Origin of the sequence: Vibrio sp. Y29_XK_CS5 (assembly GCF_024181835.1) — a bacterium.
Taxonomy (GTDB): Bacteria; Pseudomonadota; Gammaproteobacteria; order Enterobacterales; family Vibrionaceae; genus Vibrio; species Vibrio harveyi.
In genome coordinates this window covers 32369-147711 of sequence record NZ_JAMZAM010000003.1, presented here as the reverse complement: position 1 = coordinate 147711, position 115343 = coordinate 32369, and the positions used below count along the sequence as shown (strand labels likewise).

The 115343-nt window shown below is 46.1% G+C and carries 94 protein-coding genes and 1 pseudogene (1 of these 95 cut by a window edge); 36 read left to right on the top strand and 59 right to left on the bottom strand.

From position 1 onward, the window contains the following. The 5 genes from spoT to NL647_RS14550 all read left to right on the top strand — a co-directional run. Positions 1-1664, top strand: the 3' portion of a protein-coding gene (spoT, locus tag NL647_RS14570; protein ID WP_005434453.1) for a bifunctional GTP diphosphokinase/guanosine-3',5'-bis pyrophosphate 3'-pyrophosphohydrolase. It extends 457 nt beyond the left edge of the window; 1664 of the gene's 2121 nt are visible here — the last part of the coding sequence; its start codon lies beyond the left edge, outside the window; the stop codon is at positions 1662-1664. A gap of 53 nt (positions 1665-1717) precedes the next feature. Further along, entirely contained in the window at positions 1718-2401 is a 684-nt protein-coding gene (gene trmH, locus NL647_RS14565) for a tRNA (guanosine(18)-2'-O)-methyltransferase TrmH (RefSeq protein WP_101904319.1), read from the top strand. Between the two features lie 131 nt (positions 2402-2532). Continuing rightward, on the top strand, positions 2533-4614 hold the full coding sequence (gene recG, locus NL647_RS14560; protein WP_050939261.1) for an ATP-dependent DNA helicase RecG: 2082 nt from the start codon (positions 2533-2535) through the stop codon (positions 4612-4614). 205 nt (positions 4615-4819) lie between these two features. Continuing rightward, positions 4820-6781 (top strand): S9 family peptidase, encoded by a 1962-nt coding sequence (locus NL647_RS14555; RefSeq protein WP_017189968.1) that lies wholly within the window; start codon positions 4820-4822, stop codon positions 6779-6781. 252 nt (positions 6782-7033) lie between these two features. Continuing rightward, the gene (locus tag NL647_RS14550) at positions 7034-8425 is read left to right on the top strand and encodes a uracil-xanthine permease family protein (RefSeq protein WP_050922472.1); all 1392 of its coding nucleotides are present in this window, start codon (positions 7034-7036) and stop codon (positions 8423-8425) included. A 77-nt stretch (positions 8426-8502) separates the two neighbouring features. Here the strand turns inward: NL647_RS14550 and envZ are convergent, their stop codons facing one another. Both envZ and ompR read right to left on the bottom strand, forming a co-directional pair. After that, positions 8503-9795, bottom strand: a complete 1293-nt coding sequence (envZ, locus tag NL647_RS14545) for a two-component system sensor histidine kinase EnvZ (protein ID WP_005448471.1) — start codon at positions 9793-9795, stop codon at positions 8503-8505. Between the two features lie 125 nt (positions 9796-9920). After that, the gene (gene ompR, locus NL647_RS14540) at positions 9921-10640 is read right to left on the bottom strand and encodes a two-component system response regulator OmpR (RefSeq protein WP_005430151.1); all 720 of its coding nucleotides are present in this window, start codon (positions 10638-10640) and stop codon (positions 9921-9923) included. A 214-nt stretch (positions 10641-10854) separates the two neighbouring features. Between ompR and greB the strand changes: the two genes are divergently transcribed. Further along, on the top strand, positions 10855-11340 hold the full coding sequence (gene greB, locus NL647_RS14535) for a transcription elongation factor GreB (protein ID WP_005448472.1): 486 nt from the start codon (positions 10855-10857) through the stop codon (positions 11338-11340). A 72-nt stretch (positions 11341-11412) separates the two neighbouring features. Here greB and NL647_RS14530 read toward each other — a convergent pair whose 3' ends face one another. Beyond that, a complete protein-coding gene (locus tag NL647_RS14530; RefSeq protein ID WP_154203273.1) occupies positions 11413-13296 on the bottom strand; it encodes a RimK/LysX family protein in 1884 nt (627 codons plus the stop codon). Positions 13297-13505: 209 nt separating this feature from the next. Between NL647_RS14530 and NL647_RS14525 the strand changes: the two genes are divergently transcribed. Next, complete coding sequence (locus NL647_RS14525; RefSeq protein WP_017189965.1) at positions 13506-15827, top strand: Tex family protein; 2322 nt, start codon at positions 13506-13508, stop codon at positions 15825-15827. Positions 15828-15931: 104 nt separating this feature from the next. On the opposite strand, the gene NL647_RS14520 is transcribed toward NL647_RS14525, so the two are convergent. Both NL647_RS14520 and bioH read right to left on the bottom strand, forming a co-directional pair. Continuing rightward, a complete protein-coding gene (locus NL647_RS14520; RefSeq protein ID WP_009698973.1) occupies positions 15932-16396 on the bottom strand; it encodes a hypothetical protein in 465 nt (154 codons plus the stop codon). A 136-nt stretch (positions 16397-16532) separates the two neighbouring features. Next, the gene (gene bioH, locus NL647_RS14515) at positions 16533-17297 is read right to left on the bottom strand and encodes a pimeloyl-ACP methyl ester esterase BioH (protein ID WP_005448476.1); all 765 of its coding nucleotides are present in this window, start codon (positions 17295-17297) and stop codon (positions 16533-16535) included. An 84-nt stretch (positions 17298-17381) separates the two neighbouring features. Between bioH and NL647_RS14510 the strand changes: the two genes are divergently transcribed. The 4 genes from NL647_RS14510 to cysQ all read left to right on the top strand — a co-directional run bounded on the left by NL647_RS14510 (position 17382) and on the right by cysQ (position 20406). Next, on the top strand, positions 17382-18107 hold the full coding sequence (locus NL647_RS14510) for a ComF family protein (RefSeq protein ID WP_253650342.1): 726 nt from the start codon (positions 17382-17384) through the stop codon (positions 18105-18107). 97 nt (positions 18108-18204) lie between these two features. Beyond that, positions 18205-18789 carry a Fe-S biogenesis protein NfuA gene (gene nfuA / locus NL647_RS14505; protein WP_005448480.1) on the top strand — a complete coding sequence of 195 codons (585 nt, stop codon included), beginning with the start codon at positions 18205-18207 and terminating at the stop codon, positions 18787-18789. A gap of 175 nt (positions 18790-18964) precedes the next feature. Further along, on the top strand, positions 18965-19531 hold the full coding sequence (gene nudE, locus NL647_RS14500) for an ADP compounds hydrolase NudE (RefSeq protein ID WP_009698975.1): 567 nt from the start codon (positions 18965-18967) through the stop codon (positions 19529-19531). Between the two features lie 47 nt (positions 19532-19578). Next, positions 19579-20406, top strand: coding sequence for a 3'(2'),5'-bisphosphate nucleotidase CysQ (gene cysQ / locus NL647_RS14495; RefSeq protein ID WP_005448488.1), 828 nt, complete (start codon positions 19579-19581; stop codon positions 20404-20406). 289 nt (positions 20407-20695) lie between these two features. Here cysQ and NL647_RS14490 read toward each other — a convergent pair whose 3' ends face one another. The 12 genes from NL647_RS14490 to gspC are packed head-to-tail and all read right to left on the bottom strand — an operon-like array spanning position 20696 to position 32066. After that, positions 20696-21457: a type II secretion system protein N gene (locus NL647_RS14490; RefSeq protein WP_005448490.1), complete on the bottom strand. Its 762-nt coding sequence runs from the start codon at positions 21455-21457 to the stop codon at positions 20696-20698. Position 21458: 1 nt separating this feature from the next. Next, positions 21459-21950 (bottom strand): type II secretion system protein M, encoded by a 492-nt coding sequence (locus NL647_RS14485; RefSeq protein ID WP_005448492.1) that lies wholly within the window; start codon positions 21948-21950, stop codon positions 21459-21461. Positions 21951-21957: 7 nt separating this feature from the next. Further along, a complete protein-coding gene (gspL, locus tag NL647_RS14480; protein ID WP_253650341.1) occupies positions 21958-23160 on the bottom strand; it encodes a type II secretion system protein GspL in 1203 nt (400 codons plus the stop codon). After that, entirely contained in the window at positions 23129-24139 is a 1011-nt protein-coding gene (gspK, locus tag NL647_RS14475) for a type II secretion system minor pseudopilin GspK (protein ID WP_009702503.1), read from the bottom strand. The genes gspL and gspK overlap by 32 nt, the downstream gene beginning before the upstream one ends. Beyond that, entirely contained in the window at positions 24132-24851 is a 720-nt protein-coding gene (gene gspJ, locus NL647_RS14470; RefSeq protein WP_050933789.1) for a type II secretion system minor pseudopilin GspJ, read from the bottom strand. Before gspJ ends, gspK begins: the two co-directional genes overlap by 8 nt. Continuing rightward, positions 24838-25233, bottom strand: coding sequence for a type II secretion system minor pseudopilin GspI (gene gspI / locus NL647_RS14465; protein ID WP_020480854.1), 396 nt, complete (start codon positions 25231-25233; stop codon positions 24838-24840). Before gspI ends, gspJ begins: the two co-directional genes overlap by 14 nt. Next, positions 25214-25819: a prepilin-type N-terminal cleavage/methylation domain-containing protein gene (locus NL647_RS14460; protein WP_033001300.1), complete on the bottom strand. Its 606-nt coding sequence runs from the start codon at positions 25817-25819 to the stop codon at positions 25214-25216. The genes gspI and NL647_RS14460 overlap by 20 nt, the downstream gene beginning before the upstream one ends. Before the next feature lie 31 nt (positions 25820-25850). Next, entirely contained in the window at positions 25851-26294 is a 444-nt protein-coding gene (gene gspG, locus NL647_RS14455) for a type II secretion system major pseudopilin GspG (protein WP_005434493.1), read from the bottom strand. 60 nt (positions 26295-26354) lie between these two features. Then, positions 26355-27575 carry a type II secretion system inner membrane protein GspF gene (gspF, locus tag NL647_RS14450; protein ID WP_009698980.1) on the bottom strand — a complete coding sequence of 407 codons (1221 nt, stop codon included), beginning with the start codon at positions 27573-27575 and terminating at the stop codon, positions 26355-26357. Continuing rightward, on the bottom strand, positions 27575-29077 hold the full coding sequence (gspE, locus tag NL647_RS14445) for a type II secretion system ATPase GspE (RefSeq protein ID WP_005448500.1): 1503 nt from the start codon (positions 29075-29077) through the stop codon (positions 27575-27577). The genes gspF and gspE overlap by 1 nt, the downstream gene beginning before the upstream one ends. Then, entirely contained in the window at positions 29070-31106 is a 2037-nt protein-coding gene (gene gspD / locus NL647_RS14440; RefSeq protein ID WP_009698982.1) for a type II secretion system secretin GspD, read from the bottom strand. The genes gspE and gspD overlap by 8 nt, the downstream gene beginning before the upstream one ends. Positions 31107-31142: 36 nt before the next feature. Beyond that, positions 31143-32066, bottom strand: a complete 924-nt coding sequence (gene gspC, locus NL647_RS14435; protein ID WP_009701537.1) for a type II secretion system protein GspC — start codon at positions 32064-32066, stop codon at positions 31143-31145. Positions 32067-32322: 256 nt separating this feature from the next. Here gspC and hslR point away from each other — a divergent pair, with 256 nt between their 5' ends. From hslR to NL647_RS14415, 4 genes are all read left to right on the top strand, one after another. Continuing rightward, positions 32323-32709: a ribosome-associated heat shock protein Hsp15 gene (gene hslR / locus NL647_RS14430; RefSeq protein WP_005448506.1), complete on the top strand. Its 387-nt coding sequence runs from the start codon at positions 32323-32325 to the stop codon at positions 32707-32709. 31 nt (positions 32710-32740) lie between these two features. Continuing rightward, on the top strand, positions 32741-33616 hold the full coding sequence (hslO, locus tag NL647_RS14425; RefSeq protein WP_253650340.1) for an Hsp33 family molecular chaperone HslO: 876 nt from the start codon (positions 32741-32743) through the stop codon (positions 33614-33616). Positions 33617-33953: 337 nt separating this feature from the next. Beyond that, positions 33954-35582, top strand: coding sequence for a phosphoenolpyruvate carboxykinase (ATP) (gene pckA / locus NL647_RS14420; protein WP_005448514.1), 1629 nt, complete (start codon positions 33954-33956; stop codon positions 35580-35582). 164 nt (positions 35583-35746) lie between these two features. Next, complete coding sequence (locus NL647_RS14415; protein WP_253650339.1) at positions 35747-37966, top strand: AsmA family protein; 2220 nt, start codon at positions 35747-35749, stop codon at positions 37964-37966. Here NL647_RS14415 and NL647_RS14410 read toward each other — a convergent pair. From NL647_RS14410 to NL647_RS14400, 3 genes are all read right to left on the bottom strand, one after another. Then, the gene (locus NL647_RS14410) at positions 37952-38869 is read right to left on the bottom strand and encodes a bifunctional GNAT family N-acetyltransferase/hotdog fold thioesterase (protein ID WP_005448516.1); all 918 of its coding nucleotides are present in this window, start codon (positions 38867-38869) and stop codon (positions 37952-37954) included. The two genes, NL647_RS14415 and NL647_RS14410, sit on opposite strands and share 15 nt — an antisense overlap. Positions 38870-38977: 108 nt before the next feature. Then, complete coding sequence (gene dtd, locus NL647_RS14405; RefSeq protein WP_005434513.1) at positions 38978-39412, bottom strand: D-aminoacyl-tRNA deacylase; 435 nt, start codon at positions 39410-39412, stop codon at positions 38978-38980. After that, on the bottom strand, positions 39384-40328 hold the full coding sequence (locus NL647_RS14400; RefSeq protein ID WP_253650338.1) for a virulence factor BrkB family protein: 945 nt from the start codon (positions 40326-40328) through the stop codon (positions 39384-39386). The genes dtd and NL647_RS14400 overlap by 29 nt, the downstream gene beginning before the upstream one ends. A 35-nt stretch (positions 40329-40363) precedes the next feature. Here NL647_RS14400 and NL647_RS14395 point away from each other — a divergent pair, with 35 nt between their 5' ends. Then, complete coding sequence (locus NL647_RS14395; RefSeq protein ID WP_005448522.1) at positions 40364-41005, top strand: DUF2959 domain-containing protein; 642 nt, start codon at positions 40364-40366, stop codon at positions 41003-41005. Between the two features lie 97 nt (positions 41006-41102). Here the strand turns inward: NL647_RS14395 and NL647_RS14390 are convergent. Then, positions 41103-41649 (bottom strand): annotated as a pseudogene (locus NL647_RS14390) (AAA family ATPase). A gap of 75 nt (positions 41650-41724) precedes the next feature. Beyond that, a complete protein-coding gene (gene typA / locus NL647_RS14385) occupies positions 41725-43554 on the bottom strand; it encodes a translational GTPase TypA (protein ID WP_005448526.1) in 1830 nt (609 codons plus the stop codon). A 530-nt stretch (positions 43555-44084) separates the two neighbouring features. Between typA and glnA the strand changes: the two genes are divergently transcribed. The 6 genes from glnA to add all read left to right on the top strand — a co-directional run bounded on the left by glnA (position 44085) and on the right by add (position 52725). Continuing rightward, positions 44085-45494, top strand: a complete 1410-nt coding sequence (gene glnA, locus NL647_RS14380; protein ID WP_005448527.1) for a glutamate--ammonia ligase — start codon at positions 44085-44087, stop codon at positions 45492-45494. Between the two features lie 196 nt (positions 45495-45690). Further along, a complete protein-coding gene (locus NL647_RS14375) occupies positions 45691-46272 on the top strand; it encodes a DUF4124 domain-containing protein (RefSeq protein ID WP_009698989.1) in 582 nt (193 codons plus the stop codon). Between the two features lie 166 nt (positions 46273-46438). Then, a complete protein-coding gene (glnL, locus tag NL647_RS14370; RefSeq protein WP_253650398.1) occupies positions 46439-47449 on the top strand; it encodes a nitrogen regulation protein NR(II) in 1011 nt (336 codons plus the stop codon). 60 nt (positions 47450-47509) lie between these two features. After that, positions 47510-48913, top strand: a complete 1404-nt coding sequence (gene glnG / locus NL647_RS14365) for a nitrogen regulation protein NR(I) (RefSeq protein WP_005448532.1) — start codon at positions 47510-47512, stop codon at positions 48911-48913. 112 nt (positions 48914-49025) lie between these two features. Next, positions 49026-51572, top strand: a complete 2547-nt coding sequence (locus NL647_RS14360) for an EAL domain-containing protein (RefSeq protein ID WP_009698990.1) — start codon at positions 49026-49028, stop codon at positions 51570-51572. Positions 51573-51720: 148 nt separating this feature from the next. After that, positions 51721-52725: an adenosine deaminase gene (add, locus tag NL647_RS14355; protein ID WP_005448535.1), complete on the top strand. Its 1005-nt coding sequence runs from the start codon at positions 51721-51723 to the stop codon at positions 52723-52725. Between the two features lie 67 nt (positions 52726-52792). Here add and hemN read toward each other — a convergent pair whose 3' ends face one another. From hemN to NL647_RS14330, 5 genes are all read right to left on the bottom strand, one after another. Further along, positions 52793-54184, bottom strand: coding sequence for an oxygen-independent coproporphyrinogen III oxidase (gene hemN, locus NL647_RS14350; protein ID WP_005448537.1), 1392 nt, complete (start codon positions 54182-54184; stop codon positions 52793-52795). 185 nt (positions 54185-54369) lie between these two features. Then, positions 54370-54858 carry a DUF2489 domain-containing protein gene (locus NL647_RS14345; protein WP_005448538.1) on the bottom strand — a complete coding sequence of 163 codons (489 nt, stop codon included), beginning with the start codon at positions 54856-54858 and terminating at the stop codon, positions 54370-54372. Positions 54859-54865: 7 nt separating this feature from the next. Then, the gene (gene yihI / locus NL647_RS14340) at positions 54866-55411 is read right to left on the bottom strand and encodes a Der GTPase-activating protein YihI (RefSeq protein ID WP_005448540.1); all 546 of its coding nucleotides are present in this window, start codon (positions 55409-55411) and stop codon (positions 54866-54868) included. Next, positions 55411-56049 (bottom strand): class I SAM-dependent methyltransferase, encoded by a 639-nt coding sequence (locus NL647_RS14335; protein ID WP_005448542.1) that lies wholly within the window; start codon positions 56047-56049, stop codon positions 55411-55413. The genes yihI and NL647_RS14335 overlap by 1 nt, the downstream gene beginning before the upstream one ends. A 743-nt stretch (positions 56050-56792) precedes the next feature. Beyond that, on the bottom strand, positions 56793-57410 hold the full coding sequence (locus NL647_RS14330) for a cytochrome c (protein WP_005448544.1): 618 nt from the start codon (positions 57408-57410) through the stop codon (positions 56793-56795). A gap of 159 nt (positions 57411-57569) precedes the next feature. Here NL647_RS14330 and yihA point away from each other — a divergent pair, with 159 nt between their 5' ends. Next, positions 57570-58229, top strand: coding sequence for a ribosome biogenesis GTP-binding protein YihA/YsxC (yihA, locus tag NL647_RS14325; protein ID WP_005448545.1), 660 nt, complete (start codon positions 57570-57572; stop codon positions 58227-58229). Positions 58230-58986: 757 nt separating this feature from the next. On the opposite strand, the gene polA is transcribed toward yihA, so the two are convergent. From polA to hemB, 3 genes are all read right to left on the bottom strand, one after another. Then, complete coding sequence (gene polA, locus NL647_RS14320; protein WP_253650337.1) at positions 58987-61779, bottom strand: DNA polymerase I; 2793 nt, start codon at positions 61777-61779, stop codon at positions 58987-58989. Positions 61780-62385: 606 nt separating this feature from the next. Continuing rightward, positions 62386-62820 (bottom strand): GNAT family N-acetyltransferase, encoded by a 435-nt coding sequence (locus tag NL647_RS14315; RefSeq protein WP_009701602.1) that lies wholly within the window; start codon positions 62818-62820, stop codon positions 62386-62388. Positions 62821-62945: 125 nt separating this feature from the next. Beyond that, complete coding sequence (gene hemB, locus NL647_RS14310) at positions 62946-64007, bottom strand: porphobilinogen synthase (RefSeq protein ID WP_253650336.1); 1062 nt, start codon at positions 64005-64007, stop codon at positions 62946-62948. A 186-nt stretch (positions 64008-64193) separates the two neighbouring features. Between hemB and NL647_RS14305 the strand changes: the two genes are divergently transcribed. Further along, positions 64194-64958: a TatD family hydrolase gene (locus NL647_RS14305; protein WP_017817165.1), complete on the top strand. Its 765-nt coding sequence runs from the start codon at positions 64194-64196 to the stop codon at positions 64956-64958. Positions 64959-65822: 864 nt separating this feature from the next. Here NL647_RS14305 and tatC read toward each other — a convergent pair. The 7 genes from tatC to rmuC form a co-directional block, all read right to left on the bottom strand. Then, positions 65823-66569 carry a twin-arginine translocase subunit TatC gene (tatC, locus tag NL647_RS14300; protein ID WP_005448551.1) on the bottom strand — a complete coding sequence of 249 codons (747 nt, stop codon included), beginning with the start codon at positions 66567-66569 and terminating at the stop codon, positions 65823-65825. A 68-nt stretch (positions 66570-66637) separates the two neighbouring features. Then, entirely contained in the window at positions 66638-67036 is a 399-nt protein-coding gene (tatB, locus tag NL647_RS14295) for a Sec-independent protein translocase protein TatB (protein ID WP_005430029.1), read from the bottom strand. Between the two features lie 3 nt (positions 67037-67039). After that, positions 67040-67288: a Sec-independent protein translocase subunit TatA gene (gene tatA / locus NL647_RS14290; RefSeq protein WP_005429959.1), complete on the bottom strand. Its 249-nt coding sequence runs from the start codon at positions 67286-67288 to the stop codon at positions 67040-67042. 48 nt (positions 67289-67336) lie between these two features. Next, positions 67337-68971 (bottom strand): ubiquinone biosynthesis regulatory protein kinase UbiB, encoded by a 1635-nt coding sequence (ubiB, locus tag NL647_RS14285; RefSeq protein WP_005434553.1) that lies wholly within the window; start codon positions 68969-68971, stop codon positions 67337-67339. Beyond that, positions 68968-69603 carry an SCP2 domain-containing protein gene (locus NL647_RS14280; protein ID WP_005448553.1) on the bottom strand — a complete coding sequence of 212 codons (636 nt, stop codon included), beginning with the start codon at positions 69601-69603 and terminating at the stop codon, positions 68968-68970. The genes ubiB and NL647_RS14280 overlap by 4 nt, the downstream gene beginning before the upstream one ends. Before the next feature lie 11 nt (positions 69604-69614). Next, positions 69615-70394 (bottom strand): bifunctional demethylmenaquinone methyltransferase/2-methoxy-6-polyprenyl-1,4-benzoquinol methylase UbiE, encoded by a 780-nt coding sequence (gene ubiE / locus NL647_RS14275; protein WP_005434558.1) that lies wholly within the window; start codon positions 70392-70394, stop codon positions 69615-69617. Positions 70395-70472: 78 nt separating this feature from the next. Continuing rightward, entirely contained in the window at positions 70473-72005 is a 1533-nt protein-coding gene (rmuC, locus tag NL647_RS14270) for a DNA recombination protein RmuC (RefSeq protein ID WP_005434560.1), read from the bottom strand. A 169-nt stretch (positions 72006-72174) separates the two neighbouring features. Here rmuC and NL647_RS14265 point away from each other — a divergent pair, with 169 nt between their 5' ends. Then, positions 72175-73083 (top strand): DMT family transporter, encoded by a 909-nt coding sequence (locus NL647_RS14265; RefSeq protein ID WP_017189944.1) that lies wholly within the window; start codon positions 72175-72177, stop codon positions 73081-73083. A 195-nt stretch (positions 73084-73278) separates the two neighbouring features. Then, positions 73279-75726 carry a GGDEF and EAL domain-containing protein gene (locus tag NL647_RS14260; protein WP_253650335.1) on the top strand — a complete coding sequence of 816 codons (2448 nt, stop codon included), beginning with the start codon at positions 73279-73281 and terminating at the stop codon, positions 75724-75726. A 130-nt stretch (positions 75727-75856) separates the two neighbouring features. Here the strand turns inward: NL647_RS14260 and NL647_RS14255 are convergent, their stop codons facing one another. Genes NL647_RS14255 through NL647_RS14215 form a run of 9 tightly spaced genes read right to left on the bottom strand, consistent with a single transcriptional unit; the run spans position 75857 to position 86638 of the window. After that, positions 75857-76264, bottom strand: coding sequence for an antitoxin Xre/MbcA/ParS toxin-binding domain-containing protein (locus NL647_RS14255; protein WP_253650334.1), 408 nt, complete (start codon positions 76262-76264; stop codon positions 75857-75859). A gap of 34 nt (positions 76265-76298) precedes the next feature. Further along, a complete protein-coding gene (locus tag NL647_RS14250; RefSeq protein WP_253650333.1) occupies positions 76299-77441 on the bottom strand; it encodes a TniQ family protein in 1143 nt (380 codons plus the stop codon). Beyond that, positions 77434-78210, bottom strand: coding sequence for a M48 family metallopeptidase (locus tag NL647_RS14245; protein ID WP_253650332.1), 777 nt, complete (start codon positions 78208-78210; stop codon positions 77434-77436). Before NL647_RS14245 ends, NL647_RS14250 begins: the two co-directional genes overlap by 8 nt. A 2-nt stretch (positions 78211-78212) precedes the next feature. Continuing rightward, positions 78213-81503, bottom strand: a complete 3291-nt coding sequence (locus tag NL647_RS14240; protein WP_253650331.1) for a type I restriction endonuclease subunit R — start codon at positions 81501-81503, stop codon at positions 78213-78215. Next, positions 81500-81985 carry a hypothetical protein gene (locus NL647_RS14235; RefSeq protein ID WP_253650330.1) on the bottom strand — a complete coding sequence of 162 codons (486 nt, stop codon included), beginning with the start codon at positions 81983-81985 and terminating at the stop codon, positions 81500-81502. Before NL647_RS14235 ends, NL647_RS14240 begins: the two co-directional genes overlap by 4 nt. After that, complete coding sequence (locus tag NL647_RS14230; protein ID WP_253650329.1) at positions 81982-83277, bottom strand: AAA family ATPase; 1296 nt, start codon at positions 83275-83277, stop codon at positions 81982-81984. Before NL647_RS14230 ends, NL647_RS14235 begins: the two co-directional genes overlap by 4 nt. Then, positions 83271-84518, bottom strand: a complete 1248-nt coding sequence (locus tag NL647_RS14225) for a restriction endonuclease subunit S (RefSeq protein ID WP_253650328.1) — start codon at positions 84516-84518, stop codon at positions 83271-83273. Before NL647_RS14225 ends, NL647_RS14230 begins: the two co-directional genes overlap by 7 nt. Continuing rightward, complete coding sequence (locus tag NL647_RS14220) at positions 84508-86025, bottom strand: type I restriction-modification system subunit M (RefSeq protein WP_253650327.1); 1518 nt, start codon at positions 86023-86025, stop codon at positions 84508-84510. The genes NL647_RS14225 and NL647_RS14220 overlap by 11 nt, the downstream gene beginning before the upstream one ends. Positions 86026-86035: 10 nt before the next feature. Continuing rightward, a complete protein-coding gene (locus tag NL647_RS14215) occupies positions 86036-86638 on the bottom strand; it encodes a restriction endonuclease subunit S (protein ID WP_253650326.1) in 603 nt (200 codons plus the stop codon). 122 nt (positions 86639-86760) lie between these two features. On the opposite strand from NL647_RS14215, the gene NL647_RS14210 reads away from it, so the two are divergent. Both NL647_RS14210 and NL647_RS14205 read left to right on the top strand, forming a co-directional pair. Further along, entirely contained in the window at positions 86761-87750 is a 990-nt protein-coding gene (locus NL647_RS14210; protein ID WP_253650325.1) for a nucleotidyltransferase, read from the top strand. Positions 87751-87753: 3 nt separating this feature from the next. Then, the gene (locus NL647_RS14205) at positions 87754-88674 is read left to right on the top strand and encodes an S-4TM family putative pore-forming effector (RefSeq protein WP_253650324.1); all 921 of its coding nucleotides are present in this window, start codon (positions 87754-87756) and stop codon (positions 88672-88674) included. 11 nt (positions 88675-88685) lie between these two features. Here the strand turns inward: NL647_RS14205 and NL647_RS14200 are convergent, their stop codons facing one another. The 7 genes from NL647_RS14200 to ftnA form a co-directional block, all read right to left on the bottom strand. Next, positions 88686-90098, bottom strand: a complete 1413-nt coding sequence (locus NL647_RS14200; RefSeq protein WP_253650323.1) for a TnsD family transposase — start codon at positions 90096-90098, stop codon at positions 88686-88688. Between the two features lie 6 nt (positions 90099-90104). Further along, positions 90105-91556 carry an ATP-binding protein gene (locus tag NL647_RS14195; protein WP_253650322.1) on the bottom strand — a complete coding sequence of 484 codons (1452 nt, stop codon included), beginning with the start codon at positions 91554-91556 and terminating at the stop codon, positions 90105-90107. Beyond that, entirely contained in the window at positions 91546-93726 is a 2181-nt protein-coding gene (locus tag NL647_RS14190) for a transposase (protein ID WP_253650321.1), read from the bottom strand. Before NL647_RS14190 ends, NL647_RS14195 begins: the two co-directional genes overlap by 11 nt. Then, positions 93695-94522 (bottom strand): TnsA endonuclease N-terminal domain-containing protein, encoded by an 828-nt coding sequence (locus NL647_RS14185; protein ID WP_253650320.1) that lies wholly within the window; start codon positions 94520-94522, stop codon positions 93695-93697. Before NL647_RS14185 ends, NL647_RS14190 begins: the two co-directional genes overlap by 32 nt. Positions 94523-94644: 122 nt before the next feature. Beyond that, positions 94645-95838: an NAD(P)/FAD-dependent oxidoreductase gene (locus NL647_RS14180; protein ID WP_253650319.1), complete on the bottom strand. Its 1194-nt coding sequence runs from the start codon at positions 95836-95838 to the stop codon at positions 94645-94647. A gap of 154 nt (positions 95839-95992) precedes the next feature. After that, on the bottom strand, positions 95993-96316 hold the full coding sequence (gene uspB / locus NL647_RS14175) for a universal stress protein UspB (protein WP_005448571.1): 324 nt from the start codon (positions 96314-96316) through the stop codon (positions 95993-95995). A gap of 90 nt (positions 96317-96406) precedes the next feature. After that, positions 96407-96934: a non-heme ferritin gene (gene ftnA, locus NL647_RS14170; protein ID WP_005434576.1), complete on the bottom strand. Its 528-nt coding sequence runs from the start codon at positions 96932-96934 to the stop codon at positions 96407-96409. 421 nt (positions 96935-97355) lie between these two features. Between ftnA and uspA the strand changes: the two genes are divergently transcribed. Both uspA and NL647_RS14160 read left to right on the top strand, forming a co-directional pair. Further along, positions 97356-97781, top strand: a complete 426-nt coding sequence (gene uspA / locus NL647_RS14165; protein ID WP_005434578.1) for a universal stress protein UspA — start codon at positions 97356-97358, stop codon at positions 97779-97781. A 70-nt stretch (positions 97782-97851) separates the two neighbouring features. After that, positions 97852-98730 carry a carboxylate/amino acid/amine transporter gene (locus NL647_RS14160; protein WP_005434580.1) on the top strand — a complete coding sequence of 293 codons (879 nt, stop codon included), beginning with the start codon at positions 97852-97854 and terminating at the stop codon, positions 98728-98730. 70 nt (positions 98731-98800) lie between these two features. Here NL647_RS14160 and NL647_RS14155 read toward each other — a convergent pair whose 3' ends face one another. From NL647_RS14155 to NL647_RS14145, 3 genes are all read right to left on the bottom strand, one after another. Next, complete coding sequence (locus tag NL647_RS14155) at positions 98801-99400, bottom strand: hypothetical protein (protein WP_253650318.1); 600 nt, start codon at positions 99398-99400, stop codon at positions 98801-98803. Positions 99401-99873: 473 nt separating this feature from the next. Then, positions 99874-100653 carry a class I SAM-dependent methyltransferase gene (locus NL647_RS14150; protein ID WP_009705451.1) on the bottom strand — a complete coding sequence of 260 codons (780 nt, stop codon included), beginning with the start codon at positions 100651-100653 and terminating at the stop codon, positions 99874-99876. Positions 100654-100756: 103 nt separating this feature from the next. Continuing rightward, positions 100757-103882 (bottom strand): EAL domain-containing protein, encoded by a 3126-nt coding sequence (locus NL647_RS14145; RefSeq protein ID WP_253650317.1) that lies wholly within the window; start codon positions 103880-103882, stop codon positions 100757-100759. Positions 103883-103997: 115 nt separating this feature from the next. On the opposite strand from NL647_RS14145, the gene asnC reads away from it, so the two are divergent. Continuing rightward, positions 103998-104462, top strand: coding sequence for a transcriptional regulator AsnC (gene asnC, locus NL647_RS14140; protein WP_005430014.1), 465 nt, complete (start codon positions 103998-104000; stop codon positions 104460-104462). Between the two features lie 85 nt (positions 104463-104547). Here asnC and prlC read toward each other — a convergent pair whose 3' ends face one another. Continuing rightward, positions 104548-106590, bottom strand: a complete 2043-nt coding sequence (prlC, locus tag NL647_RS14135) for an oligopeptidase A (protein WP_253650316.1) — start codon at positions 106588-106590, stop codon at positions 104548-104550. 424 nt (positions 106591-107014) lie between these two features. Here prlC and NL647_RS14130 point away from each other — a divergent pair, with 424 nt between their 5' ends. The 3 genes from NL647_RS14130 to gorA all read left to right on the top strand — a co-directional run bounded on the left by NL647_RS14130 (position 107015) and on the right by gorA (position 110301). Beyond that, entirely contained in the window at positions 107015-107854 is an 840-nt protein-coding gene (locus NL647_RS14130) for a 23S rRNA (adenine(2030)-N(6))-methyltransferase RlmJ (protein WP_053050458.1), read from the top strand. Positions 107855-107999: 145 nt separating this feature from the next. After that, entirely contained in the window at positions 108000-108704 is a 705-nt protein-coding gene (locus NL647_RS14125) for a glutathione S-transferase family protein (RefSeq protein ID WP_253650315.1), read from the top strand. A 241-nt stretch (positions 108705-108945) separates the two neighbouring features. Beyond that, positions 108946-110301: a glutathione-disulfide reductase gene (gene gorA / locus NL647_RS14120; protein WP_253650314.1), complete on the top strand. Its 1356-nt coding sequence runs from the start codon at positions 108946-108948 to the stop codon at positions 110299-110301. 121 nt (positions 110302-110422) lie between these two features. On the opposite strand, the gene NL647_RS14115 is transcribed toward gorA, so the two are convergent. Together NL647_RS14115 and NL647_RS14110 are read right to left on the bottom strand one after the other, a co-directional pair. Next, positions 110423-111034, bottom strand: coding sequence for a bifunctional 4-hydroxy-2-oxoglutarate aldolase/2-dehydro-3-deoxy-phosphogluconate aldolase (locus NL647_RS14115; RefSeq protein ID WP_005430025.1), 612 nt, complete (start codon positions 111032-111034; stop codon positions 110423-110425). 9 nt (positions 111035-111043) lie between these two features. Continuing rightward, positions 111044-112420, bottom strand: a complete 1377-nt coding sequence (locus tag NL647_RS14110; RefSeq protein WP_005434597.1) for a GntP family permease — start codon at positions 112418-112420, stop codon at positions 111044-111046. A gap of 152 nt (positions 112421-112572) precedes the next feature. Between NL647_RS14110 and NL647_RS14105 the strand changes: the two genes are divergently transcribed. Beyond that, positions 112573-113094 (top strand): gluconokinase, encoded by a 522-nt coding sequence (locus tag NL647_RS14105; RefSeq protein ID WP_253650313.1) that lies wholly within the window; start codon positions 112573-112575, stop codon positions 113092-113094. Next, a complete protein-coding gene (gene edd, locus NL647_RS14100; RefSeq protein WP_253650312.1) occupies positions 113091-114887 on the top strand; it encodes a phosphogluconate dehydratase in 1797 nt (598 codons plus the stop codon). The genes NL647_RS14105 and edd overlap by 4 nt, the downstream gene beginning before the upstream one ends. Positions 114888-115343 lie beyond the last annotated feature (456 nt).

Below are 115343 nucleotides of genomic sequence, written 5' to 3'. Positions count from 1 at the left end.
ACAAAAAACGCCGTATTGCTCGCGAAACACTGGAAATCTACGCGCCGCTGGCTCACCGTCTTGGTATTCACAATATCAAAACGGAACTTGAGGAGCTTGGCTTCGAAGCGCTTTACCCGAACCGCTACCGCGTTCTAAAAGAAGTGGTAAGAGCGGCACGTGGTAATCGTAAAGAGATGATCCAACGTATTCACAGCGAAATTGAAGGTCGACTCGAAGATGTTGGCTTGAATGCGCGCGTGTTAGGTCGTGAAAAGAACCTGTTCTCCATCTATAACAAGATGAAAACCAAAGAACAGCGTTTCCACACCATCATGGATATCTACGCTTTCCGAGTGGTTGTTGATACTGCCGATACTTGTTATCGCGTTCTAGGCCAAGTACACAGCTTGTATAAGCCACGTCCTGGTCGTATGAAAGATTACATTGCGGTACCAAAAGCGAACGGCTACCAATCGCTACATACTTCTATGGTTGGTCCACATGGCGTGCCAGTTGAAGTTCAGATCCGTACCGAAGATATGGATCAAATGGCGGACAAAGGTGTCGCTGCGCACTGGTCATACAAAGACAAGGGCGACAAGTCTGGCACAACAGCGCAAGTGAAAGCTCAGCGTTGGATGCAAAGCCTGCTTGAGCTACAACAAAGCGCTGGTAACTCATTCGAATTCATTGAAAACGTAAAATCGGATCTTTTCCCAGATGAGATTTACGTCTTCACACCAAAAGGTCGTATCGTTGAATTGCCATTAGGCGCAACGGCTGTCGACTTTGCCTATGCCGTACATACTGATGTCGGTAACTCTTGTGTTGGTGCTCGTGTTGACCGTAACCCTTACCCACTAAGTAAGGCACTGAAGAACGGTCAGACAGTAGAAATCATCAGTGCACCAGGTGCGCGTCCAAACGCGGCTTGGTTAAACTATGTCGTGACTTCTCGCGCTCGCACTAAGATTCGTCAAGTATTGAAGACCATGCGTCGTGAAGAATCGATTACCTTAGGTCGTCGTCTACTGAATCACGCTTTAGGTCGTCATTCGATTGATTCAATCTACCCAGAAAACATCCAAGAAGTGCTGACTGATCTGCGCCTAGAAAGCGTCGATGATCTGCTAGCAGCAATTGGTTTGGGTGAGTTGATGAGTATCGTCATCGCACGTCGCTTATTGGGTGACACTGATGAATTGACCACCACAAGCTCGATTCCAAACGAATCTAACAAGAAACTGCCAATCCGTGGTGCAGAAGGTCTGCTACTGACTTTCGCAAATTGTTGTCACCCTATCCCGGATGACCACATTATCGCTCACGTATCGCCAGGTCGTGGTCTTGTGGTTCACCGTGAAACGTGTCCAAACGTTCGCGGATACCAGAAAGAGCCGGACAAATACATGGCAGTCGCTTGGTCTGAAGAGTACGACAAAGAGTTCATCGCGGAACTGAAAGTCGATATGCTCAATAACCAAGGTGCGTTAGCGGAATTGACCAATGTGATTTCGAAAACCGGTTCGAACATTCACGGTCTTTCAACCGAAGAACGCGACGGTCGCTTGTACACCGTTACCGTTCTGCTAACCACCAAAGATCGTGTTCACCTTGCTGGCATCATGCGTAAGATTAAGACCATGCCACAGGCGACTCGAGTCAGACGAAGAAAGAACTAAACTCTATCGCCACCCACACTCTGGGTGGCGATTTTTTTATATCCCTATTTATTATGAATTTAGAACGTTACAACCGCATCCATCAGGTGTTAAAAGCACGCCAAACCGACCTCACCCTGTGCCTTGAAGAAGTTCATAAGCCGAACAACGTTTCTGCAGTGATCCGTACCGCTGACGCAACAGGCTTACACAAAGTTCATGCGATTTGGCCCGACAAAATGCGCACACTGACCCACACCTCAGCAGGGGCACGCAACTGGGTTGAAGTGGATACTCACAATTCGATTGAAACTGCGATTACCGAGCTCAAAGCACAAGGCATGCAAGTTCTGGTCACCAACCTTTCGGACACCGCGGTCGATTTTCGTGAGATCGACTACACCAAGCCAACGGCAATCATTCTGGGTAGCGAAAAAATTGGCGCTTCAGAGCAAGCGAAGAAACTCGCAGACCAAGACATCATTATTCCAATGATCGGTATGGTGCAGTCTTTAAATGTCTCAGTCGCCAGTGCTGTGATTCTTTATGAAGCGCAGCGTCAGCGTGAAGCCGCTGGTATGTACGAACGTGATGAAAGCGCACTGCCAAAAGAGACCATCAACCGCATTCTGTTTGAGCGAGGACATCCGGTCTTAGCAAAAGTAGCAAAACGCAAAGGGCTAGAATATCCACAACTTGATGACGAAGGCCAAATTGTGGCTGACGACTCGTGGTGGAAAGAGATGCAAAGTAAATAATCAACTTTTGTTATCCTGAATAGCGGCGAAGGAGCGAAATTCGACTCCTCACGAAGCTGTATTTTTCCCTGTACAAAAACACAGCTTCGTGGTTAACATACTGCTATGTTAACTATTTTCTTGAGCCCGCTATGTCTGCCCAAATGTTATCTGCTATTCCTTTAACCTCTCTGTCTGGAGTTGGCGCCAAAGTCGCAGAAAAACTCGCCAAAGTTGGCTTGCATAGCGTTCAAGATCTACTGTTCCACCTTCCTCTTCGTTACGAAGATCGCACTCGCATTTACCCAATAGCCAAGCTGCATGCTGGGCTCTGGGCAGCGGTACAGGGCAAAGTCATGGCTGTCGATACTACTTTCGGCAAACGCAAAATGCTGACAGTAAAAATCAGCGACGGCAATGGCACCATTACTCTACGCTTTTTTAACTTTACTGCCGCGATGAAGAACAATTTCTCGAATGGTAAGTTAGTACACGCTTACGGTGAAATAAAGCGTGGTGGTATGGGCTTAGAGATTGTTCACCCTGACTACAAGTTTTATGTAAGTGAACAAAAGCCGGATGTGGAACAAAGCTTAACCCCCGTTTATCCAACCACCGATGGGTTACGTCAAATCACTTTGCGTAACCTGACGGAACAAGCCTTATCACTCCTCGATAAAGCCGCAGTGCAAGAGTTGCTGCCTTCCGGTTTGTACAATCACCAGATCACCATGTCGCAAGCATTGCATACGATTCATCGACCGCCTCCAACCATTAATTTGGATGAGTTTGATGAAGGTAAACACCCAGCTCAAATTCGTTTGATCATGGAAGAATTACTGGCGCAGAACCTCTCTATGTTGGCAGTGCGCAGCAAAGGACAACAGGACGTTGCATTGCCTTTGGCGTTGTGTAACTCGCTGAAAAAGCAACTACTGGCTCAATTGCCCTTCTCGCCGACGAATGCTCAAGCACGAGTCGTTAAAGAAATTGAAGCCGATTTGGAAAAAACGCACCCAATGATGCGCCTTGTTCAAGGTGACGTAGGCTCGGGGAAAACTTTAGTTGCCGCACTCGCAGCAGTCAGAGCAATTGAACACGGCTATCAAGTCGCTTTAATGGCACCGACCGAGCTACTCGCCGAACAGCACGCGATTAACTTCGCTAATTGGTTCGAGAAAATGGGCATTCAGGTCGGTTGGCTGGCGGGCAAATTGAAAGGTAAAGCCAAAGAAGCCGAACTAGCCCGAATTGCCAGTGGTGAAGCACAAATGGTAGTGGGCACTCACGCCCTTTTCCAAGAGCATGTTGAGTTTCATCATCTTGCTTTGGTCATTATTGATGAACAGCACCGCTTTGGTGTCCACCAGCGCTTAGAGCTACGCGAGAAAGGCGCAAAACAAGGCGCTTATCCACATCAGCTCATCATGACAGCAACGCCAATTCCGCGAACATTAGCCATGACTGCTTATGCCGACTTAGAAACGTCGGTGATTGATGAGTTACCACCGGGTCGAACACCAATCCAGACGGTCGCAATTCCAGACACCAAACGCGATGATATCGTCGAACGAGTGCGCAATGCCTGCTTAAACGAAGGCAAACAAGCGTATTGGGTATGTACCTTGATTGATGAGTCCGAAGTCTTGGAGGCTCAAGCTGCTGCCGACACTGCAGAAGAGCTGCAACGTAAACTGCCTGACGTAAAAATTGGTCTAGTGCACGGACGAATGAAGCCCGCTGAGAAGCAAGCGGTGATGCAGGATTTCAAAGACAACAAGCTGCATTTGCTGGTCGCAACGACAGTGATTGAAGTAGGTGTAGACGTACCCAATTCCAGCCTGATGATCATCGAGAACCCAGAGCGTTTAGGTTTAGCTCAGTTGCACCAGCTTAGAGGTCGTGTTGGTCGAGGCTCAGTGGCGAGCCATTGTGTGTTGCTGTATCACTCGCCACTATCAAAAACCGCCCAAAAACGTTTAGGCGTATTACGAGAAAGCAACGACGGCTTCGTGATTGCACAGAAAGACTTAGAGATTCGTGGACCGGGTGAGCTTCTTGGTACCAAGCAAACTGGCTTGGCAGATTTTAAAATCGCCGACTTAGTGCGAGATCAGCGCTTAATTCCGGAAGTTCAACGCATTGCACGTTACATTCATGACAACTACCCGACGAATGCGACCGCAATTATTGACCGTTGGTTAGGCGAGCGTGACATTTATTCTAAGGCGTAAACGGGCTGCGCCTTAGAAGTAAGACGTTTCTTTCATCAATTCGATAACTAAATCACATCTAAATTTCTATTCTATTGATTTTAAATATGTAAAATCAATAACGTTTTATTAACACAACACACAGATGCGTTGTGCTATCGGCTAGGTTAGTTAAGCACTACTGCTAACCTCCACTCTGATAATAAATACGTTTCAAGGAGTAGAAATGAAGAGTACCTGCCTTAGGCTGTTGGCTTCAGCCTGTATTCTAAGTAGTGGTTCAGCATTTGCTGACACCTCAGATATGGCGAAATTGTTCGCTAAAGGATCGAGCTTTTTTAACCCAAAACTCTCCCCTGATGGTAAATACCTTGGGGTCGAATCCAAAGTGGATGGTAAAGATGCGCTGGTCATTCTCGACGCACAAACAATGAAGCCAACCAACATGCTTCGATTCCCAGACAACGAGCAAGTAGCCGATTATTACTGGGTCAACAATGAGCGCGTTGTCGCTTCAAAAGAAACCTTCACGGGCTGGTTTACTCAACCCTCACCCACAGGTGAATTTGTTGCCGCGAATGTCGACGGTTCTAAAACCGCCTACCTGTTCGGTCCTCAACCACCACAAAGCGGCAGCAGCGTTTCTAAACGAGGCAAAGCCACTCGCGCCTTCGGCATCATGTTAGACCCAATGCCAAATGACGAAAAGCACATGCTGATTGCTGCGATTCCATACAACCGCTCATTTGACATGGAAGAGGAAAAAGACGTCTACAAAGTCAATGTCTACAATGGTCGTGCGACCAAGCAGATGTCAGCCCCTATCAGAAACAGCTATTTCCTAGTTAACCATGATAACCAAGTCGGCTTTGTAACGGGCTCTGGTGATGATCTCAAACTCAAGTCTTTCTATCGCAATGGCAACAAGTGGCAATCCATCGCGACATTAGACAAACTCAATTTAGAAGAACTAACCCCCATTTCCTTCGCCGAAAACAACCATTCGATTTATGCCGCAGCAAGTAAAGACGGCTCACCCCAAGCGATTTACCATGTTGATTTAAAAACAGGAAAATACAAAGAAGTGGTTGCTGGCGAAAAGGTTTCACCACATAACTTTTGGCTTGATCAGCAATCCAAGCAACTGTACGCCATTGAATATGAAAAAGACTATCCAACCTATGCCTTCGTGGACGACAAGCACCCGCTGAGCAAGCAGTTGAAGCAACTACTGGCGACATTTGAAGGTCATCAAGTCCGTATTCTTAGCCAAACAGAAAATGGCGATAAATTCATTGCTCTGGCATTTAATGACCGTAATCCCGGCGATTATTACCTATTCAACACAGATCCTGTCGAAGGTCGATACCTCTTCTCTGCACAGAAATGGCACGACCCGAAAAAAATGGCAGAAGTTCGTCCATTTGCTTTCACGGCAAGAGACGGGCAGGAAATCAATGCCTTGCTAACACTTCCACCGGGTAAAGCGGAAAAGGACCTACCTTTGATTGTGAACCCGCACGGTGGACCTCACGGACCGCGTGACTGGTGGGAATTCAATCCAGAGAACCAGTTCTTAGCTCAAAAGGGCTATGCTGTTCTGCAAATCAACTTCCGTGGTAGTGGTGGCTTTGGAGATAATTTTGAAGAACTTGGATACCGTAAATGGGGTACCAATATTCAATACGACATCATTGATGCCACTCGCCATATCATCAAGCAAGGTATTGCCGATGCCGATCGTATCTGTATTTCTGGCGGTAGCTTTGGTGGCTACAGTGCGCTTCAAAGTGCTATCGTCGAACCGGAACTATTCCAGTGTGCAGTAGGTAGCTTTGGCGTCTATGACCTTGAAATGCTTTACACTGAAGGCGACGTAAAAGACCGCAAGTCAGGCGTTAACTATCTAGAAGAAGTGATCGGTCGTGATAAGAAAGAGCTTCAATCCATGTCACCCGTTCATCATGTCGACAAGCTAAAAGCAGACATTATGTTGGTCCACGGAGCCAAAGATGAGCGAGCACCAATTGAACAATTTGACGCCTTAGTGGAAGCGCTCAAAGCGATCAATTATCCGCACAAAACAATGGTGATCGGCGATGAAGGGCACGGATTTTATAATGATGAGCACCAAGCCAAGTACCTTACTCAAATTGGTGAGTTCTTCGATAAACACTTAAAAAACTAAACTCCCAATGTAAAACCTTAAAGGCGATAACCATTCCGTTATCGCCTTTTCTTTTCAGCCCAAAGCAAACGTTTGCTTTTTGAATAAATCCCTCTATAATCGCGCTCAAAATTTATGGTGTGCACCTTGTCACATCAAACCAACCTGAGTTGACACTGATTAACAGCAATCACAGGTCATAACGTCAACTCCACCCAGCACTCCCATTCAGCGAGCTCTGGGGCAAGAATTATTGCGACTAGCGAGACAAACATGACAACTTCAAACCGAACTTCGGAACTGGTCTATCAGTTAAACGATCGCCCACCATTACCTCAGACCATTTTTGCTGCACTTCAGCACTTATTGGCGATGTTCGTAGCCGTTATCACCCCTTCTCTGATCATTTGTCAGTCTTTGGGTGTGCCTGCTGACCAAACCAACACCATCATCAGCATGTCGCTGTTTGCATCTGGCGTGTCTTCCTTTATTCAAATTCGTACCTTTGGTCCTATCGGCTCTGGCTTACTTTCAGTGCAAGGCACCAGCTTCAACTTCCTTGGTCCAATCATTGGTGCGGGTCTTTCTCTTAAAGCCGGCGGCGCGGACATTAGCACCATGATGGCAGCGATTTTCGGTACTATCTTGGTAGCGTCTTTTGCAGAAATCCTGCTATCTCGCGTTTTAGAACACGCACGCCGCATCATCACGCCATTGGTATCTGGCATCGTCGTGACGCTTATCGGTCTGACGCTTATCCAAGTGGGTTTGGTATCAATGGGCGGAGGCTATGCTGCAATGGGCGATGGCTCTTTCGGTAGCCTAGACAAGTTAGCTCTCGCTGGCACAGTACTTGGCTTGATCGTAATCCTTAACCGCTCAAAGAACCCATACCTACGTGTTGCATCAATTGTAATTGCAATGCTGGTTGGCTACGTCATGGCGTACTTCATGGGCATGGTCGACACGTCAACACTGGGCGAAACTGACCTCATCGCACTGCCGATCCCAATGCAATACGGCTTAAGCTTCGACTGGTCGTTGTTTATTCCACTGGTTCTGATTTTCTTCATTACGGCACTAGAAGCAATTGGTGACATTACCGCAACGTCTGAAGTTTCCGGTGAGCCAGTAAAAGGTCCGGTTTACATGAAGCGTATCAAAGGCGGCGTATTGGCAGATGGCCTAAACTCAGCCATTGCTGCGGTATTCAACAGCTTCCCGAACTCTACCTTCAGCCAAAACAACGGCATCATCATGCTCACTGGTGTAGCAAGTCGTTATGTGGGTTACTTCATCTCAGGCATGCTAGTAATTTTGGGGCTGTTCCCGGGCGTGGCAAGCTTTGTTCAGCTGATTCCTGAGCCAGTTCTGGGCGGCGCGACTATCGTGATGTTCGGTACCATTGCTGCAGCGGGCGTACGCATCATCTCTCGTGTCGACCTTGATCGCCGCGCAATCCTAATCATGGCACTGTCATTCTCGATGGGTTTGGGCATTGCACAAAAACCTGAAATTCTGCAATTCATGCCTGAGTTTATTAAGAGCATTTTCTCAACAGGTGTGGCAGCAGGCGGCATCACCGCTATCGTATTGAACCTACTGCTTCCAGAAAAATTGGAAGAGGAAGATGAGCTGGTAGCTCAAGAGATAAAAGAATCCTAACCTTGCCTAGGATGATCGGGGAGCCCAACCAGACTTTGGTTGGGCTTTTTTATTGGAATCAGTTGAGCGAAGAAAGCTTACTTGGTTGGGAAGCTGATTTGCGCGCTTAACCCACCTTCACTACGGTTACGTACCACAACCGAGCCAGAGTGTTGACTGACGATGCGCTTAACAATGGCTAAGCCCAAGCCTGTCCCTTCACTGCCACGAGCAGTATCACCACGAGTAAAAGGTTCAAACAAGCGTGCGATTTGTGATTGCTCAATGCCTGGGCCATTGTCTTCAACACAAACCCACACCAGCTGTTTGTCGGCGGTGACGCCCGTACTGATTTTCACCCAGCCATTACCATAACGCAGAGCATTGACCACAAGGTTACTCACCGCGCGTTTAATCGCGATTGGACTGCCTTTCGCGGTTGGCATCGTAGGGTTGAGGTCAGTTTCGATTTCGACTTCATAACCCCCTTCCGACGTTGCTACATCGCTGGTAATGGTATTGATGTCCACCTGCTCAAACGACTCTTTATTTACTGGCTTGAGGTAGTCCATAAACTGACTGATGATCTCGTTACACTCTTCGGTATCACTGATGATGCCTTCGGCTAAGTAACTGTCTTCAGGTGACATCATTTCTGTCGCAAGGCGAATACGCGTCAGCGGCGTGCGTAAGTCGTGGCTGATGCCTGCCATCAGTAGCGCACGATCTTCTTCCAGTTCTTGAATGCCTTTCGACATCTGGTTGAATGCGCGAGTTACAGAGCGGATTTCTGAAGCACCTTTCTCTGGCAATGGCGGCGGAATTTCACCTCGACCTACTCCTTTCGCGGCTTTTTCTAGCGCAATCAAAGGTCGGTTTTGCAAACGGATAAACAACCAGCCACCAGCAATGATCAGAAGCGCCATGATCAAGCTGTTACGGAACAGCGGAGCAAAATCTTCTTCTTGCAGTTCAGAGAGCGGAATACGGATGATGGAGTTCGGCAACTGATCGATACGCATCCACAGAATGTAGCTTTCACTGCCAAGCAGCAAACGCACTTCCGTTGGAGAACCGAGCTCTTGCGTCATCTCTTCCGACATCAAATCAATCGACATCGCATGATTGAACTCATTCATCATCTCGCTATCGACGCTATGTACCGTCACGCCCAGGTTTTCCAGCAGTTGATGACGGAGTGGCGCATCGGACTTGAGTAAACCATCTTCATCGAGCACTAGATTCAATTCGTGAGCGAGAATTTTGTTGAACTGCTGCAAACTTGGCATCAACGCGTAGTTAAAAACGGCGTAGTAAGAAAAGACTTGGCTAGCGAGAAGCAAAGAGATAAACAGCAGAATGGATTGTGTAAATGAACTTCGGATTCGCATGGAGAGTTCCTAATGGACTGTTCCTAGTGAACAACATTAATTGCGAGTTTCCAGCCCTCAAACAGGAAGGGGGTTTGAGGGTGGAATATGAGCAGCCGAGTATTATCGGCAGACCTTAGAGGTAATTACGCTTCTTTGCCGTCTGGGACGAACACGTAACCTAAGCCCCATACCGTTTGGATGTAGCGCGGCTTGCTTGGATCATCCTCTAGCATACGGCGTAGACGCGAGATTTGAACGTCGATAGAACGCTCCATCGCTGAGTATTCACGACCACGAGCCATATTCATCAGCTTATCGCGCGACATCGGCTCACGAGCGTTGGTCACAAGCGCTTTCAGCACTGCGAATTCACCCGACGTCAGTGGCATCGCTTCATCACCACGGAACATTTCACGCGTACCGAGGTTCAGACGGAAGTCACCGAACTCAACCACTTTCTCTTCCGTGCTTGGCGCACCTGGCAGTTCAACCGTTTGGCGGCGAAGTACTGCTTTAATACGAGCTAGCAGTTCACGCGGGTTGAACGGCTTTGGTAAGTAATCGTCTGCACCTACTTCAAGACCAACGATACGATCAACTTCATCGCCTTTCGCCGTCAGCATAAGGATAGGTAGCATGTTGTTGGCGTGACGTAGACGACGACAAATCGATAAGCCATCTTCGCCCGGCAACATTAAATCCAGCACCATAAGGTGGAAGTTTTCACGGGTCAGAAGACGATCCATCTGCTCGCCGTTAGCGACACTTCTCACCTGAAAACCTTGCTCAGAAAGGTAACGCTCTAAAAGAGCACGCAAACGAGCATCGTCATCAACCACTAATATTTTATGATTTTCCTGCATTGAAACATCCTTTCAGAGGCATCTATAGTCAAAAATGTATCACTGTTTTTTCAAACGTGCTTGTGCAAATTGTTACTCTTTTTATCTTAGCCACGGTTTTGATGATTTATTTCGACGTTTCGCATTATTTTTCTTCTCACCACAACAATTTACAGTCAGACAAAATCAAGGCTAATATGATCAACAGAATCCAATAACGGCTGATTTACTTCTAATGAAAACCAATTTAATTACCCGTGAAGGCTACAATCGCCTAAAAACCGAACTCGACTTTTTATGGCGAGAAGAACGCCCAGAAGTCACCAAAAAAGTCACTTGGGCAGCAAGTTTGGGCGACCGAAGCGAAAACGCAGATTATCAGTACAACAAAAAACGCCTGCGTGAAATTGACCGTCGTGTCAGATACTTACGTAAGCGCCTAGAGCAAGTCAAAGTGGTGGATTACTCGCCTCAGCAAGAAGGCAAAGTGTTCTTTGGTGCTTGGGTGGAAATTGAGAATGAAGCGGGCGATGTGAAGAATTTCCGCATCGTTGGTCCCGATGAAATCTATGGTGATGCAAAAGGCTATATCTCAATTGATTCCCCAATGGCTCGTGCACTACTAAAAAAAGAAGTCGATGACGAATTCGCAGTAAGAACGCCGGAAGGCTACAAAGAATGGTTTATCAACAGCATTCGCTACCAAGCCGAAGAACATTGATTCTGCGACCGGATAAAAGAAAGCCGCACTTTTTAGTGCGGCTTTTGCATTTTTAGATACCAATCTTGAGGATTACTCTTCGTAGTCTGGCTTCTCGGTCACAATGTAGTTGGTATCGCTGGCAACGATCGCACCGTGCTTCAAGAAGTTCTTACCCAGAATCATGCTGTAATGGAAGCGGCTACGATCTTGCAAGTTAACGCGAATCTTCTTCTCCAGTTCACCCAGCTTAACGTGCATTTCCACCACAGGGCGTACGTTGGCTTTCTCACCTTTCTTGGCTTTGATGCGCATCACGTCGACAACGGGCTTGGTAAATTCTTTCTTCATGCCGCTGTCGTTCTCGTAGGTGAAGCTCACCATGTCTTTACCATCTTTCTCGAACTGCTTGATGTTATGAGCATTAATTGAGCTCACATCCGCGCCCGTATCCAATTTCACAGGGAAAGACATGCCTTCCACTTCCGCCACCTCAATGTGGCCCGCTCTAAACAACGGGCGCGCATCTAGTAAGTGGTCTGCACGTGTATTTAGCAATACGCCGCCTTTCGCCATGTTATGCCCAAAGACAAAGAACGGCTGTGCTTGATCGTCTTTCTCCAGTACATCAATGGCAAATTCGATACTCTTCTCTTCATCACCAAACAGGAAGTCACCTTCGACGACTGGGCGAACCGAATCTCCCACTTTGAGCTTCTTCAATACGCGTTTAGTGATTTTCTCTTCCTTGCCGTTCGCGCTTGGCAGGTAGAAGGTCACCACTTCTTTCTTGTCTTTTTCTGTCAATTCAAAGCCATCGACACGCAACAGCGGCGTTTTCACCGCGAAAGTTGGATACGCAGGCAGTACATGACCATCAATGTTGACTGACTCTTCTGGTGAGATAACCAATGGCTTAGATTTCAGAGCATTCTTAAATGACTTTTCAACACCACCGAGCAAGTTCTCTTTGTCGGTATCGATCACGAAGTGCTGGCTTGCCACGTCTTTGCCCAGACGGATTTGTGAGCTGAAGCCGCTGCGATCACGCAGGTATACCAGCCATTGTTGCGTCTCGGTTTCGCTCACTTGCACCGGAAGGTAAACCAAAGGGCGCTCACTCTTGCTGGTTTTCAACATACGCACGAGTGGCAATGTCATTGGGTGACGCTTACCGTTTTCGCCTTCAAGGGTGAAAGAAACTTGGTTTTTCTTCTTATCGACTTTGATGTTCAGCGCATGTACGTTGGTGTAACGACTGGTGGTCGAAATGCTTACCTTGTATGGCACCCCTTCCACTTCCACCGTTTCTTTCTTGCCGATCATCTGCGCCTTTTGTTGCTCTTGTAGGTAATCGTAACCAGCAAACACCCACGCGTTGTTATCGAGGTAAGTCTTACCAATCAAGATAGGGGCTGAGAATTGAGTGCGCTTGGTCAGGTTGACCACGGTGTCCACAGTGTGCCCTGCAATGGTCATCGGCATTTTCACTGTCGGACGTAAAATTGGTTTTTCACTGGTACGACTACGGATCGCACTGATGCGTTCAAGATCATCAGTGATCTTAATTTCTTTACCTGTGTACGGATGATGAATAGTGAAGCTCACGGTGACTTGATACGGCTCGAAGCTATCGGCATCCCATTTGGCTTTGGTGCCGCCAAGATCATCAATGATGGCCCACATCAGCTTGTCATCTTTAAGGCTCTTGTATTCAGGATTACTACTGCTAACGTGGATGTTTTCTGCGTGCATTGAGGTGGTATCTGCACCGGTATCAATCTTGCCGATAAAAGGCACATCGCTTAGCTCAGGAATTTCGCTGTAGTAAACACTCTCTACTCGCCCCAATACGACTTTATCATCAAGTTGGTAAATCGGATTTTGAGTGGTCGCGGAAAGTGTTTGCGACCAAGCGAGCGGCGTCGCCAATAAGGCACCAGAGAGCGCCAAAGCCAAAGACATTTTCTTCATCATTATTTTCCGTATGAGCTAAGGTACAGGGTTAGTCGATAACCAAATGTATAAGTTCTCAATTTACTTACAGTTTTGACACAAATCTGACTGATGTCCACCAGCGCTCGGTAAATTTTCGCGTGACTAGTTTAAAACATTGCAAATTCCATGAATGACCCCAATGTTCTATACACAACCAATACCTAAACAGAATTAAAGAGAATACACGGATGAGCCAAGCTATCTGTCGCATGATTGCTCAAGAGCTGAATGTTCGCCCTGAGCAAGTCAACGCTGCTGTAACCCTTATCGATGACGGTAACACTGTCCCATTTATTGCACGTTACCGTAAAGAGGTAACAGGCGGACTTGATGATACCCAACTGCGTACTCTAGACAGCCGTCTGTCTTACCTTCGTGAGCTTGATGATCGTCGTCAAACCATCCTGAAGTCGATCCAAGAACAAGGCAAACTTACACCAGAGCTAGAACAAGAGATCACTCAGGCAGACAGCAAGACTCGTCTTGAAGACTTGTACTTACCTTACAAACCAAAGCGTCGCACCAAAGGTCAGATCGCGATTGAAGCGGGTCTTGAGCCACTTGCAGACCAGCTTTGGAATCATCCGCAAACTGAGCCAGAAAGCGAAGCAAGCAAATACCTTGATGCAGACAAAGGTGTGGCAGACACCAAAGCCGCACTGGATGGCGCTCGCGCAATCATCATGGAACGCATCGCGGAAGACGCAAACCTACTGGAGAAAATCCGTGGTCACCTAAACCGCAATGCGGAAATGGGTGCTCGCGTCGTTGAAGGCAAAGAGCAAGAAGGTGAGAAGTTTAAAGATTACTTCAACCACAACGAACCATTAAGCAAAGTACCATCGCACCGCGCACTGGCAATGCTACGTGGTCGTAACGAAGGCTTCCTGACATTGGCAATGAATGCCGATCCAGAACAGGAAGAAGGCGCGCGTCAGTCTTACTGCGAAACGATTATCGCTGACCACTACGGCGTGACACTTAGCAGCGCACCTGCGGATACGTGGCGTAAGCAAGTGATCAGCTGGGCATGGCGCATCAAAGTATCGATGCACATGGAAACCGAGTTAATGGGCGCAATGAAAGAGCGCGCAGAAATCGAAGCGATTGAAGTATTTGCCACTAACCTAAAAGACTTGTTGATGGCAGCACCGGCAGGTCCTCGCGCAACACTTGGTCTCGATCCGGGTCTGCGTACAGGCTCGAAGATCGCTATTGTCGATCCGACTGGTAAGGTGCTTGCAACCGAAACCATCTACCCTCACCCACCACAAAAGCAATACGACAAATCAGCACAAATCGTTGATCAGTTGGTACGCAAGTACAATGTGGATTTAATTGCGATCGGCAACGGCACGGCTTCACGTGAAACCGACAGCTTTGTCGCCGACGTCATCAAACGTGGCAACTTGAAAGTTCAGAAAATCATCGTGAGTGAAGCGGGAGCATCGGTTTACTCAGCGTCTGAGCTTGCAGCAAAAGAATTCCCAAATATGGACGTGTCTCTGCGTGGTGCGGTGTCGATTGCCCGTCGCCTGCAAGACCCACTGGCTGAGCTAGTGAAAATCGATCCTAAATCAATTGGCGTGGGTCAGTACCAGCATGATGTTAGCCAATCAATGTTGGCAAAACGCCTAGATGCGATTGTGGAAGACTGTGTAAACGCGGTCGGCGTAGACGTGAATACCGCTTCTGCAGCGCTACTGACGCGCGTAGCGGGCTTGTCGAGCACCATCGCGCAGAACATTGTCGACTTCCGTGATGAAAACGGTCGTTTCGAAGCACGTACGACCTTGAAGAAAGTGCCTCGCTTGGGTCCTAAGGCGTTCGAGCAGTGTGCAGGTTTCCTACGTATTATGGATGGTAAGAACCCTCTTGATGCGTCTGCGGTTCACCCAGAAGCGTACCCAGTGGTAAAAGCGATCTCTGAGAAGAACAACAAAGACATCAAAGCACTGATTGGTGATTCAAGCTTCCTAAAAGGTCTGCATGCGGTCGATTACACCGACGATAACTTCGGTGTGCCAACCATTACAGACATCATCAAAGAGCTAGATAAGCCGGGTCGTGACCCGCGTCCAGAATTCAAAACGGCGACGTTTGCAGAAGGCGTAAACTCGGTATCTGACTTGGAACCAGGCATGATTCTAGAAGGCGTGGTGTCTAACGTAGCCAACTTCGGTGCCTTTGTTGATATCGGCGTTCACCAAGACGGTCTCGTACATATCTCTGCACTGACAGACCGCTTTGTGTCTGATCCACGCGAAGTGGTGAAGGCGGGCGACATCGTTAAAGTAAAAGTGATGGAAGTGGACGTGCAGCGCAAGCGTATTGGTTTATCGATGCGTATGAACGACGAGCCGGGTCAAGACAACCGCAGCCAACGCTCATCAGCAGCACCGCGTCGTAATGACCAACCGCAACGTCGTCAGCCTCGCCGTGATGACTCGTCATCTAACAGCGCGATGGGCGGTGCTTTTGCAGCAGCGTTTGCTAAAGCGAAAAAGTAATCTCGCCTAGGCTTCACCGCTAGCTCGTTTTCATAGCTAAAAAAGAAACGCTCCGGTCAGGTAATCTGCTCGGAGCGTTTTTATTTGAGTAGGATATTGAGTCGTCATAATACTGCTATCACTTCTGACGGTGTATGGGGCGCGACCGAGTGACCATAATGAAACTTAATCACCTTCCTGCGCTTTTCCATCAATCCCTCTTTGACCGCAGCATCCAAAATGCGCTTAGGTAATCGAAAGCGTATCGCGTAGCCCTTACCCTGATCTTCGCTGTAACTCTTGAGCGCTAGCAAACCGAAAAGACGTTCTAGCGTGTCTTTCGGTTCTTCGTGATAACGGGTATCCACCTCGGGTTCCACTTCGTAGTCAGGATGCTCCGATGGGTCCCACGAGGATTGGCGTCGCCGTTTCTCATCACTTTTTACTTTGCGCTCCGCATTGGTTTTCGCCAGTGCGACTGTTGGCGTCACAGGTTCTCGGACTTTATTGTCACGAGCAGCTTGTTCCGTCTGCACATTAACGGATGGGGCGATCAGTGGCACGCTAACGTTAGCCGGTGACACAATCATTGCGAACCCTCCTCAGAGTCGCCCAACTCGTCAATACAGCAAACTCCTCCCACAAGAAGAGTTCGCTAAAACTTATATCGACCAATTTTTAATCAGCTTTAGGAGTTTTATTCGTTTAGATGTGCAGGCCTAACCGTTAAGCGGCAAATTCTCTCACTTGGAGACAAAACGCTTCATGTTCGGTCATGAACGGCGCATGAGAGGATTGATTGAAAACAAACTGCTGAGTGCTTGGCAACTGCTCGCTTAAGTCACTTGCCACTTTGATTGGCACTAAGCCATCAAGTCGACCATAAAGGCGCAGCATCGGCATAGAAAGGGAAGTCAGCGCATCGCGCAGATCCACATCGGCCAGAATGTTCAAACCAACCAACAACGAATCAGGGTTCGGCTGCGGACGCGATAGCACCGCTTGTTTGAGTTGTTTCACGTCTTTGCGCGCAGACGGGCTGCCCATCGCTTGCAGCGCCATAAAACGTTCAATAGTGACAGAGAAGTCTTCCAGCAATTGATCGGTGAATGCGGTTAACACGTTAGGTTGAATACCACGCCAAGGACGCTCAGCAGCAAATTTTGGTGAACTTGCTACCGTGATTAATTTGCTCACACGTTGCGGAGCATTAAGTGCAATGTGGGTTGCCACCAAGCCACCTAATGACCAGCCAAGCCAAACTGCTTTCTCTGGTGCGTCTTGCAAAACAAGGTCAGCGATTTTTGCTAAGTCTTCAGCGTGAGATTCTGCGCTGTGTCCGTATCCCGGAAGATCGACCACATGCACTCGGAAATAAGGTTGAAGAGACTCGACGGTCTGCTGCCATACCGCACCATTCATACCCCAACCATGAAGCAACACCAAATCTGGTCCTTGACCAAATGACTGCCAGTGTAAATTCGTGCTCATGCTCTCGTTCTCTCCTACTTATCTTATTCCTTACAACGCAATCCAAGCTTTAGTCTGATGGCTCGCTCACCTTGGATGGATTGTATGTTATCTCATCAATGGCAAAACATCATGCATCGCGTACTCAGTAGCCAATGCGGATTATGCCGATTTCCCATACCTCACCGCCAAACGCCCAACCTAATGCGTTGGTGTGACAGCTGTTTTGACCACCTCACACCAATCAAACGCTGCTCACGTTGTGGTTTAAAAATGACAGAAGAGGAATCACAATCCTCCGCAGAGTGCGGAGAATGCTTGAAAGAGCCACCACCATGGCGGCGTTTGTATACCTTAGGTGACTATGACTTTCCGCTCTCTCAACAAGTACAGCGCTTTAAAGATCACGGCGAGGCATGGCAGTTGAGTACGCTTACTCAACTATTAGCAGAACGAATTGAGCAGCCTGCCCCCGTCATCACCAGCGTGCCCGTTCACTGGCAGCGCTACATAAAACGAGGCTTCAATCAGAGCCATATCTTAACCAAACACCTCGCCCGCCATTTAGATGTGCGATATGAAAGCAAGGTATTTAAACGTGTCAAAAGTGCTCAGTCGCAGCGAGGAAACAAAAAAGCCAGTCGCGAGCAAAATCTGCAAGGGGCATTTGCCCTACAAGGTGAGGTGGACTTTTCCCACGTCGCGATTATGGATGATGTGGTTACAACAGGTAGTACGGTCCGACAATTATGTCATTTACTACTTGAAGTTGGCGTAGAAAGCATCGATATTTACTGCATCTGCAGAACTCCTGCCCCCGGCTCAATCTAGATCGCTTCGCCATGTCTTAGCATCAAAAAGACTAGACCGAGGCGTCAACAGGAGTAGAATAGCAGCAATAGCCTACAAAATTACTCAGGTATTCGTCGTGTCAAATATTACTATTACAGAAACTGCGCAAACGCATTTCGCCAACCTTTTAGGTCAACAGCCTGAAGGCACAAACATTCGTATTTTCGTCGTGAACCCAGGAACACAAAACGCAGAGTGTGGCGTGTCTTACTGCCCACCAGAAGCCATTGAAGGTACTGACACTGAAATCCCTTACAGCGGTTTTTCAGCTTACGTTGACGAGCTAAGCCTACCGTTTCTAGAAGACGCTGAAATCGACTTTGTGACAGACAAAATGGGTTCTCAGCTAACACTAAAAGCGCCAAACGCAAAAATGCGTAAAGTGGCGGACGACGCTCCACTTGTAGAACGTGTTGAGTACGTAATCCAAACTCAAGTGAACCCACAACTTGCAGGTCACGGTGGTCACGTAAATCTAGTTGAAATCACAGACGATGGCATCGCAATCGTAGCATTCGGCGGCGGTTGTAACGGTTGTTCAATGGTCGATGTAACGCTAAAAGAAGGCATTGAAAAAGAACTTCTAAACCAATTCGTTGGTGAACTGACGGCAGTTCGCGATGCAACAGAGCACGATCGTGGTGATCACTCTTACTACTAAGTCGTTCATGGCTTGTTAGCGATGCATATCGACGAGAAATGGGAGGCGTTTGCCTCCCATTTTTGTTTTCAATTGAGTTAAGCTGAATCATCACGCTAGAAACTCGAGCTTTCTTCTCATATATTAAGAAATCTCATTTCTCTCGCTGAGTAAACGACACTAAGGAGCCAGCGCTATGTCGAAAAGGACCCCACCAGAGATACTCTCTTGTCAGACGGTCGCACAATCTAAGCTGTTTGCAGTGGAAGCCCTCGACCTTCGCTTCTCTAATGGTGAACTGCGTACTTACGAGCGCATGAAACCAAGTGGTCGCGATGCCGTGATGGTAGTGCCTATCACTGAGCAAGGTGACTTACTGCTAGTACGTGAATACGCGGCGGGCACAGAACGCTACGAACTGGGCTTTCCGAAAGGTCTTATCGACCCTGGAGAAACACCGATAGAAGCAGCAGATCGAGAGTTAAAAGAAGAAATTGGTTTTGGTTCTCATGAGCTAACACCCTTAAAACAAGTGATCCTTGCGCCTTCTTACTTCTCGAGCAAAATGACGCTGTTCTTGGGACAAAACCTATACCCAGAGAAACAAGAAGGTGATGAGCCAGAACCATTAGAAATCGTTCGCTGGCCATTAGCGCAAGCGGAAGAACTATTAACGCACTTAGATTTTTGTGAAGCACGAAGCATCACAGCGTTGATGTTGGCACTGAAACACTTACAAAACACCACTCACAAACAAAATTAATCACAGCCGAAGAGCTGGACCATAATAGTGAGAAAGGACCATTACTTATGCCAATGACAAAAGATTTATCTCACCTGCTTCCGCAAGTCATCGAAATTGCTCGCAGCGCAGGACAATTGATTCTCGATATATACGAGAAAAAGCAGTACGAAGCATACACTAAAAGTGACGAGACCCCAGTCACCAGCGCAGATATCGCGGCGCACAAGCTGATCACCGAGCGTTTAAGTGAGTTGACGCCAGATATCCCGGTGCTTTCTGAAGAAGCTGCAGATATTAGCTTAGAGCAGCGTGCACAATGGGAACGCTACTGGTTAGTCGACCCACTTGATGGCACACAAGAGTTCATCGCACGCAGCGGCGACTTTGCAACCATTATTGCGCTTATCGACAACAACAAACCCACCATGGGCGTAGTCTACGGTCCAGTTTCTGGTGTTACGTATTATGCATACAACGGTAAGGGCGCGTGGAAGATTCCAGACATGTCTGAAAGTGTAAAAATCCACACTCATAAACATGAGCAACCTGGACAAAACATTGCTATCGCGATCAGCCGTCGTCAAGACATTAACCGCATCACGAGCCGCATGAGTAGCGCTTGGAATTACGATTTGATTCCACTTGGCTCTGCCGCACTCAAAGCGTGCCTTGTTGCTGAAGGTGCAGTGGACTGTTATTTACGTCTAGGTCCAACTGGCGAGTGGGATACCGCTGCTACACAATGCATTGTAGAAGAAGCGGGCGGACGAATTCTCAGTACGCAACTTGAACCGCTATCTTACAATGAGCGCGAGACGTTGGAGAACCCAAACTTTATCGTACTTGGCGATGCTGATTTGCCTTGGAATGAGATTCTACAACACAAAGATTGATCGCCACTCAACCTGACTATATCAATGAGAAAGAAGGTCACGAATTCACTTCGTGGCCTTTCTTTTTGCCTTTTGTACAGCGTTAGGAGTATTTGGCCTACTATGATCCAAATGCTTACCAACCTGCACAAAGCCGCATTATTCACATAAAAATCATAAGGTTAAGGATCAAACTAATAACCAAATAAGTTTTCGTACAGCAAATAGAGGGTTTAGCCTACCATGATCCAAAAGCAAAAAGAGCTGCACACTGGCAGCTCTTTGATAATGTTCTGAATGACAGATTTGGCTAGAAACGCCCTTTGTAATCAAACTCGTATTGACCTTGCGAGTTAGGGTTACCCAGCCATTTTAGTTGGTCGCTCATACCCGATGGGAACTCCGCTCCTGGTTTAAACCAAGCTTTCGTTGAGTAACGCTGATTTGGCATGAGCTCAGCGGAAAACGCCGCTGATACTTGTTGACTCTTCTGTTCGCCAGACGCTGATAATACGCTGTCTTTACAGTTTAAATCGGCAATGACAGGCCCAAGTTCAAGGCTACCTAGCGGGCTTTGAATACCACTCGCACTCCAAACTAACGTGCCTTCCGCAGTCTTACACCAAGGTGCTGCGTATGTCGCATGGCGGATGTTCAGTTCAAGTTGCCCTTCCACCCCAACAGGAACTGGAAGGCGTGCCTGTTCAACCACTTTTGCCGCAGGAATAGATGCGACTAAGTTTTCAGCATACGGACCACTGGTAAGGCTGTAGCCAACCAAACCTCGTCCACGAACGTCCATATCGCTACCGCGACCAAAACGTACCGCAAACTCGGCTTTACCGGTAAATAACCCCGACAGTTGGAAGTCCCAGTTCAATTCTCCCAGGTTTTGACGCTGCCAACGCACATTGGATGCGCTACCTTGCCAAACCGTGCCTTGCGCACCTTGAATATCTAAACCTCGCACCATAGGCACTTGTTGTAGTACCCAAGAGATTGGCAAACCAGCAATTAAACTAGTCGAGAAAAAGGCAATAAAAATAACAACGTAAAGAACAGCTTTTTTCACCTTAACCTCGCTTAAATTGCAGGCGGTTTACGTCGATCATACCAGCTTGCTCAGTACGGTCGATGTCTAGGAATTCCACCTCAATCCCTTGTTGTTCTTTTAGATAACGCAACCAATCCACCATCTGATTGAATGCCAGAGGCTTAATCCACACCTGAACGCTATCATTACGCGGTTGTACACGGATCAGTTCAACTTTGTAGCGGCGCGCAGATGAAGACACCACTTGGTTCAATGGTTGATTGGAAAAGCTAACACCGCCACTTTTACGTAGTGCGGTAATATCATCGGCTTTATCTTGTACCCAAGTTAGCAGTTGTTTCTCACTTTGAATTCGAGACTGAGCTAATTCAGCTCGTTGATTCATTGGCTGCAAAAGACCCCAGTAAATGATGCCAAGGACAGCAATAATGCTACCGCCCATCACCAGACGCTGCTCACGTTGCGAGATGCTGCTCCACCAAGCTTGAGCTTGTGCGATTAAATTTTTCATCATCACCTCACTGACGCTTCAACACAAAACTGCCCATCACAACGTTGCCGTTGCGGTTCAACTGACCTTGTTCGACGTTAAACTTCTCCGCCAGTTTCACACGTGCTTGTTCAAATGGCTGGAAGTCAGAGCTGCTCGCTTGAATACGAACTTCGCCACGTTGACCGTCATATTTAAAACTGGTGATTTGCAGATCATTCACCTGTCCCAGAGTCGTTGGCAGTGCCGCGATCCAAGACAGCATCGCCACATCACTCGAACCACCAGATAAACGGCGTTCTTCATCGGTCATTTGACGCTTCAAATAGCTGACTGTCGGAATACGACGCTTATTCGGGAATATTTGACGGAAAATACGTTCACTTTCTTCGCGATACGCTTGAGCTTGCACTTCGTATTTATGAACCATCAACAATTGTTGACCAACAAGTACCACCAACAACACACCAGCGGCAATCGCTGTTTTCTGCCATACCTTAACGTACTTACCCCACGAGGATTTCGGTTTAAAAGCGCCAGTGAGGAGATTGATTTTGCTCTCTGCAACCCCTTTCGCCAGCAGTGCCATGGTCATTTCTTCTGGTTTTGCTACCCAGATATCTGGCACCGTTGATTCTGGTACAGAGCTGTAGCAATCAAGCTTCCAACCTTCATTACTTTGAAGGTAAGCGGATAAATACAGATCGAGCCAGGATGCATCCACCACGGCACCTTGAGTGTCAGAATGACGAATTAACCATTGGTCGCCTAGCATTGCAGCCGAACTGTTTTCATCATTCGCAGGCATTGCCAAAACATCAGGCAACATACGCTTGATAACAAGACCTTGGCTGGAGAAACGCTGCAAAATGGTTTGAATCCAAGCTCGCTCCACTGCACACACTTGTGCTGTTTCTGCTTGCTTGTTTAATACTGTGAAATGCAGGTTGTCCACGTCTTGCGCGACTTCGTCTTCCACCAGATATGGCAGCATGCTGTCAAACTGACGCGATGCGCCTGGTGGGATATCTACTTCTGTTAACACAACATCATTACTGGCTAACAGCGCAACAATTTGGCGCTGATCAGCGTAGGCTACCAGTTCGTCCAGATGTTCCCATCCGGAAATTTCACCACTGGCAATCACCTCTTGCTGTTGTGTCGACCACACCAACCATGGAATGGTACTTTGTTGTTCGCTACTCAGCCGAACGGTCAGAAACTCGCTCACTGATTCCTCCAAAACGACGGCGAACGACAGTCACCGTTTCTCTATTTGTACTTTGCAAAAGGCTTCGAATACGCACTCGGGATTCATCCACCAACACCTGTGCATCCAGTTCAAAGAAGGAACTGTCTACTCCCAAATAACCTTTGGCATTTTTCTTTACATCACCACTTAAGCCAGCTAATTCCGACTCAGCTAAAAATTCATCAACGCTATCCCAACCATCAAAAGGACGCTTTTCTATCAGTTGCACCGCATCGCTGCTACTCAAGCCGGGCGTAAACATCGCAACTAAGATCGGTGCTTGTTCAACGTCAATTGTGTTTACGTTCAAACGCCAATCATCGTTTGGGAGCGCACAAACCATTGGGGCTATCTTCTGATAGATATCGCCACTCACTTGGTAAACCGCACGTAACTCACTCGCATCCGCCATCCATCCATTTGGTGGCAAGTATTGGGGTTTCATCGCTTCATAGGTGCTGTCTTCCACACCTGCCGTAGAACGCACTGTGCTATCACTATCAACATATTCCCATGTTGAATCGGCAATCACTTCAGCTTGGTAAGGTTCAACGTCCATTTCTTCCATCAAGCGTTGAAAAACTTGCACTAAGTATGGGCGAGTTGCTTGCGCGCCGTTAGGTTGGACACTTGCCAATACGTTCAAGTTAAAGCATGCCTGTTTATCGATAATACGACCAGCGGCTTGACCATAGTCGAGCGGATAAACCTGCTCTTTGATCGCCCACGGCTGACTTAAATTAATGGTATCGCTGTCTTTGTAACTTTGCTCAATACCAATTTCGGCTAGAGCCTCTACCCCTAAGCTGTACCAATACGCCTGCTGATAATTAATCTGGTTTGAAGCGCGTTGAAACTGCAAAAACAGTCGCTCTGACATACTTGCGGCGACTGTCGTCATGATGGCAAGTAGCATCAAAACGATAAGGAGCGCGACCCCACGTTGACGACTAGCCATTATTACCTCCAGAGGAGTTGTTACCCCCAGACGAGTTGCTACCGCCAGAGTTATCTTGGCTACTTGACGCAAGTTTTCCATCCGGCGTCAGATAGGTGCGAGTGATCTCACCATAGTCTTTTAGCTTCAAAATAACCGATACCGCTTTAGGTAACTCACTGCTACTTGCCCATTCTTTCTTCCATGACTTTCCATCATAAAAGCGCATATCGAATTCTTCGACCTGAGTGAGTAAAGGCGTCACGATCCCTTCTTGCCCTGTTGGCGTATCTGGGTATCGCCACCACACACGTTGCAGCACTTCATCTTTAATGCGATAGCCCACTTTCGTGACTTCACCACGTGGAAATTGCTGTTGTGGGTTGTGCCAACCTAGACGAGCAAACATCACGCCTTTTGAATCTGAATCAAGCAGATAATCTGACCAAAACAGTAGTTGCTTTGATGGTTCTTCGCCATTGGTACGCATCTGACGCATTGCCATTTGGCGAAAATCGTTATCCATCATCACCATCGCACGTTGCAGCTCATTAAGGCGCTGAGTACGCTCTTGGGACAACACATTACTGCGCTGCACTTGTGACACGACTTGGTAAGCAGCAACACTCATACTGGCAAAAATGGCAATCGACACCAGTACTTCAATCAAAGTAAAACCACGTTGATTGCGTTTGCGGTGTTTGTTGATACGTTGAATCTTACTGCGCAACATAACTTCTCACCGTAACCACTGGGCTCGCGTTTTTCTCAGTCGCGACACTGACATCAAATGCTTTCAGCAATGGCTGCGTGGTGGCAACGGGTGTGATTTTCCAATACCAAGTGCGCCCTGCTAGCTCTTCAGTACCGTTCTTTGCTTTAAGCTTTTCCGTTGAGAGCATCACATTCGCCATTTGGTTATCCACAACCATAGCTGCAAACATTTTTTCTTCTAAATAACTGACCGTATTGATGTGTTGGCTCACAGAGCGGATCACACTGATCGCGGCTGTGGCAAAAATCGCAAGTGCGACTAACACCTCAAGTAATGTCATACCTCGAGTATTGCAGTGCGATGTGCCAATACGATTTGGCTTAGAATGTCGTATTGTCATCGTCTTCTGCTTCTTCTCCTGGCGCTAATAACTCTATCTCGCCAGTCTCTTTACCAATAATCCGCCAGCCATCGTTAAATGCATCTCCCTCTTCAGGGAAGAATGACAGGGTGAAAGGCGTAATCTCTGCACTAGAGAAAATGAACACTTGAGGTGGCTTCACTTTCTTTTTCTTTTTGTCCTCTTCCTCAGCAAACATGTCTTCATCAAACAGGGAGCCAGGTTCGAACAGTCGATCGTCTTTATCCCACGCACCACCACCTAAATCCAACTGCAGAGAAATATCCCCCTCAAGCTTGGTTTCACTTGGGATCTGCTTTAATTCCAGTGGTTGCCAGCCATCTTGGGTCAAGCTCAATAAAGTGTAGGTAGATTTAACGTCATCAACACGCAAACCAAAATCTTTGCCACTTAGTACTGCTTCTTCATTAAGCAGTTGTAAGCGCTGAAAAAAACTGTGCGCGTATTGTTTGGAAAGGTCTTTTTGACTGGTAGGCAAAGTTGCGATCACCGCGACAGCGGTAAGGGATAACAAAACCAGCACCAATAGAATTTCTATCAATGTAAAACCGAGGTGTTTTTGCATTTTTTTCATTAGTGCTGGTTTAAGCGAGGGCTTATTGGAAATCTTGCATGTTCCAGTTGCCGATATCTGCAGCCGGACCTTCGCCGCCTTCTTGACCATCAGCGCCTAGAGTAAAGATATCAATCGTGCCATTGTCACCAGGGCTTAGGTACTGGTACTCGTTGCCCCATGGATCAGATGGTAGACGCTTGATGTAGCCACCGTCACGATAGTTACGTGGCTCTGGGTTAGAAGGCTTATTCACCAATGCATCTAGACCTTGGTCTGTCGTTGGGTAAACGCTGTTATCCAGCTTGTACATGTCCAACGCGTTTTCCAATGCCACGATGTCTGTGATCGCCTTTTGTTGGTCTGCTTTTTCTTTGTTACCTAGTAGGTTAGGAACAACAACACTCGCCAAAATACCTAGAATAACAACAACAACCATTACTTCTAATAGAGTGAAGCCTTGTTGCTTACTGCGCTTAAATTTCATTATTTTCTCCGAAAGTTAGATTCAAGCCGTGCCATCAATAGACACGACTTAACTCGAATTTTATCCGCTCATCAAGTTATTCATTTCCAACATTGGCATCAATGTCGCCATTACGATGAAAAGAACGAGACCAGCCATCAGTGCAATTAACACTGGAGTGAAAATCCCCAAAGCGATATTCACTGTAGATTCAAAGTTTTGGTCTTGGTTGTCAGCCGCACGGGTTAGCATGCTCTCTAGTTCACCACTCTGCTCACCACTAGAAATCATGTGCAGCATCATTGGTGGAAACAAGCGAGTTTGATCCAACGCTTTGCGCAGACTTGCACCTTCACGTACGTTGTCAGCCGCCACTAAGACCTGTTGTTTCACGTATCGGTTTGACATAACGTCCACCGCGACGCGCATACCTTCAAGAATAGGAATCGCACTTGAAGTACAAATCGATAACGTGCGCGCAAATCGAGACGTATTAAGACCTCGAGAGATTTTGCCTAGCAAAGGCAGACTGAGGATTTTTCTGTCCCATGCTAAACGGAAATTGGGTCTTTGCAGTGCGAGTTTCAAGCCATAGAAAAACACCACCAACACAACAAAGATGATTAAACCCCATTCTTGGACAAATTCACTGGCTGACAACAATACTTGCGTCGACTGTGGTAGCTCTTGCCCCATTTGAATGATTGGTTCGATGATTTTCGGCACCACAGAAGAAAGCAGTAACGACACGATACCCACCGCAAACACCACAAGCACCACAGGGTAAATCATGGCTTGAAGCAGTTTATTACGCATCTTCTGGCGGTTTTCTACGTATTCCGCTAATCGCTCCAGTACCGCATCTAAGTGGCCAGATTTTTCACCAGCAGCCACCATAGAACGGAATAGCTCATCAAACACATGTGGGTAATCACCCAAACTGTCTGCCAGCGGATAACCCTCCGTCACTTTTGAGCGCACTGCTGCGATCATCGAACGAATACGCGGCTTTTCAGCTTGCTCAGAAACAGCTTTTAAACACTCTTCCAATGGCATACCAGATTGTACAAGCGTTGATAGCTGACGCGTAATCAAGGCAAGTTCTGCGGTTTTGATACCACGTTTGAAGCCAACCGAACCACCTGAAGACTTAGCGGCTTTCGCTTTGGCTTCCATCACCTCAACAGGGATCATGCCCTGCTCTTTTAGGCGTTGGCGCACCTGACGGGCGTTATCCCCTTCAATAGTGCCTTTCTTTTGTTTGCCTTTCGCATCCAGCGCTTTGTATTCAAATGCTGCCATTACGCTTCCTTGGTCACTCGCATGACTTCTTCAAGAGAAGTGATACCACGGTGAACCTTACTTAAACCATCACTACGAATACTTGGTGTGTGTGCACGTACGGCTTTTTCAATTTCTTGCTCACCCGCTTCACTGTGGATCAGCTCTTGAACCTTCTCATCCACCATCAGCAGTTCATGAATACCAGTACGTCCACGGTAACCTTTCTGGTTACACACTTCACAACCTTTAGCACGATGCAAAGTCAATGATTCGTGTTCTTCTAAACCAAACAGCTTCTTCTGTTCTTTATCCGCTTCGTATGGTTCTTTACAGTCAGAACAAAGCGTACGAACTAGGCGCTGAGCTAGCACGCCCAATAGCGAAGAAGAAATCAGGAATGGTTCGATACCCATATCGCGTAGACGCGTGATTGCGCCAACTGCGGTATTGGTGTGTAGCGTTGACATTACTAAGTGACCAGTCAAAGACGCTTGTACGGCAATCTGTGCGGTTTCTAAGTCACGGATCTCACCGACCATCACGACGTCTGGGTCTTGACGAAGAATCGCACGCAAACCACGCGCAAAAGTCATGTCGACCTTCGGGTTCACTTGCGTTTGACCGATGCCATCGATATCAAATTCAATCGGGTCTTCAACGGTAAGAATGTTGCGCTCGTTGCTGTTGATCTCTTGTAAGCCAGCATACAAGGTGGTCGACTTACCCGAACCTGTCGGACCGGTCACCAATATGATGCCATGAGGACGACCAATCAAATGACGGAAGTTATCATGCACAGACGGCGTCATACCCAAACTATGCAAATCAAGACGAGTCGCGTTCTTATCCAACAGACGCATTACGACACGTTCACCATGTGATGAAGGCATGGTCGATACACGCACGTCTACTGCACGACCACCAATACGCAGCGAAATACGGCCATCTTGAGGTACGCGTTTTTCTGCAATATCAAGCTTCGCCATTACCTTCACACGAGAAACCAGCAAAGGAGCGAGCTTACGGCTTGGGGTTAAGACTTCACGCAATACACCATCAACACGGAAACGAATCGAAAGGGTTTTCTCAAACGTCTCGATATGGATATCCGACGCCCCTTCTTTGATCGCTTCACCAAGCATGGCGTTAATCAACTTGATGATTGGTGCATCATCTTCAGACTCCAACAAGTCTTCATCGTGCGGCAATTCTTCCGCTAAAGAGAAGAAGTCATCACTGTCTGCACCAATGTCTTCCATCAACTGACGAGCTTCAGAAGAGTCTCGCTGATAAGCTTCAGTGAGCTTTTTGTCGAACGCTTCTTTATCCATCGCTTGAGGGATGAAGTTTTGTTTTAGAACTCGGCGTACTTCAACGAGAGCCGCAGGATTGAGCGGCTCTACGTAATACAGAATTGGAGGGCGCTCAGGGTGCTCCGTCTCCAATACCAGTTTAAAGCGGTTGGCAAAACTGAATGGCAGACGGCGCATACTTGGCGCAGTGTCTAACATATCAACCATTATTCTTTACCATCTGATCGATGAAGGCTTGGATTTCAGCAGGGTGCTTACGTTCCTGACCAAATTCAGGCATCACTGGAATGTTTGAATCATCCATCAGTTTCAAACCTTCTTGTGCTTTGTATAGCTGCTCAGCACGGATGAAGTTGTACTTACGCTGCGTAATACCATCAGCCGTCATACCATCACGGATAATGGTCGGCTTGATGAACACCATCAAGTTACGCTTCTCAGTTTGTGTGCTGGTTGATTTAAACAGATGACCAAGCACTGGAATATCGCCCAGCAGTGGCACTTTAGATTCACTTTCAAGCGCACGCTCATCAACTAGACCACCAAGAACCAGCATTTGACCGTCTTGAATCATTACTGAAGTGTTCAATTGGCGCTTAGCAAAACGCACGTCAACAGCACCATTTGCACCTAGCACGTTAGAAACTTCTTGTTCAATGTTCAGTTGAACAGAGTCACCTTCGTTGATCTGAGGAACCACTTTCAGTTTGATACCCACTTCCTTACGATCGACCGTTTGGAATGGATTGTCATTGTTTGAACCAGCAGTAGAACCAGTAATTACTGGCACTTCCTCACCAACAATGAATGACGCTTCACCGTTATCCATTACAGTAATGCTTGGAGAGGACAGAATGTTTGAGTTTGAATCCGATGACACTGCCGTAATCAGTGCAGTCCAGTCACCCATCATGATGCTCATTGCTGCACCGTTAACACCACCAAGAGCGGATGCTAGGGTCGAATAGTCACCTTTCACTGTCGTTTCTTCGTAGTACTTAATCGCACCAGTATCTGAGTCACGAATCGGTTTCTTTTCAGTCGTATCTTTCGCTTCTTCCAAACCAACCATCACCTGACCAATCGGTGCACCAGTGTTGCCGTATTGGATAACCGCACCCGTTTCCAACGAGCCCCATTGAACGCCAAGGTTAATACCATCACCTTCCGACATTTCAACGATTAGCGCTTCAATCAATACTTGCGCACGACGGATATCCAACTGAGAAATCACGTCCTGCAGTGCCATCATGATATCTGGCGGAGCCGTCAGTACGAGCGAGTTAGTAGCCTCATGAGCTGCAATCACCACTTCACCACGTTTTGCAGAAGATGAACCACCTTTTTGACCCGCTTGTTTCTCAGCCTGTAGGTTATCAGAAACACCTTTTAGTACATCAACTAGGTCTTCTGCTTTAGCGTACTTGAGGTACACCACGCGGTTGTTACCTTTAGTCGCCATTTCGACATCAAGTTGACGAATCAAACGCTTCAGACGAGCACGTACTTTTGGGTCACCAGAAATCAGGATTGAGTTGGTACGCTCATCCGCTACGATTTTTGGTTCTAGGAATTCAGGTGTGCTTTTTTGGTTCGTCGTTTTGTTCAGGGCATCAACGATACGAACCATTTCAGAAGCAGATGCATTACGCAGCTCAACCACTTCGATCTCTTTGTCACCCGCTTGGTCAACACGCTTGATGATTTCAGCAAGGCGGTTAACCACCGCAGCACGACCTGTGATCAAAATGATGTTAGCAGGGTCATAGTGCACGACGTTACCCGCGCCCGCATTATCGATAAGTTGACGCAGTAGCGGCGATAATTCACGAACCGATACGTTACGCACCGCTACCACACGTGTAATCACGCTGTCGCCTTGCGCACTGTCATCGCCCAAAACTGGAATCGCAGAGGTTTTTGAATCTTTCGCCTTGATGACTTTTAGTACGCCGTTGTCCATTTCCACAACAGCATAGCCATACACCTCAAGAACGTTAAGGAAGAAGCTATAGTATTGCTTTTCGTTAAGAACGTCGTAGCTGCGTACGTCGATTTTTCCGCGTACCGATGGGTCAACGATGATGGTCTTCTCTAGGTTACGACCAACAATGTTGATGAATTCTTGAATGTCTGTGCCTTTGAAGCTAGCACTAAACTCGTTCGCCATCGCACCCGGTGCGCAGAGTAGTGTACCCGCTAGTAACCAAGCACTTTTGCTAAACCAATGTTTCACGTATGTCTCCCTGAACTTACGCTGGTTGCCTAAGTATTACAATTGGATATAGATGTCGTACTGTTGGCCATCACGCTCAACAGTCAAATTCAATTCTTGCGGATCGTTCATCACTTGCATCAGTTCTACTGAAGATGATGGATCACTTAAATCGATCCCGTTTAATTGCACCGCAATATCACCAGCTTTTAGACCGACATCATTAAACAGTGCCGCATCACGTCCTGGTGAAACGCGATAGCCGACAATCCCTCCGTCTTTCTTAACCGGAGAAATGTTGATGTACTTGAATACGCTTTGCGGATCTTTAGCAATTTCCGCACGGATTTGATCAACCTTTTCACTCACCGCGGATGAGTTATTTGCTTTTTGAGCTTTGGGTTGATTAACCGGTCGACTTTCAGACAGTTTGCTGTACTCGATGCCTTGTAGCATCAAGGTTTCGTCTCGACCTTGGTTGTCAATGATCACGCGATCGACCAATACCGCTTTTAATTCTGCTCGTGTGCCGTCAATTTCTTCGCCAATACCATATGTCGCTTGCTTACCTCGATTGGCAATAACCGCCAAACTCGTTTTTGCGTTGCTGCTCGCAACTGCACCAACAAGTGTTAGGTTTAAGCGGGTTTTAGGCGCATCTTGCACGACAGGTTGTTCTATTACGACCGGCTTTTGCTCAGTGTACTTCCCGAACAAATTGGCATTTTGGAGGGCGTTAAAATCAATCGCGTCTTTTTTACTCGTTGACGCAACAGCACTTGCTGACGGCTTCCATTGAGCCACATCAGAAGTTTGAGGCATTGCTAGCCACACCACTTTGCCAAGTATCCAACCCGTCATTGCTATAAATAGACAAGTAAGAAGCACACTAAGTTTCGCTTGAATGGTGTGATTGTTGGACTTAATCTGAGCCAGTAGCGGGCTGCTTGCTAATCCTGCACTTAGCTCTAAACGCTTCACTGAATTGATTCCTTTATTCTTACGTCCGTCGACCTTAAGTATAAGTCAAAGAATGTCGACCCTATCTTGCTAAAATTGCAATAAAATTACTACTCAACAAAGAGCAGTGAACTATATCACAAGTTCCTTTTCATACCTTTTTCTTATGCCGTTTTTGCCAACTCCCTTGAAAAAAAACAGCCTTGGCACCATCTGTAGGTGAATAATCCACCAGTCACTGCGCCATTAATGCAGTGATTAGATTGCACAGAGTTCTATGAGTTCCGTAAATGAAGCCGTAAGGCTAGATAAATGGCTGTGGGCTGCCAGATTCTATAAAACCCGCTCTATCGCTCGTAATATGGTCGATGGCGGTAAAGTCCACTATAATGGGCAACGAAGCAAACCAAGCAAAATCGTTGAATTGGGTGCTGAGATTCGCCTTCGTCAAGGTAACGAAGAGAAGACGGTGATCATCGAGAAAATCTCTGATCAACGCCGAGGCGCACCTATCGCTCAAACGCTATATCGCGAGACTGAATCAAGCATCAGCCAACGTGAAGAGCATGCGATGCAGCGCAAACTCAACGCCCACAACCCAAGTCCGGAACGCCGCCCAGATAAGAAGCAGCGCCGCGACATCATCAAGTTCAAACACCAATAAAAGCCGGAATTACCGACGAGGAAAGCACTCCATGGCAAATAATGTTTTAAACCGCTACCTATTCGAAGATCTTTCAGTACGTGGCGAGTTGGTTCAATTGGATGAAGCATACCAACGTATTATCTCCAGCAAGGAATATCCGGCAGCACTGCAAAAACTGTTGGGTGAGCTACTCGTTTCAACCACTCTTTTAACTGCAACTTTGAAGTTCGAAGGCTCAATCACTATCCAACTACAAGGTGATGGTCCTGTATCACTAGCTGTCATTAACGGCGACCACGATCAGAAGATCCGCGGCGTTGCACGTTGGGAAGGCGACATTGCTGAAGACGCAAGCCTGCACGACATGATGGGTAAAGGCTACCTGGTGATCACCATCGAACCTAAAAAAGGCGAACGCTACCAAGGCGTGGTTGGTCTAGAAGGTGAAACGCTAGCTGACGTTATCGAAGGTTACTTCGCAAACTCAGAACAGCTAAAAACACGTCTTTGGATCCGCACTGGTGAACATGAAGGCAAAAAGCACGCAGCAGGTATGATGATTCAGGTAATGCCAGATGGTACAGGTACACCTGAAGACTTTGAGCACCTAGAGCAACTGACTGCGACAGTGAAAAACGAAGAGCTGTTCACACTACCTGCAAATGAACTGCTTTACCGTCTATACAACCAAGATTCTGTTCGCCTATACGAACCGCAACCGGTGGAATTCCACTGTGGTTGTTCTCGTGAGCGTAGCGGTGCAGCGATCATTACTGTTGATAAAACTGAAATTTATGACATTTTAGCTGAAGAAGGATCAATTTCTTTACATTGTGATTACTGCGGCACGTCATACACGTTCAACGAACCTGAAATTACCGAACTGTATACGCAGGCAACTTCAGACAATAAAACAGTGCATTAATTTTCATAGCTTAACAAGCATGTAATTTACCCTTCAAAAGGCCAGCGCAACGCTGGCCTTTTTGTGATCAAACCCTCGTATAACTTGGCTTTCCACGTAATAAAGCAACCGCTTAATTTTAAATAATTAATAATTCTTTTGCCCTAGCGCAAAGGTTTGCGCCCACGATAAACTATTCGCACCAATATGTGACGGGTTACCTAAAACCACATTGAAATCATGGATAATTTTTGAACTATATCCCTGTTTTCTCCCCGCCCCGTTGCTAGCATGGTGAGCAGATAAAAATTAAAACATTCTTACAAAATCCCTACAAAAATCCTTATAAGGAGCACCTATGACCGTTATGGAACATACAAAGGCTGCAACACTTGATCTAACCAAACACGGACTGCATAACGTTAAAGAGGTTGTTCGCAACCCAAGCTACGAAATGCTGTTTGAGGAAGAGACCCGTGCTGACCTAACAGGTTATGAACGTGGTGTGGTTACAGAACTCGGCGCGGTTGCCGTAGACACTGGTATCTTTACTGGTCGCTCACCAAAAGATAAGTACATTGTTAAAGATGCAACGACAGAAGAGCACATGTGGTGGACTTCTGACGCAGTGAAAAACGACAACAAACCAATCAACAAAGAAGTATGGGACGACCTAAAAGAGCTAGTGACCAACCAGCTTTCAGGTAAGCGTCTATTTGTGATTGACGGTTATTGTGGTGCAAACCCAGACACTCGTTTGAGCATTCGAGTGATCACAGAAGTTGCATGGCAAGCACACTTCGTGAAAAACATGTTCATCCGTCCAACAGAAGAAGAGTTGGCAACGTTTGAACCTGATTTCGTCGTAATGAACGGCGCGAAATGCACGAACGAGAAGTGGGAAGAGCACGGTTTGAACTCTGAAAACTTCACCGTATTCAACCTAACAGAGCGCACTCAGTTGATCGGCGGTACTTGGTACGGCGGCGAAATGAAGAAAGGTATGTTCGCCATGATGAACTACTTCCTTCCGCTGAAAGACATCGCATCAATGCACTGTAGTGCAAATATGGGTGAAGAAGGCGATGTAGCAATCTTCTTCGGTCTGTCTGGCACAGGTAAAACAACCCTATCTACTGATCCTAAACGTGCACTAATTGGTGATGACGAGCATGGTTGGGATGACGACGGCGTATTCAACTTCGAAGGCGGCTGTTACGCGAAGACCATTAAGCTATCTAAAGAAGCTGAGCCTGATATCTACAATGCTATCCGCCGTGATGCACTATTAGAGAACGTAACGGTTCGTAGCGATGGTTCTATCGACTTTGATGATGGTTCTAAGACTGAAAACACTCGTGTGTCTTACCCACTGCATCACATCGACAATATCGTTAAACCAGTATCGAAAGGCGGTCACGCAAACAAAGTGATCTTCCTATCGGCTGATGCGTTCGGCGTACTTCCTCCTGTGTCTAAACTGACACCTGAGCAAACGAAGTACCACTTCCTATCTGGCTTCACCGCTAAGCTGGCTGGTACTGAGCGTGGCATCACGGAGCCGACGCCAACCTTCTCGGCATGTTTCGGTGCGGCATTCCTAACTCTACACCCAACTAAGTACGCAGAAGTGCTAGTGAAACGTATGGAAGCAGCAGGTGCAGAAGCTTACCTAGTGAACACTGGTTGGAATGGCAGCGGCAAGCGTATCTCTATCCAAGATACACGCGGCATTATCGATGCAATCCTTGATGGCTCAATTGAGGATGCGAAGACTAAGCATATTCCTATCTTCAACCTAGAAGTGCCTACTTCACTTCCTGGCGTGGACCCAAGCATCCTTGACCCACGTGATACCTACGTTGACCCATTACAATGGGAAAGCAAAGCAAAAGACTTGGCAGAGCGCTTCATCAACAACTTTGATAAGTACACTGACAACGCAGAAGGTAAATCACTAGTGGCTGCAGGTCCTCAACTCGACTAGACCACTCGCTAACTCTTCGTGACTTAGCTACAAAAATAATCGTCAAGCCCCTCTTTTGAGGGGCTTTTTATTGAATCTGCCTCAAGATTGATACAAGCTTAAACCTATCTTAGTAAGTCGAGACTCTCACACTTACTTCATATTACTTACAGGTTTTGGCAGGGATGAAAACAGCAGTTCGAGTTCTACTTCTTATACTCATAGTGACGATTGCAATTCCGGTTGTCTTTGTGGGGATGCTGACCACCTCTTATTCTCGCCAAACATGGAATCTATTTTCTGATCTAGTCGACCTACCGCTGCATGCAGATAAGGTGCAATACGAATTTCCTTATCACCTCACCCTCAATGGAGTGGCGACAAAACAAAAAAACTTGCCTTTCATTGAGCAAGTCGATCTATGGCTGAACCCCGATGTTCGTCGTGGCGGAAATTGGATTGTCGACAGTCTGTTGATTGATGGTCTGAGCCTGCAACATGGCATGCCAACATTGCCGACGCTCAGCAATGTTTATTTCCATCAAATCGCGTTAAAGAACATCGATTACGCAGATGATGCATTCAGCATTAATGGCTTGAATGTACAGATCCAAAACCCAATTTGGTCGAGCGATGCTCAGCAAATACCTTATGGTGAGGTTCAACTTTCGGCTGATCAATTGTATTGGAATGGCGAAGCTTTCGATAAGTTGCTTATAGACTTGGATTACAAAGCCCAAGACAGCACGCTTTACGGCGCTTCATTTAACTGGCGTGGCAGTGAAGTCTCAGGACAAGGCGAACAGTACCCACAAGGCTGGTCACTGGTGAATGTGACCCTTGATAAGCTGAAAATCGATAACCTACAGTTGCAATCTTTACTCGCTAAACCATGGCAAGCGTTGCCAATTAATATCAACCATATCAACAGCCTCGATCTCCTGAATGCAGATATTGAGTACGGAGATTGGCATTGGCACAACCTTGAGTTATCAGTAGAAAACGCCTCTCTGCCACTGTCATTTTGGAAAACAACAGCACAGGTTTCTTTGCAAGCTGACAGCGTTAGTTTCCAAGACCAAACCGCAATTGAGCCTCGTTTGAACGCCCAACTCAAGCCGGAGTCAATCCAACTACAAGAGCTAAGCTTTGATTGGCAGCAAGGTAGTGTGCAGGTATCTGGTGAGTTCGAGCCACAACATTGGAAAATCAACAGCGCAACCATCAATGGATTGAAATGGGCTATCCAACCTGACGATAAGACCGACTGGTGGCAAATCGCCACAGAAAGGCTCCAGCAAGTCGATGTGAAGCAGTTAGAGATTGAACGCAGCCAAGTTATCCAGTTATCTAAACAACCTTACTGGCAGCTTTCTGGCTTGAATTTGGAAGGTGACCAGCTCGAAGTAAAATACCGCAATGGTCACTGGGGAATTTGGAACGGTAAGCTTGATGCTAGCGTAGTAAACGCAAGTTACGATCAAGTAATCACATCACACGCAGCCATTTCTACACAGAGTGACAATGGCTTGTGGCAACTGACACGTTTGTTTGCACCGTTAGAGCAAGGCTATATCGAAGGCTTAGGGCAAATCGATCTCAGCACCACCAGCCAACCTTGGGCGTTGAGCCTCAACGCCGATGGGATTCCCTTGCAATTGCTTCACCCCTATTTGCCAACGGTGCTCGCGGTCAATGGCTTCTCAGATCTAAGTCTCGACTTAAAAGGCTTAGCCGGCGATCAAAACATGCTTGCTTACAGCTTATCGGGCGAAGTGGAAGCCAACTTACGTGATACCACCTTAAAGTCACAAGCGGATGCTTCACTCACAGCGATCACTTTGAGCCCTTTGCGTTTGGCAGCTCAACGTGGTGCTGTTGAGCTTCAACCGGTGACCATTTCAGGCGAAGCCATCTCGGGCAATCTGTCTGGTGAGTTTGATATGGCGAACAACCCGTTAAGTGGCGTGATTTACCAACTCCAAGAAGCGTGTGGTTCAATCCAAGGTGATGTGCTAAGTGGCGAAGTCAAAACAAATGAATGCACAAATACATCAAAACAGACTGAATCAGTAAAACCAGCAGAATCAGAACAGAGCTCGTCAAAAACAACAAGCCGCACCAGTATTGATCCCATCAACTTAGAACAATATGAGGAAGAGTTAAGTGAGGTTGTAGAGGAAGAACAAGAATCAGCCGTAGCGCCGCATTCAGAAGAGCAACTTATCTCAGAACAAAAAGACGTAACTAAAGATTCAAGCCTTGAAGCGCAGACCTCAGAAGAAAAGGTCTCCGAAGAACGTGCCAATCTAGCAACAGATAAAACCAAGACAGAACTAGGCGCATCAGAAAACCAAGATGCGCCACAAGAAACACCAGCGCCTAATAATCTAACAGCTGAGTAGCTTAGAGTAATTTGGCAGCAGCATGTATGTGCCTACAAAATCCACGGCAGGCACATCTCCACTGTAAATCACTACGTGGATAACGATACGCGCTTTACGACCTGAAGCAAGTCTATCCAAGTCACCACTGATACCATCTAACGACGTGCTCGCGACTGGGTTCTCTTCAACAGGATGGCGATAACGAATCGAGCTATCCGCCAACACAATATCACCGTGCAAACCGCGCTCTTTCATCAACAGCCACGTCATGCCCCAGCCAGTTAGCGTTGCTAGGGTAAACGCAGAACCGGCAAACATGGTGTTGTGCGGGTTCAGGTTTGGATTGAGCTGCGCACTGCATTCAAACTGATAGCCAGTGTACTGGTTAATTTTGATCCCCATTTTGTCTGCAATCGGGATCTGCGCTTCCCAACGCTGTTGCAGCTCGGTACACCAATCAGGACGACGTAGCACATCCGCCATTGGGTCAAGCTGTTTAACCATTTGTTGGTGACGCACGGGACCACGTTCATCGGTCAGCTCACCGCGACGCTCAAAACCATTCTTCTCATAGAAGGCAATCGCATCTTCACGGGCATTACACACCAGACGCTTCGCCCCTTCTTGTCGAGCTAACGACTCAAGCGCCACCAGCACTAATGAGCCCATGCCTTTACTGCGACGGTTGTTCTTCACCGCCATATAGCGGATCTGACCATCGTTATCTGGGGTAATGTACAAACGACCAATCGCCATCGGACGACCACGACTGTCGGTAATCATGCGGTGATGGCTCATGCCATCGTACTCATCACGCTCGGAGCCTACAGGCATACGCCAAGGTTCGCGCAGCAACTGCCAACGAAATTGATAGTACTTGTTGAGCTGATTTTCTGTTTTTGGAGTTATGAGTTTGAACATATCAATCCTTTGAAAGTACAAATCAAATGAAAGCCTTAGGAGAAAATACCCAAGCAAATTCAATTTACTTGGGCTTAAAGCTTAGACCATGATGTTGTGGTTGCCAGATTAGACCTGTAGCCAAAAAGTCACTGGACCGTCATTAATTAATGACACTTTCATATCTGCCGCGAAGCGACCGCGTTGTGTTGGCAGTTCTTGCTCACACAAATCCGAGAAATAGTCATACAGACGTTCTGCATCCGCAGGGTGCGCGCCACGAGAAAAGCCTGCGCGAGTGCCTTTTTTGGTATCCGCTGGTAACGTAAATTGAGACACCACCAAAACCTTACCGTTCACTTGTTTGACGTTAAGGTTCATTTTGCCTTCATCGTCTTCAAACACACGATACGTGGTTACGCGCTCCATCAAACGTTTTGCTTTTGCTTCATCATCGTCCTTCTCTACACCAAGTAGGACAAGTAGACCTTGGTCGATTTCACCGACAACTTCACCGTCTACACGAACGGCGGCTTCACTGACTCGTTGAATTAGCGCTATCACGACTCTCGCTTCCTTCATCTGTTAATTGCAATTCAGCGGTCGAGTGTATCATTTCTAGGTCGTCACTCCAGTGCTCTCTTTCCCCCAGAGCAGCAGTCACTTCCGCGCCAATCAATACGATCAGCCAGCACAGATACACCCACACAAACAGGATCGGAATCGCGGCGAGCGCACCGTAAATCAGCTGATATGACGGGAATTGAGTAATGTAGAAAGCAAAGCCTTTCTTACTCAGTTCAAACAGCACAGCGGCAATGGCGGCACCAACCGCACCATGGGATAGGTAAACCTTTTTGTTTGGCACTAAGAAGTACAACCCCATGAACGCAAAGAAGGACAACAGTAAAGGTAACCAACGTAAAAACAGGTTGTAAGCGCCCGATAAGGTTTCGTTTTCAATCAGCTTTAGCGATGTCACGTAGGAGGTTGCAGCAATACTTGCGCCGACTAGAATCGGACCAAGGGTCAACACCATCCAATACATGGAGAAAGAAAACACTGGACGACGTTTATCTTTCACTCGCCAAATGTAGTTTAAGTTCTTGTCGATATTCGAAATCAGCATCAAAGCGGCAACAAACAAGAACGCACCACCTACGGCGGTCATCTTGCCTGTGTTTGAGACAAACTCTTGCAACGCAACTCTGACTGCATCACCAGAAGCAGGGACAAAGTTATCAATGATGTAACCTTGCAAGATTTCGCCCACATTCTCAAATACCGGAAACTTCGACAATATCGACAGCAATACCGTCAACATCGGCACAATAGACAACAAAGTGATGTAAGCTAAATAGCCTGCATTAACGTTGACGCGATCGTGCGTCATACGCTTGAGCAAATATTTGAAAAACGCGACGCTCCCCGGCACGAGCTTGCTCAATCTCACCTTGTAACTCTCTGATAACTGGTTCATAGTTCATCCCATAAATTAGCGTCGAGGACATAAGAATGCCTTATTTATTAGCAATTGTACTATCAATTTTCACTTTGACAGGATGTCAGTCCGCATATTATTCAGCAATGGAACAAGTGGGTTACCACAAACGTGACATTATGGTTGATCGTGTGGAAGACGCCAAAGAATCGCAGCAAGACGCACAAGAAGAGTTCACCAGCGCGCTAGAAGCTCTTTCTGCGTTAACTAACTTTGACGGCGGTGAGCTGGAAAGCGTCTACAACAACATTAACGACAAATACGAAGACAGTGAAAAAGCGGCGCAAGATGTACGCGACCGGATTGCTGCAATTGAAGATGTGTCAGATGCTCTGTTTGATGAATGGCAAGGCGAGCTAGACCTATACACCAGTGCGAAACTGCGTCGCTCTAGCGAACAGAAGTTGCGTGAAACCAAAGCGTCTTACAAAACCATGCTTAACGCTATGAAGCGTGCAGAAGACAAAATGACGCCAGTATTGAATACGCTGCGTGACAACACGCTTTACCTCAAGCATAACTTGAACGCGAGCGCGATCGGCTCACTGAAAGGTGAATTCTCTAGCCTAGAGAAAGACATTCAATACGCAATCAAACAAATGAATGCCGCGATTGCTGAGTCAGATAAGTTCTTACAGCAGCTGAATCAAAAGTAATTCGATAAAGCCTCCTCCTCGTGAGGAGGTTTTTCTATCTAACGACCAAACTATCCCTCGCTCCGTCAGTTACCGGCATACCTACCAAGCTCTATCTTTACTCCCGACCTTCTACCTCAGCAACTAAGCCCATTACTTGTCGAACAAACACCCCCCGTTCAGCTACGCTTCCCCATAGCACTTCAACCACTTCATACCCCAGTTCAGTATAGGTATCGACTAAGGTTTGATGGATTTGTAGCGCCTCTTTAAAACTGTGTGGACGCACATCATCTTGAACATAAATAGAGGCTTCAGGTCGACATGTAAGCACCTTACTCTGGTACCCAGCACTCTCAATCAAGAAGGCTTGTAACGGGACAGCCGCCCACTTTTAAATACGCCACGATGTCTGGGATAGCACGGTCAACAAAAGCGACCGGATGATTCAGCGCTTCTCGCTTTTGCTTGCCCATTAACTCAAGGCATAAGTTGGCAAACTCAGGTAAATTCGTCCAAGGCAAAATACCATTGTCCAATTGGCTTTGCTGCTCAATCAAGGTACGTGAACCTTCAGCAAAGGTGGTGTACCCCAGCTCGCCTAACGCATTCAACAAGGTGGTTTTACCTGCACCCGGACCACCAGTGATAACAATTGGCGTCATCGTCTTATTCCTTCAGATACAAAAAGCCCCGAGCATAACTCGGGGCTTATTCTTAATCGAATCCGTTACAGCAAATTATTTTGCTGAACGTGAAGCACGTTTACGATCGCTTTCCGTTAGGAATTTCTTACGGATACGGATGCTTTCAGGTGTTACTTCTACTAGTTCGTCATCATCGATGAACTCTAGTGCTTGCTCAAGAGTCATCTTGATTGGTGGAGTAAGAACCTGTGCGTCATCTGTACCAGATGCACGAACGTTGGTTAGCTGCTTACCTTTCAGTGCGTTTACTGTTAGGTCATTGTCGCGGCTGTGAATACCGATAACCATGCCTTCGTAAACTTCAACACCGTGACCGATAAATAGACGACCACGTTCTTGAAGGTTGAATAGTGCGTTAGTTAGCGCTTTACCCATTGCGTTAGCAATTAGTACACCGTTTACACGTTGACCGATGTTACCGCCTTTGTGTGGCGCGTAGCGATCAAACGTATGGTATAGAAGACCAGAACCAGAAGTCAGCGTCATGAACTCAGTTTGGAAGCCGATCAGACCACGAGATGGCATTTCGAAGTCCATACGTACACGACCTTTACCATCTGGAGACATGTCTTTCAGCTCACCTTTACGTAGGCCGATGTTCTCCATGATGCCGCCTTGGTGCTCTTCCATAACGTCGATAGTTACCGTTTCGAACGGTTCCAATAGCTGACCATCTTCTTCTTTGATGATTACTTCTGGACGAGATACAGCAAGCTCGAAGCCTTCACGACGCATGTTTTCGATCAGGATAGATAGGTGAAGCTCACCACGACCTGATACGCGGAATTTGTCTGGATCGTCTGTTTGCTCTACACGCAATGCAACGTTGTGTACCAATTCCTTCTCTAGACGCTCAAGGATGTTACGTGAAGTAACGAACTTACCTTCTTTACCCGCGAATGGAGACGTGTTTACTTGGAATGTCATTGTTACTGTTGGTTCATCAACAGACAGCGGCGGTAGTGCTTCTACTGCGTTTTGCGCACAGATAGTGTCAGAGATTTTTAGCTCGCCAAGACCTGTGATTGCAATGATATCACCAGCGTTAGCTTGCTCAACTTCGTGACGTTCTAGTCCAAGGTAGCCCATTACTGTACCCACTTTACCGTTGCGAGTTTTACCGTCAGCACCGATAACTGTTACTTGTTGGTTTGCTTTCACGCTACCACGAGTTACACGAGCAACACCGATAACACCAACGTAAGAGCTGTAGTCTAGCTGAGAAACTTGCATCTGTAGTGGACCGTCTAGGTCAACTTCTGGAGCCGCTACTTCTTCAACGATAGTTTCGAATAGAGGTTCCATGTTTTCGCCAGTTTCGCCTTCTTCTAGAGAAGCCCAACCGTTAAGTGCTGACGCGTAAACAACTTTAAAGTCTAGCTGTTCGTCAGTTGCACCTAGGTTGTCGAATAGGTCGAAGACTTGGTCCATAACCCAATCAGGACGTGCACCAGGACGGTCAATCTTGTTGATTACAACGATTGGTTTAAGACCGTGAGCAAATGCTTTTTGAGTTACGAAGCGAGTTTGCGGCATTGGACCGTCAACAGCGTCAACGATAAGTAGAACTGAGTCTACCATCGACATGATACGTTCTACTTCGCCACCGAAGTCCGCGTGTCCCGGAGTATCTACGATGTTGATGCGGTAGTCATTCCAGTTAATTGCTGTGTTCTTAGCAAGAATGGTAATGCCACGCTCTTTTTCAATGTCGTTCGAGTCCATGACTCGCTCTTCAGCTTCACCGCGAGACTCAAGCGTGCCTGATTGTTGTAGCAGCTTGTCAACCAACGTTGTTTTACCGTGGTCAACGTGCGCGATAATCGCGATATTTCTTAATTTATCAATCTGTGGAGTAGCCATGGATATTGATTCACTTAGATAGATGAAATGCCCTCATGCTGAGAACGGGTGCTCTCTGACGACATTTACTGATTAAAAAAACGGCCATAATGTACCAGATTCTAGCAAAAAGCATAGAGATATGTGATCTACTCCCGAGCATTTCTGTCAAATTTACGCTTAACACCCGCTTTAGAGCACCATGCGAATTGATTCAACGCAACTTTATTCCAATCGCGCATATTACAAATTGACTCTTGCTCAAAAACTGGGCTGAATAAGCAACGTAGTTGTCACATTGTGGTGCAATAATAAAATAATGCACCATAACGGTGCACCTACAGATCATTTTGGTGCAATCGTTTGCACCAAACTAGCGTATAAAAACGCAATCCATTGAAATTAATGGAATAATTTTTTTGGCACGGTTTTGGCTTTAGAGAAACCAGCATCGATTAATAAAATGTCAAACAGATTAATCAATGCTGGATTTAATTAATGTTTCATAAATCGAGCTTTTACCGCTTTATTAACACTGGAGGTTATCCAAGATGTCAGTAGAAAACGTTTTATCACTGATCCAAGAAAACGAAGTTAAGTTTGTTGACCTACGCTTCACTGATACAAAAGGTAAAGAGCAGCACATCTCTATCCCTGCTCACCAAATCGACGCAGACTTCTTCGAAGAAGGTAAAATGTTCGATGGTTCATCAGTTGCTGGCTGGAAAGGCATTAACGAATCAGACATGGTTATGATGCCAGACGCATCTTCTGCAGTGCTTGACCCATTCACTGAAGATGCAACGCTAAACATCCGTTGTGACATCCTTGAGCCTGCAACAATGCAAGGCTACGACCGCGACCCACGCTCTATCGCTAAGCGCGCAGAAGACTTCATGCGCTCTACTGGTATTGCAGACACCGTTCTTATCGGTCCTGAGCCAGAGTTCTTCCTATTCGACGACGTTAAGTTCGCAACTGACATGTCTGGTTCTTTCTTCAAGATTGATGACGTAGAAGCAGCATGGAACACAGGTTCTGATTACGAAGAAGGTAACAAAGGTCACCGTCCAGGCGTTAAAGGTGGTTACTTCCCAGTAGCTCCAGTAGATTCATCTCAAGACATCCGTTCTGCAATGTGTCTAGTAATGGAAGAAATGGGTCTAGTTGTAGAAGCGCACCACCACGAAGTAGCAACTGCGGGTCAAAACGAAATCGCAACTCGCTTCAACACGCTAACAACGAAAGCTGACGAAATTCAAATCTACAAGTACGTTGTACACAACGTTGCTCACGCATTTGGTAAGACGGCGACATTCATGCCTAAACCACTAGTTGGCGACAACGGTAGCGGCATGCACGTTCACCAATCTCTAGCAAAAGATGGCGTAAACCTATTTGCTGGTGACAAGTACGGCGGCCTATCTGAAACTGCACTTTACTACATCGGTGGTATCATCAAGCACGCTCGCGCAATCAACGCATTTGCGAACCCATCAACTAACTCGTACAAGCGTCTTGTACCAGGCTTCGAAGCACCAGTAATGCTAGCTTACTCAGCGCGTAACCGTTCTGCTTCTATCCGTATCCCAGTGGTACCAAGCCCTAAAGCGCGTCGTATCGAAGTTCGTTTCGGTGACCCAGCGGCTAACCCATACCTATGTTTCGCAGCAATGCTAATGGCTGGTCTTGACGGTATTAAGAACAAGATCCACCCAGGTGAAGCGATGGATAAAGACCTTTACGACCTACCGGCTGAAGAAGCAGCAGAAATCCCAACTGTTGCATACTCACTAAAAGATGCACTAGAAGAACTAGATGCAGACCGTGAGTTCCTAACTGCAGGTGGTGTATTCTCTGACGACTTCATCGATTCTTACATCGGTCTTAAGTCTCAAGACGTAGAGAAAGTAAACATGACAACTCACCCACTTGAGTTCGAACTTTACTACTCTGTATAAGGTTTCAGCTGTGTAAAATGTAAACGCAGTTACAAAATATTAGGCTCGCCTCGCAGGCGGGCCTTTTTTGTATTCGCTCACTCTATTTGGGCGTTTAACATGGAGGGATAACTAAAATACGCTCAGACTCTTTTGCTTGATAAGTCAAAGAGCTAAGCACCTAAACGTGAAATCATCTATCAAAAGAAGGTGAGCAATGAAAGTTCAGCTTTTACCATCACTATGCGCCCTCAGTAGTGTACTGATTGCAACGACAGCCTTAGCTCAAGTCGCGTACACTTGGGTGGATAAAGACGGTGTGGTGCACTTCAGTGACACACCAAACCAAGGCGCAAAGACCATCTCTCTGCCAAATCTTGAATCCAGCGCTCCAGCCCCTAAAGTGGAGAGCACCGAGTCTCTCGCTCCACAAGCAAATGCAGCTCAGGAGCCGACCACAGAGAAAAAAACTAAAACGGATAAACCGTTACCCCTTTCCCTCACTATGCTCACTCCACAACACGATGAAACCATTCGCAGTAACTCTGGTGTCATCAATATTCAGCTCGAAGCAAACCGCAAATTAGGCATCGGCGAACAACTGCAACTCATCCTTGATGGTAAGCCTTATGGAGCCCCTCAAAGCCGCTTAACTTGGCAGTTAAACAATATCGACCGTGGCACACACACCCTTGCGGTAAAAGCCAAAAGAAGCGGCAAGCTTATTGCATCTACTAGCCCTATAACGGTGCATTTACATAGAGCGAGTATCAAGCCGACCATTAAAGGGGCAAAGTAGAATATTAAGTGAAAAAAACCGCACTCTGATGGCGCTTTTCACTTTTTCTTCTTAGATTTATTCGCCATACTTACGTTCTATTGCACCAATATAGTGCAACGCACAATCACAACGCAAACAAGGACGTAATGTGGATACCAGTCTCTCCAGTGCCATTCTCAATAATATGGTGACAGCTACGCTGATTCTTGATGATGGGTTAGCGGTACGTTACGCCAATCCCGCGGCTGAGTTGTTGTTCTCACAAAGTGCTAAACGCATTGTTGAACAGTCGTTATCTCAGTTAATTCAGCATGCGTCACTGGATCTCGCCCTGCTCACTCAACCATTGCAGAGCGGACAAAGCATCACTGACAGTGACGTCACTTTTGTCATCGATGGGCGTCCTTTGATGCTCGAAGTCACCGTCAGTCCTATTACATGGCAAAAACAGCTGATGTTGTTGGTTGAGATGCGCAAAATTGATCAGCAACGCCGCCTCACTCAAGAGCTCAATCAACACGCTCAACAACAAGCGGCGAAACTGTTAGTACGCGGTTTGGCGCATGAAATTAAAAACCCACTCGGCGGTTTACGCGGCGCAGCACAACTATTGGAAAAAATGCTGCCCGACCCTTCCTTGACGGAATACACACACATCATCATTGAACAAGCCGACCGATTGAGAGCCTTGGTTGATCGTCTTCTTGGACCGCAAAAGCCGGGTAAGAAAGCACAAGAAAACCTGCACCAAGTGTTGGAGAAGGTACGTCAATTAGTCGAATTGGAGTCACAGCATTCGATCGCCATCGAACGAGACTACGATCCGAGCTTGCCAGAGATTTTGATGGACGCGGACCAAATCGAGCAGGCAATGCTCAACATCGTCAGCAATGCGGCACAGATTCTGTCCCACCAAGAACACGGTAAAATCACCATACGCACCAGAACGGTGCATCAAGCCAACATTCATGGTCAACGTTGCAAACTCGCGGCTCGCGTTGAAATCACTGATAACGGACCGGGAATTCCACCCGAACTGCAAGACACGCTTTTCTACCCCATGGTCAGCGGACGCGAAGGCGGAACCGGACTTGGGCTATCTATTTCACAAAATTTGATCGACCAGCATAACGGCAAGATTGATGTCGAGAGTTGGCCAGGTCACACCACTTTTACTATTTATTTGCCAATCTGACTTGGTTAATTGGCTTTGCTATTCGTCAGTTTTTAGGCTTTTGCTGCAAGGATTTATTACATGAGTAAAGGATATGTTTGGGTCGTCGATGACGACAGTTCGATTCGTTGGGTCATGGAGAAAACCCTCTCCTCAGCCGACATCAAATGCGAAACCTATGCGGATGGGGAAAGCGTTTTAATGGCGCTAGAACGTGAAGTACCAGACGTTTTAGTTTCTGACATTCGCATGCCGGGTATCGATGGCTTAGAGCTATTAAAACAAGTACAACGCGACTACCCAGATCTCCCCGTCATCATCATGACGGCGCATTCCGATTTAGATGCGGCAGTGAACGCCTACCAAAAAGGCGCTTTTGAATACTTGCCCAAACCGTTTGATATCGACGAAACGCTCACATTGGTAGAGCGCGCCATCGCTCACAGCCAAGAGAACAAGCGCGAGCAACTTCTACCGGACGATATCCCTACTGATACACCTGAAATCATTGGTGAAGCACCAGCAATGCAAGAAGTATTTCGTGCTATCGGTCGTTTATCGCGCTCTTCTATTTCTGTTCTGATCAACGGTGAGTCGGGTACCGGCAAAGAATTGGTTGCTCATGCCTTGCACCGCCACAGTCCGCGCGCCAACAAACCTTTTATTGCCCTCAATATGGCTGCGATCCCAAAAGACTTGATTGAATCGGAACTGTTTGGTCACGAGAAAGGCGCATTTACTGGTGCCAATAGCGTCCGTCAAGGTCGCTTTGAGCAAGCCAATGGTGGCACGCTGTTTTTGGATGAAATCGGTGACATGCCATTAGATATTCAGACCCGATTATTGCGCGTGTTGGCGGATGGTCAGTTTTATCGCGTTGGCGGGCACTCTCCAATCCGTGTCGACGTTCGTATTGTCGCAGCCACCCACCAAAACCTTGAAAAATTGGTCCATGAGGGTGATTTCCGCGAGGATTTATTCCATCGTTTGAACGTTATTCGCGTGCAAATCCCCGCACTGAGAGAACGTAAGCAAGACATTGAAAAACTCACCCAACACTTCCTCGTTCGAGCGGCTGATGAACTCGGTGTTGAAACCAAAACCCTGCATCCATCTTCGGTGGAAATTCTTAATCGCCTTGATTGGCCGGGTAACGTTCGCCAACTGGAAAACATCTGTCGCTGGTTAACCGTTATGGCCAGCGGAAGTGAGGTGCTACCTAGCGATTTGCCTGCCGAATTGCTGGAAGAAAAGAAAATCATCACTGAAACCACCAGCGGCAGTTGGCAAGAACAATTGGCGGATTGGGCACGCCATGCGCTAGAAGCTGGGGATAAAGAACTGCTTTCCTACGCTTTACCAGAATTTGAGCGCATCTTATTGGAAGCCGCATTAGAACATACTAAAGGTCATAAGCAAGATGCCGCTAAAGTATTAGGTTGGGGACGCAATACCCTAACCAGAAAATTGAAAGAACTGTACTGACCTTAATCGGCAACGAGTTTGACAAAAGGTTATCAAGCGCACACTTTTGCTCTCGCTTGATAACCTAAGTATCAGTACAATTATGGTACGACACCCCTTATATGGCTAGGCAATGTCAAACGCAACGACTCAAATTACACTACGCACCGCTGTACTCATCCCTTTTGTGATGATTTTTTTGCTGGCTATCAGTGTGATTGTCTACGTCCAGAAACAGAGCTATGAAGAGGTTGTTACCGACATCAGTGACAAACAGCTTTCTGTATTAACAGAGAGTGTTCACGATCATCTGAATGATTACCTGCGCAAGCCTTTCACTGCAGTGACTGCGCTTGGTCACAACGTTAGTTACCACAATCTTTATCGCCCGCACGACACCAAAGAAATCCAAGACTATCTGTTAAGTGCCTTTAAGGATTTGTATCATTCGATCCCACAGTTAGATGTCATTGCATTCGGTTCAGAATCTGGGGACTTTACAGGTTTTCGTCGTGAATCTGATGGCGCCTATACACTGATGCTTCAAGACCATCGAACCAATGGCAACTTAGTGATTTACGGTAGTGAAACCATCAGTGATGACATTCGCACCATCATCGAGCCTTACGATCCTCGCACTCGTCCTTGGTACCAACCCATCGCTCAAGACAACAAACCTCGTTGGTCGAGCATCTATGCTAATGCCGACGAACGTCAAGACATCACTCTGTCAGCGATGACGCCTATCTATGAAATGGGTGAGTTTGCTGGTGTGCTGGTAACCGATGTGCGCATCAATACGTTTAACTTATTTTTGCAAAAGCTTAAGCAAGATACGAATGCCTCGGTTTACATCATGGACCAAGAGCAACGCTTAGTGGCGCACTCTGGACAAGGTAGTGTGATTTCTTGGGGGACAAAGTTCTCAGATAAAGGTCAGCGCTTATTCGCTTCAGAAAGCGCAGATCCAGTCATTCAGATGAGCGCGGCTCGCGTCAGTGGCAAAAACCTAAGCTACAGCGATAAGCCTTATACTTTTGAGTTCGACTTCAACGGTCAGCGCACCTTTAGCCGAGTCACGCCATATCATGATGCTAACGGTTTAACCTGGTTTATTGGCACTTCGATCTCTGAGACAGAACTACTTGGCACCCTACCAAAGAACCAGCAAAGAAGCTGGATGGTGGGGATTTTCGTTAGCTTAGTTGGCATCGTCATTAGCATGCTTATCTTCAGCCGAGTTACTCGCCCCATCAATGCCACAGCGACAGCAGCCCAACACCTTGCGAAAGGCGATTGGGATAGCACTATGCCTCGTCCTGGTTATGTGTACGAGACGACTATTCTGGTGCAAGCGTTTAACGAGATGGCAAGCAATCTCAAAGCGTCCTTTAAAGCACTGCGTGAACAACTTGAGTTTGATTCTCTAACCCGCCTGTATAGCCGCCAAGGGCTAATAGAAGTGAGTGACAGCTTACCTCACTCAGGGCAAGGGAGTTTGTATCTTATTGGGATCAACAAATTTAGAGATATCAATGACAGTGTTGGTCATCACAACGGCGATAAGCTTCTGATACACATCGCTGAACGCCTTAAACAGCAACTGCAAGATGAAGCGACACTAGCGCGCATCGGTGGTGATGAGTTTGCCGTATTCATGCCCAACACAAACAGTGATAGCGACATCAGCTTAGTTGAGCGCCGTTTACACCAACTGTTGGCAGCACCATTTGTTCTTGATGGTGAAACGGTCGTCATTAAAGTTTCTATTGGCGTCGTACGCACTCAGCCCGATCAGACAATGTCTTTATGGCTGCGTAATGCCAGTATTGCGTTGAGTTACGCGAAACAAGATTCTCGCACCAGCGTCTGCCACTACAGCCCTGAAATGGCGAGCGCGTCTAAATTCCGAACTCAGATGATCGCTAAGATTCAAACAGGCATCGATAACCGTGAATTTGTGCCTTTCTACCAACCTATTATTGATCTTGCATCAGGCAACATTTGTGGCGCCGAAGCACTCGCACGCTGGCACAGTGATTCAGGAATGGTATCTCCGTTAGATTTCATCCCAATCGCCGAAGAAAGCGGCATGATCAAGACCATTGGTCAACAAATCTTATTCCAAGCGTGTAGTGATACTCGTAAAGCAATCGACAGTAGACGTTGGCCTGAAGACTTCCAATTACACGTTAATGTGTCGGTTCATCAGCTTTCAAGCCCTAACTTTGTTGAATCCGTCGCGAAAGTGCTGCGAACAACGGGTCTGCCTGCCACCAATGTGACGCTGGAGATCACCGAGTCGCGCATCATCGACAGCGCACCAACGACACTGGATAATTTGCTCAAACTGCGAGAAATGGGACTAGGTATTGCTATTGATGACTTCGGCACAGGTTACTCATCTCTGGCTTACTTACACGCATTACCGTTTACCTGCTTGAAGATAGATCGCACCTTTATTAATCGCCTCACTAAAGAGAACCTCGACAGCTCTGTTGTATCAGCGATCATCAACATCACCAAAGGCATGAAGACCAATGTAGTAGCAGAAGGCGTGGAAACGGCTGCGCAAGCACAACTGCTCAGTTCACTTGGCTGTAATCAGGTTCAGGGTTTCTACTACAGTCGCCCAATGCCGATGGAAGAATGGCCAACACATTTGGTTAACATGAAGTAGAAAACAGCTGAAATCGTTGATTTCCTAGTCATCCTCTACTGACAACTTGCCTAACTGTTATTTATACTTAACTGCAAATCTTCCCCATGTATTGTCATTGATAATGTTTGGGCTGAGTTCCTGTTCACAACAAACCCGGATCGCCATAATGATAACTAAGAATCTTCCCCTAACTGATTTGCACCGTCACCTTGACGGCAACATTCGTACTAAGACTATTCTTGAGCTTGGTCAGCAATTTGGTATTGCGCTACCTGCTTACGACATCGAATCACTAACACCACACGTTCAAATTGTTGAAGCTGAGCCATCTCTTGTTGCTTTCCTTTCTAAGCTTGATTGGGGCGTAGCAGTGTTGGGTGATCTAGATGCGTGTCGCCGCGTTGCTTACGAAAACGTTGAAGACGCACTAAACGCGCAAATTGATTACGCAGAACTGCGTTTCTCTCCATACTACATGGCGATGAAACACAAACTACCAGTCGCAGGCGTAGTAGAAGCAGTAGTTGATGGCGTGCAAGCGGGTATGCGTGATTTCGGTATCAAGGCAAACCTAATCGGTATCATGAGCCGTACTTTCGGTACTGATGCGTGTCAGCAAGAGCTTGATGCAATCCTTAGCCAAAAAGACCACATGGTTGCCGTTGACCTTGCTGGTGATGAGCTTGGTCAACCAGGTGACCGTTTTGTGTCTCACTTCAAACAAGTGCGCGACGCAGGTCTGAATGTAACGGTGCACGCAGGTGAAGCGGCTGGCGCAGAAAGCATGTGGCAAGCTATTCAAGAGCTTGGAGCGACACGTATCGGTCACGGTGTGAAAGCAATCCACGATCCTAAACTGATGGATTACCTTGCAGAAAACCGTATTGGTATTGAATCGTGCCTAACGTCAAACTTCCAAACTAGCACTGTTGAATCATTAGCAAACCACCCACTGAAACAGTTCCTAGATCACGGCGTACTTGCGTGTCTAAACACGGACGATCCAGCAGTGGAAGGTATTGAACTGCCTTACGAATACGAAGTGGCGGCACCAGCAGCAGGCCTAACTCAAGAACAGATTCGCCAAGCGCAAATCAACGGTCTAGACATCGCTTTCCTATCAGATGCAGAAAAAACTGAACTGAAAGAAAAAGTGAAAGATCGCGCTTAATTGCCGCAAAAACATAAAAAAATGCCAGCATTTGCTGGCATTTTTTATATCTAGAATCGGCTAAAGATTAGATAACGCGCGAGAATTGCTGCTGACGCGCTTTCGCTCTTAGGTATTTATCGAAGCTCATGCAGATGTTACGGATCAACAGACGACCACGAAGCGTAACGCGAATTTCACGGTCATCCACTTCCACTAACTCGTCATTAATGAAGGTTTGTAGTAGCTCTAGGTCTTCTTTGAAGTATTGCTCAAACTTAACGCCAAATTCAGACTCAATCGCCTTCTTATCCAGCTTAAAGTTACAGATAAGCTGTTTGATCACTTCACGACGTAGCAAATCATCCGCATCCAGTGATACACCTTTCCACAGCGCGTGGCGAGATTCATTCACTTGTGCGTAGTACTTTTTCAATTCTTTTTGGTTTTGTGCGTAGGCATCACCAATCATTGAAATTGCAGAAACACCAAAGCCTACCAAGTCACATTCACCTTGCGTCGTGTAACCTTGGAAGTTGCGGTGCAAGATGCCTTCACGTTGAGCAACAGCAAGCTCATCATCTGGCATAGCAAAGTGGTCCATACCGATGAACTGGTAACCAGCACCTGTTAGCGTAGCGATGGTGTCTTGCAGAATCGCCATCTTCTCTTCCGCTTTTGGCAAATCTTCGTCTTTAATCTTACGCTGCGCAGCAAACAGTTGTGGCATGTGCGCATAGTTAAACACAGACAAACGACCTGGCTGCATTTCTAACACTTGCTCTAGTGTCTTCGCAAAAGATGCCTTAGTTTGCTTCGGTAAACCATAAATCAAATCAAGGTTGGTTGAGCGGAAACCAAGTTCTTTTGCGCGAGCAACCATCGCAAAGATAAATGCTTCATCTTGCTCACGGTTCACGAGCTGTTGAACTTCTTTATTGAAATCCTGCACGCCAATGCTCAGACGGTTGAAGCCTTCACCACGCAAGTGATCCAGCATAGTGAGCTCGATTTCACGTGGGTCAACTTCAATACTGATTTCCGCATCCGCACTAAACGTAAACTCTTGGCGTAGCAAGTTCATCACACGCGTGATTTGCTTTTCAGATAGGAAAGTTGGTGTACCACCACCAAAGTGCAATTGAGTCACCTGGCGTTCACCCAATAGTGACGCGCGTTGACGAATCTCGTGCTCAAGTACATCCAAGTATTCGTCAGCCTTATGCGAATGGCGAGTAATGACTTTATTACAGCCACAGTAGTAGCAAAGCTTATGACAAAACGGAATGTGAACGTACAGAGATAGCGGACGATCTGGGTACTGAGTGCATGCCATATCGTAGTCCGAAATGGTAAACGCTTCATGAAACTCCAGTGCTGTCGGGTACGACGTGTAGCGCGGGCCAGAGTAGTTGTACTTATCCAATACCGCTTGATCCCAGACAATTTGCTGTTTCGATTCAGTGTGTTGATTCGACATGGTGGTACTTTCCGTTAAATGCTAGGGAGACGAAAGCCGTCGCCCGATATTCAGAAACCGTTATTTTGCCATACGACGATGACAACTACGGTAGTCGCTGTCGGCTTTTTAAGTATAAAACCAAAGAAGTGCTAGCGTGATCACGATACCCCCATTGGTTATAAGGAAACCATCGGGGGCACCAATTAGATCATCTGAATATTGATTTGGTTATTCAGTGGCTGAACGTCTTTTTGCAACACTTTGAGCTCTTCGATGATCGCGTCCGTTAAGCGCTGTTCAGCTTTGTGACGCGTCAGGTTCTGTTGCATACGTTCTTTTTTGGCAAGCTGCTGGCGATCTTCGCCGCGCGCCATATCTTTCACGGTATGGTACAACTCAGAAATCGCAGGGTATGTGGCATCAAAATCGATACGGTCTTCACCTTGGACATAATCCATGATGTTGTAAACACGAATACTGATTTCCGACAAGTCACATTGCCCTTGGATGCCCGCCTGACACAAGGTATGCACGTTCTCAAAAATGTTGGCGTTACGCTTATCGATCGCCAATTTTTGATGCTTCAGCTGCAATTCCTTTTGCTTTTTCAATTGAAGCAGAAGGTAACCTGCATAAGAAGCCAGCGCGATAATAATCACTGCACCCGCAATCGCTAATAAGGTTACGTTCATGGATTACTTATCCTTTGTAGTCGTCGAAGTTGATATCGTCGAAGTCTGCAAGTAGATCGTCGTCGTTACGAGACCCTTTTACTGCTGGCGCAGTAAAGTCTTCGTCGTCTTCTTCCGGCTCTAGTAGACCTAGTTGATCCATTAGCTTCTCGATGCGATCTAGCTTCTCGTCTACATATTTCTGTAAACCAGTACCTAGGTTCTCACCCGCTTCGATACGATCCAACAACACGTTCAATTGCGCATCGTTTTCTAGCATCTCTAGCTCTTGCTCAGCAGATAGACGACGCTCTTGTTTAGTTTGCTTCTTCGCTGGCTCAACAATCAGAGGAATCTTCTTCTTGCTGCCTAAGCGAGGATCGCGTTTTTGCGCTGCGGCTTGTTTCTTCTGCTCTTCCGCATCAGAGTTGCGGCTACCAGTCTTCAAGCCTTTACGCTTTTTCGCGCGCTTACGTAGACGACCTTCTACATCTGATTCTGTACGGTTACGAGTTACTACAAACTCAGGTGCGCCAGAGGCACCTGGCTTTCTTGATTTCTTTTTACGGCTCATTACTGGGTCTTCCTCAGTAAAATTACATCATTACCAATAAATTCGAGTTCGAGCTTATCCCGCTCTGCTAGGAACTGGAACGTATCACGGCTAAAGAACACCACATGCGTCGGATCGTTCTTATAGTGCCATGTCCGAAAGGCTTCTACATCGATGACCATTTTCGTCATCAGGCCTATCCAGCCACCTGGCTTAACTAAATTCAACCATTGCTTCCACACCATATCTGGGTGGTAGAGGTGTTCGATCACCTCTGTTGCTGTCATGAAATCGTACTGCTTTTCCAACACACAAGTATCTGGGTGATAGTAAAGATCGTACAACGCCATGTTGTGCCCCGCTTCTTCTAACATTAAGGAAAGCGTAGGGCCCGGACCACAACCAAAGTCGATTCCGTTCGATTGTGGTGAAATTCGCTCTGCGATTGGGTCAGCAATTCGTGCCAAAAAACGGCGATATCCCATATCTTCAGGATTGTTCTCATGCAGATCATAGTGAGCTTTTTCAGTTTCCGCATCCAAACGTTGGTCTGGATTGACGAATACCAAACTGCACTGCTCACATTGAAGATACTCGCGTTGCTTATCTTCAAAAAAGTGGTGAGTGCGCTGATTCTGGCATAAAGGACAGGTGTGCATGCTGACTTCCTCAAACAGGGATGCGAAACATACCAGAAAGTGGACTCAGATTGGAGTGTTACTGGATACTTTTTCAGCAGTTTTTGTTAAAAAAGTTTTTATCGGAATTGAGGGTATAAAAAAAGCGACAGTGAGACTGTCGCTTTCTGAATGCCACCAATAGTGGCGAAACTGTGTTGCACTCATTTGGTGCACCAAGAATCCTTTTGTTTTTCGAGCTTTCCTTGCCAAAAAGTGTTGTTCTTCATCTTCCTGATGAGTTTTGGCTATCCGTTTACTTCCTGTCTACTGAGCTACTTCCTGAGCTTGATCCGTTTCGCTGTCTTAACCGTTAGACTAGATGACCATCCATATCTGATAGGCTCCTTGCCTACCTAAGTCCCTTTTCCGACTACCAAACGTCCTTCGTTTGCGTCCTTGGAGACCTTATATCCATGGTCTAAATTCCTGTCATTCACTCCTTGTGAACAGCCTCTACTTTACGGACTGGATAAAAACCGACAAGTCATTGAAAAAAATTATTGATAGGTTTTTTGGGTCAAAAATAAATAGTTCAATCTATCAATAACTTAAAGAACAAGATGAGAAATAGTATCGAACAAGTATGGCAAATGTCTCACAAAGCACCGAGCTAACTATCACTTGTGAATGAAAATCCATATGTGATCAAGATCACTAACAAAAATGCCCCAGCAAAAAAGCTAGGGCATATTTGTATAACTGTGCTCGAACTATGTAGGGGTTTAGTGCAGACCGCCAACGTATTTCGACAGAACTTCGATGTCTTCGTCTGTCATTTTTTTCGCGATGTCACGCATCATGGCGTTCATATCGTTACCACGGTTACCATCACGGAACTTTTCTAGCTGAGCTTTGATGTAGTCAGAGTGCTGACCAGAAATTTTAGGGAAACCTGAAAGCTCAGTGCCGTTACCACGAGGGCCGTGACATGCGATACATGCGGTTAGACCGCGTTCTGCGTTACCAGCGGTGTAAAGTACTTTACCTTTGTCAACAACATCTTCTGGTGTTGAACTCTCTGAGATTGGTAGAGAGGCATAGTATGCAGATAGATCAGCGATGTCTTCATCGCTCAGTGGCATTGCCATACCACTCATCACAGGGTCGTAACGACCTTGCTTACCACCACTAGTCATACCTAGTTTTAGATCTTTTAACTGCTTCTCAAGATACTTAGCGTGTTGGCCTGCAAGTTTCGGGTACATTGCTATTGCACTGTTACCGTCCGCTCCGTGACAGGCGACACAAGTTTGTGATTTTGCTTTACCAGCTTCAATATTACCTTGGGCCCATACTGAGCAACTGGCTAAAAGACTCAAAATTAGCGCTAATTTCTTCATGACATTCCATTATAATTATCAAGCTTCCAGTACCACGGAATGTGAACATACCGCGTACACTCATGGTACAATAGGCGACCTTATGCCGAGCACGGTTATTTTACACAATTTCACAAAAAAGTAATCAATCGACTACACAAAGTCGAGATGGAGTTAACAGTGAGCGTAAAAATTCATTACCAAAACACGCATTTCATCACCAGCGCACCCGATATTCGTCACTTACCTGAGGACGAAGGTGTCGAAATTGCGTTTGCAGGACGCTCAAACGCTGGTAAATCGAGTGCACTTAACCGTCTTACTAACCAAAAAAGCTTAGCAAAGACATCAAAGACACCAGGTCGTACTCAATTGATCAACCTTTTCAAAGTGGAAGAAGGTTGTCACATTGTCGATTTGCCAGGATATGGCTTCGCTCAAGTACCGGTTGAGATGAAGAACAAATGGCAAAAATCATTAGGTGAATACCTACAGAAACGCGAGTGCCTAAAAGGCTTGGTGGTTCTGATGGACATCCGTCACCCAATGAAAGATCTCGACCAACAAATGATTTTCTGGGCGATCGACAGCCGCATCCCTGTTCAAGTTCTTCTGACTAAAGCAGACAAACTGAAAAGCGGTGCTCGCAAACAAACGCTACTGAAAATCCGCAAGCAAGTGGAAACATTTGGTGGTGACGTATCGGTTGATGTGTTCTCTTCACTGAAAGGTCTAGGTGTCGATCAGCTACGTGCCAAACTGGACACTTGGTTTGCACCAGCATTTGCACACTTGATTGAAGAAGACGAGCAAAACGCTCCAGAGAGCGGCGAAGAATAATTAACAAAATTTGTTAAATTTTTTCGACACAGCCCTGCCTTTTGGTGGGGCTTTTGTTTATCTGTCATCTAAAAACGTGAATTTCAGGCAATAAAAATCCCCACCTTCCTGGCAGGGATAACGGGAGAGAAAAATTGGTAATTATTGTTATGTGGCGAAGCATTACTGAACTGAGATTCGATTTCAATAGGTTAAAAAGCAATCTTATTTCCTGCTCACCGACAAATATCCCCACCTAAACCATCCAATAGTCTTAATATTCAGACAGTTAAGTTAAACGAAGTATCAAAAAGACGTAACTTAGTTTCTTTCAAGAAAAAATAATAGTGTGACTGGCGTAAATTTACAGCATGAATAACGCAATAAATTTGAAGGAAAAATCGAGATTTTGCAGTGACTTAGAAAGGTCAAAAAAGAAGGTTTTTGAGGGTTTAGCTTAACTTACTGATCAAAAAGAAAATTTTTCTTTCGCCCAATAAAAAACGCCCCAGTCAAAAACTGACTGGGGCGGCTGAATCAGCCTAATCCAATAACGTGAAACAAAAGGTCTGAAAGATAGAACATCTTACCTCTGTACCCTACGAGAGATAATGTACAACAATTGGTCAGATTTGCAAAGAACTTTTGTAGTTTTTTTTCATGAAAGTTTTATTAAGCAACATTAAATCTCAGATCTGATTTGCTTTTTTAATGACACAAAAAAGCCAGCGTTTGTGCGCTGGCTCATACTAAATGGGCTAAATTGGCTTAAAAATGACTAGTGTGCTTGATCCCAGTTGTCACCGTGACCTGCTTCTGCCACTAGAGGTACTTTCAGCTCTGCTGCAGATTCCATCAAATTCTGTACTTTACTTTCAATTTCGGACAAAGACGACTCTTCAACTTCAAATACCAGTTCATCGTGTACTTGCATCAGAAGTTTCACTCGACCGTTGCCTTCTTCTTGAATCCACTGATCAACTAACAACATCGCTTTCTTGATGATGTCCGCAGCGGTACCTTGCATCGGTGCATTGATCGCTGCACGTTCTGCCGCCTTACGACGCATGCCGTTACGAGATTGAATTTCAGGAAGGTGTAGACGGCGACCAAAGATGGTCTCGACGAAGCCTTGCTCTGAAGCCGCACTGCGCGTGTCTTCCATGTACTGCATCACGCCTGGATAGCGCTCGAAGTACTTGTCCATGTACGCTTGTGCTTCACCACGAGGAATACCCAGTTGCTTCGCCAAACCAAATGCACTCATGCCGTAGATTAGACCGAAGTTAACCGCTTTCGCACGGCGACGTTGCTCACTTGAAACGTCTTCAATAGAAACGCCCATGATTTCTGCTGCGGTTGCTGCGTGGATATCTTTGCCGTCACGGAACGCATCAAGCAGTGCTTGGTCACCTGATAGGTGCGCCATAATACGCAATTCAATCTGAGAATAGTCGACTGCCAGAATCTTGTAACCCGTAGGGGCAACGAATGCCTGACGAATACGACGACCTTCTTCATTACGAATTGGGATGTTCTGCAAGTTAGGATCGGTTGAAGATAGACGACCCGTTGCTGTCACCGCTTGGTGGTAAGAAGTATGCACACGACCCGTTGATGGGTTGATCATCTTCGGTAGTTTGTCGGTGTAAGTTGATTTTAGCTTCGCCAGACCACGGTATTCCAAAATCAGTTTTGGTAGTGGGTAATCCAGAGCCAGCTCTTGCAGCACTTCTTCATTGGTAGAAGGTGTGCCTGATGGCGTCTTCTTGATAACTGGTAGACCCATTTTTTCAAACAGAAGCGCTTGCAGTTGCTTCGGTGAGTTCATATTGAACTCTTGTTCTGCAATCTCGTACGCCTTTTGCTCAAGCTCGTCTAGACGTGCAGCAATTTCTACAGATTGCGCGCTAAGCTTCATGTCATCAATCAATACACCAGTACGCTCAATGCGAGACAGCACTGGCACGAGTGGCATTTCGATTTCTTCGTATACGGTTTTTAGCTTTTCATCTTGCTCGATGTTAGCAAACAAACGGTTATGTAGACGAAGTGTCACGTCCGCATCTTCTGCAGCATATGGTGAAGCTTCATCCAGATCGATTTGGTTGAAGGTTAGCTGGTTTTTACCTTTACCTGCGATTTGCTCGAATGAAATGCAGCTGTGCTGTAGGAAGCGCAGTGCCAAGCTATCCATATCATGTTTGCCGCCTACACTGTTGTAGACGTAAGACGCCAACATGGTGTCATGCTTGATGCCTTTCATCTCGATGCCGTAGCGAGCCAGCACAGACGCATCGTATTTTAGGTTTTGACCGACTTTAGCCTGAGCCTCATCTTCAAGAATCGGTTTTAGCTGTTCAAGTACCCAATCACGATCCAGCTGCTGCGGCGCATCTAGGTAGTCATGAGCCACTGGTACATAAGCAGCAATGCCTTCGTCAGTTGCAAATGACAAACCAACCAAGTTTGCCACCATGTAATCTAGGCTGTCAGTTTCGGTATCAAACGCAAATAATTCAGACGCTTTTAGCTTGTCTAACCAAGCATTAAATGAAGCTTCATCTAGGATGGTTTCGTACTGGTTACGGTCGATTTTTACTGCTGAAGTGTCCATATCTGCTTTAGATGAAGCAGAACCACCACGCGCAGCGCCGGTTGATTCATCCGCTTCTACTACACCTGTGCCGCCTTCTAATAGCTCATTCAACCAAGACTTAAACGTCAACTGACCGTACAGTTTGATCAGTTCATCTGTGCTTGGTTCTGCTTTTAGCAATGATTCTGGCGTCTCTTCCAGTTCCACATCCAGCTTGATGGTCGCAAGCTCGTAAGACAGCATTGCGTTGTCTTTGTTATCAACTAGCTTCTTCGCCATGGTTTTTGAACCACGGAAGCCAAGCGCTGCAATATCATCGAGGTTTTCATACAGCTTTGTCAGACCGCCAATACCTTGTAGTAGAGCAGTTGCGGTTTTATCACCCACGCCCGGAACGCCAGGAATGTTATCAACTTTATCGCCCATCAACGCTAGGTAATCGATGATCAATTCTGGTGGGATACCAAACTTCTCAACCACGCCTTCACGATCCATCACGACGTTCGTCATGGTGTTGATCAAGGTAACGTTGTCATCCACCAACTGCGCCATATCTTTATCGCCAGTACTGATCAAAACAGGCATGCCTTGTTGCGATGCTTGATAAGCCAGAGTGCCAATCACGTCATCGGCTTCTACGCCTGGAATACAGATCAATGGCAGACCCATCGCACGAATAACGTTATGCAGAGGTTCAATCTGGCAACGAAGATCGTCCGGCATTGGTGGACGATTCGCTTTGTATTCCGGGTACATATCGTCACGGAAGGTTTTACCCTTCGCATCGAAAACCACTGCGATACGATCAGAAGCAAACTGACGCATCATGCTGCGTAACATGTTCACTACACCGTAAACTGCGTTAGTTGGAATTTCACCGTTACTCATCGTGCCTGGGTAAGCGTGAAAAGCGCGATATAGATAAGAAGAACCGTCGATCAGAATCAACGGATTTTCAGGAATACTTGCCATAATTGTCTGTATCCAAATCAGTACTTAATAGATCTGCTTAGAATGCCATGACTGCTGATCCGAATCTATCTTGTTCGCTCGATCAAGGTCGCGGAAATTTTCCGATGTTATTCACGAAATTTGCACCTTCTTGTGGATAACTCTGTTTATAGAAATTATCCACTGGTTATCCAACGGAAATAAAACCAACAAAACACCAACATAAGACATTGTTTTTAATAAAAATAAATACCAACAGGCGAGAAGATCAACGATCCTAAAATGATCATGACATGTGGAAAAGTTGCCAATAGAGGCGTCAATTAGAAATCTCAGAAAAGAAAAAAGCGACCCAATTGGGTCGCCTAGCAGAAGTGGTGAAGCTATTTCCATTTATATGGCAGCTTAACCAAGAAGCTATAAATTACACTGGAAGCAATGTGAGCAATGTCGTGTCAAAAAGAATTCGTGCAAGTTCTGGGGAAAATGTTTCATTACCTTCTCAACACTCAGTTAATTAGCAACTCAACGTCCTTGTGAACTTTCCTCATTCCCTAAGACAGGTTTAATAATAATGATTCTCATTTAACAGTCAATACCTAAATGAGAAAAAATCTCATTTATTTTTTATAGCGCCTTAATGAAGTGGACTCGAGACTCACGCAAGTTGGTTTTTTCTTCAAACTTTTCAATGATATAGTCGTTTCTTAGCAACAAACGAAGCATGGCAGGAAATTGATTGCGTGATTTCACTTTTAACGTTTTGTAGCCCTGCTCTGCGACCCATTCTTCTTGCGCTTCCAATAACATCTGAGCCACACCCTCATTGCGCGCTTCTGGCGCAACGCCACCAAACCAGCTGTAAAAGGTGTAATCATCTAACTCATAGCCGATTTTAAAGCCAAGGATAGCTCCTGCTTTCTCAGCGACTAAGATTAAGCTTTTTTTATCCCCAAGACGCTCTGCCATGGATTCAACCGTCTCACCACGTGCAAACTCAGTAACACGAGCCACCACTTGGATCGCTTCTTCCAGCGTGCCTTCACGAATCAGCATTGTCATTGTCTTACTCTCCAGAAATAAATATACCCAAGTAACTTCAAGCCGTGTGTATTCCGTCTTGAGGGTACTTGGGTATATTCAGACCGACAACAATTGTCGGTCTGGTTTTTCTCATTGAGCGATAATTACTCGTCTGTCGCTTCTTGAGTCTTTACTAGGTGCTCTGCAGCTTGTGCATTTTCTTCCACTAACCACTCTGCTACATCTTTCGCGAAGTAAGTCAGGATGCCATCCGCGCCTGCACGTTTGAAGCAAAGCAGAGATTCCATCACGGTCTCGCGCTCTTTTAGCCAGCCATTCATGATGGCTGCTTTATGCATCGCGTACTCACCAGAAACTTGGTAAGCGAACGTTGGAACTTGAAGCTCAGTCTTAACACGACGAACCACATCAAGGTAAGGCATACCTGGCTTAACCATCACCATGTCAGCGCCTTCATTGATATCAAGAGCCACTTCATGTAGCGCTTCATCCGTATTCGCAGGGTCCATTTGGTAGTTTTTCTTGTTGCCACCTTTTAGGTTCGCTGATGAACCAACTGCATCACGGAATGGACCGTAGTAGTTTGATGCGTACTTCGCAGAGTAAGCCATGATTTGAGTATGGATGTGACCCGCTTCTTCTAGTGCTTCACGGATTTTACCGATACGACCATCCATCATGTCTGATGGTGCAACCACGTCTGCACCCGCTTCTGCGTGAGACAGCGCTTGTTTTACAAGTACTTCGGTTGTCTCATCATTCATCACGTAGCCATCTTCATCGATGATGCCGTCTTGACCGTGAGTAGTGAACGGGTCAAGTGCCACGTCTGTGATCACACCGATTTGAGGCACGTGCTCTTTTAATGCACGTACTGCGCGCTGAACCAAACCTTCAGGGTTATAAGCTTCAGCAGCACATAAGCTTTTAGCGTCTTGGTTTACGACAGGGAAAAGCGCGATTGCTGGTACGCCTAGGTTTGCTAGGTATTGTGCTTCTTCTAGCATTAAATCAATCGACAAACGTTCTACACCCGGCATCGATTCAACACTTTCACGACGATCTTTACCCATCAGAATGAACATTGGGTAAATCAAATCGTTTACTGAAACTTGGTTTTCAGCCATCAGACGACGACTAAAATCGTGCTTACGCATACGACGCATACGGCGTGCAGGGAATGGACCTTGAATTGATACAGACACCACTTTCTCCTTGTCTGGAAGGTTACGATGATCAAATCATCTGGTGGCAAAATCATATCACTCTTGATACACCTTGCGAGCAGCAATATGGAAAAACGGCATGAAAAAAACCGAAAATGACCCCGCACTCACACTCAAGTATACTTCTCACTAATTCCATACACCGATAAACCATAGAGACCAACCATGATCGATACTCACGCTCATATTTACGCTAGCGAATTTGATAACGACCGCGACGAGGTAGTGAAGCGCGCTTTAGAACAAGGCATTGATAAAATTCTGCTGCCGAACATCGATCTTGAGTCTATTGAGCCGATGCTAAAAACCGAAGCGGCTTATCCTGAGGTTTGTCGTTCAATGATGGGGCTGCATCCATGTTACGTCGATGGCAATGTCGAGCAAACACTGGAAATCATCCGTGGCTGGTTTAAAAAGCACAACTTTATTGCAGTGGGTGAAATCGGTATCGATCTGTACTGGGATAAAACCTTCCGAGCAGAACAAGAGATGGCGTTTGTGACTCAGTTAACCTGGGCTAAAGAGATGGATTTGCCTGTCGTTATCCACACTCGTGATTCAATTGAAGAAACACTGACCTTACTTCGTCAAGAACAAGATGGTCGCTTGCGTGGTGTATTCCATTGTTTTGGTGGCAGTTTAGAAGAAGCACAGGCGATCAACGAGCTTGGGTTCCACTTAGGTCTGGGCGGAGTATCAACCTTCAAAAACGGCGGTATGGATAAGGTTATCCCGCATCTGGATATGAACTGGGTGATTCTAGAAACAGACTGCCCGTACCTTGCCCCTGTTCCACATCGTGGGAAACGTAACGAACCAGCTTACACTTCTTTAGTGGCGGCGCGCGTGGCGGAACTACGCGGAGAAAGCCTTGAAGCGATTGATGCTCTGACGACCAAAAACGCAGAAGAGTTGTTTAGCCTGAAGTGATGTAAGTACTTACATAAATTAAAATAAAACATTTCGTTATAATTCAATACATTAACCTTAAATATATAAGTAACATGCTATTGAGATATAAGCGCTTCTCTCCCTAAACTATTGCCCATATATTCAATGATATGGGCTGCTCATGAACACTTGCCAGCACGGTATTTACTTACAGCGTCAAAAACGCACCCTATTGCAAAAACTAATGGGCATCAAAGAGGTATACATCTGCTCAAGGTGCGGATACATCCGCAAAATTACATAGTCTTGGTATACCCAAGTAACCTCGAGATGCTAGGTTCAGCGAGACTGACTTGGTTTGTAGACGCGGCGGCGATTTAAAGGTTTAGTGGGTCTAAATCAAGAATCGGCAACAAAGTATACAAACCAAGGCAGCTCGCCCTTTGGGAGCGTGTCATTGACCCGATTGCTGCGTCAAACAACTTGGAAAGAGCTGGCTATTACACTGCATTGTTTTCCTTGCTCTCGAATCAATGACAACACTCTGAATCCTGCATCTTGAAGTCACTTGGGTATATAGATAATTTAGTGCTACAAACCAATTATTTCATAATCATATAGTTGTACTCTTAACTATATAGTTAGTCCCATTGAATTATGTACATGATTTCACATAAAATACCCGCCGGCTTATAAAATAAAAAAGATAGGATTCGCAATGTGTAATCACGGAGTGTATTTACAACGTCAACAACGCAGTTGGTTTCAAAAATTGATTGGAATTAAAGAAGTATATGTCTGCTCTAAATGCGGTCACGAAATCAAACTTCGATAAACTGTAGATACCAAAAAGCGGCTCCATGAGCCGCTTTTTTAATACTGAATGGTGGAGTTGGAGTGACTTTACTCTTCCACTTGCTCTTCTTCATCTTTACGTGTGTAGAAACGCGCGAAGAACAAACCCACCTCAAACAGCAAACACATAGGGATTGCCAGTAGGGTCTGAGAGATCATGTCTGGTGGTGTCAGTAACATACCGACAATAAACGCACACACGATAATGTATGGACGCTTCTCTTTCAGATCTTGTGGTGTGGTTGCGCCAGTCCAACATAGCAAGATAATCGCTACAGGTACTTCAAACGCAATACCAAACGCCATAAACAGCGCCAGCACAAAGTCGAGGTAACTCGAGATGTCGGTTGCGAACTCCACCCCACCAAGAGAGATGGCGGTAAAGAAGCCAAACACCAGTGGGAATACCACGAAGTAGGCAAACGCCACACCGCAGTAGAACAACAGTGAGCTAGAGAACAGCAATGGCATGATCAATCGACGTTCATGCTTGTACAAACCTGGCGCGACAAAGGCCCATACTTGGTACAAGATAAACGGCACCGCAATAAACACCGAAGCAATCAAGGTTAGCTTCAAAGGTGTGAAAAACGGTGAAGCCACATCGGTTGCGATCATCGTTGCACCTTCAGGTAGGCGTTCTACCAAAGGTGCTGAAACAAACTCATAAATGTGGTTAGAGAAGTAAATTAGTCCAACAAACACCACCAAAACTGCAGCAATGGCTTTAAGCAGTCGGTTGCGAAGTTCTAATAAATGACTAATTAAAGGTTGTGTCTGCTCGACGGTAGACATGGCAAACCTCTTTTTTAAAACCTGATCAAAAAGGAGCTACCAATCACTAGTAGCTCCTCCTAATGAGACTATTCGGCTTTCTTATCTGCCGCTGTAACCTTAATCTCTTCCGCTTTCTCAACGGTTTCAGTCGCTGGTGCCTCTTGTTTAGGCTCCGCTTCTGATTTGGTTGGCTCCGCGTAAGGGCGGTTTACAGATTGCGCCGCTTTCTTTAATTCTTCGACCGAAGATTTCAACTCAGGAGACAGATCATCCATCCCCATTTGCTCAGCTTTGCGCAAGTTTTCTTGCAGTTCTTGAACTTTCAGCTCGTGTGACAACTCGTCTTTGACGCTATTTGCCATACTCTTCGCTGCTCCGACAAAACGAGAGACACTGCGGATGGCATGTGGCAAACGCTCTGGACCAAGAACAACCAGACCAACAACAGATATTAATACCAGTTCCCAAAAACCGATATCAAACACGTTTTACGCCTGCTCTTTGTCTTTTTTCGATTCAGGAGCTGCTTCTTTCTTTTGCTGCTCTTCTAGACTTTTTGGCTCGAAGTCTGCGTCTTTGTCGTCTTTCTTCGCAGGCTCATCTTCGCTCATTGCTTTTTTGAAGCCCTTAACGGCACCACCCAGATCGCCACCGATACCGCGTAGTTTCTTAGTTCCGAATAGCAATACAACAATTACAGCAATGATTAGAAGTTGCCAAACACTGATACCACCCATTCTTTTTACCTCGGGTCTTTAAACAAAATTATTTCAAGAGTTTAACGTCTATCGACGATAAGCTCGCCAACTAAGCAACCAAAATGTGACCCCTGCGATACCGCTAGCGATCGATAGCTGCTCATAAGCGTTATCCACCAATATTGCCGAGCATACGACTAAAGTGGCTCCAACGCCAAATAAAAACTTTCCTGTCGCCTGCTGACGCTTGCTGTGACGGTAACCCTGATAAAGCTGATCCATGCGTTGATTCATGGCTTTACCTTGTTTAAGGCTATCGTAAAGCAGCTCCGGCAGTTCCGGTAACTTCTCTGCCCAAAACGGCGCGCGGTCTTTAATGGCATTCACTAAAGCTTGCGGACCGACTTGGTTCATCATCCATTCTTCAAGGAAAGGTTTCGCGGTCTCCCACAAGTCTAGTTGTGGGTACAACTGGCGACCCAATCCTTCGACGTACAACAGCGTTTTTTGTAGCAATACAAGCTGCGGTTGCACTTCCATATTGAATCGACGCGCAGTGTTAAACAGGTTCAACAGTACGTGACCGAACGAGATTTCACACAGTGGTTTAGCAAAGATTGGCTCACACACAATGCGAATCGCAAATTCAAATTCATCGACATTGGTATCGGCAGGTACCCACCCCGAATCAACGTGCAATTCCGCTACGCGGCGGTAGTCACGATTGAAGAAAGCGAGGAAGTTTTCCGCCAGATAGCGTTTGTCTTCACTATTAAGTGTACCAACGATCCCGCAATCCAGCCCAATCCACATCGGATTCTCTGGATGCTCCGGTTTAACGAACACGTTGCCCGGGTGCATGTCGGCATGGAAAAAGCTGTCTCGGAACACCTGAGTGAAGAACACACTCACACCGCGTTCCGCGAGCAATTTCATGTTGGTGCCATTCGCTTCCAAGCCTTCAATATCAGAGACTTGGATGCCATATATTCGCTCAGAAACCATGACAGTTTCATTACTAAAGTCAGGAAAAACTTCTGGTACATAAAGCTCTTCACTGCCTTCGAAGTTGCGACGCAGTTGAATCGCATTCGCCGCTTCACGACGCAAATCGAGTTCATCAAGTAAGGTTTTTTCGTACTCGCGAACCACTTCAACTGGTTTCAAACGACGTGCTTCAGGCATCGCTCCGGCGACTATACGCGCCATTCGGTGCATCAGTTTTAGATCTGAATCAATGACCGGACGAATATCTGGACGGATGACCTTTAATACCACTTCTTGGTTAGTGTCTTTTAATCGCGCGGTATGCACCTGAGCAATCGACGCAGACGCTAACGGTTTGATATCAAATTCAGTAAACCAGTTTTCTAATGGACCGCCCAGAGCGAGTTCCATTTGTTCTTTCGCTAACTGCCCATCAAATGGCGCAACTTGGTCTTGCAAAAGCGCAAGAGGATCAGCGATATGCGGTGGGAAAAGGTCGCGACGCGTCGACATCATCTGACCGAACTTAATCCAAACTGGACCAAGTTCTTGTAGAGCGAGACGAAGGCGTTCACCTAACGGTTTTTCTGGATGCTTGTTCTTCATCCAGAATAGGCTTTTGCGCATCAAAAGCGGCGCTTTGGTCAGTTGATGATCGGGCAACAACTCATCCAAGCCATATTCCAGCTGAACTTTAATGATGTGGTATAAGCGCTTTATTTCTGCTGGCGTCATGAGTTCTCCAGCGCAGGCTTATCCGAATCGAATTTGTTTAGTAATGCGTTTAGACGCGCTTCAACGCGAGAAGCTTGGCTACGAACGTCGTCCACTTGGTCACAGAAGTGGGCAATTTCTAGCGGTGCTGGCGCCAGTTTCCACTCTTCTGTTACTACTTGAGCAAGATGACGCTGGTGTTTTTCTGCTTGAGAAGCAAAGAAACCGCCGACGTTCTTGGTACCTTGCACAAAAGTATGAGCCACGACATCACCTGTCACGCGAGACAGCCACTCTTCGATATCAGGTTTGCAATCCACCATCAATTGAGAGAATTTCTGTGCCAATTGGATGTCACCTTCAAGTTCAAGTTTATCTTGCTTGATAAGGCGAGTGATATTGGCTTGATCGCGCAACTCAGGCAGCACGCTTAGATTCAGCGACAGATAACAATCTGGCTGACCTTCGTAATTGCCCAAGACATCGATTTGCTGGCTGAAGATGAACGTCAGCGTCTTATTGATCTCTTTCAGGTGAATTTGAATCACCTGACCTTTAAGACGTGACAAACGACGACCCAATTCAGGATCGTCTTTAATCAACGTATTTAGTGTCGTTTCAATAACGGCAGTGATAAGAGGTTCAAATGGCATACCGCTTATCCTTAGAATTTGTAGCCGCGGTGCAGCGCCACAATACCACCCGTTAGGTTGTAGTATTTGGTGTTTTCAAAGCCCGCTTCTTTCATCATGCCTTCCAGCGTGTCTTGGTCTGGATGCATGCGGATAGATTCTGCTAGGTAGCGGTAGCTGTCTGCGTCGTTCGCTACTAGTTCACCCATTTTTGGCAATAGGTGGAATGAATATGCGTCGTACACTTTTGATAGCGGGTCTAGGATTGGTTTTGAGAACTCAAGCACCAACAGACGACCACCTGGCTTCAATACGCGGAACATAGAGCGTAGCGCTTTGTCTTTATCGGTTACGTTACGTAGACAGAAGCTAATCGTGATCACGTCAAAGTAATCATCTGGGAACGGCAGTTCTTCTGCGTTCGCTTGAACGTAATGCACGTTACCAACAATGCCGTTGTCGCGTAGTTTGTCACGACCTACATTTAACATTGAGTTGTTGATGTCCGCTAGGATCACGTGACCTTGGTCGCCAACAATGCGCGAGAATTTCGCCGTCAGGTCGCCAGTACCACCACCTAGATCGAGAACGCGTTGTCCCGGACGAGCGCCACTGCAATCAATAGTAAAACGCTTCCAAAGGCGATGAACGCCACCTGACATCAGGTCATTCATGATGTCGTATTTTGCTGCCACTGAGTGGAAAACTTCGGCAACTTTGGTCACTTTTTCGTCTTTTGCCACTGTGGTAAAACCAAAGTGGGTAGTGTCGTTATCTAACGCTGTATTTGATTGCACACTTGTGTCCGTCATTCTGATTCCTCTTGGGCAGCACTTTCTCACTACGGGGCGGTTGATAACAAATAGGGTCGCCCACTGTACTGCGGGCGATTAGTTTACTTTATCCTCAGCCGGATGTCTTTCTACTAAAGAAGCATTTTCCGAAAATGACTCTGTCTGCGCCAACTGAGCAAGATCTGGCGAGATTGGACGTTTTACTTCCACTCCTAGTTGCTTAAAGCTTTCAGCCTGACGAATCACGTTGCCACGCCCTGTCGCTAGTTTATTCATTGCCCCTTGGTACGTTTGGTTAGCTTTGTCTAATGCGCCGCCCAGCCCTTCCATGTCATCAATGAACAAGCGTAGTTTGTCGTACAACTTCGCCGCTCGTTCCGCGATCAATTGGGCGTTTTCGTTTTGGCGTTCGTTGCGCCACAAGTTATCTATCGTACGTAGCGCCACCAGCAAAGTGGTAGGGCTGACCAAAATAATGTTTTGTTCCATCGCATCTTTAACCAAGCTCGGGTCAGCTTGAATTGCGACTTGGAATGCAGGCTCTACCGGAATAAACATCAACACATAATCTAAGCTCTGGATGCCTTTTAACTGATGGTAATCCTTAAGGCTCAAGCCTTTGATGTGGGCGCGCAGCGCGGCTAAGTGATCACTCAGCGCCTGCTCTCGTTGAATGTCGTTCTCTGCGTTGAAATAGCGCTCGTAGGCCACCAGCGCCATTTTCGAATCGACCACCACTTGCTTGTTTTGCGGTAAGTGAACAATCACATCAGGTTGATAGCGCTTGCCGGCTTCATTTTGCAAGCTCACCTGAGTTTGGTACTCGTGCCCTTCACGTAAGCCAGATTCTGCCAATACACGAGCTAGAACCACTTCACCCCAGTTGCCCTGCTGCTTGTTGTCACCTTTCAGAGCTTGAGTCAGATTGACCGCTTCTCGGGTCATGTGCTCGTTCAAGCGTTGCAGGTTCTTCAACTCATGCACCAAGGTGTGACGCTCTTTGGCTTCTTGGCTAAAACTGTCGTTTACTTGCTTTTTGAACCCTTCCAGTTGCTCTTTAAGTGGAGACAGCAAACCTTCCAAGCTCTGACGGTTTTGCATGTCGACTTTGGCGGTTTTCTCTTCAAACAACTGATTCGCTAGGTGTTCAAATTGCTGCTTCAAACGCACTTCTGCTTGCTCAAGAATTTGCAGCTTTTCGGCATTAGCTTGGTTGATTTGCTCATGGCGCGCTTGCTGCTCACCAAGCTGGGTTTCAAGGCGCGATTTGTGCTCTCGCATCTGCCCTAGCTCATCAAAATACTGCTGACGCTCCTGTTTCACTGCTTCGAAATAGCGCAGTTTTTCCATCGCCGCCATCAATTTACCGTGAGTTTGGCGCACCTCGAATGCCGCTTTATCGCGCTCGTCATCAAGCTCATCCAATTCTTGCTGTGCTTCAGCGAGACTTTGCTTCACTTGTTCAAGTTGTTGTTGATGAAGCTGTTTCTCAGAGGAGAGCTGTTGTTCGAGCAATTGAGTTTGCGTGGCAAAGCGTTGTTTAACCCACCAACCCACTGCAACACCGCTGATGGTCGCGGTAAAAAGAGAAGACAGAATGAGAGATTGATGCTCAAGAATCCATTGCATAATAGCGAGTTAGCCTGTGTTTTTTATCTTTAATAATGGTATTTACATACTGGATAAATGTCCAGTTTGTTGGATGAAAAATCCTCGCATACACTAGGCGCTCCGTACAACATACTCACACCAGCTCAAACCAACAGCGATGAGCGGTACATCATCACACAGAGGCATCATGAACGAGCGTCGCGCCCTAGGATTTGGGCTATCAGCGGTATTACTTTGGTCAACAGTAGCGACCGCATTTAAATTGACTTTGGCGGAATTCTCACCGATTCAGATGCTGACCATGGCGAGTATTGTCTCGGCTATCGCACTTATCGTGGTATGTGGCGTGCAGGGCAAGCTGAATCAACTTAGTTCAACGTTTCTTGCCAATCCTTGGTACTACTTACTGCTCGGATTGATTAACCCGCTGGCGTACTACCTTATCTTGTTTAAAGCATACGACTTATTGCCAGCCTCCCAAGCGCAGGCGATCAACTACAGTTGGGCGATCACGCTCACCTTGATGGCGGCGGTTTTCTTGGGTCAGAAGATTCGCAATAAAGACTGGATTGCTTGTGGTTTTAGTTATTTGGGTGTCATCGTAATTGCCACCAAAGGCAATGTGCTCGGAATGGAATTCGAAAGTCCGCTTGGTGTGGGATTAGCGCTACTTTCCACATTGCTTTGGGCAAGTTACTGGATTCTCAACACCAAAAACAAAGCCGACCCTGTGGTGGGCGTGCTATTGGGCTTTTTGGTTGCGATTCCGTTTGCGATTGGTTTAAGCATTTATGAAGGCGCAGACTGGAGCCAAATCACCGCGAAAGGTTGGGCTGCAGTGACTTATGTTGGTCTGTTTGAGATGGGCGTAACCTTCGTGTTGTGGCTAACGGCACTCAAGCTCACCGAGAACACCGCACGCATCAGCAACCTGATTTTTGCTTCACCATTCATCTCGCTCATGCTGCTTGCGACCATCATTGGTGAAGAGATTCACCCATCCACTTTGATTGGCTTAGTGCTGATCATCAGTGGCTTGGTGATTCAACAAGTCAAGTTCGGCAAAAAGCAAAAACAGGCGAACACCGTTCAATGATGACGTCCGAAACCATTGCAAAAATGAGACGCGATTTATAAAAAAGAGAGCTAGCTAACAGTTTACTCGATTAATGAAGTGTTCCTTGCTTGGATTTGTTCGGGCTTTGGATACGATATAGCCAAAGCCCGATATGAACGTCTAATTAGATGTTAACAACACAAATCCAAGGGCGCTCAGGATGCTTTATTAACTATGTTTCGCTTCGCTATCTCCCCTGCATTGATGACAGACTGGAAACAGGCTCTGCAACAATGCTGTGATGCCACACAGGCGCACGGTCAGCTTTATACTTTCAGCTACACTCGCCAATGGCACTTGAGTGAGGTGGCGACGTCGCCGCAACATCATCGTGAAGTCGTCGCGATTCTCGATCCAGCCACTGAGCACTTTATCTATCCTCAGCTTGTTGTTGAACAAACACCCTTTCAAAACCAAACCTTGAGTTACTGCCCGGTATGGCTGCCGAGCGGTGAGCTGTTTGCTGCGCTCGCATTGGTTCATCCAACTGACCAAAATACTGTTGTTTCCGGGTGGTTAAGCGCATTGGCTGGACGCGTCGGCTTTGATGTTGCTCAGACTTATCATAAAGAGCAGCAGCGTCACGATATTCAATTGCCCGACTTACTGCCATCCCTACAAGAATTCATTGATTGCTTAGAAGACCACACGTGGATAAAAAGCACCGATGGTCGCTACGCGATGACCAACCGCAGCGTTGAAGACTCTTGGCAAATGACCGGCAGTGAAATCGTCGGCAGGAATGACTTCGAGTTATTCAGCAGTCGTCGAGCGAAGAAGTTCATTGATACCGACCAGTTGGTGATCGCTACGGGCAGCCAAAACACGGTGGAAGAGTGCACTCTCATTGATGACAACAACAATCCGACTTGGCTGGAAACCATCAAATCGCCAATCCGCAATCAAACCGGAGAGCTGATTGGTATTTTGGGTATGACACGCAACGTCACTCGCCGAAAAATGGTGGAGACTCAATTGTCATTGGCGTCGAAAATCTTCGATAACTCCCATGAAGGGATGGTGATTACTGACCGCAAAGCCAATATTCTTGATGTAAACAGCGCCTTCACCCACATCACTGGTTACGCAGCAGAAGAGGTGATCGGTAAGAACCCAAATATCTTGCGCTCTGGGCATCACGACCGCGAGTTTTATCAACAGTTGTGGCGTCAGCTAGAAAGCAAAGGTCAGTGGAAAGGCGAGTTCATCAACCGCAAAAAAGATGGCAGCATTTACCCACAGCTCGCCACCATCAGCGCGGTGATGGACGATAAGAACCATCTGATCAACTACATCTGTGTATTCGAAGACATCTCGGTACGAAAAGCGCACGAAGAAAAGCTACAACGCATGGCGTTTTACGATCCATTGACCAACCTTCCTAACCGTACTCATTTGATCAGCTTGCTAGAACAGCACATTGAGAACGGTCAGAAGCATCAACACGCGTTTGCGACTCTGTTCCTCGATATCGACCACTTCAAGCACATCAACGACAGCATGGGGCACTTCTGTGGTGACCAGTTACTAACTAAACTCGCTGAACGTCTGCAAGATGTGCTGCACTTGCGTGCTCATGTGGCACGTATCGGTGGCGATGAGTTTGTCATTATATTGCCGAATATCGAATCGGATTCGCAGCTGATCGATACTATTGAAGACATACTCTGCCTGTTCAACCGTCCTTTTGAAGTCAGCAAGAACGAATCTTTACGTATTTCCACCAGCGTAGGTGTGGCACGTTACCCTCAAGACGGGCAAGACAGTGAAACCTTGCTCAAGAATGCCGATACCGCCATGTACTTGGCGAAGAAAAACGGTCGTAATGGCTACGCATTCTACTCACCAGATTTGACCGATAAATCCGTGTCTCACGTGCGTATGCAGTCTGCTTTGCATGAAGCGATTGAGAAAAACCAACTTCATTTAGCGTACCAACCGCAATACAACTTAAGTGCAAACGAACTGGTTGGCGTAGAAGCCCTGCTACGCTGGCAACATCCCGATCTTGGGATGATTTCTCCAGCGGACTTTATCCCGATTGCAGAGAAAACGGGCTTGATTCAAAGCATTGGTAAATGGGTCTTGGAGCAAGCTTGTTTGCAAGGTCGCGCATGGCTGGATAACGGCATTGAATTTGGCAAGCTCGCGGTGAACGTATCGGCTCTTCAGCTACAACAATCAGACTTCATCAGCAAACTTGGGGTGATTCTCAAAGAGACCGAATTCCCGGCGCACCGCCTAGAGCTGGAAATCACCGAAAGCTTCTTGCTGATTGACCCACAACAAGCCATCGCGTCACTCAACTTGTTGCGCGAGCTCGGCATTGAGATCTCCCTTGATGACTTTGGTACCGGTTACTCGTCACTGTCTTACCTCAAAGGTTTGCCAATCAACAAATTGAAGATCGACCGCTCTTTCGTAAGCGATGTTCCAAGCAATACCGACAGCAATGCGATCGTGAATGCCATCATCGCGATGGGACAAACCCTGTCATTGAAAGTGGTTGCCGAAGGCATCGAAACTGACGAACAAGCCCAATACTTATTCGAGCGTGGCTGCATCTACGGACAAGGCTTCCGCTTTAGCGCCCCAGTTCGCGCCGAGAAGTTATTTAAATAAAAAAGACCGAGCACTGGCTCGGTCTTTTTCAATTCTTTTTCTTAGCGAGTTACTGTTCAGGAACAATAAAGTTTGTACACTAAATTAGCTTTGGAATAATAAAGTTTGTACACTAAAGTGACAATACAATTTATGCTGTGAGACCATACTTCAAAAGAGTAACTTCATTTGCAACTAGATTAATCCCAACAGCTGTATCACAAACACTTAACGGAGGCATGTTTCCCGTAAATATATTTGGCTTTTTTAACCACTTCAGAGATGTCTCTCTTTCGCCAAAGTAAGAGTCTAATTGCTGCAATAAATCCAGTATCATTAGCAGCTTCTCACTACTCTTAGGGGAGAGCCTTCCATTCTTACCTTCCAACTTGAGAGTAGAGTTGATATTTAACCCTATTAACCGAGAGAACTCTCGTTTCGATAGCTGTAGCTCTTCCTTTGCAAAATAAAAATAGTCAGTTGATAAGCCCAACCTTATAATTTCCAAGGTTTTATAATTGTAAAAGTCACTAGGAACCTTATGATTACTTTTACACATACGCTTCTTCCTAATTTGTATAACCAACAAATATTTATCTGGTGAAAGGCTTTTTTCTTTCGAAGCGGAGAGCTGTTTTAAAGCAATGTAGCTCTCTCAGGACTCGCTTTTCACCTTCAGAGACACCAATCTCATATTGGTGTCTTTCTATTGACTTCCTCATCCGATAAATCCATTTATCACAATAATTATAGTGGCTTATCGTGCTCTTTCGAACATGGCTTTTATCTCTATGAATTTGAAGTTGTTCAGTAACAGGGCATTCACCTGAGAGACCAAAGGGAGCTAAACGACAAAGGGTACAATTTTGACCTTTGAGCCTACCTATATAGGTCTTACACTTTAAGCCATTGATAGGAAAGAAGTAAAACTCCATATGTTCATATAGCAAATCCATTAATTCCGTATAAAACTTTTCAATTAAAGACTCTAGATATGAATCCGTAGAAAAGTAAGCACTCTTAAGCTGATTTTCATTACTTAATGAACTTCTCTGGTATTGAGAAAGAAGACCGTAATCAACAACCTCGGTATATCCTTCTTCATAATGGTCACTTTTTTTATACAAAAACTTTGATATTAAAAGTTGGATGCAAGGAGCTAGTCTAGCTTTTTCATAACTGTGTGAGCCAGCATCAAGGAAAAGTGAATCATTAGTTAAACGGCAAACACTTTGCTCATCTTTCACTTTCTGGATTAGATCAGAGGTGCTTCGTAGAAATTTCTGTGCGGAAATCACATCGAGGTCAATATCATGTTTTCTGCAGCGCGAACCAAGCAGCCAACTGTGTTTGAAATAATAAAAGCCTAAGTTTTGTATCTGCTCTTTAATGCACTCCACACACAAGCGAATGGGGATTGGACTCCCACAAGTTTTTTTATGATATTTCGGAAAAAAAGTAAGTTCGAAGCTTTTTAGATGACTGATAGGGTTTGAAAAAATAGAGTCAGCAGGTTTATCTTGAAATGTTTTTTCGTATAACTTTAGTAAACTATTTCGCTCAAAGGAGCCAAATGCAATCTGTGCTGGTAGGGGGACGCTTGGCTCACTTCCCCATCCATCGGAAGTTATAATTGTATAAAAACAACGATACCCATTTCTTCTTAAAACCCTATATATAAAACTAACCATCGCTTCATCAGGCATCACTCCGAGCCCAATATAACTTTTAAACATTCAGATAAAGCTCCGCCATGCCATCTAGCTTACTTTTCACTTCTTTCCAGTTGGGCATCACACTGGTTAGTAAGCGCCAGAAACGCTCGCTGTGGTTGTATTCAGCAATGTGGCAAAGCTCATGCAAAATCACGTAATCAATGCACTCTTTAGGCGCTTTGATCAGGTGAGGGTTGAGCATCAAGGTGCCTTTGGCTGAGCAGCTTCCCCATTGTTTTTGCATCGGCATGATGCGAAATGAGGGGATGCCGTCTACCCAGGTTGCCTGCGGTAAAAGCTCAGCCAAGCGTTCATGGAATATGCGCTCTGCACGAACACCATACCAACCAGATACCAGTGCTTTGACGAGCTTGGGCTTATCTTCATTGAAGCGGTTAAGCGTGACTAACAGCTTGCCTCGTTCCATCTTCACGTTGGAAATGGCATCTTGGTCTTCAACCACCTTTAGCACATAGCGACGGCCTAGATAGAATTGCATCTCACCACTCACGTAGTGTTTGGTTTGCACATATTCTAAGTGAGATCGGAACTCGACCAGTGCATTCCAAATCCATTGAGCGCGTTGCATGACCGCCTCGTGGATTGCCGATTTATCAGCATCTTGAGGGGCAGTGACAGCCACTCGACAATCTGGATGTACTCGGATTGTGATTTTCTTTTTCTTGCCTTCGGCAAATACTTTGCGGATCACCTCATAGGTAACAGCTTCATCACCATAGATGAAGCTGTATTCCTCGGTATTGCCTTCTTGATGGTTAACAGAAGTCATGCTTAGTGACCTGACAAACCAAGGCGAGTGATTTGAATGACATCCGTAATAATGGCTTGCGCTTTATCGATACCAACATCATTAAACAGAAGTGGCAGCAGCCCTAAACGAATTTGGTTTTCAATCTCTGATGGGTTAATTGAAAACTCGGCAACCGCCTTACGCACAATGCCATCAATGTCTAACGCATACTGAAAGCATTGCTCTTCGGTTAGAGGTAACGGCTCTCCTAATACTTTTAAGAACAGACCAAAGTAGGCTTGAACATGACGTTTGATTTTAGGATCAAGTTCTGCAAAGCGATCAGTCGGCATTCCAGCTACCTCTCGATCTTTAACCTGCTGCTCGAAGTCCGCAAACAGAAGGTACTGTTTTACAGGGCTGTCAAACATCTCCTTGGTTTTTTCGATGGCTTGCTTTAACAAGTTAGAGAAATACTCTTGCGCATACGGATCATCCGCCAAATCTTGCTCAATCATCTTGGTTACACGACCTGTGATGACATCCTTTTTGTTATTGGCTTCATCATCGGTCATTTGCTCTGGTTTGGCATCTTTACCCATGTTACCAACCAGATAAGCGCCTTCTGGCTCTTCAATCGACACACCTGCAATGTGCTTGTCTAACATGGCGCGAATATTTTCTGAATACTCGTCGTAGTCCACGGTTTCCTCTGCATCAGCACGTACTTGTTGGCGCAGTTGGCTCATGGATTTCAACGTGTTTTTATAAAGCTGACGCTTATCATCAAAGCTCTTATCTTCAAAGTAAGTAGCCGATTGCAGAGCTACTTTTAAGCAGTTAGCAAACGCAGTCAGCGCATCATAAAAATCATTACGCAGCTTTAAGTTAGTATCAGTTAGCTGACCATCGCTGTCGTTTGTGTAAATGGTATCAATTTTTGGAGCTAATACCTGACGCAGTGCTTGACCATCTTGCTTGTTCTTCACTCCAGAAAAAATAGCCCATAGGTCATCATACAAACCTGGTAACTTCTTGTATTCGGTATCCATGCGGTTATATAAACCTTTGAGATCGTCAATATCAAAACCGCCTTGGGTACGTTCAGCCAAGTCTTGGTACTTCTCAATGGTGATGTCCAGTTCTTTGAGGATGCCACGATAATCAATCAAATAACCGAACTGCTTTTTGCTGTGTAGGCGGTTAACCCGTGCAATGGCTTGAATAAGGTTGTGCTGTTTTAAAGGCTTGTCGATATAGAGCACCGTGTTTTTAGGCTCATCAAAGCCCGTTAGCAGTTTATCTACCACGATCATAATGTCAGGACCTTCATCCTTTTCAAATTCTTGGACGATATGCTTGGTATAGGCTTTTTCGTCTGACCAGCCTTTATCGATGACATTGGCTTTCCACCAATTTTGTACTAAATCGGTACTTTCACTATCAACGCTATCATGTCCCTCACGAGTATCGGGTGGCGACATCGCTACAACTGAAGTCACTTTACCTATTTGGTCTAACAGCTTCTTATAGCGAATTGCTGAAGCTTTAGAGTCACACGCCAATTGCCCTTTCAATCCTTGTTGCTTGAAGTTCTGGAAATGATCAGAAATATCGTGCGCGATTAACTCTAAACGCCCTTCTGTTTGATAGATCTGACCTTTTTGAGCGAACTTACGTTTTAGATCGCTGCGTTGCTTTTCCGATAGGGTATCGGTAATACGGTCAAACCATGCATCAATGGCTTTGTCGTTGGTGCTCAGATCAGGTTTACGCTCTTCGTACAACAACGGCGTAACAGTGCCATCTTCGACAGCTTGCTGCATGGTGTAAGAGTGGATGATCTTACCGAACTTGTTCTCGGTTTTATCGTCTTGCAGCAGAGGCGTACCTGTAAAACCGATGTAAGCGGCTTTTGGCAAGGCTTGTTGCATTCGGATGTTGTTTTCACCGTTTTGGCTACGGTGTCCCTCATCCACTAATACGATAATGTCAGGGCTATCGTTGTAGCATTCTGGTAGGTTAATCGCCGTACCAAACTTGTTGATGATCGAGAAGATGATACGCTCATTGCCTTTACCGATTTGCTCTGCAAGGCGTTTGCCAGTGGTTGCCATCGCATCTTTTTTGTCTTTATCTGACAGTGCGCCACCAGAGGCAAAGGTGCGAGCAAGCTGATCTTCTAAATCCACACGGTCAGTCACAACCACAACGCGGCATTTGGCTAACTCTTTTAGCCAAATCAGGGCTTTTGACAAAAATACCATAGTGAATGATTTGCCTGAACCTGTGGTATGCCAGATCACACCGCCATTACGTGCGCCTTTGTCATCAAAAGAGGTGATGCGTTCCACTAAGGCTTTGATACCAAACACTTGCTGATAACGCGCAACAATCTTGCCCGCTTTTTTATCAAACAATGTGAATAAACGGGTTAACTCTAGTAGGCGGTCATGGCGCAGCAAGGACACCAATAAGCGGTCTTGATCTGTCACCACCAAATCACCACCTGCGATCAGTGATAGATATTCGTCTTTAATCGCTGGCGTACGATGGTTGAAAATCGCATTAAGTTGCGCGTCACTTAGTGGCGTGTTCTTAAGGCGTTCAAAGGTGCTTTCGGTGATGTCTTCTTCTTTCCATTTCGCCCAGAACTTCTCAGGTGTGCCGCACGTACCGTATAAGCCATCATGCCCATTAATGGACAACAACTGTTGGCTGTAAGCAAACAGGTGAGGAATTTCATCCACCTTTTGGTTGCGGATGTTTTGCGAAATACCTTCGGTGATGGTGGGTTTTCCATTGATAATGCTATCAGGACGTTTTGCCTCGATCACTACCCACGGCAAGCCATTAACGAAACAGACTACGTCAGGAATGCGTTTACCTGTACCACGGGCGTTATCAACCTCCATCTCTTCGGTGAAATGAAATTGGTTGTTTTCAGGCGTGTCCCAATCAATGATTTGAATGGTTGGGTTGGCTTTTTTACCATCAACAAACTCAGTGACGCTAATGCCGTAAGTTAAGGCGTTATAGAGCTTTTCATTGGCGGCTTTTAGCCCTTCATTCATCGCAGGGTTAGCCAGCTCTTGTACGATTTTATCAATTGCCGCTTGTGATAAATGAAGTTCTTTACCCATGAATGAATAGGTTTTAAAGCTTAAGACTTTGCGCAAAACCTGCGGCAGAATCACCGTGGTTTTGTTGCCCCGCATCGCCATGCATTCACTCGGCGGAATGAACTGATAACCAAGGTTGGTGAGTAAGGTTAGCGCTGGGATTTTTGCGCTTTGTTCTTCACGGTAGTTCGGTAAATGTGGAGAACTCATGGCTGACCTCGATGATAGGCAGCTAAATCACTATCAAGAGACCAGATGAAAACTTCACGATTAGAGAATTTTTCAATGCACTTGTTAAACTCTTCAATGATACTTAAATCACCAAAACTAGTACCCTCATTCTGTTTTGTCGCTGATTTGCTCGCTCCAGCGTGTTGTGGGTAGCTGTCTAGCCAAGTTAAAACCTCTGCTGAATTTGGAAATTCACTCGGCTGATAAGGTGCAGATCCTGTGAATGCTCCCTTTACCGCCGAACAAAATCTCTCAGCTGTTTTACGTCTTATTCCACCATCACCATTTTGTGCAATATGATTTCCTGTCTCGATAATGGTGGCCATTGGCAAGATAAATGTTACCCCCAACTCTACATAATCTTGGAAGGACGATATAACAGTTTCTTTATCTTGGTTCTTTCTAGGAACATTTAATAGATTCAGAAAGACCGACGTGTCTATGATACAAACAGAGCTCATTCATCCTCTCCTTGCATCTTAGCCAACCAATCTAGTGCATTTTGTTTTTTCTCTTCAGGTGTCACCGGTGACTTTACAAAGCGATCCACGATACCGTTGGTCACCAATTCACCGAGAGGTCCTTGGGCAACTAAACCTGGATAATCGTTTAGGTCTGACAATCTCATCAGCTCACTATCACCACTCTTAGAGTTACGATAACAAAACACCACATCACCGAGCGCTGAATCGGGCAGAGCATCCATTAGGGCAGGGTTATGCGTAGACAGCAAAAGCCGAACATTACGTTTCTGTGCCTGCTCACGCATGGTCGATAGCAGCTGTTTTGCACGAGATGGATGAACACCGTTATCCACTTCTTCAATCACCACCGTCGAGCCTTCAGGTGCCGAAAGTAATGCTGCAGCTATAGCCAACACTCTCAGTGTACCATCCGATAATAGCTCTACCGACCAAGTACGCTCTTCATCACCAAAACTCTCTACAAGTTCAAGCGATACCTGACCTCGGCGATCTTCAAAGAACGAAATGTCTTTCACATCTTGCTCTGGCAAACTTTTGATAAAGTCCACAATTACCGCGCGCATACTCTCCTCTTTCCAGAGTGTATAAAGCACGCCAGACAAGTTCGCACAATCCCCTCTCAGCGAACGTTCAGGAAAGCTATCCCCCCGCATTAATGCGGGGACAGGATCAAGAAAGAGCGTGTTAGAAAGCAGTTTTTGAAACTGCTCAGTGACCATTGGGATCTCTTTTTGCGCTTTCTTATGGCCAGATTCAAACATGGCGGAAGAAGCCAGTTGGCTCAAAACGGTGATTTGATCCGTTCCTGGAACTTGAGGCTTTTTGCCACCACGAGCGAAGTTATTGTATGCAATGCGTATATCAGTTCCTAAACCTGAAGATGGTTGAGCAATTTTATAAAGAGGAAAACTCTCTTTTGGTGAGTTGATGCTTTCTTGTGAAATATGTAACTCATCATCACGTAGAGAAATTTCAACCTCAAAATGATTCCACACCTCATCATCGGTCATACATCCCAAAGAGAATGCTTTCGCCCCCAAGTAACCCAAATCTTTCACTTGCCCACGCAAGATTTGCTCAGAATCATCGACTCGGTGCTTTAAAACTGACAGTTTCTGCCCTTGTGCAAGCCACGCAAGAAAGCGAAACGCTTCCAACGCGTTACTTTTCCCTGAGGCATTCGCACCAATCATAAGAGTCAAAGGTGAAAGGTGAAGCACCTGTTCTTGATAGCTCTTAAATTTTTTAACCTGAATTTGGCTCAGCATGTTACCTCCTCCATTTCATCAACTTTCACGCGACGCTTGCCTGTCAACAACTGCTGCATCAACGCTTTTTTCTCTTGCTTCAAGTGTGCAAGTTTGGCTTCTAACAACTCGATGTCTTTGTCGGCAGCGGTTAGAACAAAGGCAATTTTTTGTTGTTCACTAATGCTAGGAAGCAATACCTTACAGTGATTTATTTCACCTAAGTTGATTTTTTTAGGGAAAGCAACGTGAATCGTTCGCTTATACAACTCTCGATGAAACTCATGTGAATTGATGTAATAGCCCATATATGCAGAGTTAAACTTTGATTTATTTGCCTTGATTAAAGCTAAACTTACATAAAAAGAAGCACAAACATCCCAATTTAAGTGTTTAGCTGTGCCAATATCACCAATTCGTGTCATTAAAATATCATCACGTTCCAACTTGACACGTTTGTTTTCTTTTTCAAATACTTCTTCTGTGATGAACTTAGTATTAGAAAAGTCATCACGAGTTAAGTGTTCAACACTATAGAATGGAATACCTTTTTCGACATATTTTGGTGTTGAGTGTGTACCATCATAAATAGACGTGATTTTACCAAGCTCTACCTCTTCCCATTCCCCCTCATACGCTTTACCCGTTTCAGAATCTATCAAACGCTTTTTACCCGTCAATAACTGCTGCATTAAGGCTTTTTTCTGCTGCTTGCTGGCATCAATCAGCTTTTCTGTTGTTGCAATCCCGCGATCCCATGTTGAAAGGATTTGGGCGATTTTGCGCTGTTCTGGGAGTGGTGGAGTATTAATGATTAACTCTCCACAATCAGGTACACGCATATGAGCAACCGTTCCACCATTGCTAAAATCTTCAATTTGTTTCTGGCAATATCCACTCATCAGTGAATAAAACAGAAAACGGTTATCTGATTTTTCTGAGTGAGAACGATACATCATTGTTCTTTGGCCAAGGAAAATTCCTTGGGCATTTTCAAGAATGCCAGCTTCACCTACAGGAGCTTCACGGGTAAAGATGATATCTCCATCTTTCGGCGCTCCTCTGCGAATCCACTGTTTATATGTATCTTCTTCTACATATCTAACATTGTGAACATCTACTCGACCATTTCGTACATTGGTAGTTCGAATCATCTTATATGGCGTTTCATGCTCTACGTGCTTAGCCGTTTTATTTACACAGTCAATGATCGATTCACATAGTTCCTTGATCGGCTTTCTATCCCACCCATTAGGCACCATAACCCAACTCCTCTAGGTAGCCCGCCATTTCCGTTTCTAGATCCGCAAGCTCGCTTTGCAGCGCTAAACGTTCACTACGTACTGCCATCAAATCGATCTCCGCTTCTTCTTCAAAGGTATCGACGTAGCGAGGGATATTGAGGTTGTAGTCGTTCTCACGGATCTCATCGAGGGTTGCTACATACGCGTACTTATCCACGTTGTCGCCACTGCGGTAAGTTTTCACGATCTTGTCGATGTTTTCTTGCGTCAGTACGTTCTGGTTTTTGCCAGATTTAAACTCACGCGACGCATCAATGAACATTACATCGTTGGTGTCTTTCTTCTTTTTGAAGATCAAGATTGCCGCAGGAATACCTGTACCAAAGAATAGTTTTTCAGGTAAGCCGATCACCGCATCTAGCAGGTTTTCTTCAATCAATTGTTGGCGGATTTTGCCTTCACTTGATGCACGGAATAGCACGCCGTGAGGCACAACCACGCCCATTCTGCCCGTCTCTGGTTTTAGGGTTTCAATCATGTGTGAGATGAATGCGTAGTCGCCTTTGGTTTTTGGTGGCACGCCACGGCGGAAACGACCAAAGTGATCGCTTTCTGCGTCTTCATGACCCCATTTATCTAGTGAGAATGGCGGGTTTGCGGTTACGACATCAAAGTGCAGTAAGCCACCATTAGCATCTTGTAGCTTAGGGTTACGAATGGTGTCGCCCCATTCAATGCGGTGGTTGTCTTCGCCATGTAGGAACATGTTCATTTTTGCCAATGACCATGTTGAGCCAATTGCTTCTTGACCAAACAGAGCGTACTGCTTAGAGCCTGCAAAGTTCTTCTGAACCTGTTTACCACACTTCATCAACAGTGAGCCTGAACCACATGCAGGGTCACAAATGCTGTCACCTTGTTGTGGCTCTAGGATGATAGAAAGCAGATCCGATACCTCTGGCGGAGTATAGAATTCACCTGCCGATTTACCGCTGCCAGCCGCAAAGTGTTTGATCAGGTATTCGTAGGCGTTACCAATCACATCCAGCGAGCCAACACGGCTTGGGCGTAGGTTTAGGGTTGGCTTACCAAAGTCTTCCAATAGGTGGCGTAGAATGTCGTTCTTTTGCTTTTCATCACCCAGTTTATCGGTGTTAAAGCTGATGTCTTGGAACACGCCTTTTAGCTTGGTGCCGTTGGCTTCTTCAATCGCATGTAAAGCTTGGTCAATACGAGAGCCATTACCTGCTTCAAAACGGGCTTCATATAAATCCCAGAAGGTTGAACCTGCTGGAATTTTGAAAGATTGGCTAGCAAGCATGGCTTCAACCATCTCTTTGTTGTCACCGAACTGTTTAGTAAGTTCTTCTACTTTATCTTGGCGCACATCTGAGATGTATTTTAAGAACAGCATGGTCAAGATAAAGTCTTTGTAGATAGATGGATCTACGGTGCCACGGAACGTATCGCACGCCGACCAGACAGCTTTGTTGATTTCATCTTGGTTGATTGGAGAATTTGGCATTTTCTGTCTCTTATTTTTTTGATTGTTCGTTTAAAACTTGATTGGCGATGGCTTGCATCTCCATTCGTCGTAACTCAATTAGTTCTTGATATATTTGTTTTTCTCGATGTGCTCGCTGGCTTAACGCCACCACCTTTTGTTGCGTTTCTATTGGCGGAATAGTGATGGGCGTTTCCTCTAAAACCGAACGGCGGATGCTCACTTGCATTGTACCCTCGGCAGATTGCTGAAAATGACGTTGTGCGACCGATTGATTGAGTTGCCATGCAAGAAACTCCGGCAATAGCTCTATTGTGGAGTTTAAGCGAATCTGAAAATAGTGCGGCGAGCAGATCACTGGTAACGCTAGCGCTCTCAAATCGTCTTCTGATACCCAAGATGCAAGATTTCTTATTCCACGCGCAGCAAATATTACGTCGCCGTCTTGAAGCCATTCAGGATTTTTTCGCCCAGCAACATCGGCACGAACAAGCTTCGACCAACTTATTTTCCCATCTGCACTTTGATCTCTGGTTTGAATGACATAGCCATTCCCATTTAAGGCTTCTTCTATCGAACCTCGGAAAGAATGGCCAGATCGAACTACCGCGATTTCTTTTAGTCTTATAAGCAAAAAACAAACCTGCATCATTTCATGTGATGCAAAAAATAATGCTTGACGGTGAACGAAATGTCAACGTAATCTAGAAAAATAGCATCATCTTTAGTGATGCACTAAAAATGTATGGAGGGTATATGCCGACAACTGTAAATTCTGCGTTTAATCAATTTATGTCTGACAAGGTCAATCTTGATAGTAAGAAAACAACCACAGCGCGTTCCAGCCGAGATTATTTGAAAGGGCAAGTAAAAGGGCTAACTGATTTCTTTCCACTTTACAGTGACAAGGACATCAATTTTGGTTCTTTTGCGAGACGAACGAAAATTCGTCCCTTAGATGATATAGATATGATTTTCACACTGTCGGCAAATGGCTGTACATGGGAGGAGAGTTTTGACGGCACTATATACATCAATACACCGACCGAATCCCCTGAGTATAAGAGCTTTCGCCATGACAGTTCATTTCGCCTCAACTCACGTAAGGTCATCAATCACTTTGTGAGTAAATTGACCGAGCTGAATCACTATAGCAAAGCGGAACTACACAGAAATCAAAACGCAGCAACGCTGAAACTAACAAGCTATGACTGGAACTTTGACATCGTTCCAGCTTTTTTTACTACTGAAGATGCCGATGGAAAAACCTTTTACATCATTCCTGACGGCAACGGTCACTGGATAAAGACAGACCCAAGACTAGATCGACAGCGAGTCACTGATATCAATCAGCAATGTGGTGGTCACGTGCTTAATGCGATCCGAGCAATTAAATACTGGCAACGTAGAGCGACGATGCCTTCAATGCCGTCTTATCTCTTAGAGAATTTGGTTCTTAATTACTTTGCGGAAAAAGGCGAGGCGAGCCTGTTCGTCGACATCAACATCATCAATGTTCTTCAATACATAAAGAACAACATTTGGTGGAATGTCAATGATCCAAAAGGAATTCAAGGAAATTTGAACACTTTATCTTGGGACGAAAAGACTAAAATTTCGCGAAAAGCGGAAACAGATTTCAATACAGCCCTAGCAGCGCGGGAGTTTGAGAAAGAAGAAGACCACAAAAAAGCAATTGGAGAGTGGCGCAAAGTGTTTGGTAACGACTTCCCACAATATGGATAAAAAATGACAAATATCATAGCTAATCAGAAAAGTACTGAGGCCATTGAAGCCGGCACAGCATTTCGCTTTGCCTACAAAAAAGCAAAAGCTTGGAAAGCAGCAATATGGTCAACTACATTGCTGTTTGCTGTCGCACAAACAGTAGCGTCAGCGTACATTTTTTCCAACGGCACCCCTGAGATAGATCCGACACCTTATGTTGTAAGTTTACTTCTAGCATCAGTCTTCGCAGGCTGCTTTGGTAAGCTGCAAGTTACCAAATGGATCAATATGGGTTGTACACTTCAACGTTTACATGATTATTTAGTTATAGCTGTCGGCGTAAGACCCACCCATATCGAACTCCCAAGAAGTAAAATCATTGAGTTGAGTCAGAAGCAGATTCGCAAAACACCAAGCGACAAACAGGAACTTGAAAATTGGTGGTCGACTTCACTGGACACAGTACCGTTCTCTGTTGCAAAAGTAATAGCAACGTACTCAACTTTTGCATGGGAAAGTGAACTTCGTAAGAAGTATCAAGCGTTGTTAACTGCACTTTTAGCAGCAAGTATAGCGAGTCCAATTGTCTTAGCCCTACTCCTGAACTACACAATCTCCCAATCAATCATATTTACTATTGCACCATTTACGCCCTTTATCTCCGTACTTTTAGATGAGTGGATAACAAATAGGCAAAATTTAAACATCGCTAATGACTTAACTAAAGAATGTCACACCTCTTGGCGAAACATTGTAACTGGCAAGTTATCAGAGGATGAAATAGAAGAGGTGACTGAACAACATATGAATTTTTGGCAAAACTTCCGTCAATCCGCAACACCAATTTTTGAGTGGATATACAAATATTCTCAGCGTCAAATGGAGATGAATATGGTCGTTGATACCAAAGAATTAGTAAAACGATATCAAGACATTCTATAAGGAAGTACAACTCAGAGAAACTTACCAAACCCTATCGGCTTCGTGGCTTGAGGCAATATCCCCTCAAGCCATTTTTTGTCATGATGGTAAAGCCAGAAGAAAGCAGCATTACACTTAGATTTAATATCCCGTCTGAGTGACGACGAATTGACTGCAACATAACGCAATAGCTCCAACCTACATCGACGTCGCTTAGACTCAAAGTGACAACGCTTTCTCCACTCAACAAGCCCATTCTTACTAGAGATCACTTGCTCTACCGAACCGATACCGACACCACAGATTTCAGAAATACTCTTTCTATGCATTGATAGAGTTGCTAATTTAATTATCTTATCTTTGATGCCATTGGTTAACATTCTTGGCTTTAGTTTGATCGGCACGCCATTTTTCAAAGCTATCCGCTTTAAGTAAGAGCGGCTTTTTCCTGTGATACGATAGACCTCAGCCATTGATTCGCCTTGCTTTAGTAGTGCAAGACATTGACGTTCTATATCTTTACTTTTACTAACAGTCTCCTGCGTTACAACTGTTGTTTTCACGACATCATAGTCAAAAATATCTTCTGCACGCTCAAATAGCCACGAACCAAATAAAAGATGTCGAAATGGGTGATGGCTGCTCATCGAAAGTAATAGTTCTGATAAATATCTATAGTCTCGAATATGCTTTGGTAACGGATTGTCACCATAATCAGCAAACGGATGAGCATAGTTAAAGAAGTCTTTGAAGAGCACTTGCCTTCTTATATGGTTACCACGAGTAACATACCCAAGCTCATCCAATCTATTACGATATGCTTGCGCCCAATTAAAAGGCTTCATTTCCTTGCTCAAGATTTTTAACAAGCTGTAACTATAGGTGGCAACCTTGACCTCAACGTCTAAAGGGCTTGATTCAGGTGGGCTTGTTAGCGGAGGGAACAAACCTCGTTCAAGCTTTTGTCTTGAATTCAATCGAGTTACTTGCAGCAACTCTCGATGCTTGTAGCATGTGGATATACCACAAATCTGATGACTTCGGTGCCAATACGCAACGCCATGATTGGAAATGTCCTCAATAGCACATTGATGGCACCATTTTAGATAAACTGTACTACCTTGCCCAAAGGAAGCAAGCTGGCTTTCCCACAAAGCCTTATTCCCATCATTATTCAGAAGTGATTTTCGCAATTCGTGTGAGTGCTGAGGTAAAAAAAAGAAGAAGAGTGGCGCAAGAGTTTGCTCATATAGAAGCTTAGATTCGCTATCTCTTAGTAACGAGGATAGCTTCGATACCCCTACAGTCAACGTAGGGTGAAACGTATGCCTAGAAGACGCTAAAACTTTTTCAGTAAATTGGCTTGAAGACTCACCTAATAAACAAAAATGACGAACTAATCGTCCAAAGAGTAACTCATCATCAAATGCGCGTGTAACAAACATACTGAACTAACTAAACGTTTCTAAAGGGTCATCACATAACAAGCCCGAATAACGAAGGCTTTCAATCAGGTCACTATCCTGGGCTGCTCGTTGAATAAGAGAGGTATCCAAGACCCTATCTATCAAATCTTCAGCTAGCCCAACTTCAGTTAATGCTTCAGCAAACTCTGGGTGGTGTGGACGAGTAAGGTCTCCTGGAATTGTCACGGGCTTAGACTGTGTTTTAACGACTTCTTTCTGCGTGTGGCCCTCACCTATATCACCATTAGGATCTGAGTTTCTTCCTTCTCTATTTCTTTTTAAGATAGAGATCCTTTGCTTTTTCCTCAGCTCTTCCGTAAGTGTTTTCGTCAGGCGTACGGCTATACTAGCGCCAAGCTCAAGTACCTCTTCAGTAATCCTCTCATCAGATGAACCTATAATGGCTTTTTGAGCGGCGTAGTAAATGCGAACAGCCAAGTCCATATTCCCAGCAGACAACGAGTAAAGTCTATTACTCAAGCTAGGGGTCAATGGCGTCGCAACATTCGTCCACTGTAAACACCAAAGTTCATCAACAAACAACTCCCATTCATCGTCATTTTTCATTAGTTCTACGTTGAAATAACCACTGCTTTCCGCTCTTCGGGCTGATTTAAAGCTTTTACTTAACAATGTGTCAAACGGAGGGTTGGCACAAAAAAGTAATGGTATTCCTAGATTATTGACTAAGTTATGCAGGAATCCCAGAAGTCGATCTGCACCGCCAGCTTTGGCGAGATTTAGGTTTTGCATCTCATCAATAACAAGGACACCGAGAAAACTGGATTTCATTTTAGCTTCAATTTGCTCTAACAATAGAGCAATGGTTCCCGCTGGTTTAGTTGGAGGAAGACTTAGTTTTCGATCGATTTGCTCTAAAATGCGATGGCAGAGTCCCTTCACACTTGAGTCATCAGGACAATCTACTTTAATCCAAACAACTTGCGGAATTGCTAATACTTTATTCTGGTAATATCGGTGTTCGATGACATCTGGAAAGCAGTTGAGCACTTGTTCAAGCATGCATGTCTTTCCTACACCGCTTTCACCGATGATTGTTATACCGCTGCCCTTCGGTTTAAAAAAACCTGTTCTCGGTTCAACATCAGGACGGCTATCAGATGAGTAATGAAGGTAATTCATCGTCGTTGGTGACAATGGGTTTTTTGCTGAATATCCCTCCTTAATCGCCATTTCAATAGCCCTAAAGACATCCAAATAGAGTGGAAGAGGCTGCCTCAGCTCTTTCAATCGAGTAAGGTACTCTAACCTTTCAATCTCTTCTAATTTCGTTTCATCAAGGTTTCGTTCAGGATAATTACTTAACTTTACAACTAATTCAGAATCACCCACTTTGGGTGGTAAAGCTTCGATTAAAGGGTTACCTCGGTGCTCTGGCAAAATGGCTTCATGGTAGCTAGCGTTTTCACATCTCATTATCATTAACCTTTTTTCGCTTTAGCATCGATATTACTTTTTTCTTTTTATTATCAATATACTCACCCGATGAACCAGATTCCATATTCTGCTCTGTCAGACTAGATTGAGTGCCACCATCCTCAAGTCTTTGTGCGAGAATAGCTTCTCGCCTTCTCGCTTTCATGCCCTTTGTTCTCTCAGATTTCGAGCTAAGTGATGGAGCTAATGCTGCTTCCTCTTTTGCATTTTGGATAGTCTGATTTCTTCTCTGGTGACGCTCAATCGACTTCGCTGTTGGTCTGGCTTTTTTCTGCTCTAATTTAAGCCAATCTTCAAAATACAAAATATCTGCTTGGTGCCTATGGGAAAAGTTAGCTGATTCTTTCATCAACTTACAGCGTGTAAAACCGCTTTCTTCTTCAAGCCTGACATATATAAAGCTAGAGTTATCATGATCAATCAGTGCATCGAGAGGCCATGACCCATGATTTCTAGCAATGACCTTCCAATTATCAAAACTAGGGTGACCCGAGTCATAGTACATTTGGTCATTGAGTCTAATACCTTTACCCGTCATGGTTACTTTAGTGGCAGGTAAAAGACGAGCCCGAACATGCGCTTCATCTGCTCTACTCAAAGCATGTTTCTGCGCTTTCACATGTAGATTCCAATAGTTAAAGGGGGTTGGAGGAAGCCCTGATTCTATAAGTAACGTGCTCTGCTTGGCCAAGTCTTTAAATATTGAGCTGTTATGCTCCAATACTGCATCAATAAGTAGCTTAGTTACGTCCCTAAGTGTTAATGCTGCATCTAATCTTGGATCTCTATCTCCTCTAATGTAGTGTCGTCCCTTAGTTGTCCCCAACAGCTCATGAACTAGCTTTTCATTCAAAATCTTGAAACGATGCTCAACTATCCCTTTCAACTCAGCTCGGTAAGGCGGCGCAATACTCAAGTGACCAATCAGTGGTACCGCGAGGTTCTCGGCATCTTGGCAAATGAACTCACCTCGATCACAAAGCAGCCGCTGAGGGATGTGATGACAAGGCCAATCCGTTTCACCTATTTCAATACCAAACTCAGCACAATACCCTTTCTTTGAAGTAAAACTGTTAATTAAAGCCTGTCGTCCCGCTCTCCATGAAGCGTACTCCATTGAAACATGAAGCCCAACAATCATCCGACTCTCTTTATCCACCACACAGTAAACTGTTGGTCTACCTAAAACATGATTCCTCTGAAAGTCCGAAACAATATGAACATCTAAAACCGTTGCATCAAGTTCAAAGCAACTACCAGGAACTTCTGTATGATCAGTCGCAGCCCCCTTCAAACTACGTCTATTTCGCTCAAAATCACCCTGATTGGTCTGCTTACGAATCAATGTATGTGCTGGGATTAGTTTCTTAACCCAATAAACAAATGCTCTATAATTTGGCACCCTTGCATCTCTAGACTCAGATTCCGAAGCGATTAACTCATCTGCATAGTATTCTTTGAGCATTTTGTCATAGACTCGGCTGTATCGGATTTTTTCACCTTTGAGACCGAACCGCTTCATTGCCTTAAGAAACAGAGCCTTATCAGCTTCGGTAGTATTCACACCTATAGGAGCATCGATACTAGGACTTGATAACTGTACTGGTGAGCCACGTTTTACTTTACCAGCAGCCCTAGTTTTCCCTCTCCCTCCTGAGTTCTTGTAGCTTGGTAAAAGTGCATTTCTCTCTTGGCCATACTTCCAGTAGAGATTCAGCGCTCTATATATATTCTGCACATATGTGTTGTTCGCCTTTGCGTGCTGAGAAGCCAAGGCACTGCGAGGTTGATCAACTAGATTGAGCAAAAAGTCAGAAGAAGAAACTAAGTCTACGATCAGTGAGTATTTCTCATTTCTTTTGGCGAGATGACTCTCTGAAATATCATCTTCAGATTGCAATTGGTAATAAGGCAATTCATACAGGCTTTGCTGAGCTTTACCGACTTTGATTGCCTCACTAAAAAGATCAAAAGCTAGTTTGATCGGCCGTTGCAAAGCCTTTGATTCGACCAAAGGAAACAAGATGATAATGCGATCCGCTGTATGCTGCTGTAAAACTCGGTATAGGCCATCATTGAGACCATCCAAGCTTTCAATTTGCCAAACACTATTTAGCTCAACTTGCTGCATGTTGCTTTGAAGTTCCATCTATCTTGATTTCCATGATTTCAATCATCCCTGATAGGACGATAGGGCGAGACAGGTCAACTGTTACTTCTTTGTCAGCCAACAGAGACTTTAACAACATCAAGGCATCATCTTGCGAAATGCCAATTTCATGAGAAAATGTTTCACAGATTTCATTCAATTGCATAGTTCCGATCATCAACAGACGTTTAGCCACATCTCTAAATTCATTCGGTGTTGATGGGTATTTCTTGCGTTTAGTGTCTGTAATCCATTGAATATTCTTGGACTTAATCTGATTAAGCTCCGATAGGTAAAATATGTGAAAAGGGACGCCAAGCAACTCCCACCACACCCGCTCTATATCTAGTTTTTCGGCTGTTCTTTTGTCAGACAGTTTTTCTCTTGGTTTAACACATACAGCTTCATACCAAACCCTTTGACCATCACTACAGGTTAAAAGGAAATCAGTGGTCATGATGACAGGATCTTTAGTGGCAGGGTGTTTAGGGTGCTCAATACCAAGTGATTGAGCGATTTTTAATGAGAGGGAGAGGGGAAGCAAAGGAAACTGCTCCCGAATATCTATAACTGAATCAGAAAACTCAGCCAAGTAGAAAAAACACGACTCTTGTTCCGATAGGGTATGGTGACTTCGACCTGACTTTATTCCTTCAATCTTACCGCTATGACCATGAGATTTAACATCTTGAACTCTTATCCAAGGTGTATAACTGGCTCCCTCACCTAAACCATAATTCTGTTTCAAAGCTCGCTTGAAGTCGGCGAGCTTCTCAAGTTTTCTTCGTCCAGCCACAACATATACTCAATCCAATTCGATACAGTATATTATAGCCTAGTGTACAAACTTTATTATTCCAAAATGGGGCTTTGTACAAACTTTATCGACAGTGTACAAACTTTATTGTTCCAAAACAGTTACACCCACTGACCAGCAACAAAGCCGCTCGACCAGCACCATTGGAAGTTATAGCCACCTAACCAGCCGGTTACGTCCATCACTTCACCGATGAAGTACAAACCTTTGATGTTCTTACATTCCATGGTTTTTGAAGACAGGTGATCGGTATCTACGCCGCCTAGGGTCACTTCTGCAGTGCGGTAACCTTCCGTACCGTTTGGTGCTACTGCCCAGCTTTCTAGACGCTCAACGATGGTTGCCATCTCTTTCTGGTTGAACTGCTTAAGAGGTTTGTCTGCTAATTCTTTACGTTCAATCAGCACTTCAACCAAACGCTTTGGTAGCACTTTTGCAAGCGTGTTCTTCAACGATTGGTTTGGATGCTTCTCGCGGCTGCGTTCTAGTAGTTCAGCGATATCGTCGTTTGGTACGAGGTTGATCGTCACCTTCTGACCCGCTTTCCAGAATGACGAGATCTGCAGTACCGATGGACCCGACAAGCCACGGTGAGTAAACAGCAATGCTTCTTTGAACATAGTGCCGTCTTGCGCGGTGATTTCTGCCGGGATCGCGATGCCCGATAGTTCTGCGAAATCTTCTTTGTCTTCTTTATGCAGCGTAAATGGCACCAGACCTGCTGTAGTGGTAATCACCGGGATCTCAAACTGCTCCGCAATCTTGTAGCCGAATGGCGTCGCGCCCAGTTTAGGCATCGACAGACCGCCCGTTGCTACCACCAAAGATTCACATTCGATGTTTTCAGTACCAGCATGCAGACGGAAGCCCGCATCGGTTTTCTTGATCGAATGTACATCACATTGGTAGCGTTGTTGGATGTTTGGCATGTCGCATTCTGCTAGAAGCATCTTAACGATGTCTTTTGCAGTAAACGCATCAACACAGAACAACTGTCCGTGATCGCGCTCTTCAAACTCGATGCCATGCTTGCTGACCATCGAGATAAAGTCCCAGTTGGTGTACTGAGACAACGCCGACTTCACGAAGTGTGGGTTTTGACATAAGTAGTTGCTCGCTGAGACGTCGTAGTTAGTGAAGTTACAACGACCACCGCCTGAGATAAGGATTTTACGTCCTGGCTTTTTCGCATGATCCAGTACGAGCACACTGCGTCCGCGTTTGCCTGCTTCTGCTGCACACATCAAACCCGCCGCACCTGCGCCGATTACAACAACATCAAATTTCTTACTCATGGGTAACGCTCAATTACTTATTTAGATTGGTTTGTCCAAAATCCAAAAATAAAAAAGGATGTGCGTAATGCACATCCTTGCTTTCTGCGGGCGCTATTCTAACGACAAAAGTCGAGTGGGAAAAGCGCTTAAATTCCAAGCACAGCTTGCTGGCTTAAAGAATGAAGGCAGCCAGTAGGGTCACACCAAGTAAAGCGGTCGATAAAATGAATAATCCGCGCACCCTTTCGCATTTGCCAGTAAAGATCTCATCGTGATGATGGTGATACTCTTTACTCTTAATGTAATGGTACAGTCGCACCTGTTTGGTGACGTTACCATGGGTGGTGAAAAATCCATTGCCATCCACTTGCTGATAAAGCAAAGGATGCGCTTCACGCATGATGTAAATTAAAGAACGAAGAGCGGTGAGATAACGGACCATGTTTACTCCCGTTACTACCATTAGCGCAAATAAGATTGTGTCTCCACTGATCATCTTTTCCTCCCTACATCTTCAACGATGCTCAAGAGATAAAGACGATCAATGCTTCGTCCTTAACCCGCTGCTTACCGCGTCGGGAACACGTTATGCAGCTGGAGCACCCATAATTGAAGATGAACCTTCTTTTGCCATTTGTGCTAGATCTTTATCGATGAAGAACAATGCCTTACCGTCTTCACCAACTAATTCGATCTTATCTAAAATCCCTTTAAACAACTTCTCTTCTTCGTGCTGTTCAGCCACGTACCACTGTAGGAAGTTAAACGTTGAGTAGTCTTGGCTTGTAAATGCAACATGCGCCAATTTGTTGATCTTTTCCGTGATCATTTGCTCATGTTCGTAGGTTTCACGGAAAACATCGCCAAGGCTAGCAAAGTCATGCTTAGGTGCTTCAATTGCACCTAGGATTGGCATTGAGCCAGTTTCACTTACATAAGTGAAAAGACGTTGCATGTGCTCCATTTCTTCTACGGCGTGAGCGCGTAAAAATTCAGCCGCACCTTCAAAACCTTTGTCTTCACACCAAGCACTCATTTGTAAGTATAGATTGGATGAGAAAAATTCTAGGTTAATTTGCTCATTCAATTGTTCAACCATAGTTTGAGACAGCATGTTAACTCCTATTTATGTGCATGCAATATACCCAAGTAACCTCAAGATGGGTGGGTTCAGCGAGAATAGCTTGGTTTGCAGACGAGGCGACGGTTTGAAGATCTAGTGGTTCTAAATCAATAATCGTCAACAATGTTTGCAAGCCAAGATAACTCGCCCTTTGGGAGCTTGTCACTGAACCGATCTCTTCGTCAAACATTTTGGTAAGAGCGAACTATTACGCTGCAATGTTTTCCTTGCGCTCGAATCAGTGACAAAGCTCTGAATCCCACGTCTTGAAGTCACTTGGGTATAACGCCACTATAACATGATTACTGTGGCAACACTTTGTACCTACGATATTGATATGAGATCACTTCAGCAAAATTATCTGAGACTTAGTGCTAATCTGACACTATGACCTTATCAAGGAGATAGCAATATGAGTTACAAACACGTACTTGTGGCAGTCGACCTCTCAGACGACAGTAAAGTGTTGATTAAGAAAGCCGTGTCACTGGCTAAACCTCTGGATGCGAAAGTCTCTTTCATTCATATCGATGTGAATTACGCCGAGCTTTACACCGGGCTTATCGACATCAACATGGCGGAGGCGCAACACCAAGCGATGGAAGCGTCTCGTACACAGTTAGCGAATTTTGAAGAATACGCAGAGTACCCAATCACGCATACGTTAGTTGGTAGCGGTGATTTGAGTAACGAGCTGTGCGATACCATTCAGGACTACAATATTGATTTGGTGGTTTGTGGTCATCACCAAGATTTCTGGAGTAAGATTCTTTCGTCGACGCGTCAGCTTATTAACTGCTCACCCGTCGATATGCTGGTCGTACCGCTAAAAGACTGATTTGCGTTGGCGTGACCTTAAAACTTGGTTAGACTGCGGGCACATTTGTTGTTGATAAAGATTCTCATCCATGGCTTATCTATCCGCAGTTACCCTACTTTGGGCATTCTCATTTAGCCTGATCGGCGTTTACCTTGCCGGTCAGGTTGACTCTTGGTTCTCTGTTTTCATGCGCGTTGCGCTGGCGAGCCTAGTCTTCATTCCTTTCTTAAAATTCCGTGGCGTAAGCAAATCTCTGATCGCGAAATTGATGATCGTGGGCGGCTTCCAACTCGGCTTAATGTATTGCTTTTACTACCAGTCTTTCCTACTCCTATCTGTACCAGAAGTACTGCTGTTCACCGTATTTACCCCTATCTACGTCACCTTGATTTATGACTTCTTGAAAGGTCGATTCTCGCCTTGGTATTTGGTTACGGCGGCAATTGCTGTGCTGGGCGCGGCGTGGATTAAGTTTGCGGGCATCAATGAAAACTTCTTGATGGGCTTTTTGGTCGTACAAGGGGCGAACCTGTGTTTTGCCATCGGTCAGGTCGGCTATAAGTACATTATGGAAACCGAATCGGTTGAACTGCCACAGCACACAGTATTTGGTTACTTCTACTTAGGCGCATTGTGCGTGGCGACCGTCGCGTTCGCTCTGATGGGTAACTTAGACAAGATGCCAACCACAGCAACACAATGGGGCATTCTAACTTACCTTGGTTTGATTGCATCAGGCTTTGGTTACTTTGCGTGGAACAAAGGCGCAACCATGGTAAATGCTGGCGCACTTGCGGTAATGAACAACGCACTCGTCCCAGCTGGCTTGATTGTGAATATCGTGATTTGGAACCGCGATGTCGACGTGACGCGACTTGCCATTGGTGGTGCGATCATCATGCTATCACTGTGGATTAACGAAACTTGGGTGAAAAAACGCGTAGAGATGAGTTACGCCAACAAGTAACACAGCTAATCCTACAAACATTTCGACAATAAAAAACGCTCTCCAACTGGAGAGCGTTTTTTTGATTCGATTAATGCACTTTGGCTTGCGAGCTTGCGCTCATCAACGTGTTTGGTGGCGTTGGCAGCAACACCTCTAGTTCGGCATTTCGCGCTTCAAGCTTGCGCTGGCGTTTGAGCAATTTTTGCTGCTTTTTGGCTAACTTAAGCAACTTCTTCTGCTGCTTGTAATGTTTCTTAACCGCTTTCTTCGCCTTCTTCAGCGCTTTCTTATCTGACAAATCAAACATAGCTGGCGCCTCTAACTTAGTGGTTGAGGTTACGGCTGCGACTTTTGTTGCCAGTTTCTTCTCTTTCACTCGTTCCACAACACGTTTAACGATCGCGGCTTTCTCTGCGCTTTGTTCTGATGCCATGATGATTGGGGTATCTTGAGTTAGAGATGGGGTTGGCAGTGCTTCCGCCAATAGACCACAAGCCTGTTGCTCAGACAGCGGTTTGTCTTGGCACTTTTGAGGTGGAATCGCGGCAGGCTTACACAAGGTGTTTTTCGATGCAGAAGAACGAGCACAAGAACGACAGACAAACTTAGGTGCCACCACTAGGCGGTGAATATCACCCAGACTCTCAGCAATCTGTTTGCGGCTCATCTTACATAAACGTTTCGCCATGCTACTACTCCAGCTTCCCAATTCTCGACTGTTTTACTCTACGGCATCACACAAGTGAAATAATAATAATTCTTAGTTAGATATACAGTCAGTATGCCGAATTAGCAAGAGAAAAGTATCAATAAGCAGAGCAAACACCAGATACAAACACAGCGCCAAATTAAGCGCTGTGAGAAGAAGTTTTTTGTCGTCAGGTGTTTAGGGTCTGTTGACCTTTTGCGGTTAAATTTTGTTCGAGATAAAAGCGTTTTAATCGCGGCGAGAGGTTTGTAGCCTAGTTATTCTAAGCAAAATCCTCTCAACAAAGAGTAAAACGCTTTTAGCCGAACCCTTTGGGCAGCGTTTGTGGCTCCTTTCTACTGCGTTATCGGCTTATCAGGTAGGGCAACTACATTTCAAAGCCTCGGCCTTGTATAAAGAATCCACAAACGGCTGCAAAAATCAGCTCAAAAGGTCAATAGACCCTAGTTGAATTACGCCATTGATGCCTTCACATACACATCGAAACGGTTCTTTTTGGTTTCGATTGCCATGCTCGGCTTTTGCTCATCAAGCCAGTTGGCGTAATCAGGGCGTTTGACCACCACACGCTTGCTCGCCAATGCCATAGCTGGAGCCAGCAAACCATCTGCATCAAGATCTGCACCAACCAAAGATTGGAAGACGCGCATCTCTTTCTTCACTAATGCCGATTTCTTTTTGTTTTCAGGGTGCGGGTACATTGGGTCGAGATAAACCACATCTGGCTGAACGAAGTCTTTATCTTGCGCCAATTGTTCCAACGCATCATGGCTAGAAGCGTGAATCAAAGACATGCGCTCTGATACCCAAGTACCGATTTCTGGATCGTGTTTCGCACGAGCCAAACCGTCATCCAACAATGCTGCGACTACAGGGTGACGCTCAACCATTTGGACTTTACAGCCCAACGACGCCAATACGAACGCATCACGCCCTAAGCCCGCGGTGCCATCAAGCACGGTTGGAGTTGCGCCTTTGTTCAAACCCGCCGCTTTCGCGATTGCCTGACCTTTACCGCCACCGAACTTGCGACGATGCCCTACTGCACCACCAATCAAATCCACAAAGATTGCACCCAGCTTTGGCTCATCCACTTTACGCAGCTCTAAACGCTCTGTCGTTAGGACTAAGGCAAAGTCACTGTCATCAGTGTGAGAAAGCTGCCAACGCGCAGCGAGTTCATCAAGGTGAGACTGTTGAGATGGGTCTTCACAAATCAATTGCAGTTGCAAAAGGAGGCTCCAGTAAAAATCGGTTTAACTGGCGCTGAGTGTATACCCAACCCGCCTATAATTGCTAGGTTGGGGAGAAGTTAGATGACGTTCGTCTGGATGGTTAAAGCTGCTGAAGTTCTTCGACCAGCTCAGCCAGAGGTTTAGGATGCCCAATGCCATAACCTTGCCCATAGTCGACTCCAAGTTCGATCAGCAGCTCTCTGACTTGGTCATTCTCAACAAATTCCGCCACCGTGACTTTGCCCATCTGCTTGGCTAAGTCGTTGATTGAACGCACCATCACGCGGTCCATCTCGTTTACGTTGATATCTCGCACGAAAAGACCGTCAATTTTCACGATATCGACAGGAAGTTGCTTTAAGTAGCCGAAAGAAGACAAGCCAGAACCAAAATCGTCTAATGCAATCAAACAGCCCAGCGTGCGCACGCGAGTAAAGAAGCCGAGTGCTTGGTCGATGTTGCTCATCGCTGCGGTTTCGGTAATTTCTAAACAGATCTTCTCACAAGGAATCGAGGAAGACTGCAAACGCTCTAGCAGGAAGTCGATAAACTCTTGATTCCCCATCGACTGACCGGACAAGTTGATCGCGCAACGTCCGAGTTTTTCTACTATCTCTAGGCGAGCTTCAAACCACTCTAGGGTTTGGGTAATCACTTGTTTATCAATCCAGTGCGCAATGTTGTAGCGCTCAGAAGCTGGGATAAAAACACCAGGAGACAAGTAATTGCCCTGTGCATCACGAATACGTACCAGAATCTCAAAGCACAATGGTGAGCCTTCACCGCTTAAGTTAACAATGCGCTGAGCAAACAACTCAAGACGCTTACTCGATAGCGCCTCGTGCACCAGATTAACGCTCTGCATCTCTAACTGGCGACGTTGCAGCTCTTCGTTATCTAAGCTGAATAGGTTGTAGCGATTGCGTCCCTGCTCTTTGGCGACGTGACACGCGGAGTCTGCTTGAGCGTGAACCATCTGTGGCGTTTCGGCGGTGTGGTCGATAATACGAATGCCCACTGAGCAACTCATAAACAGTTGCGTGTCTTCCCAACGGAAAAGCTGTTCGCTCAAGGTCGTAATGATCTGCTTGGCAACGTTAATTGCACCGTGCTCATCGCAATCTTTCAACAACACAGCAAATTCATCACCGCCCATGCGCGCCAAGACTGCATTGTATGGCAGCACTTCTTCCAACATGCTGGCACAGAACTGAATAGCCGCATCACCGGCATCATGACCCACGGTATCGTTAAGCACTTTGAGCTGGTCAAGATCGAGGTACAACATTGCATGCACACGACGGTGGCTTTCTACTTCTCGCAGTGCGGTTTGCAGCTCTAACTCGAAGTAGTTGCGGTTGTAGGTGTCAGTCAGCAAGTCATAGCGCGCTTGGTACTCTAGCTGCTTGGCGAGCTTCTTGGTCTCAGTGATGTCTTCACCTACGATCAGCAGTTGGTCGGAATCTCTTAATGGGCGAATGTTTTCACGCACCCAAACGCGATGACCATCCGCATGACGATATTCGATTTCGCGACGCCAAACGCCATGCATCACTTGCTGAGGTTGCAATAACACTTGGCGAGGAATCAGTGCTTTTTCGTCCGAATAGAACTCACGTAGGCGATGCCCCAACATATCCAACGGTTGATAGCCCAAAAGCTGCTGAGCAAAACGGTTCACTTCCTGAATGCGGTTATTGTTATCTAACGTCACCATCATTACCGGCTGCTGCTCGTAGTAGTTACGCAAACTCGATTCACGTTGGTAGAGCTTATCTTCCATCGCTTTACGGCTGGTAATATCGCGCGCTTCAAACAAGTATTGCTCTTGGTTTGCCACTTGCTGAGAAAACGGTTTGAGGGACACTTCCAGCACCATAGCGCCATGTTCTTTACTCCAGATCTCCGTTTCAAAAGTGGAGACTTGGCGATGGCTGGACTGGAAGTAATTGGCAAGTAACTGGCGTGCATCTTCGCTCCAGTTTTTATGATGCCAAAGCGGATGATCGAGACACATATCCTGATGATTGAGTAACGATTGCAGACGATCGTTACCAGATTTAAGCAAACCATGTTGGTCGAGTATGCCCATGTACTGCATGCTTTGGTCAAACACCGATTCCAAAATCGTCTGGCTCTCGCGAGCAATACTTTCGCTGCGACGAATGCGATGCAAGTAGTAACTAAGCAGCATAATCACGATAGTCATCGCCACCAGCACACTGCCAAACAGCTTAATTTCTCGGGCGTAACGCTCAGTAAATTCCACCGGCTTATTGAAGAACACCGACGAGGCTTCTTGCTCTGCGCCTAAACCCCAACGCACAACTGATTGATAGTCGAGTTTGATGTCCGATTCTGCACGTACAATCGCAGGCAAAGGTTGCTGTGGGTTATCCAACACTTGCGCCAACAACTTCGCAGCTTCAAAACCTTGCCGATAGCCAGTTTGAATCACACCGCCGACCGCACCGTGCCCAAGTCCAATATCGTGCACCATAAACAGCGGTGCGTTAGAGGCTTGGTTGATATCACGCCAGTCTTTATCGGTCGCGACGTTACCGTGGATATCGCGGTAGTAAGTCCAAAACAGCACTACGTTATCGATGTTCATTTGCGACACTTGTTGTTTTAGGTCATCGACCGTTTCCGGCACTAAATGAAGGATTTTGTCGCGATATGCTGGGTTATCATCAAGAAAGTCTTCGATCTGAGCACGAAGTGCGGCACCAGTAACAGAATGGTCACTGACAATAAGGATTTGTTTGTGGGTCGGATGTAAACGCTCAATTAAGGCGAGGTTGGCGGACAGATCGACGTCCTCAATCACGCCTGTGGCATTCAACCCTTGATGCAGTGCAGGATGATAGTTGTTGATGCCACTGAAAATCACCGGCGTGTCTTTAATGACAGAAGATAAGCGCTGCATCAAGGCAAGTGCATTGTTGTCGCTGACCACGATCGCGTCGAAATGCTCTTCACTCAGTTTGGTGCGGTAAAGGGACTCCAGCTGACTGAAGAAGTGCTGGCTTTGACTGCGTTTGGAATCGAGATACAACACGCGCGTATCAAGTTGATGCCCTTCAAGCTGCTGATCGAAGCCACGCTGGATAGAATCAGTCCAGAAGAAACCTTGATGGTAAGAGTGAACAACGAGGACTTTTTGCTCTTGCGCCGCAGCGACAGCACTGAACATGATCGCTATGCAAAACAGAAAAAATGGCACATCAACTCCATGACTTCAGAGCTACCTCGCGGTTATCCCTGCGTAAACCTTGTGAATCCTGTCCGCTGTGAGTATAAAATGAACTTTAAACCTCATACCCAACGGAAATAATTGTATGAATGCGAGCTTGCCTAAACTCGACGATCTCGATCGCGCGATTCTTAAAACTCTGATGGCGGATGCGCGTAAGCCTTACGCAGAAATGGCAAAACAATTTAATGTCAGCCCAGCGACCATCCACGTTCGTATCGAGAAAATGAAAGCGGCAGACATCATCGAAGGTACTGAGGTAATCGTCAATACCAAAAAGCTAGGATATGACGTATGTTGCTTTATCGGCATCAACTTGAATGCCGCGCGCGACTATCATTCAGCGCTAGAAAAGCTCAATGCCCTCGATGAAGTGGTAGAAGCTTACTACACCACAGGCGCGTATAACATATTCGTCAAATTGATGTGCAAATCGATTGAAGAGCTGCAATTTGTATTGATTGATAAACTTCAAGCGATCGATGAAGTGCAATCCACCGAGACGCTGATCTCGCTGCAAAACCCGATCAATCGCAGCGTAAATCCATAACGCTCTGAATCAGATACTAAAAGCTGAATCTATGAATAAAAAAATGGGCAGCCACTTGGCTGCCCATTTTCATTCTCAATCGAGATTACGCTGCGATACCAGAATGGCGCAGTAGCGCATCGATTTCTGGCTCACGACCACGGAAGCGCTTAAATAGCTCCATTGGTTCTTCACTGCCACCCATTTCTAGGATGTTGTTCAAGAAACTCAGACCGGTTTCTTTATTGAAGATGCCTTCTTCTTCAAAGCGAGAGAACGCATCTGAAGACAATACTTCTGCCCATAGGTAGCTGTAGTAACCTGCGCTGTAACCACCCGCGAAGATGTGACCAAAGCTGTGTGAGAAACGCGCCCACTCAACCGCTGGTACAACTGCCACTTTCTCTTTCACTTCTGCCAAGGTTTCCAGCACACGTGCCCCCACTTCTGGGTCGTATTCTGTGTGCAGAGTGAAATCGAACAAGCCGAACTCTAGCTGACGTAGGATGCCCATCGCCGACTGGAAGTTCTTCGCGGCTAGCATTTTATCTAGCATCGCTTTTGGTAGCGGCTCGCCAGTCTCATAGTGACCAGAAATAAACGCCAGCGCGTCTTCTTCCCAACACCAGTTTTCTAGGAACTGACTTGGTAGCTCAACCGCATCCCAAGGCACACCGTTGATGCCCGATACCGCGCCTGTTTCTACTTGCGTCAGCATGTGGTGGATACCGTGACCAAACTCGTGGAATAGTGTCACAACTTCATCGTGCGTAAACAGTGCAGGCTTGTCGCCAACAGGACGGTTGAAGTTACACGTTAGGTAAGCAACCGGTGTTTGTAGCTCGCCTGATAGCGTCACACGACGACCACGGCAATCGTCCATCCACGCACCGCCACGTTTGTGTTCACGTGCGTATAGATCTAGGTAGAAGCTGCCGCGCAGTGTGCCTTCGCCATCAAAGATATCAAAGAAACGCACTGATTCGTGCCAAGTATCCACGCCTTCACGCTCTGTCACTGTCATACCAAACACGCGGTTTAGCACTTCAAACAGACCACTTACCGCTTTTGATTCAGGGAAGTAAGGACGCAGTTCTTCATCCGAAATTTGGAACAAGTGCTGCTTTTGCTTCTCGCTGTAGTACGCGATGTCCCATACGCTTAGCTCGCTGACACCAAATTCCGCATTCGCAAACTGGCGTAGCTCTTCGATTTCGCGCTCACCTTGTGGTTTCGCTTTGGTTGCCAAATCGTTCAAGAAGCCAAGAACTTGCGCTGGATTCTCTGCCATTTTAGTTGCCAGAGATTTCTCGCTGTAAGTGTTGAAACCCAACATACGAGAGATTTCATGACGCAGTTTTAGCTGCTCAGTGATGATTTCTGAGTTGTCCCACTTGCCTGCATTTGGACCACGGTCAGAAGCACGCGTTACGTACGCTTCGTACACTTCTTTACGTAGGTCTTGGTTATCACAATACGTCATAACTGGTAGGTAAGATGGGATATCTAGCGTGATTAGGTAGCCATCCAGCTCTTTTGCTTCTGCTGCCGCTTTTGCCGCTGCAAGTGCAGATTCTGGCATACCCGCTAAGTCTTTTTCGTCGGCAACGTGCTTAGTCCAACCCATGGTTGCATCCAGCACATTGTTGGAGAATTTTGAGCTCAGCTCAGACATGCGCTTGCTGATTTCGCCGTAGCGATGTTGCTCGTCTGATGGTAGACCGATGCCCGAAAGCTCGAAGTCGCGTAGAGAATCAGAAATGGTCTTCTGCTGTGCACGCGTTAACGTCGCGTACTCTTCGCTTGCTTTGATCGCTTTGTACGCTTCGTAAAGACCTTTGTGCTGACCAACCCAAGTACCGTACTCAGACAGGATTGGTAGGCAGCTTTCGTAAGCTTCACGCAGCGCTTCGCTGTTCACTACTGAGTTCATGTGACCCACTGGTGACCAAATGCGGCTCAAGCGGTCATCCGCTTCTTCAATTGGCGCGATCACACTGGTCCAGCTTGGGTTTGCGTTGTCTTTAAGTACCTCGTCAATCTTGGCACGACAATCCGCAATCGCCTGCTCCACTGCAGGTTTAATGTGTTCTGGTTTGATTTGCGAAAACGGAGGAAGATCCGTAAACGTAAGAAGTGGATTAGACATGAATAATTCCTTTTGTGTTTTGGCTCTGTATTTGCCTATTTGCATTTGCAAAGAACCTATTGGTATTTGCAAAACAGTAGGCGAACTCAATGCACAGGCAAGCCGACAACATGGATGGGGGGATTTCCGTTCCCTTTCTCGATGCAGCAATGACCGAATGGGTCAAAGAGCGCTTACTCTGTCCTTGAGTCTTGTTATGCCTAAGTTCGGTTTGGCGCTCTATTGGAGCGGCGCAATCCCACTTAGGTTCAATTTGTTTACTCATACTAAGTATGGGTGACTTAAAGAAATTTCAATAGCGAATCCCTATCAGTGATACTGATTTGAATCGAAGTTCTACTTCTTTAAGTTACTTGAGTATAATACCGCCATATCGCGAAAATCACAGACCACACTCAGTCAAAGAGTGTTTCGAGAGTTTAATTTGTTAAGTTACCGCCACAGCTTCCACGCTGGCAACCATGCTGACGTGGTAAAACACATCGTTCAAAGCCTCATTCTTGATGCACTAAAGCAGAAAGATAAGCCGTTTGTTTATCACGATACCCACTCGGGTGTGGGACGCTACGATCTGACTCACGAATGGTCTGAGAAAACGGGCGAATACAAACAAGGCATCGCGCGCATTTGGGATAACTCAAACATCCCTGAAGAGATCGCAAGCTACATCGATTCAATCAAAACATTGAACAACGGTGAAAATCTGCGTTACTACCCAGGCTCACCACGTGTTGCTCGTGCGCAAATCCGCCCGCAAGACCGCATGGTTCTGACTGAGCTGCACCCAGCCGATCACCCGCTACTAGAGCAAGAGTTCCACCGCGATCGTCAAGTAAACATCTACAAAGAAGATGGCTTCAAGCGTCTAAAAGGCAGCCTGCCACCGCAAGAGCGTCGTGGTTTGGTGCTGATTGACCCACCATACGAACTAGCGAAAGAGTATCGCGACGTCGTGCAAGCGATTTACCAAAGCCACAAACGTTGGGCTACTGGTATCTACGCGATTTGGTACCCAGTAGTAAACCGCCATGACATCGAAGACATGATTGAAGGTTTGGAAGGGCTTGGCATTCGCAAAATTCTGCAAATCGAATTGGGCGTCTCTCCAGACACCAACGAGCGTGGCATGACGGCATCGGGCATGATCGTGATTAACCCACCGTGGAAACTGGAAAGCCAGATGAAAGAAATTCTGCCATTCCTGCAAGAAGCGATCGCGCCAGCAACGGGTCACTGGAAAGTAGACTGGATCGTTCCAGAATAAAAAACACTGAATTTCAGAATCTTAAAGCGCAACGATGACCTCGTTGCGCTTTTTTATTTATTTTCTAAAAAATTTTCGTCTCCGCTTCGTCTTTTCTTTTTTGCCTGCGTCTTAGGGATGTAAACAAGCTAAAACATAGAGAGAAATGACCATGCTTAAAGTTATCAGTTTTAAAATTTGCCCATTTGTTCAACGCGTAACCGCGGCACTAGAAGCAAAACAGATCCCTTACGAGATTGAATACATCAGCTTAAAAGACAAGCCACAATGGTTCCTAGACATCTCACCAAACGGTCAAGTGCCTGTGATGGTGACAGAATCTGGCACGGCGCTGTTTGAGTCGGATGCTATCATCGAATACATCGAAGACGAATACGGTCCGTTAGAGCAAGGCGTGACAAACGAACAACGCGCACTGGATCGCGCATGGAGCTACCTAGGTTCTAAGCACTACTTGGCACAATGCGGCACCATGGGCAGCAAAGACCAAGCAACCTTTGAAGAACGAGCAGAGAAGCTGATCAAAGCGTTCCAAAAAGCAGAAAACCAACTGTCTGGTGAAACCAAGTTCTTTAAATCCGATGAACTAAGCAATGTAGACATGGCGTGGTTGCCGCTTCTGCACCGCGCTGCCATCGTCAAAGTGCACTCTGGTTACGACTTCTTCTGTGGTCTGCCAAAAATGCAGGCATGGCAAAAGCACATCTTAGAATCAGGATTGGTAGAGAAGACCGTATCGGAAGATTTCGTGCAGCTGTTTAGCGATTTCTACCTCACCAACACTTATCTTGCGGATGGTAAAGACGTGCAAGCCCAGTCAGGCTGTGGCACATCAAGTTGCTGCGGCTAATGGTTTTCCCCTCCCCTGAGCATGAAAAACACCAAGCGGAATAGCGCCTTATTCCGCTTTGCTATCCTTTCATCGCTATTTGTCATAAGCAATGTCACTTTTTCCCATTTAGGAAATTGCTAGACTCGATTTATGATAGGGACATGGAATTAACAACAATTCCGTTGGGCTGTTGAGTTCATCACCCACCACCCCAATGTAGTTGTTGTCAGACAAAATTAATAAGCTCTTGGAGAAAGTAATGGCGACTCATTTTGATTATATCTGTATCGGCGGCGGCAGCGGCGGTATCGCATCAGCAAACCGTGCGGCAATGTACGGTGCTAAAGTAGCGCTTATCGAAGCTCAAGACCTTGGCGGTACCTGTGTAAACGTTGGTTGTGTGCCTAAGAAAGTGATGTGGCACGGCGCGCAAGTTGCAGAAGCAATGAACCTGTACGCAGAAGACTACGGCTTCGATGTAGATGTAAAAGGTTTCGACTGGAGCAAACTGGTTGAGAGTCGTCAGGCTTACATTGGTCGTATCCACCAATCTTACGATCGTGTTCTTGGCAACAACAAAGTAAATGTTATCAAAGGCTTTGCTAAGTTTGTTGACGAGAAAACGGTTGAAGTAAACGGTGAACACTACACAGCGGATCACATCCTGATCGCAGTGGGTGGTCGTCCAACGATTCCAAACATCCCAGGTGCAGAATACGGCATCGACTCAAACGGCTTCTTCGAGCTTGCTGAGCAACCAAAACGCGTTGCAGTGATCGGTGCAGGTTACATCGCGGTAGAAATCGCTGGCGTACTGCATGCACTTGGCACAGAAACGCACCTATTCGTTCGTAAAGAATCACCACTACGTAGCTTCGATCCAATGATCATCGAAACGCTAGTAGAAGTGATGGACGCAGAAGGTCCAACTCTGCACACCCACTCTGTTCCAAAAGAAGTGGAAAAAGAAGCAGACGGCAGCCTAACTCTGCACCTAGAAAACGGTGAGAGCCAAAACGTTGATACCCTAATCTGGGCAATCGGTCGTCACCCAGCAACTGACGCTATCAACCTAGCATCAACTGGCGTTGCAACAAACGATCGTGGCTACATCAAGGTAGACGAATACCAAGAAACTAACGTGAAAGGCATCTACTGTGTAGGTGACATCATGGAAGGCGGTATCGAGCTAACACCAGTGGCGGTGAAAGCGGGTCGTCAACTTTCTGAGCGTCTGTTTAACAACAAACCAAACGCGAAGATGGACTACGATTTGGTACCAACTGTGGTATTCAGCCACCCACCAATCGGTACAATCGGTCTAACGACTCAAGAAGCAGAAGAGAAGTACGGCAAAGACAACATCAAAGTCTACACATCTGGCTTTACTGCGATGTACACAGCGGTTACTAAGCACCGTCAACCATGTAAGATGAAGCTAGTATGTGCTGGCGAAGAAGAAACAGTTGTTGGTCTTCACGGCATCGGCTTCACCGTTGATGAAATGATTCAAGGCTTCGGTGTAGCAATGAAGATGGGCGCAACCAAAGCAGACTTCGACTCTGTTGTGGCTATCCACCCAACAGGCTCTGAAGAGTTCGTAACGATGCGTTAATCACGCGTGAATCACTTTGCGATTTAAGCAGATAAACAAAAAGGGTCATCAATTACTTGATGACCCTTTTTCTATTCACGTTTTAAAACGTTCGGGGGTATTTCGGAGCCGTTTGCGCGTTTTACTTAACTGCGCGAACCAATTCAGCAATACCTTCCCAATCGCCGTTGTCCATCATAGCGGTTGGCACCATCCAAGTACCGCCACACGCTACAACCGATTTCAGCGCTAGGTAATCTTCCACGTTAGATGGGCTTACACCACCTGTCGGCATGAATTCCACTGGGTAAACTGCCGTTAGTGCTTTAAGCATGTTTACGCCGCCTGAAGGCTCAGCAGGGAAGAACTTCAGGGTACGTAGACCCATTTCCATTGCTTGCTCAACCAAGCTTGGGTTGTTCACACCCGGTACGATTGTCACGTTGCGTTGCTGACAGTATTTCACTGTCGTTGGGTTGAAACCAGGGCTCACGATAAAGTCCACACCCGCTTCAATCGCGATGTCCACTTGCTCTGTTGTCAGTACTGTACCAGCACCGATCAGCAGTTCTGGGTACGCTTCACGCATGATGCGGATCGACTCAGCCGCCGCTTCAGTGCGGAATGTCACTTCCGCACATGGTAAACCGTTTTCTACCAACACTTTTGCCAGTGGCAGAGCGTGTGCTACATCGTTGATTGCGATAACTGGGACGATTTTGATTTCTCTTAATCGTTGTTCAAGTGTTGTCATGGGTAACCTCTAAAGAATAAAGCTTAATGTTGCTACGATAATAAATGCGATACCACCAAGTAAAGTTTCCATTACCGTCCAAGTTTTTAGCGTTGTTTTCTCATCCATCTCTAGTAGACGAGATACTAGCCAGAAACCAGAGTCGTTGAAGTGAGAAAGCACTGTTGCACCACCTGCAATCGCGATAACGATAAAGCATAGGTCTAGCTCGCTCAAACCAGTTGATGCTGCCACTACTGGTGCGATAAGTGCTGCTGTTGTCGTTAGTGCTACGGTTGCTGAGCCTTGAGCAACACGCAGACAGGTAGAGATAACAAACGCTGCTACGATCACTGGCATGCCTGTGTCAGTCAGAACGTCTGCTAGTGCATCACCGATACCACTTGCACGCAGTACGCCACCAAACATGCCGCCCGCACCGGTTACTAGGATAACGCCACAGATTGGCGCCAATGAGTCGCCACACAGCTTCTCAAGTTTTGCCATGCCGTAGTCTTTCGCGAATACCGCAAGAGACACTAGCAGAGTAATCAGAAGTGCTACTGGCGTTTTACCTAGCATACGTAGGAACTCAACCAGAGCTGTTTTGCCATCAATCACACCCGCAACCGCTAGCGTGTTCAGTACCGTGTCTAAACAGATTAGCAGTACAGGCAGCACTAGGATGGTCATTACTGTGCCAAATTTTGGCAGCTTAGATTCATCAACTTGTGTTTCACCGTTGAAGAACGCTTTTGATAGTGGGATATCGAATTTCTTGCCCGCGTACAGACCAAATAAGTAAGCGCCTAGGTACCAAGTTGGGATAGCCACTAGGATACCAACAACAAGCAGTAGACCAATGTTTGCGCCTAGGAATTCTGCTGCTGCAACTGGGCCTGGGTGCGGAGGAACAAAGCCGTGCATTACGGCAAATGCACCCGCTGCTGGTAGTGCGTATTTGATTGGCGAACCACCAAAGCGTGCCGCCACACTTAGGATGATTGGCATCATGACCACTAGACCAGCGTCAAAGAAGATTGGGAAACCGAACAGTAGTGAAGCCACACCCAATGCAAATGGTGCGCGCTCTTTACCGAAGCGTCCAATCAAAGTATCTGCCAGCACTTGCGCACCGCCAGTTACTTCCAAAATCTTACCGATCATTGCGCCAAGACCAACCAGCAATGCTACTGAAGCCAACGTGCCACCGAAACCACTCATCATGGTTGGGACAACTTGGTCAGAAGAAACGCCAGTCGCAATCGCAGTACCTAAACTCACCATAGTTAGGGAAGCAAAAGCGTGCACTTTTAGCTTAATAATCAATACAAGTAACGCCGCAATCGCGAGAACTGCAATCGTTAATAGGAACGTAGGGTCTGGAGCTTGGGTTAGCTGTTCCATGGGTTCACCTTTAAAAATTATTGTTTGTGTTGTGGTTCACATTTATTTGAGTTACCGGTAACATGTTACCGATAACATGAATAAGATAAACCCATATTTTAAAGTGAATTCAAAAATTGAGATCACGCGCAAATTTGTTATGAGGATAAGTTATGGCTGGTAGTAGTGTCGTCGTTATGGGCGTTTGTGCGAGTGGCAAAACCACAATTGGTGAGCACTTGGCGAAAAAGCTGGGACGTAAATTCATTGATGGTGATGATCTTCACCCACGAGCAAACATTCAGAAGATGGCATCAGGTCAGCCTCTGAACGACGACGACCGCAAACCTTGGCTAGAACGTATCCGCGACGCTGCTTATAGCTTAGAAAGCAAAAACGAGCACGGCATTATTGTCTGCTCGGCACTAAAAAAGATTTATCGTGACCAAATCCGCGAAGGCAACGAGAACGTGACCTTCCTTTTCCTAGATGGCAGCAAAGAACTGATCCTTGAGCGTATGCGTGCTCGCCAAGGTCACTTCATGAAAGAGAACATGGTCAACAGCCAGTTCGAAGCTCTAGAACGTCCAGAAAATGAGCCTCGCACCATTTTCGTCAGCATTGATGCAACCATCGAAGACGTTTTGTCGAATGCCGCTGAGTTAATCCTAGTGCAAGACGAGGCAATGGCATGACTCATCAAGTAATTTTAGACGTTACTCAACGCTTAGTTGAGCGCAGCCAAGAGGCGCGTGCGGCGTTTCTTGCTCGCACTGAAGTCCAAGCAGAAGCGGGCAAAGGTCGTGTCGGTCTGTCTTGCGGTAACTTGGCTCACGCTGTTGCGGCATCTTGTTCTTCAGAAAAGAAAAGCATTCTGGATTTCACGCATTCGAATGTAGCGCTGATCAGTGCTTACAACGATATGTTAAGTGCCCACCAGCCATACCAACACTACCCTGATCAAATCAAGCAAGTGCTGTCTGGTTACGGTCACACTGCGCAAGTTGCTGGCTGTGTTCCGGCAATGTGTGATGGCGTGACTCAAGGTCAAGCGGGCATGGACATGTCACTGTTTTCTCGTGACTTAATTGCTCAATCGACAGCACTATCCCTGAGCCACAACGTATTCGATGCGACCTTGTTGCTGGGCATCTGCGACAAGATCGCACCGGGACAATTAATGGGCGCGCTGTCTTACGCACACCTACCAACGGCATTTGTGCCAGCAGGTTTGATGGCAACGGGCATCAGCAATGAAGAGAAAGTCGACGTTCGCCAAAAATACGCGGCGGGCGAAGTAGGTAAAGACGCACTGCTTGATATGGAGTGTCGTGCTTACCACTCAGCAGGTACGTGTACCTTCTACGGCACCGCAAACACTAACCAACTTGTGTTTGAAGCTATGGGTTTGATGCTGCCAGGTTCAGCATTCATCCACCCACATACTGAGCTACGTAAGGCGCTAACCGATCACGCAGCTCTGAAAATTGCGGCAATGAATGCAGGTTCAGCCAATTTCCGTCCATTGTCTGAAGTGGTCAGCGAAAAGAGCCTGATCAACGGCATTATTGCGCTGTTGGCATCGGGCGGCAGTACCAACCACACTATTCACATGTTGGCAGTGGCGCGTGCAGCGGGTTTGATTCTGACATGGCAAGACATCAGCGACCTATCTGAAGTGGTGCCACTATTGGCGCGCGTTTACCCGAATGGTCCAGCTGACATGAACGCATTCCAAGAAGCGGGCGGCGTACCTGCGCTATTGCATCGTTTGGACGAGTCGGGCTTGCTTCACCGTGACGTGAAACCGGTATTCGGCGAATTCGAAGACCAAATGACGCTACCAAGCTTAGTCGATGGCAAACTGACTTGGACTCCATGTGGTGGCAGCCAAGACAGCGAGGTGATTGCAGCGCCAACGCAAGCTTTCCAAAATACTGGTGGTACTCGCGTACTTCACGGTAACTTGGGTAAAGCGGTGGTGAAAGTCTCTGCGGTGAAAGAAGATCAGCGCATCATCGAAGCGCCTGCGATCGTATTCCAATGCCAACACGAAGTGGAAGCGGCGTACAAACGCGGTGAGCTAAACCAAGATTGCATCGTGGTCGTGACGCACAACGGTCCTGCAGCGAACGGCATGCCAGAGCTACACAAACTGATGCCAATCCTCGGCAACGTGCAGAAAGCAGGCTTTAAAGTCGCGCTAGTAACAGACGGTCGACTATCGGGTGCATCCGGTAAGATTCCATCAGCAATTCATGTCTCTCCAGAAGCGATTCGTGGCGGCGCGATTGGCTTGGTGCGTAATGGCGACATCATCCGCGTTGATTGCCAAACTGGCGAGCTGAATAACCTCAGCGACGTTACGGGTCGTGAATTGTTAGAGATGGATACTGAAGCCAAGCAACAGACTTGGGGTCGCGGCTTCTTTAGCGTGATTCGTCAGAGCGTTTCGAGCGCAGAAGAAGGCGCAAGCTTTATTGTTTAAGGCGGGAAGAAAGACCCCGTCATTCCGACGAGCCTAGGCGAGAGCAGGAATCTACTATCAAAGTGCTGTGAAGTGAGAGGAAACATCCCTGCCACAGCACTTTTTGTTGGCAGATTCTGAATCACGCTCGTCCCTCGCTGTTCAGAATGACGAGCTTTGGGGTTGGTCACTTTTCTTTTTAAATAAATGAATCCGTCATTCCGACGAGCCTAGGTGAGATCAGGAATCTAATATCAAAGTGCTGTGAAGTGAGAGGAAACATCCCTGCCACAGCACTTTTTGTTGGCAGATTCTGAATCACGCTCGTTCCTGGCTGTTTAGAATGACAAGCTTTGGGGTTGGTCACTTTTCTTTTTAAATAAATGAATCCGTCATTCCGACGAGCCTAGGTGAGATCAGGAATCTAATATCAAAGTGCTGTGAAGTGAGAGGAAACATCCCTGCCACAGCACTTTT

Bases quoted from the DNA above. Each gene is read 5' to 3' on its own strand.
- NL647_RS14200 (WP_253650323.1), bottom strand. From the start codon at position 90,098: ATGTTTGTTACACGCGCATTTGATGATGAGTTACTCTTTGGACGATTA.
- NL647_RS14110 (WP_005434597.1), bottom strand. From the start codon at position 112,420: ATGGAACAGCTAACCCAAGCTCCAGACCCTACGTTCCTATTAACGATT.
- NL647_RS14555 (WP_017189968.1), top strand. From the start codon at position 4,820: ATGAAGAGTACCTGCCTTAGGCTGTTGGCTTCAGCCTGTATTCTAAGT.
- NL647_RS14125 (WP_253650315.1), top strand. From the start codon at position 108,000: ATGACCATGCTTAAAGTTATCAGTTTTAAAATTTGCCCATTTGTTCAA.
- ubiB (WP_005434553.1), bottom strand. From the start codon at position 68,971: ATGACGCCAGCAGAAATAAAGCGCTTATACCACATCATTAAAGTTCAG.
- NL647_RS14235 (WP_253650330.1), bottom strand. From the start codon at position 81,985: ATGAGCTCTGTTTGTATCATAGACACGTCGGTCTTTCTGAATCTATTA.
- NL647_RS14225 (WP_253650328.1), bottom strand. From the start codon at position 84,518: ATGGTGCCTAATGGGTGGGATAGAAAGCCGATCAAGGAACTATGTGAA.
- ftnA (WP_005434576.1), bottom strand. From the start codon at position 96,934: ATGCTGTCTCAAACTATGGTTGAACAATTGAATGAGCAAATTAACCTA.
- nudE (WP_009698975.1), top strand. From the start codon at position 18,965: ATGTCGAAAAGGACCCCACCAGAGATACTCTCTTGTCAGACGGTCGCA.
- NL647_RS14160 (WP_005434580.1), top strand. From the start codon at position 97,852: ATGGCTTATCTATCCGCAGTTACCCTACTTTGGGCATTCTCATTTAGC.
- hslO (WP_253650340.1), top strand. From the start codon at position 32,741: ATGGCAAATAATGTTTTAAACCGCTACCTATTCGAAGATCTTTCAGTA.
- gspJ (WP_050933789.1), bottom strand. From the start codon at position 24,851: ATGTTGCGCAGTAAGATTCAACGTATCAACAAACACCGCAAACGCAAT.
- NL647_RS14460 (WP_033001300.1), bottom strand. From the start codon at position 25,819: ATGCAAAAACACCTCGGTTTTACATTGATAGAAATTCTATTGGTGCTG.
- yihI (WP_005448540.1), bottom strand. From the start codon at position 55,411: ATGAGCCGTAAAAAGAAATCAAGAAAGCCAGGTGCCTCTGGCGCACCT.
- cysQ (WP_005448488.1), top strand. From the start codon at position 19,579: ATGCCAATGACAAAAGATTTATCTCACCTGCTTCCGCAAGTCATCGAA.
- NL647_RS14220 (WP_253650327.1), bottom strand. From the start codon at position 86,025: ATGCCAAATTCTCCAATCAACCAAGATGAAATCAACAAAGCTGTCTGG.
- gorA (WP_253650314.1), top strand. From the start codon at position 108,946: ATGGCGACTCATTTTGATTATATCTGTATCGGCGGCGGCAGCGGCGGT.
- ubiE (WP_005434558.1), bottom strand. From the start codon at position 70,394: ATGACGGACACAAGTGTGCAATCAAATACAGCGTTAGATAACGACACT.
- NL647_RS14240 (WP_253650331.1), bottom strand. From the start codon at position 81,503: ATGAGTTCTCCACATTTACCGAACTACCGTGAAGAACAAAGCGCAAAA.
- NL647_RS14520 (WP_009698973.1), bottom strand. From the start codon at position 16,396: ATGATTGTGTCACCGGCTAACGTTAGCGTGCCACTGATCGCCCCATCC.
- NL647_RS14530 (WP_154203273.1), bottom strand. From the start codon at position 13,296: ATGATGAAGAAAATGTCTTTGGCTTTGGCGCTCTCTGGTGCCTTATTG.
- NL647_RS14260 (WP_253650335.1), top strand. From the start codon at position 73,279: ATGTTTCGCTTCGCTATCTCCCCTGCATTGATGACAGACTGGAAACAG.
- NL647_RS14415 (WP_253650339.1), top strand. From the start codon at position 35,747: ATGAAAACAGCAGTTCGAGTTCTACTTCTTATACTCATAGTGACGATT.
- bioH (WP_005448476.1), bottom strand. From the start codon at position 17,297: ATGAGCACGAATTTACACTGGCAGTCATTTGGTCAAGGACCAGATTTG.
- NL647_RS14395 (WP_005448522.1), top strand. From the start codon at position 40,364: ATGCCTTATTTATTAGCAATTGTACTATCAATTTTCACTTTGACAGGA.
- NL647_RS14265 (WP_017189944.1), top strand. From the start codon at position 72,175: ATGAACGAGCGTCGCGCCCTAGGATTTGGGCTATCAGCGGTATTACTT.
- NL647_RS14345 (WP_005448538.1), bottom strand. From the start codon at position 54,858: ATGAACGTAACCTTATTAGCGATTGCGGGTGCAGTGATTATTATCGCG.
- ompR (WP_005430151.1), bottom strand. From the start codon at position 10,640: ATGCAGGAAAATCATAAAATATTAGTGGTTGATGACGATGCTCGTTTG.
- NL647_RS14305 (WP_017817165.1), top strand. From the start codon at position 64,194: ATGATCGATACTCACGCTCATATTTACGCTAGCGAATTTGATAACGAC.
- add (WP_005448535.1), top strand. From the start codon at position 51,721: ATGATAACTAAGAATCTTCCCCTAACTGATTTGCACCGTCACCTTGAC.
- edd (WP_253650312.1), top strand. From the start codon at position 113,091: ATGACTCATCAAGTAATTTTAGACGTTACTCAACGCTTAGTTGAGCGC.
- gspI (WP_020480854.1), bottom strand. From the start codon at position 25,233: ATGACAATACGACATTCTAAGCCAAATCGTATTGGCACATCGCACTGC.
- NL647_RS14510 (WP_253650342.1), top strand. From the start codon at position 17,382: ATGTTATCTCATCAATGGCAAAACATCATGCATCGCGTACTCAGTAGC.
- envZ (WP_005448471.1), bottom strand. From the start codon at position 9,795: ATGCGAATCCGAAGTTCATTTACACAATCCATTCTGCTGTTTATCTCT.
- NL647_RS14195 (WP_253650322.1), bottom strand. From the start codon at position 91,556: ATGAGATGTGAAAACGCTAGCTACCATGAAGCCATTTTGCCAGAGCAC.
- asnC (WP_005430014.1), top strand. From the start codon at position 103,998: ATGAATGCGAGCTTGCCTAAACTCGACGATCTCGATCGCGCGATTCTT.
- NL647_RS14155 (WP_253650318.1), bottom strand. From the start codon at position 99,400: ATGGCGAAACGTTTATGTAAGATGAGCCGCAAACAGATTGCTGAGAGT.
- hemN (WP_005448537.1), bottom strand. From the start codon at position 54,184: ATGTCGAATCAACACACTGAATCGAAACAGCAAATTGTCTGGGATCAA.
- NL647_RS14245 (WP_253650332.1), bottom strand. From the start codon at position 78,210: ATGACTTCTGTTAACCATCAAGAAGGCAATACCGAGGAATACAGCTTC.
- NL647_RS14230 (WP_253650329.1), bottom strand. From the start codon at position 83,277: ATGCTGAGCCAAATTCAGGTTAAAAAATTTAAGAGCTATCAAGAACAG.
- NL647_RS14360 (WP_009698990.1), top strand. From the start codon at position 49,026: ATGTCAAACGCAACGACTCAAATTACACTACGCACCGCTGTACTCATC.
- NL647_RS14485 (WP_005448492.1), bottom strand. From the start codon at position 21,950: ATGAAAAATTTAATCGCACAAGCTCAAGCTTGGTGGAGCAGCATCTCG.
- glnG (WP_005448532.1), top strand. From the start codon at position 47,510: ATGAGTAAAGGATATGTTTGGGTCGTCGATGACGACAGTTCGATTCGT.
- recG (WP_050939261.1), top strand. From the start codon at position 2,533: ATGTCTGCCCAAATGTTATCTGCTATTCCTTTAACCTCTCTGTCTGGA.
- NL647_RS14525 (WP_017189965.1), top strand. From the start codon at position 13,506: ATGAGCCAAGCTATCTGTCGCATGATTGCTCAAGAGCTGAATGTTCGC.
- NL647_RS14210 (WP_253650325.1), top strand. From the start codon at position 86,761: ATGCCGACAACTGTAAATTCTGCGTTTAATCAATTTATGTCTGACAAG.
- rmuC (WP_005434560.1), bottom strand. From the start codon at position 72,005: ATGCAATGGATTCTTGAGCATCAATCTCTCATTCTGTCTTCTCTTTTT.
- NL647_RS14105 (WP_253650313.1), top strand. From the start codon at position 112,573: ATGGCTGGTAGTAGTGTCGTCGTTATGGGCGTTTGTGCGAGTGGCAAA.
- NL647_RS14410 (WP_005448516.1), bottom strand. From the start codon at position 38,869: ATGTTCAAACTCATAACTCCAAAAACAGAAAATCAGCTCAACAAGTAC.
- hslR (WP_005448506.1), top strand. From the start codon at position 32,323: ATGAGTTCCGTAAATGAAGCCGTAAGGCTAGATAAATGGCTGTGGGCT.
- NL647_RS14330 (WP_005448544.1), bottom strand. From the start codon at position 57,410: ATGAAGAAATTAGCGCTAATTTTGAGTCTTTTAGCCAGTTGCTCAGTA.
- tatC (WP_005448551.1), bottom strand. From the start codon at position 66,569: ATGTCTACCGTCGAGCAGACACAACCTTTAATTAGTCATTTATTAGAA.
- uspA (WP_005434578.1), top strand. From the start codon at position 97,356: ATGAGTTACAAACACGTACTTGTGGCAGTCGACCTCTCAGACGACAGT.
- NL647_RS14250 (WP_253650333.1), bottom strand. From the start codon at position 77,441: ATGTTTAAAAGTTATATTGGGCTCGGAGTGATGCCTGATGAAGCGATG.
- NL647_RS14550 (WP_050922472.1), top strand. From the start codon at position 7,034: ATGACAACTTCAAACCGAACTTCGGAACTGGTCTATCAGTTAAACGAT.
- NL647_RS14315 (WP_009701602.1), bottom strand. From the start codon at position 62,820: ATGACAATGCTGATTCGTGAAGGCACGCTGGAAGAAGCGATCCAAGTG.
- polA (WP_253650337.1), bottom strand. From the start codon at position 61,779: ATGGCAAGTATTCCTGAAAATCCGTTGATTCTGATCGACGGTTCTTCT.
- NL647_RS14255 (WP_253650334.1), bottom strand. From the start codon at position 76,264: ATGTGTAAAAGTAATCATAAGGTTCCTAGTGACTTTTACAATTATAAA.
- NL647_RS14180 (WP_253650319.1), bottom strand. From the start codon at position 95,838: ATGAGTAAGAAATTTGATGTTGTTGTAATCGGCGCAGGTGCGGCGGGT.
- NL647_RS14335 (WP_005448542.1), bottom strand. From the start codon at position 56,049: ATGCACACCTGTCCTTTATGCCAGAATCAGCGCACTCACCACTTTTTT.
- NL647_RS14190 (WP_253650321.1), bottom strand. From the start codon at position 93,726: ATGGAACTTCAAAGCAACATGCAGCAAGTTGAGCTAAATAGTGTTTGG.
- trmH (WP_101904319.1), top strand. From the start codon at position 1,718: ATGAATTTAGAACGTTACAACCGCATCCATCAGGTGTTAAAAGCACGC.
- pckA (WP_005448514.1), top strand. From the start codon at position 33,954: ATGACCGTTATGGAACATACAAAGGCTGCAACACTTGATCTAACCAAA.
- prlC (WP_253650316.1), bottom strand. From the start codon at position 106,590: ATGTCTAATCCACTTCTTACGTTTACGGATCTTCCTCCGTTTTCGCAA.
- gspK (WP_009702503.1), bottom strand. From the start codon at position 24,139: ATGGCTAGTCGTCAACGTGGGGTCGCGCTCCTTATCGTTTTGATGCTA.
- NL647_RS14400 (WP_253650338.1), bottom strand. From the start codon at position 40,328: ATGAACCAGTTATCAGAGAGTTACAAGGTGAGATTGAGCAAGCTCGTG.
- glnL (WP_253650398.1), top strand. From the start codon at position 46,439: ATGGTGACAGCTACGCTGATTCTTGATGATGGGTTAGCGGTACGTTAC.
- tatA (WP_005429959.1), bottom strand. From the start codon at position 67,288: ATGGGTGGTATCAGTGTTTGGCAACTTCTAATCATTGCTGTAATTGTT.
- gspG (WP_005434493.1), bottom strand. From the start codon at position 26,294: ATGAAATTTAAGCGCAGTAAGCAACAAGGCTTCACTCTATTAGAAGTA.
- gspF (WP_009698980.1), bottom strand. From the start codon at position 27,575: ATGGCAGCATTTGAATACAAAGCGCTGGATGCGAAAGGCAAACAAAAG.
- greB (WP_005448472.1), top strand. From the start codon at position 10,855: ATGAAAACCAATTTAATTACCCGTGAAGGCTACAATCGCCTAAAAACC.
- glnA (WP_005448527.1), top strand. From the start codon at position 44,085: ATGTCAGTAGAAAACGTTTTATCACTGATCCAAGAAAACGAAGTTAAG.
- typA (WP_005448526.1), bottom strand. From the start codon at position 43,554: ATGGCTACTCCACAGATTGATAAATTAAGAAATATCGCGATTATCGCG.
- NL647_RS14280 (WP_005448553.1), bottom strand. From the start codon at position 69,603: ATGCCATTTGAACCTCTTATCACTGCCGTTATTGAAACGACACTAAAT.
- gspE (WP_005448500.1), bottom strand. From the start codon at position 29,077: ATGGTTGATATGTTAGACACTGCGCCAAGTATGCGCCGTCTGCCATTC.
- NL647_RS14205 (WP_253650324.1), top strand. From the start codon at position 87,754: ATGACAAATATCATAGCTAATCAGAAAAGTACTGAGGCCATTGAAGCC.
- NL647_RS14375 (WP_009698989.1), top strand. From the start codon at position 45,691: ATGAAAGTTCAGCTTTTACCATCACTATGCGCCCTCAGTAGTGTACTG.
- NL647_RS14115 (WP_005430025.1), bottom strand. From the start codon at position 111,034: ATGACAACACTTGAACAACGATTAAGAGAAATCAAAATCGTCCCAGTT.
- uspB (WP_005448571.1), bottom strand. From the start codon at position 96,316: ATGATCAGTGGAGACACAATCTTATTTGCGCTAATGGTAGTAACGGGA.